Here is a 113,037-nt window from a genome sequence, read left to right as displayed (position 1 = left end):
TGGCCGGGCTGCTCGCGTTCACCGGGGTGGGGCTGTCGCTGTGGTGGAACCGGGGACCGGCCCGGCCGGGGACGGCGGCCCAGCGCTCGGCGAGAGAGTGACGCCGGGGAAGGTGGCGCGCGCCGAGGGCGGGCGGCGCGCGCCTTCCCCGCGGGCCCCGGTGAGGGAGGCCCGCCGATCGTCAGTGGACCGGCGTCGGGCGGCGGGCGCCGCCGAAGCCGGGGTCGGGATAGACGCGACCGAAAGCGATCAGCCAGGGGATCTGCTCCCGGGCGGGCACGCCACAACCGCGGAGGAAGGCGACCACCGAGTCGCGGCGGGGTACGCCGCTGCCGGTCACCAGGTTGTGGACGGTGGCTCGGGAGATGGGAGTGCCGGCGTCGCGGCTGCGGCGGGCGACGCTGTCCAGGGAGCGGCCGCGCTCGCGCATCAGCGCGCGCAGGCGTCTGGCGTACTCGACCGGCGTCACGCCGGTGGGGTCCGACGGAACCAACGTGGTTGCTGCGCTCATCATTTCTGCCGTTACCTCACGTAAGCGGATGCATCATCCAGTTACGTCGATCCAATAGAGGTCGTCGGCTCAGAACAAGAACGCAGCTGCGCACCACTCGCTACGGCAGCGCCCAACTCTGGTCGCTGCCGCCGCTGCAGCCGGCCACCCGGGTGGTGGCGCCGGCTCGGCCGGGGTCGGACAGGCAGCCGCCGTTCGCGGCGTTGACCAGGGAACTTGCCGGCCCGGCCCGCCACTGGGCCGACCCGCCGGCGCCGTCGCAGCCGGCGATCCGGACCGTGCCGTCGCCGGTCGCCTCCGCGCACCGGCCCGAGACCCGGAGCGTGCCGTCACTCGCGAGGGTGAACCGCTGCGCGGGCAGGTCGGCGCAGCCGGACACCTGCACGGGACTGCCGTCGATGCCGAGCAGGCCACCGAGCGCGAGGCAGCGGCCGCTCGCCGCCTTGACCGAGCCGGTGCGGTCGGCGGCCGGCGGCGGGGCGAGGGTGGCCGACGGCGGGAGCGACCCGCTGGGCGACGACGGGGCCGAGACGCCGGCGGACGGGTCGACGCTCGCCGACGGCGAGGAGGACAGCGACGAGGACGGCGAGACGGACGCCGAGGCGGAAGCGGACGCCGACGCGCGGGCGGCGGACGAGGCGGCGTCGGCCGGCAGCGCCCGGTGCTCCTGCGGCGGGAGCGCGGCGCCGGGCTGGGTCTCGTCGGGCGCCGGATGGAAGATCAGCCAGCCGGCCACGGCCAGCGCCACGGCGACGCCGCCGACCAGCACCAGCAGGCGCAACCCGAGCGGACGCAGCATGCCACGGCGGCGGGCCGGCGGTTCGGCGACCGGTGGCAGCTCCGATGTGTCGTCGACGACCGCGGGCTGCACCACGGTCGGCGCCTCCGAGGGGTCGCGCGCGGGCCGGCCGGACACGGGCTTGATGTACGGCCGGACCAGGACGGGGTCGGGCCGCGAGGGATCGTCGGTCATGTCACGCCTGACGGGTCGGGTTAGGACAGGTACGCGACGATACGCGAAACTCACTGGAAAGGATCAATGCCCGCCGATTACGCCGGGTGCGGCGCCCGGAGGCCGGCCCGCGACTCGCATCCCAGCTTCTGGAAGACGTGCGTCAGGTGGGTCTCGACGGTCCGCCGGGTGACGAACAGCTGCTGGGCGATCTCCCGGTTGCTCAGCCCGGTCGCGGCCAGCGTCGCGACCTGATGCTCGGCCGGGGTCAGCGAGTCGGCGGGCCGCCGCGGCCGCGCCCCGGCCGCCCGCAGCTCGTCCCGGCAGCGGCGGGCCAGCAGCAGCATGCCGCCTGCCTCGGCCATCGCCAGCGCCCGGCCGAGCGGCTCGCGGGCGGCCGCCCGATGGTTGGCCCGGCGCAGCGTGGCGCCGAGCTCGGCCAGCGTGCGCGCCTCCTCGAGCCGGAACGGCGTGCCGGCGAGCAGGCCGGCCGCCTCGCGCAGCGGGCCGAGCGCCTCGTCGTGGCCGAGCGTGCCGGCCAGCGCGCGCAGCCCGGCGGCGTGCGGCCCGGGCAGGCCGAGCCGGGCGGCGATCGCGACGTGCTCGGCGGCCAGCCGCCGGCCCGCCTCCGGTTCGCCCAGCGCGACCAGTGCCCGGCAGTCGTCGGCCCGCCAGCCGGCCATGCCCACGTGCCGCATGTCGAACAGCTTCCACGTCTCGGCGGCGGCGGTGAGGTCGGCGTGCGCCTCGGCCGGCCGGTGCTGGGCCAGACGCAACCGGGCGCGGCGCTCGAGCAGCAGGCCGGTGGTGATCGCGCCGGGCGGCAGGTCGGTGACCGTCGCCAGGATCGCGTCGGCCGCGTCGAGCTCGTCCAGCTCGGTCAGCGCCTCGGCCAGCGGGAAGATCGACCAGATCAGGGCCGGTGGCGGGCTGTGCCGGCGCTTGAAGTCGTAGGCGAGGCGGGCGTCGGCCTCGGCCTCGCGGACCCGGCCGGCCTGCAGGTCGGCGATCGCCCGCAGGAAACTGCCGTGGGCGAGGGCTATCCGCCAGCCGCGGGGCCGGGCGAGGTCGATGAGGGCGGTGCATCGCTCGCGGGCGAGCGTGATCTCGCCGTACGCGATGAGGGTGAACTTGGCGAAGGTGGCCAGGATGGAGTCCTGGTCCTCGGGCGGCAGCGGCGTGATCAGAAGGTCCCGGCAGTCGGCCACCGGGCGGTTGTCGCAGAGCGCGGCCCAGGCCCGGCCGATCCGCCACAGCGGCAGCTCGGGAGCGCTCGTGCGGCGGACCAGCTCGCGCGCCTCGGCCACCCCGGTCGCCAGCAGGCAGGAGTTGCCCACGAGCTCCGCCTCGAGCCTGGTCACGACCGGCGGGTCGGCGGTGGCGGACCGTTCGAGCCCCAGACGGCACAGCCGGACCGCGTCCTCGAAGTAGCCGGCCATGCCCAGCGCCCGGGCGCCGTCGAGCGCGATCCGCGCCCGCTGCCCGGCGTCGGCCGCCAGCTCCACCGCCGCGTCCAGCAGCCCGAGCGCGCCCGGCGCCACCTGCGCGGCGACCACCAGCCCGAGCCGGCACCGCACCTCGGCCTCATCGACCGGGTCGGGCGGCGGCTCGTCCAGCGCGCGCCGCAGGAACGCCTCCGCGCTCTCCGGCGCGCCCCGGCGGCCGGCCCGCTCGGCGGCGGCCCGCAGGGTGGCCACCGTGGCCGCGTTCCGGGCCGGCTCGCTGCGCAGGAGGTGCAGGGCCACCGCCTCGGGATCGGCCCGGTCCCGGCTCAGGATCGCCGCCGCCCGGGCATGCCACAGCGCCCGCTCCCCCGCCGGCAGTCCCTGGTATAGCGCGCCGGCCACCAGCGGGTGGGCCAGCTCGCCGTCGCCGAGCACGCCCGCCGCCCGCAGCCGGTCGGCCAGCCGCCCGGCCTCGACGCGGTTCAGCCCGGCCAGCTCGGCGGCGTGCCGCAGTGGCGCCGCCCGGCCCAGCACCGCGAACGCCCGGGCCAGCGCGCCGGCGCCGGACGGCAGGCGGGACAGCTGCCGCTCGACGGCCCGGGCGACCTGCTCCGGGCCGAACGTGCTGAGCCGGGCCGCGACCTCGGCGGTCGGCGCGGCCCGCTCGGCGGCGAGCTGGTCGAGCAGGGCGCCGAGCAGGAACGGGTTGCCGGCGGTCGCGTCGTGGCAGGCGTGCGCGAAGCCGGGATCGGCGCCCGGCAGCCGCTCGTTCACCACCGACTCGACGGCCGCAGGCCCGAGCGGCGCCGGCCGGACCGGTGGATCGGGCGCGGCCGCCAGCAGGTCGGCGAGCAGTCCCGGCTCGGACGGCGGCTCGCCCGAGCGGACCGCGCAGAGGATGCCCAGCGGCAGGTCGGCGATCGGCCGGACCAGCTGCAGGAGCCAGCGCAGCGAGGGTGCGTCGGCCCAGTGCACGTCGTCGACCACGAGCAGCGCCGGGCCGCGCTCGGCCAGCCCGCAGGCGAGCCAGACCAGGCCGTGCGCCGCCGCGTGCATGGCGTCCCCGTCGAGGGCGGGCGCGGCGCTCTCGCCGTCGAGCGCGCCCCGGGCCAGCGCGGCCGCCCCGACGGTCAGCGACGCCCACTCGTCGCCGCCGCGCAACGGGGCGAACAGCTGCCGGGCGATCCCCCAGCCGGCGTCGTGCTCGAGCGGGCCGCCCCAGGCGCGCAGCACCCGCATCCCGCCGGCGGCGGCCGCCGCGGCGGTGGCCGCGATCAGGCTCGACTTGCCGATCCCGGCCGGCCCCTCAACCAGGATCAGGCGGCCGCTTCCGGCGCACACCGCATCGAGCCGGCGGCGGAGGACGGCCGTCTCGGCGTCGCGCTGGAGCAGCACGCGAGGCATCTTCCGAAGGTAGGCCCGCGCGAGCCGCCGGAAAACCTCGTGGTCGGATCCACGATTCACCGGCGGGCCGATCGGGTCAGCATCGACCGATGACGACAGCCACGAGGTACTCCTTGCGACGGGCGCCGGAGGAATACGAGCGACTGCGCGCCGGCCTCATGATCGGCGCCTGGAAGCGGCGATGAGCACCCTTGACGTCGAGCGCATCCGGTCGCACTTCGACTTTCCGGCGACCGGCCGGGTGGTCACCAACAACGCGGCCAGCACCCAGCCGCCACGCGAGCTGATCGAGCTCCTCGGCCGCCTGGCGCCGTGGTACGAGAACGTCCACCGGGGACAGTCGGCGGCCTCCCGGCGTACCACCGCGCTGTTCGAGTCCGCCTACGACACGATCGCCTCGTGGCTGAACGCGCCGTCGCGCCGGTGCATCGCCACCTATCGCAACACCACCGAGGCGATCAACGCGGTCATGTACTCGCTGCTCACGTCGTTCCGGGACGGGGACAACGTGGTGACGACCATGATGGAGCACAACTCGAACTACGTGCCCTGGCACGCTCTCTGCCGCGAGATCCTGCCGCGATTCGGCCGCCGGGTGGAGTGCCGGATCGCTCGCTTCCGCGCCGACGGCTCACTCGACCTCGACCATCTCGCCTCGCTGATCGACCAGCGCACGAAGCTGGTCTGCTGCACCGGCGCCTCCAACTTCTTCGGCGCCAAACCGGATCTGGCGGTCGTCCGCCGCCTGGCCGACGCCGGCGGCTATCCCCAGCCCACCGGCGAGCATCGCGCGTTGCTGCTGGTCGACGGCGCTCAGCTGGTGCCGACCACCGCGGTCGACGTGCAGGCGCTGGACGTCGACTACCTGGCGTTCTCGTTCCACAAGATGCTCGCGCCGTTCGGCGTCGGCGTCCTCTATGCCAAGGAGCACCTGCTCGACCACGACCTCCCGTTCCTCTACGGCGGCGACATGATCGCCGAGGGCCGGGTCACCCCCACCAGCGTCGCCTGGAACGACCTGCCCTGGAAGCACGCGGCCGGCACGCCCAACATCCTCGGCGTGATCGTCTCGGCTCAGGCCCTGCGACTGCTCGTCGACCTCGTGCTGCCGACCGCGTTCTTCTCCAGCTGGGGCCCGCTGCCGCGCGTCGCGATCGAGGAGACCATGACCCGGGTGGCCCGGCACACCGCCGCGCTGACGGCACACTGCATGGCCGGGCTGCGCGAGATCAACGGCTTGCGGCCGTACGGGCCGGAGCAGCGCACGCCGCTGGTGGCCTTCACCATCGCGGGCGTCAGCCCGTTCGCCGTCGCGCAGGCGCTCGACCGCCAGGGCGTCGAATCCCGGGCCGGCTGCCATTGCGCCACGCTGGCCCACCATGCGCTGGGCCTCGACCCGCCGGCCAGTTGCCGGTTGAGCTTCGCCCTCTACAACACATTCGACGACGTCGACCGCGCCGTCGCCGCGCTGCGCACCATCCAGCCGGCCGCCACGGACGCCTTGCCGACCGGGCGATCGACTCCGGCCGTCCGCTGAGCCTCGGCCGCGTCAGGCCGGGTTCGCCCGCGCCTTGAGCTCTTCGAGCAGGCCGTCGCGGTCGGCCAGGACCTCGCGCAGGATGGCGCGCCCGGCCGCGAGCAGGTCGGCGACGGCGGGGGTGCTCAGCGCGTACATGACCAGGCCCCCGCTGCGGAAGGAGACCACGACGCCCGCCCGGCGCAGGACGGCCAGTTGCTGGGACAGGCTCGAGGGCTCCACGTCGATCTCGGCCAGCAGGTCGCGGACCGGGCGCGCGCCCGCCTGCAGGAGCTCGAGCACGCGGATGCGCACGGGGTGGCCGAGGGTGCGGAACATCTCGGCTTTCGCCTGGTACAGCGGCACCGACATGCGTGTCCCCTCCGGCATGAACCCGTCAACGACGCGCGCGCCGGGCGGTGACGCGATCTGCGGTCATGTGTAACTGCCTAATTGCAGAAGTCTTCATCTCGACGGACGCGGTGTGCGGCCGGTATCGCCACCGGCGAGGCATCGTCGGTCTCGCCACCGGCGCGGCACGGCCGGCGGCGCGCGCAACCGAGAACGGGAGATGACATGGCCGAGATGGACGTCGCACTCAAGGACGCGATGCAGATCAGCGGGGCGATCGGAGCCGCGCTGGTCGATCACACCAGCGGGATGGCGCTGGGCACCGTCGGCGGCGGCAGGGACTTCGACCTCATGACCGCCGCGGCCGCCAACACCGACGTGATCCGGGCCAAGCTGCGCACGATGGAGATGCTCGGCCTGCAGGAGGACATCGAGGACGTGCTGGTGACGCTCGACTCGCAGTACCACCTGATCCGCCCGCTCAAGGCGCGGTCGGGTCACGGCCTGTTCCTCTATCTCGCGCTCAGCAAGGACCGGGCCAACCTCGCGATGGCCCGGCACCAGCTCCGCAACATCGAGGCGGCCCTGGAGATCTAGCTATTCGAAGAACTTCAGGCCGAACCCGGTGTTCGTGGTCGCGCCGGGCACGTTGGCGCGGCTGTAGGTCACGGCGCCCCACCAGCAGAACGTGCCGGTGTACCAGTAGCGGTTCGACCACGAGTACGGCGTGCCCTTGGGGACGGCGTGGAACATCAGCGGGAACCGGGGACCGGCCGGCGGCGACGTCGCGATGTCGCCGTTGAGCAGGACGAAGCTGTGGCTGCCGGGCCCGTTCACGTACAGCGTCGGGTCCCAGCCGGCCATCATCGTGGCCCGGTTCGAGCCGAAGAGGCAGCCGTTCGACTTGTACCAGTCCCAGACGTACGCCGGATCGCCGCCGGCCCGCAGCCGCACCTCGCCCAGGCAGTACTGGTCGCTCCAGGAGCCGTTCGCGGAGTACACGATGTGCAGCTGGCCGTTCGGATCCTTGATCGGGGCCGGCGCCTCGTTGATGAACGGGTTGCCGACGACCCGTTCCCAGCTCTCCCGGGGCTGGCTGATGAGGTAGCGGGCGCCGGTCGGCGTGGTCGGCGAGCTCATCCGGGCCAGGTAGAGGTTCTGCTCGACGTTGGTGTCGCCGGCCCAGCCCGACCAGACGAACCAGCGCTGCCCGTTGAACGTGAACAGGGTGCCGTCGATCGCCCACTTGTCGTCGGGCAGGGCGAGCTGGGTCTCGGACGTGTAGCCGCCGTCCGCGGTGGCCGAGCTGATCACGTACATCCGGTGGGCGGACCCGGCCCCGGCCGAGAAGTAGATGTAGTAGCGGCCCGAGTCGTACACGATCTCGGGCGCCCAGACCTCGCCGCGCCCGCGGGTGTCGGCCCACACCTGACGAGCGGCGGCGCTCGCCAGCGCGTCGGTGGACGCGGCCATGCGTACCGAGATCCCGCCGCCGGTGGACTGCGCGGAGATGTAGGTGCTCCCGATCCGGATGACGCTGGGGTCGGCGGCCCGCAGGCTGGTCTGCGCGGCATCGGCGGGGCCGGCGACGACGACCGTGCCGCTCAGCGCCAGCAGTAGTGCCAGGAGAAGCTTCCGCATATGTGAAGCGTTCTTTACATAGTTATTAACGTCAATGTCTCAACGGGCAGAGTCAGGCGGCGATCGAGCCGACCGGCTCCAGGCCCAGCCAGTCGGCGAGCTCGGCGATCTCGCGGCCGACCGCCGCCTCGTCGAAGGCGACGTCCTCGTGGATGGCGTCGACCCGGAGCACGCCCGCCTTCCGGTCGGCGGTGGCGTCGACCTTGCCGACCAGCTGGTCGCCGTCCAGGATCGGCAACGCCCAGTAGCCCCACTTGCGCCGCGCGGCCGGCTTGTACATCTCGAGCTGGTAGTCGAACTCGAACAGCTCGGTGGCGCGCTTGCGGTCGTAGACCAGGCGGTCGAGCGGGGACAGCAGGGCGATCCGGCCCTCGAACGGCTGGTCGAGCTGGGCCGGGTCCACCCGCCACTTCCCCCGTACGCCGTCGACGACGGCCGTCTCGCCGACGAACGGCTCGACCTGCTGCGGGCGCCCGCGGACCAGGCCCATCGCGCTCAGCTCGCGCTCGTCGCGCCGCCGGAGCGCCTCCTCGAGCGGCACGACCGGATCGTCCGGGTAGACCCGCTCGGCCAGGTCCCAGAGCCGTTCCCCCCGGCGGCGCCCGGCCAGCGCCACCTCCCCGCGCTGCACCATGAGGTCGAGGAGACGGTCGAGGTTGCGATTGTTGTTCCAGCCGCTCGACCGCCACGGCACCGCGCACGTGTCCGGCAGCTCCTTGATCGAGAGCGGCCCGCCGGCGTCGAGCCGGGCCAGAACGTCGCGGCGGCAGGCATCGTTCGCGCGTACCCAATCGCGGATCTCCTCCTGCCAGGGCCGCAGCCGCCCGACGCCCGGCCAGGCCGCCATCTCGGCCCGGAAGAGCGCGATGTCCTCGGCCGGCCGGATCATCCCGCGCAGCTCGATCAACGTCCGCTCCCGGAGGGCGTCGCTCAGATCGGCCGGCGAGTACGCGGAGCCGATGCGCGACCAGCAGACGAGGTGCGCACTGGGTGCGACCGCCGCGGTGGGGTCGTTCTGCAGGAGCGTGAGGCCGTGCGCGACGTCGAGGAGGCCGTCGGGGCGGGCGGCGTCGAGCAGCTGAGCCCGCACCGAGATGCGCCTGGCCTCGGCGCGGGTGAGCTGGTGCATGGTGATCGACGATAGTCCGAGGTGGGTGGCGGTTCGGCCGGTCCCGTTACGCCACCCCACCCGGTTCTGGGTGGGGGGCCAATTTACCGCCCGCCTACGACATTTCTGAGGCGTCGTCCACCGGGGGCGCTGCCGCCTCGTCCGGTGCGGCGGTGGGATCGGTGCCGGCCAGGAAGCCGTTGGCGTTGTCGCGGATGCGGATCGCGCCGATGGCGTCGGCCCAGCGTGCTACCTCGGCGGCGAGGGCGGTGGCGGCCGATTCGTCGCCGGCGTCGCGGGCCAGGACGGCCAGCAGGAGTTGCTGGGAGAGCGTGCCGGTCACCTTGCCGGCTCCGGCGCCCAGCGCCGTCGCCCGCTGCCAGCGGTCGAGGGCCGCCGCGTGGTCGCCGTTGTCGTGGTCGTGGTCGCCCAGGTGGCGGAGTGCCTCCCGGGCCAGGAGCGCATCCCCGCCCGGCGGCCGCCCTTCTCCGCCGGCCGCGGCGAGCGCGACCTCGTAGTAGGCCGGGGCCGCGGCCCGGTCGGCGCGCAAGTTGTCGGCGATGAGGCCCCGGTACATCGCCGCCCAGCCGGCTGCCAGCCGGTCGGGGGCGGACGTTCGCAGGTTGTCGGCTCGGCTTTCCAGGTCGGCGATCGCGGCCGGGTCCTTGCCCCACGGGCCCGGCTGGAAGCGTCCGCCCGGTGGATGGATCAGACGCAGGTAGTCGTTTCGCAGGCGGAGGAAGTCGAGCGGCCAGGACTCTGCTCCGGCCTCGTCGGCGGCGGCGATCCGCTCGCCGGCGCTGTCGGTGCCGACCCACCAGTCCTGCTCGAGGGCTACCTCGGCCGCGGCCAGGGCGATCTGCGCCTGGTGCGTTTCCGCCGCCACCGGACCCGCGCCTACGGCGGCGTCGAGCAGGGTCAGCGCGCGCGTCCAGCGGCCGGCGAGGGACAGGTCGATGGCGGCCGCTGCGATCTCGGTGGTCAATCTGGAAGTCGTCATGGCCGTGACGGTAGTTTTGCCGAAAACTATCCACAAGAAAACTACCTGGGGGGGCGCGTGGACGGGCCGGTGGATGCGCATGTCGAGATCTGGAGCAAGGAGCTGGCGTGGCTCGATCCGCTCACCGAGGCGATCACCGTACGGCTGGCCACGTTGTCCCGGCGTCTCACGCAGTCGCGCAAGCGGGCGCTCGCGGGCAGTGGCTTCCGGCTGTGGGAGTTCAAGATCTTGCTGAACCTGCGGCGGCTCGGTGCGCCCTACGCGACCAGCCCGTCGCTGCTCGCGGAGGCCATGGGGCTGACCCGCGGGGCGCTGTCGGCCCGCCTCGCGCCGCTCGAGGAGGCGGGGCTCATCGTGCGGACGCATGACAGCGAGGATCGGCGACGGGTGGAGGTGCGGCTCACCGAGGCCGGGTACGAGGCGTTCGAGCGGCATGCGGCGGCCGAGAGCCGGGATGAGCGGGACATGCTGGCGCCGCTCACGGCGCAGGAACGGCGGACGCTCGACGCGCTGCTGCGCAAGCTCGTCACCTGAGCGACGACGAGCTCAGCGCGCGACGACGAGCTCAGCGCGCGACGACGAGCTCAGCGCGCGTCGAACTCCTCGTCCTTCACGCCGCCGGTGAAAGCCGCCCACTCGTCCAGCGTGAACGAGAGCGCGGGGCCGGTGCGGTCCTTGCTGTCGCGGACCTCGATCGTCTCGCCGACGCGGCGGACCTCCACGCACTGGCCGTTGCCCCCGCTGCGTGTGCTCTTGCGCCAGTTCTGGTCGAGCATCCTGCCCTCCTAGGGCTGCTGCTGCGCATCGCGAATGCTTGCGATGATCGCAGCTGATTCGGACGGCGACAACGCTGACGAGCGCAGATCGTTGAAGACGGTCGTGCAGCGTTCCACGTCAGCGCCCTCAGCGTAGAGGTCGCCGGTCAGGCCTTCGATGTAAACCACTCCTTCGTGGTCGGGAAAGCTGAGGATCGCGAAGGACGAGAGCATCGACGCGTACGCGCCCTCCCGGAACGGAATGACCTGGAGCGTGACGTTCCACCGGTCCGCCGCCTCGAGCAGTGCCGTGAGCTGGTCGCGCATGACGGCCGCGCCGCCGATCTGGCGGTGCAGGACGGCCTCGTCGAGCACGGCGATCAGCTTCAGGTCACCTTCCCGGACACGTTTCTGGCGTTCCATCCGTACGGTCACCCGCTGCTCGACACCCGCAGGAGACGGCCGGAGCGCGTCCGACGAGGTCATCGCCCGGGCGTACGCCTCGGTCTGCAGCAGGCCCGGCACGACGATGGTCTCGAAGTTCTGCATCCGGTCGGCCGCCGACTCGAGCCCGATGTACTGCCGGTACGCGGGCGGCAGGTCGCCGAACTTCGCCCACCAGCCGCGCTGCTTCCCCTCGCGGGCCATCGACAGCAGCGTCTCGCGCAGCTCGGGTTCGCGCACGCCGTACAGGTCGAGCAGCGCGGTGAGCGCCGGGCCCTTGATGCCCACCCGGCCCGACTCGATCCGGCGGAGCGTGCTCGCGGACACCTCGATCACATCGGCGGCGCGCTCGGTCGGGACCCGGGCCTCGTCGCGGAGCCGGCGCAGCTGGACGCCGAGCTGGAACCGCACGAACGTCGGACTGTCCACGCGCGCATTGTGCCGGATCGAAGACGCCCGATCGAGAAGGTGCGTCACCCGTTGTGATGATGCGATGCGCAGGCGCAATTGACCGGTGAAAAGTGCGCGCGCAGAATTACCGCATCACTCCGGGCGAGAGCCGGAAGGAGAGAGACGGTGCATACTCCGGACCGTCCCTCCTGGCGGTGCCACAACTGCGCCGACCCGTGGCCGTGCGACCGCGCGCGCAACGACCTCACCGCCAAGATGGACCGGGCAACGCTGGCCTCGCACATGTGGGCCCAGCTCGACGACTACGCGAGAGACGTGCCGCACGGCTCCCCGACCGAGCTGTTCGACCGCTTCATCCACTGGACGCATTGACCAACTACCGCGGGCTGCCGTCCCACTGCCACGACTCGGGAGCCCGCAAGCTACCGAGATCGGCCCGGCCCGTGCAGTACAGCAGCGTCGGCCACGGGTCGGAACCGGCCGGCGCCGCCGGGAACAGGCGGTCCAGCGCGCGGGCACACAGGCCGGCCGGCGGTTCCCAGATCAGGCCGAGCCCCGAGGCCACGTCGTGCATGTGTACCAGCACCTCCACCACGCCCATGGCTGCGAAGCCACTCGGGTCGGAGGCGCCGAAGTTGTGAAACGACATGCGATCGGGCGGGACGGTCTCGACCAGGGCGGCCTGCATCGCGCCGCACGCCTCGAGCACCTGGAGCAGACCGGACGGCCCGTCGGCGGGATCGACGAAAACGGTCAGCGGCAGGCCGCCGGCCCCGGTGCGGCGCCAGCCGAACGGGACGTGGGTGCGTACCGACGGCTTCGCGGGGGCGATCTGGGCCGCGTACGTGAAAAGGTCGTCGGCCATGTGCTCGACGGTCTCCCAACACGTCCAGTCGAGACCGGCCGCCGGCGTCGCCGTCCAGTCCCGGTCGTCGGCCGCGGCCAGGGTGTCGACGGCGAGGGCCACGGCCCGGCGGAGTTCGTCGGCGTTCATCCGCGCAACCCTAGGTGACAGCGGCTGTCCACTTAGTGCCATGGCGCTTTAGCGGCACGATCGGGACTGTTGGCGGACGTCAATGACTTGAAAATCTGTACCGCCGCCCCCCGCGCTCACCGAGGAGATCCCGACATGGGGCTGCCGCAGACCCCGGCCGCACCACCCGCCCGCGCGACTACCCCAACAGCGCCGGCGATCATGCTCACCACCGACGACGTCGGCCGCACGCCCCCGCGGGCGACGGCGGTGCACGGCGACGGTGCGGCCGGGCCTCTTGACGGGCCCCGACCGAGATGATCCCGATCGCCGGCTACAGCCATCCCCGGCGCGCGGCCTGGAAGGCCAGGCCCGGCCGGCTGTCCACGCCCGCCACCGCCATCAGGCGATCGAGGCGGCGCTGGACGGTCCGCTTGCTCACGCCCAGGTGGGTGGCGATCGACTTGTCCGGCATGCCCGCCACCACCAGCGACAGCAGCAGCCGGTCCGGCTCCTCGGCGCCGCTGTCGGGCTGGACCGGCGTCGCCCGCTCCCAGTAGCTCTCGAACAGGGCGATCAGCGCGCCGAGCAGCTCGCTCGACCGGATCAGGGCCGCCGTCGGCTCGCCCACACCACGGGCGTCGTCGGGGACCAGAGGGCAGAGCGCCAGCGTACGGTCGGCGATCGCCAGGCGTACCGGAAGCGCCGGAAGCGTGCGCGCCTGCTCGCCGAGCCCGACCGCCTCGAGGATGCCCGCCAGTTCGCCCGGTATCTCCAGCAGCTCCCGCTCGTAGATCGCCCGATAGCGCACCCCGCGGATCAGCGCGTTGTTCTCCTCGGTGTTCTCGGTGCCCGGCATGGCCAGCGGGTTCGCCCGGCAGAACCAGAGGATCTCGTCGCGCGCGTCGTCCTGCATCTCGCGCAGGCGCTCCCGGAGCGGGCCGGCGCCGACCACGATCTCGACCAGATGCTCGGCGCTGCGGCGGCGCGTGCTCGTGCGGTACTCCTCGCTGAGCGCCGCGACCATCTGCCGCGCCGACTCCAGCGCCTCCTGCTCGCGCAGCAGCACCTCGCCGAGGGCCACGTCCGGCGGGAGGGCATGGAAGAACGCGGGACCGCCGGTGGCCAGCCCCTTGCGCCGCAACGTCTCCAGCAGTACGGCCGCCTCGTCCGGACCGATGCCGGCCTGCCCGGCGAGCTCGTTGGCGCCGGCCCCGGACATCCGGACCAGCAGCCGGTAGGCGCGCTCCTCGGAGGCGGGCAGCAGATCCAGCCGGTCAACCACGCGGCCCACTGTACGAACGCTTACCAGTTGTTCAACTCCGGGTGGTCGATGCCACGGACATACGGGGCATTGAGGTATTCATTCGCGTCGAGCCGGATCTGGCCGGCGCCACGGCAGGTCGGGCAGGCGTCGTTCGGGACGGTCCGCGAGCCCGTCGTGCGGCAGGACGGGCACCAGATGCAGCCGTCGTGCAGGATCGGGTCGCGCCGGCCGGACGACTGCCGGTGCGCGACGGCGAGCCCGCCCGCGAGCAGCACCGCGACCACCGCGTACAGCAGCAGAGTCATGCGCGCACCTCGATCTCCGGTCGGGGTCCGCACATCGTGATTGACGGATAGACCTAGGTGGAATCGACCGTTCAGCGGAGGCGTGGGGGGACCACGATAGTCCGTAAGGGTGGAAAACCATTGAAGCTCACGGACGCATATGTGGCGGTATAGGCGCCGGTGCCGTGTATCTGCACGAGGTCGCCGGGGCGGAGGGCGAGCGGCAGCTCGTAGCGCGCGTTCTGGTAGAGGATGTCGACGCTGTCGCAGGTCGGCCCGGCCAGGATCACCGGCGCGGTCGGCGCGCCGTCGTGCGGTGTGCTGAGCCGGTATTGGATGGCCTCGTCCTCGGTCTCGGCCAGGCCGCCGAACCGGCCGACGTCGAGGTAGACCCAGCGCGGCTCGTCCGCGTAGGACTTGCGCGAGACCAGGACGACCTCGGTGTGCAGGACGCCGCAGGGGGCCGCGATGTACCGGCCCGGCTCGATCATCAGGTCGGGGCGATGGACCGGGAAGTGCCGGTCGACCGCGGTCGCGATCGCCGACGCGTACGCCTCGATGGGTTGAGCCGGCGCCAGATAGTCCACCGGGAACCCACCGCCGCAGTTGAGCAGCCGCAGCGGGATGCCCTCCTCCCGCAGGCGGCCGAACAGGACGGCCGCCTCGGCGATGCTCGGCTCCCAGCGGCCGGGGTCGAGCTGCTGCGAACCCACGTGGAAGCACACGCCCGCCGGATCGAGCCCGTGGCGTGCCGCGTACCGGATGAGATCGATCGCCATCTCGGGCGCGCAGCCGAACTTGCGGCTCAGCGGCCACAGCGCGCCCTTGCTCGAGGCGAGCACCCGGCAGATCACCGTGGCGCCGGGCGCGTTGGCCACGAGCTTCTGCAGCTCACCGAGGCTGTCGAAAGCGAAGATCCGGACCCCTTGCCGGTACGCGTACGCGATGTCCTCGGCCTTCTTGATGGTGTTGCCGAACGACAGCCGATCCGCCGAAGCGCCCGCGGCCAGGCAGAGGTCGACCTCGTTGCGGCCGGCCACGTCGAAGTGGCACCCGGCCGCGACCAGCTCGCGCAGCAGGAGCGGCTCGGGGTTGGCCTTGATCGCGTAGTAGACCGGTGTGCCGGTGAAGGCGGCCGCGATCTTCCGGTACTGCGCGACCGCGACGTCGACGTCGACGAGCAGATAGGGCGTCTCCATCAGGGGAACGGCTCCCCGAACGCCTCCCGGATGCGATAGAGGTCGCGTAGCCGGGGCTCGGTGCTGCCGGCCACCCAGCGCCCGACCGTCTTGGTCGACACGTCGAGCCGGCGGGCGGCGGCCTCCATGGTCAGCCCCTCCTCGCGCAGCCGTCCCTGCAGCCAGGCCGCGAACGACTGCACCGCCGCCGGCGCGCCCGGCGAGACCGGCACGGCGACCGGCCGGGCCGCGGGCGAGGCCGGCGCCGGGATGCGCGCGTTCCGGGACTCGGGCGCGAACAGCACGTCGACCTCGGCCGCGTCCGGGAAGATGCGCAGCGACACCTGGATGGTGCCGGCCTCGCCGGCCCCCTCCAGCAGCACCTCGGCCACCCGCTCGCCGAGGATGCGGATGTCCTCGTCGGAGACGGTGGAGCCGGTGAGCTGCCGGCGGACGAAGTCGCGGACGTCGGGAAGCGCGGCCGGGCGCGCCGGGAACGCCTGCGCGACCACCTCGACCGGCAGAATCTCGACGTTCTCCTGCATGCGGTCAGCTTACGGTGACCGGCCACCCCCGATCGAGTGACGAGGGTCTTTCGGCTCCCCGCCGGGCGGCATAGAGTGCGCGCGATGGACCAGGTCCTGCACATCCTGTGGATGAACGGCGGTCTGAGCTGCGACGGCGAGTCGGTGGCGCTGACCGCCGCGACCCAGCCCAGCATCGAGGAGATCGTCGCGGGGGCCCTGCCGGGTCTGCCGCCGATCGCGATGCACTGGCCCTACTTCGACTTCGACAGCGGCCCCGACGGCGGTTCCGGCAGCTTCATCGACTGGTGGCACCGCGCGGCCGGGGGCGAGCTCGATCCGTTCATCCTGATCGTCGAGGGCTCGGTGCCGGACGAGACCAACAAGGCCGAGGGCTACTGGTCGGGGTTCGGCAACGACCCGGAGACCGGGCAGCCGATCTCGGCCGGGGAGTGGCTGGACCGGCTCGCGCCCAAGGCCACCGCGGTGATGGCGGTGGGCACCTGCGCGGCGTACGGCGGGGTGCACGCGATGGCCGGCAACCCGACCGGCGCCATGGGCGTGCCCGACTACCTGGGCTGGGACTGGCGGTCGAAGGCCGGCCTGCCGATCGTCTGCGTGCCGGGCTGCCCCACCCATCCGGACAATCTCGCCGAGACCATCCTGCAGCTGCTCTACCAGGTCGGCGGGCAGGCGCCGGAGCTCGCCCTGGACGAGTCCCTGCGGCCGCGGTGGCTGTTCGAGTCGACCGTGCACGCCGGGTGCGATCGGGCGTCCTATTACGACCAGAGCGACTTCGCCAGCGGGTACGGCTCGACCAACTGCCTGGTGAAGGTCGGCTGCTGGGGTCAGGTCGTCCGGTGCAACGTGGCCAAGCGCGGCTGGATCAACGGCGTCGGCGGCTGCCCGAACGTCGGCGGCATCTGCATCGCCTGCACGATGCCCGGCTTCCCGGACAAGTTCATGCCGTTCATGGAGGCGCCGGCCACGGACGCCGCCGAGGCGCCCGGCTATGCACCCCTGATCCGCACCCTGCGGGGCTTCACGCTGCGGGTCGCGACGCATTGACACCCCTTGCCCCATGCCATCACCCGGTAGCGGCGGCTGTTCCCCCGGTCGTTCCGCAGGACCGGACACAACTGTCCAATCGCGCCCCTGACCTGGGCCTCCACTTGATCGGCCGAACGCCGGACCGATCCACAACTGGGCGGACAGAAGCGGGTCTGGTGCCCACCGCCGGGGCTCGTGCAGCCTGGTCACCACACCGGACACAACCGGCTACATGGCGTGACTCCCGATGCGCCGGTCAGCGACGACTCAAGAGGTGGGACAGCTTTGCTCTGGCAACGACTCACGACGCGAAGAGCGCTGGCGACGCCCATGGAGTGCTCCGGGGGCACCTCGACCCGTCGTGCCCCGCATGTTCCCCTGGTGGTCCGCGAGCCCGAGGCGGGCTGGTGGGCCGAGCAGGCCCGGCAGACGGTGACCGTCGCCGCGGTCCGGGAGAGCGACGCCGCCTGGCACCCCGAGACGGTGGTGGCCGAGCTGGCCCACCTGGCCGTGGACGACGGGCTCCTGGTCGTCTTCGGCTCGAGCGCCCGCTCGGTGCAGCACACCATGGTGGCCGAGCTCCGCATCCGGCTCCCCCGGCAGGAGGTGGTGTCGATCCGGGTGCGCCACCGGCACGGCGACCTGCTGCGCGACGCGGCCGTCGTCGAGCGGCTGCTGGACGCCGGCCGGCTGCCGGTGGTGGTGACGCCGCTGGCCACCCTGCACGACGTCACCGCGGAGATCGCCAGTTACCTGCGCGCCGACCGGGTGCTGCGCGTGCTGCGCACGACCGGCGGCGCCGAGCTCCGCCCGGTGTGGCAGCGGTCGGCGGTCAGCTAGCCCGCAACCATTCGTACCAGGCGCCCATGTTGTCCCCGCGGGTCGCCGACAACGACACCAGCTCCGCCTTGGGGTTCACCGAAGCCACGTGCTCCCGGCAGGCGGCGAGATCGAAGTCCACGTACGGCATCAGATCGATCTTATTGACCACCACCAGATCGGCAGCAGCGAACATGTATGGATATTTCAGTGGTTTATCGGTGCCCTCGGTCACCGAGATGACCACGACCCTCCCCCGCTCCCCCAAGTCGAACAACGCCGGGCAGACCAGGTTCCCCACATTCTCGACGAAGAGCAGGCAGTCCCGCGCGGGCGCCAAGCGCTCGACCGCGTCCCGCAACATGGCCGCGTCGAGGTGGCAGCCGGCGCCCGTGTTGACCTGCACCACCGGGCAGCCGGTGCGGCGGATGCGCTCGGCGTCCAGCCTCGTCTCCTGATCGCCCTCGACGACCGCCACCGGCCCGGGCAGCTCGCGGATCGTGCGCTCGAGCAGCGTGGTCTTGCCCGAGCCGGGCGAGCTCATCAGGTTGATCGCGTCGATCCCGCGCGCGGCGAGGAGCTCCCGGTTGGCCGCGGCCAGCTCGTCGTTCCGGGCCAGCACCTTCTGCTCGAGAGTGATCTCCTGGTGCGCATGCGCGTGGTCGTGCCCGCACCCGCAGGTCGCGCACATCTCAGCCCACCTCCATCGAGACGATCTGCAGTTCCCGGCCGGCCGTGACGTCGAGGTCGGCGCTCCCGCACGGGCAGAGCAGGATCGGGTCGGTCAGGCACACCGCCGCGCCGCATGACCGGCAGCGGGCGGCGCCGGCCCGTTCCTCGATCTCCAGCCGGGCGCCGTCGGCGACGGTCCCCTCGACGGCCAGGTCGAAGCAGAAACGCATGGCCGCCGGCACCACCGCCGTCAACGCTCCGATACGGACGGTGACACGGTGCACCCGGCGGTCGCCGGCCTTCTCGCACACCGCGTCCACGATGCTCTCGGCTATCGCCAGCTCGTGCATCAGCCCTGGCCCATCACGCGCACCCGGATAGGTGGTGATCTACGGAACGGATTGACATTGTCACACGGCGCAGGGCTAAGGTGTTACCTGCCTCACACGTACGGGCCGAGCGTCGACCCATTGCCGCCAGGGGTCATGGACGACCCCGGAGAGACGGGTCTTCCATGCCAGACGATCCCCTCATCCATGTCTTGTGGATCAATGCGGGCCTCAGCTGCGACGGAGACTCGGTCGCGCTGACGGCGGCCACCCAGCCGAGCATCGAGGAGATCGCGCTCGGCGCGCTGCCGGGGCTGCCGCGCATCGCCGTGCACTGGCCGCTCATCGACTTCGAGTGCGGCCCGGCCGGCGGCGCCGACGACTTCCTGGAGTGGTTCTTCAAGGCCGACCGCGGCGAGCTCGAGCCGTTCGTGCTCGTGGTCGAGGGCTCGATCCCGAACGAGTCGCGGCACGCCGAGGGCTACTGGTCGGGGTTCGGCACCGACCCGTCGACCGGCCAGCCGATCACGACGAGTGAGTGGCTCGATCGGCTCGCGCCCAAGGCCACCGCGATCGTGGCGGTCGGCACCTGCGCGACGTACGGCGGCATCCACGCGATGGCCGGCAACCCGACCGGCGCCATGGGCGTGCCCGACTACCTGGGCTGGGAGTGGAAGTCGAAGGCCGGCCTGCCGATCGTCTGCGTGCCGGGCTGCCCGATCCAGCCCGACAACCTGGCCGAGACGCTCACCTACCTGCTCTACCAGGCGACCGGCCAGGCTCCGATGATCCCGCTCGACGACGCGCTGCGGCCGGCCTGGCTGTTCGGCGCGACCGTGCACGAGGGCTGCGACCGGGCCGGCTACTACGAGGAGGCCGACTTCGCCACCGCGTACGGGTCACCGAAGTGCATCGTCAAGCTCGGCTGCTGGGGTCCGGTGGTGAAGTGCAACGTGCCCAAGCGCGGCTGGCTCAACGGCGTCGGCGGCTGCCCGAACGTGGGCGGCATCTGCATCGGCTGCACGATGCCCGGCTTCCCCGACAAGTTCATGCCGTTCATGGACGAGCCGCCCGGCGGCCGGTTCTCCACTACCGCCGTCGGCTTCTACGGCACCGCCATCCGGCGTCTGCGTGCCATCACCACGCACACCCTCGACCGCGAGCCCAAGTGGCGCCGAAAGGTCTCGGCATGACCGAGTTAGTGGAAATGTCATGGGATCCGATCACCCGGATCGTCGGCAGCCTCGGCATCTACACGAAGATCGACTTCGCCGGCAAGACCGTGGCCGAGTGCAAGAGCACCAGCTCGATCTTCCGCGGCTACTCCATCTTCATGAAGGGCAAGGACCCGCGGGACGCGCACTTCATCACCAGCCGCATCTGCGGCATCTGCGGCGACAACCACGCGACCTGCTCCTGCTACGCGCAGAACATGGCGTACGGGGTGAAGCCCCCGCACCTGGGCGAATGGATCGTGAACCTGGGCGAGGCCGCCGAGTACATGTTCGACCACAACATCTTCCAGGAGAACCTGGTCGGGGTGGACTACTGCGAGAAGATGGTCGCCGAGACCAACCCCGGCGTGCTCGAGCAGGCGAACCGCACCGAGGCGCCCCAGGCCGACCGGCACGGCTACCGCACCATCGGCGACATCATGCGTTCGCTCAACCCGTTCACGGGCGAGTTCTACCGCGAGGCGCTGCAGGTCAGCCGGATGACGCGGGAGATGTTCTGCCTGATGGAGGGCCGGCACGTCCACCCGTCGACGCTCTACCCGGGCGGCGTCGGCACGGTCGCCACGATCCAGCTGATGACCGACTACCTGACCCGGCTGATGCGCTACGTCGAGTTCATGAAGAAGGTCGTCCCGATGCACGACGACCTGTTCGACTTCTTCTACGCGGCGCTGCCCGGCTACGAAGAGGTCGGCAACCGGCGCGTCCTGCTCGGCTGCTGGGGATCATTCCAGGACCCCGCGTCCTGCAACTTCAAGTACGCGGACATGACCGACTGGGGTCGCAAGATGTACGTGACCCCCGGCATCGTCGTCGACGGCAACCTGATCACGACCGACCTCGTCGAGATCAACCTCGGCATCCGGATCCTGCTCGGCTCCTCCTACTACGAGGACTGGGCCGACCAGGAGATGTTCGTCTCGCGGGATCCCCTGGGCAACCCGGTCGACCGGCGGCACCCGTGGAACCAGCACACCAACCCGCGCCCGCAGAAGCGCGACCTCGACGGCAAGTACAGCTGGGTGATGTCGCCACGCTGGTACGACGGGACGGACTACCTCGCGCTCGACACCGGCGGCGGCCCGCTGGCCCGGCTGTGGGCGACGGCGCTGGCCGGCCTGGTCGACATCGGCTACGTCCGGTCGACCGGCTCGTCGGTGAAGATCAACCTGCCGAAGACGGCCTTGAAGGGGCCGGTCGAGCTGGAGTGGAAGATCCCGCGGTGGAGCAACACCATCGAGCGGAACCGGGCGCGGACCTACTTCCAGGCGTACGCGGCCGGGTGCGCGCTGCACTTCGCGGAGAAGGCGCTGGAGGAGATCCGGGCGGGGCGCACCAAGACGTGGGAGCCGTTCGAGGTGCCGGAGGAGGGCATCGGGTGCGGCTTCACCGAGGCGGTGCGGGGCGTGCTGTCGCATCACATGGTCATCCGGGACGGGAAGATCGCGAACTATCACCCGTACCCGCCGACGCCGTGGAACGCGAACCCGCGCGACAGCTTCGGCACGCCGGGCCCGTACGAGGACGCCGTCCAGGGTCAGCCGATCTTCGAGGAGAACGACCGGGACAACTTCAAGGGCATCGACATCATGCGTACGGTGCGCAGCTTCGACCCGTGCCTGCCGTGCGGAGTCCACATGTACCTCGGTGGCGGCCGTCAGCTCAACCTGATGCACAGCCCCACGCAGTCCGCTGGGGCTTGAGTGGCCGGCACCGACTGGCGGGAGTACGCCGCCCGCATCGACGTTCTCCTGGCCGCGACCGACCCGTCCGCCGGCGAGGAGCTGGTCCGGACCGTCGCCGACCTCTACGGCGCCGGGCTGGAACGGATGCTCGAGCTGCTGCACGAGCGCGGCGCCCTGACCGACGAGGTGCTGGACGCGCTGGCCGCCGACGAGCTGGTCGCCGGCCTGCTGCTGGTGCACGGCCTGCACCCGCACGACGCGCCGACCCGGATCGGCCTGGCCCTGCGCGGCACCGGGGTCGAGCTGATCGAGGTGACCGAGGGCGGCGTGTGCCGGCTGCGGGGTCGCCGCCCGCACGGCCTGGAGCAGCTGATCGAGGCGGTCGCCCCCGAGATAACCGCCGTCGAGATCGAGGCGCCCAAGCCGCTGATTCCCGTTTCGGCCCTGTTCACCCGGCCGGCGTCATGAGCGACGCCCTCGCCACCCTGCGCCGGGTCGTCCGCCGGCCGGCGAAGGCCGCGGTCGAACGCTGCGAGATGTGCACGGTCGAGATCGATCCGGCGCACGGCCACGTGGTCGACCTGCAGAGCCGGCAGCTGTTGTGCGCCTGCCGTCCGTGCTACCTGCTCTTCACCGACGAGCACGCCCACCTGCGATACCGGGCCGTCCCCGATCGGTATGCGGCGCTCGGCACCGTCTTCGACGAGCGTGCGTGGGAGGAGCTGCAGATCCCGGTCGGCTTGGCCTTCCTGTTCCACAATTCGGCGCTCGGCCGGATGGTGCTGCTCTACCCGGGCCCGGCCGGCGCCACCGAATCCGAATTGGACTTCTTGTCCGCGGAGTCCGCCGCCTCCCCCACCCTGTTCCGGGTGGGCGCTACTCCACCACCCGCATACGACAATTCCGAGCCACAATCCACAGGCGGCGACATCGACCTGCGCCCCGATGTGGAGGCGCTTCTCGTCCGGCGTGGCGAACCCTCCTACATCGTTCCGATCGACGCCTGCTACGAGCTGATCGGGCGCCTTCGCACGCTCTGGCGGGGCTTCGACGGCGGCCAGGAGGCGCATGCCGCGGTGGCCGAGTTCTTCGAGCGGATCCGGGCGAGGGCGTCGTGAGCGCGTACGCCTTCACCGTCCTCGACATCGTGGCCGAGCCGTACGCCGCGTCCCCCCAGCTCACCTGCCGGCTGCGGATCGCCGAGACCACCGGCCGGCAAGTGCACGCGATCGCGCTCCGCAGTCAGGTGCGCATCGAGCCGCAGCGCCGCCGGTACGACGCGGGCGAGGAGGACGCGCTGCGCGGGCTGTTCGGCGAGCGCGGCCGGTGGGGCGACACGCTCAAGTCGTTCCAGTGGATGCAGGCGAACGCGACCGTGCAGGGCTTCACCGGGTCGACGGAGACCGAGCTGGCGCTGCCCTGCACGTACGACCTCGAAGTGGTCGGCACCCGCTACCTGCACGCGTTGAACGGCGGTGAGGTGCCGCTGAATCTGCTCTTCTCCGGCACCATCTTCACGAAGGGGGCCGGCGGCTTCGAGGTCGAGCAGGTGCCGTGGGCATGCGAGGCGCGCTACGGCCTGCCGGTCTCGGTGTGGCGCGACATGATCGACGCGTTCTTCCCGAACTCGGGCTGGCTGCGGGTCAGCTCGGACGTCCTGGACGACCTCGCGGCCTTCCGCGCCCGGCACGATCTGATCAGCTGGGACGAGACCATGCAGCGGCTGCTCGAGGCCGCGAGACGGACGGCGCCGTGACCGTCGAGGCGGCCCGGGCGGTCGCCGATGCGGTGCTCTACGAGGGATATCTGCTCTATCCCTATCGCGCGAGCGCGGCCAAGAACCGGTCGCGGTGGCAGTTCGGCGTGCTCGGTCCGCCTGCGGCGACCTCGCCGGCCTTCGCGGAATCCCCGGCCATGGTGATGCGGTGCCTGCTGCTTCCGTCCGTACGCGCCGGGAGCGTCACGATCCACCTGCGCTTCCTCCAGCTTCAGTCCCGTCAGGTCGAGGACGCCGCCGGACATCCGGTCGAGTCGCTGGAGTTGCCCGGGGAGACGCTGCTGAGCTGGGACGAGGCGGTCGAGCACGAGCTGACGTTCGAGGCGGCCCTGAGCGATGAGTCGGATTTCCCGGTCGCCGTCGCGGGTGGCACGGAAGTCGCGGGTGGCACCGCTGAGGAGCCGCACGTCAGGCGCCGTCGATGGCCACTCAGCGCTCGGGTGCGCGTGGCGACCGAAGCCGACGGTGACCTCCTGCGCCTCACGATCTCGGTGACGAACACGCATCCGGACACCGTGACCAGCAAGGACGACGCCCTCCGGCATTCGCTGCTGGGCACACACCTGCTCGTCGAGGCACACGACGCCACCTTCGTCTCGATGCAGGATCCGCCGCCCGAAGCCGCCGGCGCCGCCGCACGCTGCCGGCCGGAACGCTGCTGGCCGGTGCTTGCCGGATCCGATCGGCTCCTGCTGGGTGCGCCGATCATCCTGTACGACCACCCGGCCGTCGCCGAGCAGAGCCGGGGCGCCCTGTTCGACGCCACCGAGATCGACGAGATCCTGACGCTGCGGGTCATGACGATGACGGACGACGAGAAGGCCGAGGCCCGGGCCACCGACGCGCGGGCGGGGGCGATCGTCGACCGGTGCGACCGGCTCTCGCCGGGCGAGCTGCAGAGCCTGCACGGCACGCGGCTGGACGACACGCCCTGGTGGGACCCGGCCGCCGACGAGCCGGGACCGGACTCCGTGCTGATCGCCGGGGTGCGGGTCGGCAAGGGCAGCCTCGTGCGGGTCCATCCGAACCGCCGGGCCGACGCCCAGGACCTGTTCTTCGCCGGGCAGAAGGCCCGGGTGACCGCGGTCGTCTCCGATGTGGACGGCGAGACGTACGTGGCCCTGGTGCTGGCCGACGATCCGGCGGCCGACCTGCACGACTGGTACGGCCGGTACTTCTACTTCGCACCCGACGAGCTCGAACCCATCACCGAGTCCATCACCGAGGGGGATGCATGCTGAAACTCATCGGCGCCCTGACCACGATCGCCGCCGCCGCGGCGGCCGCCTACGCCGCCACGCTGGTTGTCGCATCGCTGCCCGACATCCAGCGCTATCTCAAGATTCGGTCGATGTGAGCATCCTCGTAGCCGGCATCGGCAACCTGTTCCTCGGCGACGACGGCTTCGCCCCCGAGGTGATCAGGCGGCTCAACGCCGAGGGGCCGCCGCCCGACCGTGTGCGGTACTACGACTACGGCATCCGCGGCGTGCACCTGGCCTACGACATCCTCTACGGCGTCGACCGGCTGATCATCGTGGACGCGCTGCCACTGGACGGGGGCACGCCGGGCGAGCTGGTCGTGCTCGAGGTCGGTCCCGGTGACATCGAGCCGGTCGGCTTCGACGCCCACGCGATGAGCCCGGGGGCGGTGCTCGGCAACGTGGAACGGCTCGGCGGGGAGATGCCGCGGACGTACGTGATCGGGGTCCGGGTCGACGGGGTGGTCGAGGAGATCGGCCTGACCCCCCGGGTGGAGGCGGCCGTCCCGGCCGCGATGGCCGCCGTGCGCACGCTGGTGGACCGCATCCTCCCGGAACTTCCGCCGGTCGACAACAGCGAAGAGGCCGTGGCCGCGCGGACCGAAGCCGCGAGAGCCGCCTTCCTGAAGGCCGTGACCGCCCAGTCCGCCGCACCGGCTGCCGACAAGGCCGCCACCGCACAGGCCGCCACCGCACAGGCCGCCACGGCACAGGCCACCGCCGAGTCCGAGGGGTCTTGAGATGTGCCTCGGCATCCCCGGGCAGGTCGTCGAGGTCGTCGACGGCTTCGCGGGACAGCTCGCGCTGGTCGACGTCGAGGGCGCCAAGCGGCAGGTCAACATCGGCATGCTCGACGAGCCGCCGGACCCGGGCGCGTGGGTCCTCATCCACCTCGGCTTCGCGGTCGAGGTGATCGACGCCCGGGAGGCGGCCCGCGCGATGAGCGGCCTCGAGCTGGTCGGCCGGGCGCGGCGGGTGCGGCGCCGGTTCACGGTGCTGGGGCTCGTGCAGGGCGTCGGGTTCCGGCCGTTCGCCTACGCGACGGCGTCGGCGCTCGCGCTCTCCGGGTCGGTGGCCAACACGGCGGACGGCGTGGTGGTCGAGGTGGAGGGCGAGGCCGAGGCGGTGCACGAGTACGGGATCCGGCTGCGCACCGAGTCGCCCCCGCTGGCCATGGTGCTGGACGTCGGCGAGGAGGAGCTGCCGCTCACCGGCGGCACCGGCTTCACCATCGAGTCGTCCCGGGGCGGCGCCCGGTCGCGGACGCTGGCCTCCCCGGACGTCGCGATCTGCGCCGACTGCCTGCGCGAGCTGACCGACCCGGCCGACCGGCGATACCGGCACCCGTTCATCACGTGCACGAACTGCGGGCCGCGCTTCACCATCATCACCGCGCTCCCCTACGACCGGGCGGCCACGACGATGGCGGCGTTCCCGATGTGCCCGGCGTGCGCGGCGGAGTATGCCGACCCGGCCGACCGGCGCTTCCACGCGCAGCCGATCGCGTGCCCGTCCTGCGGCCCGACGCTGGAGCTGATCCGCCGGCCCGCGCGTATCGGTGAGCAGAGCGATGGCACAGCCGCGCGTATCGGTGAGCAGAGCGACGGCACAGCCGCGCGTATCGGTGAGCAGAGCGACGGCACAGCCGCGCGCATCGGTGAGCAGAGCGACGCGGTCGCGGAAGCGCGGCGGCTGCTGGCGGACGGGAAGATCGTCGCGGTCAAGGGGCTCGGCGGCTATCACCTCGCGTGCGACGCCCGGAACGCCGAGGCCGTCGCGGAGCTGCGGCGGCGCAAGCGGCGTGGGGGCAAGCCGTTCGCGGTGATGGTGGCCGGCATCGAGACGGCGCGGGAGCTGGCCGTGCTCACCCCGGACGAGGAGCGGCTGCTCGCCGACGTTCGCCGGCCGATCGTGCTGGTGCCGCGGCGGGACGGGTTCGGGGTCGCCGACGAGGTCGCGCCGGACAATCCCGATCTCGGGCTGATGCTGCCCTATACGCCGCTGCACGTGCTGCTCTTCGGGCTCGCGGGCGACCCGCCGGGGCCGGACGCGCTGGTCATGACGTCGGGCAACCTCTCCGGCGAGCCGATCGTCACCGGCGACGAGGAGGCGCTGGCGAAGCTGGCGCCGATGGTGGACGCGTGGCTGCGGCACGACCGGGCGATCCGGGTGCCCTGCGACGACTCGGTCAGCCGGTACGTCGCGGGGGCCGAGCTGCCCGTGCGGCGGTCCCGGGGGTACGCGCCGCTGCCCATCGCGCTGCCGTTCGGGGTCGGGCCGGTCCTGGCGGTGGGGGCCGATCTCAAGAACACGTGCGCGGTGGCGAGCGGCCGGTACGCGTGGCTGAGCCAGCACGTCGGCGACATGGACGACCTGTCCACGATCGACGCGCTGACCGCCACCGAGCGGCACCTCGAGGAGCTGACCGGGGTGCGGCCCGAGGTGGTGGTGGCCGATCTGCATCCGGGCTACCGGTCGGGCGAGTGGGCGCGACAGCACGCGGACGGGCGGCCGGTACGGCGGGTGCAGCACCACCACGCGCACGTCGCCTCGGTCATGGCCGAGCACGGGCTCGGGCCGGACGAGCGGGTCATCGGGATCGCGTTCGACGGCACCGGCTACGGCCCGGACGGCGCGGTCTGGGGCGGCGAGCTGCTCATCGCCGGGTACAAGTCGTATCGGCGGGCGGCCCGGCTGGCGTACGTCCCGCTGGCCGGCGGTGACGCGAGCGTGCTCCGGCCGTACCGGATGGCTCTCGCGCATCTGCACGCCGCCGGCGTGGCCTGGCACCCGGAGCTCCCGGCCGTGGTGGTCTGCCCGCCCGCCGAGCGTGCCCTGCTCGCCCGGCATTTCGGCAGCGGCGCCGGGTGTGTGCCGACCTCGAGCATGGGGCGGTTGTTCGACGCGGTGTCGTCGCTGGCGGGGGTCCGGCACACGGTGGAGTACGAGGCGGAGGCCGCGATCGTGCTGGAAGGCCAGGCGCGCCTGGCGAAGACGGGACTCGAGCACCCGTACGGCTTCGAATTGTGCGTGAGTCACGACGGACCGGATGTCGCCGACGCCGGCCCGGTGATCCGCCAGATCGCGCGTGATGTTCTCGGCGGAGTGCCGTCGCCGGAGATCGCCGCCCGGTTCCACGCCGGGGTGGCCGCGCTGATCGTGGCGCTCGCCGAGCGCGCCCGGGAGCAGACCGGGATCGACGTGGTGGCGCTCGGCGGCGGGGTGTTCCAGAACGCGCTGCTGGTCGCGATGGCCGTTCGTGACCTGGCGGAACAGGGCTTCACCACGCTGCGACCGCGGCTGCTGCCGCCGAACGACGGTGGCCTGGCGCTGGGGCAGCTGGTGATCGGGTCGTCTTAGGAGGTTCCCATGTGCCTGGCGGTTCCCGGACGCATCGTCGGCATCGCCGAGGCCGACGGCGTGCCGATGGCCGAGGTCGACTTCGGCGGCGTGCGCAAGAACGTGTGCCTGCAGTACGTGCCGGACGCGACGGTCGGCACGTACGTGGTGGTGCACGTCGGCTTCGCCATTCAGCTGCTCGACGAGGAGTCGGCCCGGCAGACCCTCGCGAACTTCGAAAAGATGGGCATTCTCGAGGAGGAGTTCGGTGAAGTACCTCGATGAATTCGGCAACCCGGAGCTGGCCAAGCGGCTGGTCGAGCAGATCCACGCGGTGACCACCCGGCCCTGGGCGATGATGGAGGTCTGCGGCGGGCAGACCCACTCGATCATCCGGCACGGGATCGACCAGCTGCTCCCGGACGGCGTGGAGATGATCCACGGGCCGGGCTGCCCGGTCTGCGTGACGCCGCTGGAGATCATCGACAAGGCGCTGGCGATCGCGGCCCGGCCCGGCGTGATCTTCTGCTCGTTCGGCGACATGCTGCGGGTGCCGGGCAGCGGGCGGGACCTGTTCACGGTCAAGAGCGAGGGCGGGGACGTCCGCGTCGTCTACTCGCCGCTCGACGCCCTGACCATCGCCCGGGAGAACCCGGACCGTCAGGTGGTGTTCTTCGGGATCGGCTTCGAGACCACGGCGCCGGCCAACGCGATGACCGTCCACCTGGCCGAGCGGCTGGGCGTGCCGAACTTCTCGCTGCTGGTCTCGCACGTGCTGGTGCCGCCCGCGATCGCCGCCATCATGGAGTCGCCGCGCTGCCGGGTGCAGGCGTTCCTGGCCGCCGGGCACGTGTGCAGCGTGATGGGCACACGCGAATATCCGCCGCTCGCCGAAAAGTACCGGGTGCCGATCGTGGTGACGGGCTTCGAGCCGCTGGACATCCTCGAGGGCATCCGGCGGACGGTCGTGCAGCTCGAAGCGGGCCGGCACGAGGTGGAGAACGCCTATCCGCGGGCGGTGCGCGACGACGGGAACCCGGCGGCGATGGCGATGCTGCGGGACGTCTTTGAGGTGACGGACCGGACGTGGCGCGGGATCGGCGAGATCCCGGCGAGCGGGTGGCGGCTGTCGGAGCGCTATCGCGACTTCGACGCCGAGCACCGGTTCGCGGTCACCGGCATCCACACCTCCGAGTCGCCGCTGTGCCGGTCGGGCGAGGTGCTGCAGGGACTGCTCAAACCGCACGAGTGCGCGGCCTTCGGCAAACAATGCACTCCGCGTACGCCGCTGGGCGCCACCATGGTGTCGTCCGAAGGCGCCTGTGCGGCCTACTACGCCTACCGCCGTCTCGATCTGGTGCACCTCTCATGATTGATTTCGAGGGCTGGAGCTGCCCGTTGCCGCTGCGGGACACGCCGCAGGTGGTGATGGGGCACGGCGGCGGCGGTGCGATGTCGGGCGAGCTGGTCGAGCATCTCTTCCTGCCCGCGTACGGCTCGTCGGTCTCGCCGGCGGACAGCGCCGTGGTGCCGTTGCTGGGCGGGCGCATCGCGTTCTCCACCGACTCGTACGTGGTGAAGCCGATGTTCTTTCCCGGCGGCTCGATCGGGGAGCTCGCGGTCAACGGGACGATCAACGATCTGGCCATGTCGGGGGCGACGCCGCACTGTCTGTCGATCGCGTTCATCCTGCAGGAAGGGGTGTCCATCGCCGAGGTCGGCCGGATCGCGGCGGCGGTCGGCGCGGCGGCCTCGGCGGCGGGCGTGCCGGTGGTCACCGGGGACACGAAGGTGGTGGACAACGGCAGCGGGGACGGGGTCTTCCTGAACACGGCCGGGGTCGGGGTGGTGGCGCCGGGCGTGACGATCTCGCCGGACCGCGCCTCGGTGGGCGATTCCGTGATCATCTCGGGGGACATCGGGGTGCACGGGGTCGCGGTGATGAGCGTGCGGGAGGGGCTCGAGTTCGACACCACCGTGGTGAGCGATACGGCGCCGCTGCACGGGCTGGTGGCGGCCATGGTCGGTACGGGGGCGGACGTCCATGTTCTTCGCGACCCGACCCGGGGTGGGGTTGCCGCGTCGCTGAACGAGATCGCGCGTACGGCGAAGGTGGGTGTTGCTCTGGACGAGACGGCCTTGCCGATTCCGCCGGCGGTGGCCGACGCCTGCAGTCTGCTCGGGCTCGATCCGTTGCAGGTGGCCAACGAGGGGAAGCTGCTGGCGTTCGTGCCGCCGGCCGCGGAGTCCCCGGTGCTCGCGGCGATGCGCGGCCATCCGCTGGGAGCGGGGGCCCGGGTGATCGGGACGTGCGTGGCCGGCCATCCGGGAATGGTGGTGGCGCGGACCGCCCTCGGGGGGACGCGGGTGGTGAACATGCCGATCGGCGAGCAGCTTCCGCGGATCTGCTGATGTCGGACGCCGGGGCGTTGCTGTTCGCGCGGTACGCGTATCCGCCGAACGAGTTGGGGTATTGCGGGCCTTCGGGAGCGTCGGATCTGCTGCGTTCCGAGTTGGCTTCCGCCATCGCTGCCCGGGCGCCGGGGTTCGACGGGGCCTGGGCTTATCTGTCGTATCTCGCGGCTGATGATCCCCTGGCCGTGGACGTGGTCGAGGCGTACTGGGTGGGGAACTCGCTGCTCGACGCCGGCGACTTCTCCGATTTGTCGGCTTTTCTTGGGTCGCGGTTTGCCGGGCAGCGGGGTGGGACCTGGGCCGACGCGGGGGCGCGGGCTCTGCCGCACCACAGCTTTCACGTGTTCGAGGTCTATCCGTGGGCGGCGCTGCTGCGACGGACCGGAAATCCGACCGCCGTCTCGGTGCTGGATCGATGCCGCATCCGTACGGGAAAGGTCGTCACGGTCTCGGGTGAGCAGGCCACCGTGCTCTCCCATCCGCTGGTCTGGGACGGGTCGGCGCTCGCCGCCGGGCCGCCGCGCCCGGAAACCGTCTCGTGGTCGGCCGAGGGGCGGTCGCTTCTGGCCGGGCTCGCCCCCGGTGACCTGGTGTCGCTGCACTGGGACTGGGTGTGCGATGTGATCACGCCGGAGCAGGCGGCACGGATCGAGTCGCTGGAGGAGCGAGCGCTGCAGAACTGTCGTACCCCCGGTCTACCGTCACCCCCATGACGACACTGCAGAACCGCCCCAAGTCCGCCCTGCTGATCATCGACGTGCAGCGCGATGTGGTGGCCCGGGCCCACCAGCGCGACGCGGTCGTCGGCAACATCGCCGAGCTGGTGGACAGGGCGCGCGCCGCCGGCGTCGACGTCGTCTGGGTGCAGCACAGCGACCCGCAGGGCATGCCGCTGCACAGCGAGGGCTGGCAGATCGTGCCCGAGCTGCCCCCGGGCGCCGGCGACCCGGTCGTCCACAAGCTCTACGGCGACAGCTTCGAGGCCACCGATCTCGAGTCGGTGCTGGCCGAGCGGCAGGTCGGGCACCTCTACGTCACGGGCGCGCAGTCCGACGCCTGCGTCCGGTCCACGATCCACGGCGCGTTCACCCGCGGCTACGACACGACCCTGGTCGCCGACGCGCACACCACCGAGGACCTTTCGGCGTACGGTGCGCCGGGCCCCGACCAGGTCATCGCCCACACCAACCTGTATTGGCAGTACCAGTCCGCCCCCGGCCGGGCCGCCGCCGTCGTTCCCACCGCGGAGGTGAATTTCAAAGCCTGAACCGGCCCTGCCGCCATCGGCGTTTGTGAGGCATGACCAGCCCCACCGCGCTCCTCGCGCCGGCCGTCGAGTCGCCGGTGAGCACGTGGGCGGGCGTGTCCCTGGCCGAGGACATCCAGCAGACGGCCGCGGGCATCACCAGCGGCGGCTGGATGGACACGTCGATCGGCGGCGTCACCGCGGGCCTCGACGCGCTGTCCCTGGTCGTCGACCCGATCGGCACGCTCGTGCAGTACGGCGTGTCGTGGCTGATCGAGCACGTCAAGCCCCTGGCCGAGGCGCTCGACTGGCTGGCCGGCGACCCGGCCGCGATCGCCGCCCAGGCCCAGACGTGGCGCAACATAGCCGGCGCGCTGCGCACGCATTCCGACGACCTGCTCCGCGCGGTCCGCTGGGACACCACCGACTGGCAGGGCACGGCCGGCGACGCGTACCGCGACTGGTCCACCAACCAGCACCACGCCGTGGCCGCCCTGTCCACCGCCGCCGACGCCATGGCCTCCGCCACCGAGCTGTCCGGCAGCCTGATAGCCGGCGTCCGCATGATGGTCCGCGAGGCCGTGGCCACGGTCGTCTCGCGCCTGGTCGACTACGCGTTGGAGGAGCTTTTCAGCGTAGGCCTGGCAACGCCGGTGGTGGCCGCCCAGGTCTCCGCGTTGTGCGCCACGTGGGGCAACCGCATCGCCCGCTGGTTGCGCGGTTTGCTGGACAGCTTGCGCCGCTTGCGCGGCCTGACGGACGAGCTGAGCGAGGCGCTGGCCGCGATAACCCGGTTGTTCCGCCGCCTGGGCGGAGAGGACGGGCGGGTTTGGAGCCGCTATGCCGGAACCGGCCGGCACCGAGGCGACGGTCGCGGCGGCAGAGGCGGCGGCAAAAGCGGCGGAGGTGGGGGCGGAGGTCGAGGCGGAGGGGGCGGTCGCGGCGGGGGTAACGGTCGCGGCGGCTTCACCCTTCCGTCCGGAAAGCCGGATCCCAATCGGACGCCACGCGGCCGTCGGACCTATGCACGGCCGGACAAGAAGATCCATCGAGCCCTTCACCGGGAGAACGAGACGGCGGATGTGCTCTCCCGGCACGGTTACGACGTCGAACAAAATCCGCCGCCGAACGCGTACGGCAAGAACCCGGACTATCGCGTCGAGGGCAAATACTTCGACTGCTACGCACCCGACAGCGGCAATCTCGACACCATCCGTGATCGGATCGACGATAAGGTCAAGACCAAGCAAGCGGCCAGGATCGTGCTGAATCTCGACGACTGCCGACGCTCCATGAGCGACATCAGAGCCGCTCTGGAACGCAAACCGGTGCACGGGCTGCAAGAGATTCTCATCGTCACGAACGGCCAGATCGTCCAGTTCTACCCCTTCTCCTGACCAACGGAGACACGATGGCCCTGGAATACACCTTCTACTCCGCCGCCGACTTGACGGCGGAGGAGTTGCGGTCTCACCTGGCCGCCGCGGTGGGTGGGTCGATCGCTTGGGACGGCACCGTCGAGCGGGCCGGGCTCAGCGTTGCCGCGTGGCGAGTGGCGCCGGGTGAGGAGGCGACCGCGCCGGCGTTGTTCGGCTTTCCGCACCGGGTCACGGCGATCTTCCGGTTCGCGAACCTCGAGCGCGAGTTGGAGCCGCACAACACGGCGCTCATGGTGGGCAGCGTGCTGGCCTTGCAGCAGCGCACCGGGGCGGATGGCGTGCTGCTCTTCAACGGTGAGGAGGCGGTGCTCCTGTGCCGGGCCGGGGAGGCGATCTTCGGGGCGGAGTGGGAGTGGGAGGACTTTCCCGAGGCGGCGGCGCTCCGGGAGGGACACCGGGTCGAGGTCCTTCCGCAGCCGCTGCTCTGACCGGTGATCTCGGATTCGGGACTGGGGAGCCGATGATGGCGACCTTCGACGAGTGGGATGCGGCCTACCAGCAGGTCTATGCGGCCCTGCCCGGGGACGCCGACATAGCGTGCCCCGATTGTGGACAGCACACCCTGCGCCTGGTCTACACCCGCGACCCCGGCCGCGACTCCGGTTACGGGCACTTCTGGTGTGACGCCTGCCTGATCGGGATCGGGCTGTGCCGGGCGATCATTCCGGACGGCGCCATCGTCCAAGATGCCCGTCTCCCGGCCGAGGAGAGGCTCCCGCGGGTTCCCAACTTTCGGCTGGTGCCTCCAACCTGATCCGCTGAGCGGGCCCGCCCGCGCGACCCATCCGGGCTGTGGATAACGGCGGGAAAATGTCGGGCCCGGCTGCTTGACTCTGCCCCACCCAAGAGGGCGGGGCCGGGGGGCTGAGCGAGGCATCCAGGAACGAGCCGAACCGCTGGCGAGGACTTACCTGTGACGGCGGTCACGAGTAAGTTCCATGGAAAGTGATCGATTGCTGGCGGTGGCAGACGTGGACCAGTTCAGGATCGTTACCGACCCGGTTGCCAACTCGGTGGCGGTGTCCGCCATCTTTGCGGTGCTGCCTCTGCTGACGTTGTTCGTGCTGCTCGGCGCCCTGCGGATGCGGGCCTGGCTGGCCGGTGTCATCTCGCTGGTGGTGTCGCTGCTGGTGGCGATCATTGTGTACTCGATGCCGGTGGGGCAGGCGCTGCTGTCGGCCACCGAAGGCGCCACATTCGGATTTTTCCCGATTTTGTGGATCGTGATCAATGCGATCTGGGTCTACAACCTGACCGTGGTCAGCGGCCATTTCGATGTGCTGCGCCGGTCGATGGCGCGGGTCAGCCCGGACATGCGCATTCAGGCGATCATTGTGGCCTTCTGCTTCGGCGCGCTGCTGGAGGCGCTTGCCGGGTTCGGTACGCCGGTGGCCGTCACGGTGGTCATGCTGATGGCGCTGGGCTTCCCGCCGGTCCGGGCGGCGGCCGTGGCGCTGATCGCGAACACGGCGCCGGTCGCGTTCGGGGCCCTGGCCACACCGATCGTCACGCTGGGGACGGTGACCTCGGGGGCGGCGGACGATCCGCGGCTCAACACCGACACGCTCGGGGCGATGGTCGGGCGGCAGACCCCGTTGCTGGCCGTCATCGTGCCGCTGATCCTGGTCGCGGTGATCGACGGGCGGCGCGGCATGCGGCAGACCTGGCCGGCCGCGATCGTGGCCGGCGTGGTCTTCGCGGGCGCGCAGTTCGCGGCGTCCAACTACATCTCGGTGCCGCTCACCGACATCATCGCGTCGCTGCTGTCGGCGGCCTCCGTCGTCCTGCTGCTGCGGGTGTGGCGGCCGGCCGAGATTCCGCCGCTGCATGTGGACGCCGAAGCCGAGACGGAGACGGTGCCGGCATCCGCGGCGACGCAAGCGACACGCGGATACCACGGCGATCAAGGCGGCGACGTTCCCCAAGGCGATGGGAGAGACGGGCAAGACGGAAGGGAAGGAAGCCAAAACGGAACGGCCGGCGAAGCGTACGGGCAGAAGATCGACCCACCCGGCGAGATCGCCAAGGCCTACGCGCCCTACCTGATCATCATTGTGCTGTTCTCGATCACCAACATCGGGGTGATCAAGGAGGCGTTGGCCAAGGAGCCGTGGACGGTGGTGTTCGGGTGGCCGGGCCTGCATGTGCTGAGCGCGAGCGGCAAGCCCGTGTCCTCGACCAACTTCACGCTCGGCTGGGTGCCGGCGGCGGGCACGCTGATGATCGTCGCCGGCATTCTCACCGCGATCGTGCTGCGGGTGAGCGCCGGCCGGGCGATCAAGGCGTACGGCGAGACGTATGTGACCCTGCGGCACGCCATCGTGACGGTCATGGCCGTGCTGGCGCTCGCCTACGTGATGAACCAGTCGGGCCAGACCAACACGCTCGGCGCGTTCCTGGCGATGGCCGGCGGCTTCTTCGTCTTCCTGTCGTCGATCCTCGGCTGGATCGGCGTCGCGGTGACCGGCTCCGACACGTCCTCGAACGCGCTCTTCGGCGCGCTGCAGGTGCAGACCGCGACCAAGGCCGGCCTCGACCCCGTGTTGCTGGCCGCGGCCAACTCGTCCGGCGGGGTGCTCGGCAAGATGATCAGCCCGCAGAACCTGGCGATCGCGGCCTCGGCGGTGGGCATGGCCGGCCGGGAGGGCGACATCTTCCGGCGGGTGGTCGGATGGAGCCTGGTTCTGTTGCTGATCATGTGTGTGCTGGTGACACTTCAAGGCACGCCGGTTCTCGATTGGATGGTGCCCGCCAAGTGAACGATCGGGTCCGCGCCCTGATGGCCACCCACCTGACCGCCCTGTGCAACGCCCAAGCCGGCATCAAGGACGCCAAGAGGGAGCGGGACGAGGCCGATCGCCGCTTGGCGGAGTCCGCGGACGGCACCGACTGGGTCGATCGGTCGTTCTTCGCCGTCTTCCGGAACGACGATGACGGGCGCGCCCACCGGTACCGGGAGGCGTCCCGGGCCCGCCGCCGGGCGATGGCCGAGGTGCGCAAGCGGGAGCAGTTGGCACGCCGCGCCGATCAGAGCTTCGGCAAGGAACTGGAGAAGGCGCTGGCCCGGCACGACGAGCACTATCGGGCCCTGAAGGGCGCCATCCGCGAGTGCGACGGAGCCTTGCGGCAGTGCCGGGCGATGACGAAGCATCTCGAGGCAGCGCTTCAGCGGCCCAAGCCGGCGACGAAGCAGGACCCGATGCGGGAGCGGCGCTTCCACGAAGCGATCACCCGGGCGCGGCGAGAGGCGCCGAAACTGCAGCGCGCGATCCACACGGCCATCAGGACGGTCGACCTGGCAATAGATCAACGGCTTTCCGATCCCGTACGGCTGGATGTAGCGCTCCTCAAAGACCTGGCGCAACCCGACGAGGCCGAGCGTCCCCTCCGCACCCTGAAAGGCCAGGTGACCGCCGCCATCACGACGGTCACCCGGCACCGCGGCCGGGCCGAGCACGCACGGCAGGTGGCCCTCACCCGCGCGCGCAACGCCCTCATCGAGCGTGAGCCGAGGTCCGAGCCACCCCCGCCGCGTGAGCCGAGGTCCGAGCCACCCCCGCCGCGTGAGCCGAGGTCGGAGCCACCCCCGGCCGCGTGAGCCGCATTTGCCTCGAGCCCATCTCTTGGACCGTTGTAGCTGGCCACAGCCAGCGCGAAGGTGTTGCGACTGTGCGGGTCCAGCGCAAAGGTGTTGCGACCGTGCGAGTCCAGCGCGAGGGTGTTGCGACCGTGCGAGTCCAGCGCGCCAGTAGGCAGCACGCGCGTGCCCAGCTCCCGCCTGCGCGGCCGGCCCCTCGACCGCGCTCGTCGCATGGGCGGTGCGCACCAGCTGCGGCCCAGGCACGAGTACATCGCCCGCGCGCAGAACGTCGGCGCCTCGCCTCACCCTGCCTCGCCCCCACCTCACCCTGCCCCGCCTCGCCTCGCCCCTCCCTGCCTCGCCCCTCCCTGCCTCGCCCCTCCCAGCCTCGCCCCTCCCAGCCTCGCCCCTCCCAGCCTCGCCCCTCCCAGCCTCGCCCCTCCCAGCCTCGCCCCTCCCAGCCTCGCCCCTCCCAGCCTCGCCCCTCCCTGCCCCGCCCCTCCCTGCCCCGCCTCGCCTCGAATCTTGGAGAAAAAGTGCGCGTGGGCAGCACAAACTCTTCATCGCTTACCGAGTGGGCCCACCGGAACGCCCCTCGCCCCACCGGGTCGCGATCGTGCGGGCGGAACTTGCCGAAGCGCTGTGGACAACCGCCGAAGAATGTCATAGCGAGGGAGTAACTTTCCCCCACCCAGTGACCGGGTGGGGTGTAGGCAACGGCGCTTCAGCGAGGCGAGCACTGAGGCCAGCGGGGGGAGCGCGCGCTGCTGCCTACGGACCGCGCGGTGTCGACGGAGCCCTGCGGGGCGGGCTCGGAGGTGCGGCGACCGCGAAGCGCGGCGGCGAGGAGCGGATTCGCTCAAGCCGAGGGGTGACGCCTCTCCAGCAGCTGGTGCATCGCGTTCAGCAACTGGTCGTTCTGGAACGGCTTGTGCAGCAGCGGCGCGTCCGGCGGCAGCTCCTGGCCGCCCGGCGCCGGGCCGCTCGTGTAGCCGGACATGAACAGCACCGGCAGGTCGGGGCGGCTTCGGCGCAGCTCGGCCGCCAGCTGGGTGCCCGACATGCCGGGCATGATGACGTCGCTCAGCAGGGCGTCCACCTGCAGGTCCCGCTCCAGGCAGAGCTTCAGCGCCTCCTGCGGGTCGCCCGCCGCGTGCACCTCGTAGCCGGCCTTCACGAGGATGCGGCAGACGATGTCGCGTACGCCGTCCTCGTCCTCCACCACCAGGATGCGATGTCCGCCGCCCGCGGGCTGGGCCGCTCGGTCGGGCGGCGCCGGCGCCGTGGGGGTGTCGGAGCTGATCGGCAACCGTACGCGGACGGTCGTGCCCTGCCCGGGCTGCGAGTCCAAGGTGATGGTGCCGCCCACGTCGGTCACCACGCCATACGCGGTGGCCAGCCCCAGGCCGGTCCCCTTGCCCCGCCCCTTGGTCGTGAAGAACGGCTCGAACGCCCGGGCCGCGACCTCGGGTGGCATGCCGGTGCCGGTGTCGGTGATGGTCAGGCTGACGAAGCGCCCGTCCGGCTCGACGCCGGTGGAGATGGTCAGCCGGCCGCCGGACGGCATCGCGGCCCGCGAGTTCATCACGGCGTTCATCAGTACCTGCTCGAGCTTGCTGCGGTCCATCAGGATGGCTGGCAGGTCGGTCGCCAGCAGCGTGCTCAGCTCGATGTCCTCGCCGAGCGTGCGGGCCAGCAGGCGCTGCATGTCGGCGGCCACCGTGTTGAGGTCGAGCGGCTCGGGGCGGGACGGCTCCAGGCGGCTGAAGATCAGCAGTTGCCGGGTGAGACCGCTGCCGCGGGCCGCCGCCTGCTCGATCGCCTGCACGTCGGGGCGGCAGGGGTGGTCGGCCAGCTCGTCGGCGAGGATGTCGGCGTACCCGGAGATCACCGCCAGGATGTTGTTGAAGTCGTGGGCGATGCCGCCGGCGAGCTGGCCGAGCGAGTCGAGCCGCTCGGCCTGGCGCAGCTGCTGTTCGAGCCGCGTGCGTTCGGTGATGTCACGGAGGATGCCTTCGACGGCGACGATCCGGCCCGTACGGTCGGCGATCGAGCTCGCCCGCTGCTCCACCCACGCCGTACGCCCGCTGTGATGCTGGAAATGGATGGTGAGGGTGCCGGGCTCGGCCGACCCCCAGGACGCGTGCAGGGTGGCGCGGTCCTCGGGGTCGACGGTTTGGAAGATCAGCTCGGGGTCGGCGTAGAACCGCTCGGGCGGGTAACCGGTGATCTCCTCGATCGCGGGGCTCAGATACTCCATCGCCGGGGACGGGTGCAGCCGGTAGCGGAAGATGACGTCCTGGGCGTGCTCGGCGATGAGCCGGAAGCGTTCCTCGCTCTCCCGCAGCGCCTCCTCGGCCCGGCGCCGCTGCCGCCGCTCGGCCGCCTCGTGCAGCTCGCGCTGGACGGCCGGGGCGAGCCGGGCCAGCCGGTCCTTGAGCAGGAAGTCGCGCACCCCGGCCCGCATCATGGCGGCCGCCGCCTCCTCCCCTACCTGGCCGCTGACCAGCAGGAACGGGATGTCGGCGTCGTGCTCGCGAACCTGTTCGAGCGCCTCCTCGGCCCGGAACACCGGCATGTTGTAGTCGCAGATCACCACGTCCGGGGAGCGATCGGCGAGCGCGGCGGCCACCCCTTCCGGCGTGTCGGCGCGGCGGTGGACGACCTCGAGGCCGGCCTTGGCCAGTTGCCGCACGATCAGCACGGCGTCGTCGTCGCTGTCGTCGACGACGAGGATGTGCACGGGGGCGCTCACCGCAGCGGCGCCGGTTCGTTGACGAGCAGCCAGTAGACGCCGAGGGCGTTGACCGCGGCGACGAACTCCTCGAAGACGACCGGCTTGCGGACGAAGCTGTTGGCGCCCAGCTCGTAGCTCGTCACGATGTCTCGCTCCTCGTTCGAGGTGGTGAGCACGACGACCGGCAGCCGGCGGGTGCGCTCGTCGTCGCGCAGCCGGCGCAGCACCTCGAGCCCGTCGACCTTCGGCAGCTTGATGTCGAGCAGGATCAGCGCCGGCCGCAGCGGCTCGCCCGACTCCGGCAGCAGGTGGTTCAGGGCCTGCTCGCCGTCGGTCGCGATCACCACCTCGTTCCTGATGTTGTTCTTGGTGAACGCCCGGACGGTCAGCACCGCGTCGTCCGGGCTGTCCTCGACCAGCAGGATCGGTCCCTCGCTCATCGGATCTCCCAGTCCGCCGGCGCCGGTGTGAGGCTGAACCGGAAGGCGGCGCCCTCGCCGACCGCGCCCTCGGCCACGATGCGGCCGCCGTGCCGGGTGACGATCCGGTGCACGATGGCCAGGCCGATTCCGGTGCCCTCGAACTCGCCGGCCGAGTGCAGCCGCTGGAACGGGTCGAAGATCTTGTCGGCGTACTTCATGTCGAACCCGGCGCCGTTGTCGCGTACCTCGAAGACGTCGACCCCGTCCTGCACCCGCATGCTCACCTCGATGACCGGATCGGGGGTGTGCGACGTGAACTTCCACGCGTTGCCCATCAGGTTCTGCAGCACGAGCCGGATCAGGTGCGGGTCGCCCTGGGTCACCATGTGGTCGGCGATGTTCCAGCGGACCTCCCGCTCGGTCAGCTCGCCCGCGATCTCCCGGGCCAGCGCGGTCACGTCCGTCGGCGACCGCCGCAGCTGCGACCGGGTGGCCCGGGACAGGTGCAGCAGGTCGTCGATCATCTGCGCCATCCGGCCGACGTTGGCCTGGATCCGCCGCAGATAGCCCTGCGCCTCCTCGGCCAGTTGCTCGGCGTAGTCCTCGAGCAGCACCTGGCTGAAGCCCTCGAGCGATCGCAGCGGCGCCCGCAGGTCGTGCGACACCGAGTAGGCGAACGAGTCCAGCTCCCGGTTCGCCGCCTCGAGCTCGGCGGTCCGCTGCCGCACCCGCAGCTCGAGCTCGTCGTTGAGCCGCCGGACCTCCTCCTCGGCGCGCTTGCGCTCGGTGATGTCGGTGGAGATGCCGCAGATCGCGTACGCCCGGCCGGCCGCGTCGTGCAGGGGAAACTTCACGGTGACGTACGTGTGCAGCCCGTCCTCGGCCGGCGCCTGCTCCTCCACCTGCAACGGCACCCCGCGCGCGATGGCGGCCAGGTCGTTGGCCCGGAACTCGTCGGCGATCGGCCCCGGGAACAGGTCGTGGTCGGTCAGCCCCACGATGTCCTCGCGACGCAGGTGGAACAGCCGCTCGTACTCGCGGTTGACCAGCAGGTAGTGCCCGTCGGCGTCGCGCATGTAGATCACCGCCGAGGTGTGGTCGATCAGGGCCATGAGCTGCTCATGGCCGACCTTCACCCCCACGCCGCCCACCTACGTCACCCCACCAGCGCGACCGAGACCGATGCGGCCGACGGTACCTCCGCCGCGCGTACCTTTTCCGCCGTTTCGCCGGTTAGGGCGGTCCGCAGCGGCGCGAGCGGGTGGTTGCGACGGGCCCGGGTCAGCCGCTCCAGGAACGTCTCGTTCATGCCGGTGGTGCCGCGCCGGTTGGAGACCAGCGGCTTGTCGCCCTGCCCGGCCACGTCGCGCCGCCGCTGCGGCTTGAACAGGAACTTCTGGCTGAGCATCAGGTGCGCGCCGGCGGCCCGGGCGTGCGCGGTGAGCAGCCGGTACCAGTCGACGAGCGCCGGGTGGGCGCCGATCAGGTGACGCAGCTCGGCCGGCGACCGGTCGGCGAGCGTGCCCGCGTCGAGGTCGAGGTGGTCGAGCAGCCGCTGCGGCAGCGTCGGGCGGGCCATCAGCTCCTCGATGGTGGCGCGCTCCCCGTCGAGCAGCGCCGGGAACAGGCGGCGTACGTGCCGGTCGTAGTCCGTGATGGCGATGCCGAGCAGGAAGTCGCGCTTGAGCGCCTCCGGGTCGAGCGCGCCGCTGGGCGGGATGTCGCCGGCCGTCCAGTGCACCGCGAACTGCCGGAACACGTCCATGAAGTGGTCGGCCGGCATGCTCTCGTCCGGCGGCAGAGCGGCGAAGTCGAGAAACAGGCTGCGCATCGCGAGAATCAGGGCGGTTGCCAGGCGTACGCGCTCGATCGCCCCTTCCGAGACCAGGCAGGCGTCCTCGTCGCTCAGCGGGCACAGCATCTCGTTGACCGCGAGCTCGAGCGCCTCCGCCTGCTTGACCAGCAGAAAGAAGCGCTCCTCGCCGGGCGTGCCGGTGTAGCTGCGGATGTTCCCGTCGTCGAACACGCCCGGCAGCACCGCGAGCAGCTCGGCACCGCACCGGACCTCGATCGTGCCGACGTTCCAGCGCACCAGCGAGGCGTAGCTGTCCCGGCCGTAGTGGCCGGCCCCGGTGTGCGCGGCCAGCGCCGCGAAGTAGTCCCGGAACGGGTGCCCGTCGACGGTCAGGTCGTCGAACGCGCGCTCGGGAGTCTCCTTGCCGCCCGGATTCCACTCCTGGTAGTGCCGGGCCACCGAGGCGCCGACGAAGCCGAGGCGGACGACCAGGCGGCGGGCCTCGGAAGGATCCAGCCGGTCGATCGCCGGGAGGTGGGGAAGCAGCAGGTCACGGGTCTGGTCGGCGACCGCGCTGTGCGGGATTTCGGAGCGCAGGACGGCGCGGTTCAGCCGGGGCAGTTCCGTGTCGACCCAGTCGCCCACCATGGCTGCCTCTTCGACCAGGTGGTCGGTTTTCTTAGCCGGGGAGGGCCGCCGCGTCCCCTCCGCGGAAGGCCGCCGCCTCCCCCGCCCCGGTACTGGGTGGGTGGCAGATTACGGCCCCCCTACGACAATCTCCCACCCTCATCCACAACGATTGACATCCATAACGCTCGATGCGAGAGTGCGGACACCGGCGTCAGCGTGCCGCCGACCCGTCACGCGCCGCCATCAGGATCGGCGGCGGGTGATCCCCTGCCGCCCCCAGCAGAAGGGATCCACCCATGCACCTCCGACGGGTTCTCGGCCTCGGCGCCGCCGTGCTCGCCACCGCGGCCGGCATTGCCACCGGCCCCGCACCGGCACAGGCAGCGCCCATCCAAGCCGCGCCGGCACCGGCCGTCGCGGCCACGACGCTGGCCTCCACCATCGCGCTGAGCAACTGCTCGGCCTCGCTGGTGCGCTACCCCTCCTCGGTCAGCAGCGACCGCGCCATGATGCTCACCAACGGCCACTGCTACGAGGGCGGCTTCCTGAGCGCCGGGCAGGTGCTGCAGAACCGGACCAGCAGCCGGTCGGGCACGCTGCTGAACTCCAGCGGCCGCTCGCTGGGCACGGTCCGGGCCGACCGGGTCCTCTACGCCACGATGACCGGCACCGACGTGACCCTCTACCGGCTCACCTCGACCTACGCGACCCTGACCAGCCGGTACGGGGTGACGGCCCTCACCATCTCGGCGAGCCGCCCCACGGCCGGCGCCGCCATCGACATCCCGTCCAGCTACTGGAAGCGGATCTGGAACTGCAAGATCGACAGCTTCGTCAACACGCTGCGCGAGGACCAGTGGACCTGGCACGACTCGATCCGCTACGACGTCAACTGCGACACCATCCACGGCACCTCGGGCTCGCCGATCGTGGACGCCTCCTCGAACCAGATCGTCGGGATCAACAACACCGGTAACGACGACGGCCAGCTGTGCACGCTCAACAACCCGTGCGAGGTGGACGCCAACGGCACGACCCACGCGTACCAGGGCCAGAGCTACGGCGAGCAGACCTACTGGTTCACCACCTGCCTGACCTCGAGCCGCACGATCGACCTGACCAAGTCGGGATGTCTTCTGACTAAACCGGCCTGACCAAACCGGCGAACTAAATCGTCCGAACGGACTAATCGCCGCAGGTCCGGCGGGGTTTCCCCGCCGGACCACATTTCTCGAAATCGAAATGTCGCGCCGCCCTTTTCACCTAATCGTGTTCGCGATTCCAACCGGACAAATGCCGCGATTTTCCTATGATCATCACATCGGCAATAACCGGACATGAAGAGGTGAATCGATGAATAAAGCAACGCGCATGCTGGCGATGACGGGAATGGCTATCGTCGCGAGCGCCACGTTCGCCGGCCCGGCCATGGCCGCCACGGCCACCCCGGCGCCGTCCGCCGGCCAGTCGACGACGGTCAAGGCGTCGCACGGTGACCGCTCCAAGATCGTCGGCTTCTACCGCACGGCGAGCCAGTGCCACCGCATCGGCAACATCGGTGAGTGGCGCAACCGCTGGGACGACCACGACTGCTTCCGCGTGCGTGGCGGCTTCCACCGCAACTGGTGGGCGCTGCGCGTGAGCTGGGACAACCGCGGTCACGGCTTCCCCGGCCACGGCCACGGCTTCCCGGGTCACGACGGCCCCGGCTTCCCGGGCAACGACCACGGTCACGGCCACCACGGGCACGACTTCCCCGGCAAGCGCTGACACAAAGCACGAACCATCTGACCCGACATGAGGGCCGCATCCCGGACGCGGGATGCGGCCCTCCCCATTTCCGCCCACGCAAAACCTACAAATTGTCGGAATTCCCGCTATTTCCCGGCCAAATCCGATCGGAGCCGGCCCGCCGGTAGCGCATTGACACTCTTCGTTGCCCGCCGGAAGATTGGGAGCGCTCCCATTCCCCCGGATTCCGCAATTGGAGAGCCATGCCAACCGCGATACCCCGTCGCGCCGCGCTGGGCGCCGCCCTGCTCGCCGCCGCCGCGCTGAGCGCGGCGCCACCCGGAGGCGCCTACGCCGCCACCACCCCCGTCGCCGTCACCGTCAACGCCCGGGCCGGGCTCGCCACCGTCCCGGCCACCGCGCTCGGGGTCAACGACGCCATCTGGGACACCACGCTCGGCACCGACGCCGTCGCCGACCTGCTCGGCCAGGCCGGCGTCAAGATGATCCGCTACCCCGGCGGCTCCTACGCCGACATCTACCACTGGGAGACGCACACCGCTCCCGGCGGCTACGTCGCCCCCAACACCGACTTCGACACGTTCATGGCCTCGGCTCGCCGGACGGGCGCCGAGCCGATGATCATCGCCAACTACGGCACCGGCTCGGCCGAGGAGGCCGCGGGCTGGGTCAGGTACGCCAACGTCACCAAGAAGTACGGCGCCAGGTACTGGACGATCGGCAACGAGAACTACGGCAACGGGCACTACGGCTCGTCCTGGGAGGCCGACGACCACGCCGACAAGAGCCCGGCCCAGTACGCGGCCGAGGTCGTCGCCTACGCCGACGCGATGAAGGCGGCCGACCCGACGATCAAGGTGGGCGCCGTGCTCACCATGCCCGCGAACTGGCCGGACGCCCTGGTCGGGACCGGCGACGCGGCCAACTGGAACCAGGTCGTGCTGCAGGCGGCCGGCCCACACATCGACTTCGTCGACGTTCACTGGTACCCCGGCGGCGGCAGCGCGGCCGAGGCGATCGGCAAGACGCAGTACCTCGACGACTCGATCTACATGCTGCGGAACCAGATCAACAAGTACGGCGGCGCCAACGCGAGCCGGATCGGGATCAGCCTCACCGAGACGAACGTCGGCGTCGGGCAGAACACCCAGCCGGGCGCGATCTTCCTGGCCGACGCGTACAGCAGCTTGATCGCCAACGGCGTCTTCACCGTCCAGTGGTGGAACGTCCACAACGGCATCGGCACGCCGTCCACGGTTGCCGGGCAGACCGACTACAACGACTTCGGCCTGCTCTCCAGCGGCACCTGCACCAGCGACAACTCGGTCTGCGAGCCGCCGCTCAACACGCCGTTCGCGCCCTACTTCGGGCTGAAGCTGCTGTCGTCGTTCCTGCACCCGGGCGACCAGATGGTCCGGGCCGCCACCGACAACGCGCTGGTCACCGCCCACGCGGCCCGGCGGCCGAACGGCGACCTGTCGGTTCTGCTGATCAACAAGGACCCGGACGCGGCGCACGACATCGCGCTGTCCTACCGCGGCTACACGCCGTCGGCGGCCGCGCCGACCGTGCTCACCTACGGAAACGGTGACACGTCGATCACGACCGGAAGTGCGGGGACGCTCCCGCCGTACTCGCTGACGCTGTTGACCTTGCAGCCGAGCGCGAGCAACGCCGCCGCGCCGAACGCCCCCGGAGCCCCGACCGCCGACGCGGTCACCGACCGCACCGCGACGATCTCGTGGCCGGCCGTCGGGCGCGCCACCAAGTACGAGATCTACCGGGCCAACGGCGCGATCAGCGAGCAGCTGGGCGAGACGAGCGGCACGTCGTTCACCGTCCGCAACCTGCAGCCCGGCAAGCGCTACACGATCAACGTGCTGGCCCGGGACAACGCCGGCCGCCTCTCCTGGTCGTCGCCGCCGCTGACCTTCGCCACCGGCGCGCCCGCGACCAGCACCTGCACGGTCAAGTTCGCCGACACCAACGACTGGGGCAACGGCTACGTCGGTCAGGTCGACGTCGTCAACACCGGCACGGCGCCGCTCAACGGATGGACGCTGAACTTCACCTGGCCGGCCACGTGGCAGAGCGTGAGCAGCGGGTGGAACGCGACCTGGATGCAGAACGGCACCGACGTGCGGGTGACCAGCGACGCCACGCTCGCCGCGAACGGCGGCAGCACGTCGGTCGGCTTCGTCGGCGCCTACAGCGGGCCGAACATCCTGCCGACGGCGTTCACGCTCAACGGAACGCTCTGCTCGACGAGCTGAGCGGCCCCTCCGGCGGCGCGTCCCGGCGCGCCGCCGGAGGGAACGTTCCGCCGGCCGGTACGTGATGCCACAGCCGGCGGGGCCAGCGCGCGCCGGCCGCGGAATTCGGTTGCCGGGCCGGGCGCCCGTAGGCAGGCTGCCAGACGTGGATGCGGACTTGATTCGGCGGTTCATGACGGACGGGTTCCTCAAGTTCGAGCAGGCCGTGCCGCCCGCGATCGCGGCCGAGTGCGCGGATCTGCTGTGGCGGGAGATCGACGCCGAGCCCGACGATCCGGCCACCTGGAAGCAGCCGGTCTACTGGGTCGCCGGCCTGGCGCAGGAGCCGTTCGTGCGGGCCGCGAACGTGCCGGTGCTGCTCGACGCGTTCGATGCGCTGGTCGGCCCCGGACGATGGGCGCCGCGCGACTCGATCGGCGCATTCCCCTTGCGCTTCCCGCACGCCGAGGAGCCGGACGACGCCGGCTGGCACATCGAGAGCAGCTACCAGCTGCCCGGCCACGACGAGTGGCGGGTCAACGTCCACTCCACCGGCCGGGCGTTGCTGATGCTGTTCCTCTTCACCGATGTCGACGAGCGGAACGCACCGACCCGCATCCGGGTCGGCTCGCACATGGACGTGCCCCCGATCCTGGCGAAGTACGGGTCCGAGGGCGTCTTCATGCCGGACGTCTGCCCCGAGATAGCCGCCGCCTCGGCCCACCGCCCGCTCGCCTACGCCACCGGCCACGCGGGTGACGTGTTCCTGTGCCACCCGTTCCTGGTGCACGCGGCCCAGCCCCACCACGGCGATCGCCCGCGCTTCATGGCGCAGCCACCGCTCATGCCCGGGCCGGGATGGGAGCTCGGCCCGTACGCGCTGGCGGTCACCGACGTCGAGCCGTCGCCCGTGGGCCGCACGATTCGCGAGGCGCTCGGTCATCCATAGCCGGGGCGGCTCGCCGGCCCATCAAGCTGTTGACGGCCCATCGACACAAAAGGCCCGGTCGTCGTGACGACCAGGCCTTTCGCTCGCACTGCATGGGGTGATCGACGGGACTCGAACCCGCGACCCCCGGGACCACAACCCGGTGCTCTACCAGCTGAGCTACGACCACCATCGCGCACGGGGAACCCGCCCCCGTGGTGCCGGACAAGCATAGCCGCTCCCACCGGGGGCCCGTCGAGGGGGTTACCCGGCGCGGTCGGGTGACGCCCGGGTCAGAGCTCGGCCGCGATGGCCTTGGCCGTCTCCACGTCCGGGCCGGGCAGCGGGACGAACACCGTGCGGCGGTAATACTCCAGCTCACGGATGCTCTCGCGGATGTCGGCGAGGGCGCGGTGGGCGAGTCCCTTGGCGGGCTGGCCGAAGTACACCCGCGGGTACCAGCGGCGGCACAACTCCTTGATCGAGGACACGTCGATCATGCGGTAGTGCAGGAACGCGTCGAGGGCGGGCATGTCGCGGGCCAGGAAACCCCGGTCGGTGGCGATCGAGTTCCCGCAGAGGGGCGCCGTGCGGGGATTGGGGACAAACTCTCGCACGTACGCGAGAACCTGCTCCTCGGCCTCGGACATGGTGATCGCCGAGCGCCGCACCTCCTCGGTGAGCCCCGATTTGGCGTGCATGTCGCGCACCACCGGAGGCATCGCGTCCAGCGCCGCGTCGTCGGCATGGATCACCAGATCGACGCCCTCGCCCAGCACTCGGAGCTCGGGATCGGTGACCAGCGCCGCGACCTCGATGAGCTTGTCCTTGCCCAGGTCGAGACCGGTCATCTCACAGTCGATCCACACCAGAAGATCAGCCACGCCGACAGCCTACGCCCGCGTACGGCGTGTCGCTGTCACGTCCCCAGCGGCCACCCGTCCGGGAGGTTGTCACCCACCGTCGCGTTTTGCCCGCTTTCGGGGCAGGACTTCCCAGTTACGTTGTCGAGGGGATAAACTGGTCTTAACGGACGAAGCCCCCCTTCGGTTACTCCGTTCCCCCGGTAAAGGGCCCTCCGCGTCGGCAGCGCGGGGGGCTCTTTCGGTTTCTTGGTCGGCTTTTGGGCCATATGACGAAGGCCGCCCGATCGGGCGGCCTTCGTGGCGGGCTTTCGCGGTGCTCTTCGGTTGCTGTTCGGGCTGCCCTCTGGGGCTGCTCCTTGTGCTGCTCCTTGTGCTGCTCCTTGTCCTGCTCTTGGCGCTGCTCCTGGCGCTGCTCCTGGCGCCTGCTCAGTCGTCCTGCGGCCGGTTGGGCGCCGCCCGCCGCCGCCGGATCGGCTCCGGGGCTGTCGGTTCGATCGGGTTGGTCACCGTCCGGCGCCGCCGCCGCTGAGCCGAGGCGGCGAACAGCTCCGCCGCCTCCTTCTGGTAGTTGGTCAGACCGCCCGAGCCGTTGCCGGCCCCCTTCTCGGCATCCGGCTTCGCCGCCGGGGTCTTGGCCGCCGCGGTCGTCCGTGTCGTCCGGGCCGTCGAAGGCTTGGCGGTCGCGGCTGGCTTCGGACCTTGCTTTCCGGTGCCCGGAGCCGACGCCCCCGTGGCCGCAGCCGGCGCCGCCGTGGTCGCAGCCGGCGCGGCCGTGGCTGCAGCCGGCGCCCCCGTGACCGCAGCCGGCGCCCCCGTCGCCGCAGCCGGCGCCGAGTTCGCAGCCTTCGCCGACGCGGCCTTCGCGGGCGTGACCTTCGCAGGCGTCACCTTCGCGGGCGTAGCCTTCGCGCTCTTGGCCGGGGACTTCTTGGCAACCTCGGCCGAAGCTTCGGTGATCGCCGGTTTCGCCACCCGCGCGGCTCGGGGCCGGGTCGCCTTGAGCGGCTTACCGCCCACCGCGAGCCCCGGCTCAGTCACGCCGGCGGCCGGCCCGACCTCGCCCGGCTCGCTCTCGGCGGAATCGTTCGTCGCGGGGCTGGTCTGCGCCTTCGCTGCCTCGGCCGCGCGCGCCGCCACGGTTTCGGCTGCCTTGCGCCAGGCGGCGGGCGCCGGGCGGCCTTGTCCCAGGCCTGGCAACCGGCTCGTGAACCCTTCGATCGCTCCGCCCGCGCGTGGGCCGCCCTTGAGCGTGACGCTCCCGGTGGCCGCGGGGTCGGCGCCGAGCCGTGCGGCCTCCGCCTTCGCCACCTCCGCCATCGCGTCCTCTCGCTCGACGTCGCCGTCGATGCTCGTGGCGAGTCGCGGACCGGAACCCTCGGCGTCCGAGGACTTCGGCATCGGACGCTGGGCGGGGCGACCGTCGGCCGGAGTGTTCTCGGTCGTGGCCGGTGCTGCCGTCCCGGCGATGCGCTCGCCGCGGGCCATGGCGTGCATGACGGCGGAGACGTCCGGGCCGGCGGCGGCGACCCGCACGGGCGAGGCGTTCTCCGAGGTGCGTTCCGGGCTCGGCGACTGCGCGGGCGCGGTGGTCCGGGTGGGCGTCGCCTGCTCCCCGGCGGCCGGCGCTGGGTTCGGCGTTTCCGGTCGGACGCGTTCGCCGGTCGCCTTGTCGGCGGCGTGGCGACCGGGTGTGCCCGTCTTGGCGGAGTCGGCGGGTCGAGTTTCTTCCGGCTTGGCGGAGTCGGCGGGCCGGGTGTCTCGCGGCGATTCCGGCGCTCGGGGCGCGGCGAGCGAAGCAGGGGCGAGGACCTTCGGCTCGCCGGGGGCGGTGACGTCCTCGGTGAGGTCCTCCGGCACGGTGACGTCCTTAGGGAGGTCCTCCGGCACGGTGACGTCCTCGGTGAGGCCCTCGGGGGCCGCGCCGGAGGCGCCGATCACTGAGGTGAGCCTGGGAGCGGACACCGGACGGCGATCATCGACGGCCGTTGCGGTGTCCGCCCCCGCGGCCTGCCGCGCCCTACTGGCGGATAGGGGCGCGGCGCCGGCGCTCGCGGTCGTCGCCGAAGCGGGCGACTCGGCGGAAGCGGCCGGCGTGGCGGGCAATGCCTGATCCGGGCCGGAGGCCGCGGAAGTCTTGGCGGAAGAAGTCTCGGTGGGGGGCGAAATTTCTTCGCGTTGCACGCTAGCCTTCGAGACCCCCGCCTTCCCAACCGGTGGGGCGAGTTCTGCATCACCCGGCGCCCGCTCGGCCGCCGCCACCGAGGGTCGCCCGAGCCCGTCAACCTTGGGGAACGGGCTGGGCCGGCGAGAAGAACCGCCGGCGGCGGGCGAGGCCTGACGGCCGACCCGCGGGGAATCAGCGCGGGTCAGACCGGTGGCGGCCCAGTCGGTTGCCTTCGGGCCGGTGATCACGGCGACCCGCTGGCCGGCGGTGCGAGGATCGCGGTCCGCCATCGGTTCGCGCCGGGCCGGTGCGGTCTCCCGGGCGGCCGGCGCGGTCTCCCGGCTGGGCGAAGCGGTCTCCCGGGCGGCCGAGGCGGCCGGCGAAGGAGATGGAGCTCCCTGGCGGGTGACGCGGTCTCCGGTGGCGGCATGGTCTCCGCGGGCGGCGCGGGCGGCGCGGGCGTCGGCGGCTCCGGCGGCGTAGGCGGCCGCCACGTCGGTGGAGGACAGCGGTTGGTTGCCCACCGGTCCACGCCCCCCGGACGGCGCGGAGGTCGGCGAAGAAGACGAAGTGCCCTCCGGCCCGTCTTCGTCGGCGACGCCGGCCGAGGTGGTGGTCTCGGCGGCTGCCTTTCGGCGGGCTACCTCGGCCATCCGGGCCGCGGCGGTGGCCTCGGTTTCGCGGGCTCGTTCGGCTGCGGTTTCGGCTACCCAGGCGTCCACGGCTGAGGCGTGGAACATCGGCAGGTCGCCGGGCTTGGGGGTCTGCCGCTTGCCGCCTCGGGCGCCGCTTCGGCCGAAGAGTGACTCGGAGGATGACGGGGGGTCGCCCAGCGGCAGCGACACCGGGCCGCCCGCGGACGAGGCCTGGATGAAGTTGAGCGGCTCGCCGGGAGCGGGCACTCGGCCGGCCGGGGAAACGGGACGGCCGGGAATTGCTGTCGCGGCGGCGTATTCGGCCGGGCTCGGCGGGGCGGCCGAGGAAGACGCGGCTGAGAAAGAGGCGGCGGAGGAAGGGGCGGCCGAGGAAGGGACGGCGGAGGAAGGGGCGATCGACGAAGGGGCGGCCGACACCGGAACACCGGCGGTGAGGGGGACGCCGGAGAGCGGCTCCGCCGCGACCGGGACGGCGGTGGGGCCGGCCAGGGCCGGCTGGGGAGCCGGCGGCCAGGTGAACTTCAGGGCGGCCGACGGCAGCGCCGGCTTGGGGGCGTCGGCCAAGGTGCGCGGGCGGTGGGCGCCGGTGGGGTGGGCGGCGGGCAGGCCGGACCGTGGCAGCGGGGCGCCGATCGCGGCCATCAGGTCGGGGACCTGGCTGGGCTCCACCACGTAGACGACCTCGCGGCGGCGGGCGGGCCAGGCCAGGACGATCAGGCCGGTCATGACCAGCAGCGTGCCCAGCGTGAGCAGGCCCCAGGTGCTGGAGTTCAGCCAGCCGGGGCGCAGCTCGGCCGAGGACGTCAGCTGCAGGCCGGGCTTCGCGCCGGGGCTCATCACCACCAGGCTGTACGGGCCGCCGGTGACGTCGCCGGGTGACCAGGCGATGCTGCCCTCGCCGGTGCGCAGCCAGAAGGACGCCCGCGCGGGAATGCGGGCCGGCGCCTGGCGGCCGGGCAGGGCGTTGGTGGCCACGGGCAGCGCGCCGGTGCCGATGTCGACCGTGCGGACGGTGCTGTACGGGACGCCGCCCAGGTACTCCTGGACCGCCGCGGTCGGGGCGATGCCGAGGAACGCCGGCCCCTCCTGCGTACGGGCATTGACCCGCAGTTGGGTGTCGCCGATGCGGGTGAAGGGCGCGTCGGCGCGCAGCAACCGGTCGACGTCGGGCACGACGAGGGCGTACCCGGGGAGGGCCAGTCGCTGCAGGTCGCCGCTGAAGGCGCCGCCCTGGTCGCGGTGCTGCATGGCGGTCCACAGGGCCGCGCCGGCGAGCAGCGACGGCAGGCCGATGGTCAGCAGCAGCATTCCGAGGATCGTGCGGAACACCCGCATCAGCTTCTCCCCCTATCTCAGGCCGTACTGCGCCGACCATACAAGTCCAAATAACCCCAAAGTGGTCAAATAGCGTCTAAATCGCTGACAGACATGACAAGGGCCCGACGGAAAGCCGCCGGGCCCCCGGAGAAACCGGATAAATCAGGAAATGTTGGCGGTCATCGTCAGCGTCTGCTCGTCGATGTCGCTGGTGCGGGCCGTGAACTTGAACGTCCACTGCCCGGCCGACGGCAACGCGATGTCGCCCACGGCGTGGAAGTCGGTGATCCGCAGCAGCGGGATCGCAATCGGCTCGATGCCCTTGGACGCGAGCGCCGCCGTACCGGTCCATTCCACGACCGTCAGCGGCTTGTTGTCGGGCGTGTACGCGTACAGGTGGATGGAGTTGTTCCCGACGGTGGCCGGGAAGATGTCCACCCGCAGCGCCATCGTGCTGCTGGTCAGCGTCTGTGACACGGTGCTGGTCGTGTCGACGGTCGAGGCCGCCTCGGCCGTGCGCGGCGGCGCGATCTGCACCAGCGCCGCGGTCACCCCGAGCACCACCGCCGTGATCGCCAGCTCGACGCCGACCACCCGGCGCAGCCCGCGCGGCTCGGTCTCGGCCTGCTTGGAACGCACCAGCCGGCGCGACCACCACGCGACGCCGAGCACACACGCGGCGAGTGCCACCTTGACCAGGATCAGGCGGCCGTACGTGCTGTTCACCAGCCCGTCGAGCGTGGACACCTCGATGAGGGCCTGGATGACGCCGGCCAGGATCAGCGCGCTCACCGCGGTGGCGGCCCAGCGCGACCAGATCGGCAGGATGGCGGCGAGCTCGCGTTCGTTGGCCTGGCGCAGCAGGAAGCCGACCAGCATGACCAGGCCGCCGAGCCAGACCGACATGGCGGCCAGGTGGATCGCGTCGATCACCACCGAGACGCCGGCCACCGGTGACGCCGTCGGGTGCCCGGTCAGCGGCCAGGTGGCCAGCGCCGCGACACCCAGCACGCCGAGCAGGGCGAGGTCGGTCCTGGATTCGCCCGAGCCTTTCAGCAGCGGCCGCAACAGCATGGCGGCGGCGCAGAGCACGCCGAGACGCACCAGCATGACGGCGCCGAACGTGCTGCCGAGGACGTCGCGGAGGTCTCCCACCCGTACGTCGGAAAGGCCCGTCCCGAGCGAGTAGGGAACCTGCAGCCAGATCGCCATCAGGGTGCTGAACGTGACCAGGCCCATGCCCGTCCAGATCACCCGGGACGGACCGCGGCGGCTGAGCCGGTGCGGCCACAGCAGCGCCAGCACCAGCGCCGGCCCGACCAGGAGCACCAGTCCCGCGTACCCCAGATATTTGCCGACCGGGATGAGCGCCCGGACCACCGGGTCGACCTTGGTGTCGTCGACCGCCGCCGTGGGTGGCGCCGAGGCCGCGCCCACCGAGTAGGTGATGCTGCCACCGACCGGGTGACTGTCGGCGGAGATCACCCGGAAGCTCACCAGATAGGTACCCCGGCCGCCGCCCGAGCGCAGCGGGATCGTCAGCATCGCGCCGTTCACCGTGGGCTCGCCCTGGTCGGCGCGGGAGCCGTCGGGCGCCAGGACCTGGATCTTGCCGGTGACGATCTGGACCGACTCGCTGAAGGTCAGGGTCACCTTGTTCGGCGCGTCGGGCACGATCGTGCCGTTGCCGGGGTCGGTGGCGACGAGCGCGGCGTGGGCGCTGGCCGGCGCGGCCGGGCCGAGCAGCACCAGGAAGAGCCCGATCAGCAGCCCGAAGCCACCGGCGAGAAGCCGACGACAATCAAAGGTCATGCGCGCCATGGTCCCCGATCCGGTCAGAAGCTCCCACGGGCGGGTAGTCGCCCGTGCGGCCCACATGGTTCCAGAAGGCGCCGACAATTCTGCTCCGCGTACCATGGCCGACCATGACGGAGGGTGAGAACGGCCCGGATCCCACCACATTGCTGGCGATAAGGGCCGGGGCGGGTGACCCCGCGGCGCAGGCGGCGTTCGTACGCGCCACCCAGCCCGAGGTCTGGCGGTTCACCGCCGCGCTGGTCGACACCGGCGCCGCCGACGATCTCACCCAGGAGACCTATCTCCGCGCGTTCAAGGCCCTGCCCGGCTTCGAGGGCCGCTCGAGCGCGCGCACCTGGCTGCTCGGCATCGCCCGCCGCACCTGCGCCGACCACCTGCGGGCCGTGGTGCGCCGCCGCCGGCTCGACGCCCGGCTCGCCGCCGAGGCCTGCACCGACCTGCCCGCGCCCGACCCGGCCCACCGGCTGAGCACCGCCGACCTGCTCGGCCACCTCAGCGAGGAGCGGCGCACGGCGTTCGTGCTGACCCAGGTGCTCGGCCTCTCCTACGCCGAGGCCGCCGCCGTCGAGGACGTGCCGGTCGGCACCATCCGCTCCCGGGTCGCCCGGGCCCGCGACGAGCTGGTGACCGCGGTCGCCCGGGCGCGCGCCGTGTGAACGTCCAGCTTGTTCCCAGACAAACCACAGTCGGATGAGGGAACCTGGCGGCTGAGGATTTCGACTAACAGGGCGTGACGATGGAAACGAGGCAGTTGTCTGCCCGGATGACGGCTGCCTGGCCGTGGATCTCCACGGTGGCGCGGCTCGGCCTGGCCGCGGTGTTCCTGACCGCGGGCGCGCTCAAGGTCGGCGATCTGGCCGCGTCCGGCCGCGCCGTCAACGCGTACAAGCTGATGTCGTACGACACCGCCAAGGTGGTCGGCGCCGTCCAGCCCTTCCTCGAGATCGCGCTCGGCCTGCTCCTGCTGATCGGCCTCGCGGTCCGGCTCAGCGCCGCGATCGCCGCCGTGGTCCTGGTGATCTTCATTGCCGGGATCGTGTCGGCGTGGGCCCGCGGGCTGCAGATCGACTGCGGCTGCTTCAGCAAGGGCGGCGACCTGGCCGCCGGGCGCACCGCGGAGTACGGGCGGGAGATCCTGCGCGACGTGGGCTTCCTGATCCTGGCCGGGATCCTGCTGGTCAAGCCACGCACCCGGTTCTCACTGGACGGTCTTCTGATGGGGGAGAGATGAGCAAGGGCAACCGGGGGCGGGACCGGGCCGCGGCGCGGAAGATCGTCGAGCAGCAGAAGGTGGCGGCCAGGCGGCGCCGGGTGACGATCTGGACCTCGGTCGCCGTGGTCGCCGTGCTGCTGATCGCCGGGCTGATCGGCTGGGGCGTCTACGCCAACCAGCAGCACAAGACCGAGGCGAGCAAGGCGGCCACGCCGAGCGTGGCGGTCGACGACGGCACCGCGTTCGCGGTCGGCACCGGGCCGGTCACGATCGACCTCTACGAGGACTTCATGTGCCCGATCTGCCACAACTTCGAGACCGCCAACGCGGACACGCTGAACACGCTGGTCTCGGAGAAGAAGGTGACCGTGCGGTACCACCCGGTGGCGATCCTCGACCCGGCCTCGAACGGCACGAAGTACTCGACCCGCTCGGCCGGTGCGGCGGCCGCGGCCGCCGAGGGCGGGAAGTTCAAGGAGTACCACGACGTGCTCTACCAGAACCAGCCGCCGGAGAACAGCGACGGCCTCGACAACGCGCGGCTCATCGAGCTGGGCAAGCAGGTCGGGCTGGGCGACGCGTTCGCGCAGGCGGTCAACGCCGGGACGTACGACAACTGGGCCACCCGGAACACCGACACGTTCTCGGCCCGCGGCTTCACCGGCACCCCGACCGTGGTCGTCAACGGCAAGCAGCTGCAGGGCGCCAACGGCTCGGTGCCCACCTCGGACGATCTCACCAAGGCCGTGGCGGCGGCCGCGGGGTGAGACGTCTCGCCCTCCTGGTGACCGTGGCCGGCGCGTTCCTCGCGCCGGCCACGCCCGCGTTCGCGCACGGTGGGGACGCGCCCGACGCGACCGCCTACCGCACGACGGTCACCGGGATCAGCGCGCCGGAGAAAGGCCTCACCGTCCGTACGGTCGAGGCCGGGGCGCGGCTGGAGCTGAGCAACACGACCGGGCACTCGGTGGAGGTGCTCGGCTACTCCGGCGAGCCCTATCTCGACGTCCGCCCGGACGGCACCTGGCAGAACGTGAACTCCCCCGCCGCGTACGTCAACCAGACCTTGACCGGCGAGACCCCCGTGCCCGCCACCGCCGATCCCACCGCGCCTCCCGCCTGGCGCCGCGTCTCGACGGCGACCACCGTGCGCTGGCACGATCAGCGCACGCACTGGCTGAGCCCGGGCCGTCCGCCGGCGGCGAGCGCCGATCCAACCCGCGCGCACCGCCTCCGGGACTGGACGGTTCCGCTGCGCGTGCAGGCGCGGACCTTCGCGGTCACCGGCACGCTCGACTGGGTGCCGCCGCCGCGCACCGGGCTCTGGTGGGGCCTCGCGGCGGCCGGCGGCGTCCTGCTCACCGCCCTGCTGATCAAATGGCCGGGCTCGGTGCGGCCGGTCGCGCTTCTCGGTGGTCTCTTCCCGCTCGCGTACGCCCTGAGCACCGCCCTCGACGGAACCGGTCCCTTCGTGGTGCTGATCGTCGTGGGCCTGATCGCGCTCGCCGCCGCCTACCGGCACCCGCCGTTCTTCCTGGCTCTGGCCGGGGCTTGTCTGCTCATCTTCGCGGGCCTGGCCGAGACGGCCGTCTTCCGCGGAGCGGTGTTGCCGGTCTCGGGGCCGGGCTGGCTCGCGCGTACGTGCGTGGCCTGTGCTCTGAGCGTGGGCGCCGCACTCACCGTGACCGGAGTCCTTCGCCTGCGCCGGTCTATCGTCGTCGCATGACTGAGACCGCCCGACTCTCGGCCGGCGACGCCGCGCCCGAGTTCTCGCTGCCCACCGACAACGGCGACCGGCTCACGCTGAAGGATCTGCGTGGCCGCAAGGTGGTGCTCTACGCCTACCCCGCCGCGATGACCCCCGGCTGCACCACGCAGGCGTGCGACTTCCGCGACTCGCTGGCCTCGCTGCAGGCCGCGGGCTACGAGGTGGTCGGCATCTCGCCCGACGCCCCGGCCAAGCTGGCCAAGTTCCGCGAGCGCGACGCCATCACGTTCCCGCTGGTCAGCGACGAGGACAAGAGCGTCCTGACGGCGTACGGCGCATACGGCGAGAAGAAGAACTACGGCCGTACGGTGATGGGCGTGATCCGCTCGACGTTCGTGATCGACGAGAACGGCGTGATCGAGCATGCCCTCTACAACGTGAAAGCCACCGGCCACGTGGCCAAGCTCCGCCGGGATTTGGGAATCGACTGAACATTTCCGAAGATCGCCCGCGTTCCGGCCGATCATTCGATCACGACCACCGGTCTCTCACACCCACGGCGGCCGTCACGCGGCCCGATCCGCGAGGCGGCCGCCGTGCTCGCTCCTGCCCGCTCGCGCTCGCTCCTGCCCGCTCGCGCTCGCTCCGATGAGCGCGGCGGCGTGCGGCCGCGCGGCGGCCGTGACCGGGGGTTGACCTGCGACCGTCTAGACTCTCCTCAGCGTTCGCCCCTGGGGCGACACGGGCGGAAGTGGCGTAATTGGCAGCCGCGCTGGGTTTAGGTCCCAGTGCCCGAGAGGGCGTGAGGGTTCGAGTCCCTTCTTCCGCACCGCAAGATCAGCGACCGGTCACGCCGTCGATCAGCTCGCGCAGGATGTCGGCGTGACCCGCGTGGCGTACGGTCTCGCTGGTCACGTGGGCCAGCACCCAGCGCAGCGTGCGCGGTTCGTCGCCCACCGGCTGCGCGCTCAGCGCCTCCGGCCCGGCGGCCGCCCGCAGGTGGGCGTCGCTCTCGGCGATCGCCGCACGGTAGCCGGCGATGACGTCCTCCGGCTTCCGCTCGGGCGCGACCACCATCTCGAAGTCGACGTCGGCCCAGCGCGGGTCGCCGGCCAGCGTGTAGCCGAACCAATACCGCTCGGCGTCGGTCAGGTGCTGCACCAGGCCGAGCAGCGTCGTGTCCGACACGACCAGCCGCCGCCGGAGCTGCTCCTCGGTCAGGCCGTCGACCTTCTTCAGCACGCAGGCGCGGGCGAAGGCGAGGAACGCCAAGGCCGTGTCCAGTTCGCCGTCGTCGTCGAGCGGCACGCGCTCCCGTTGTGTCTCGAGCATGACCACGACCTTAGATCCGCTCGGCCAGGCGCACGAACAAGGCGTACGCCTCGTCGACCTCCTCGCGGGGCGCACCGGCCAGCAGGTCGAGCAGCAGCCCGCGGGTCACCGCCACGCCCAGGCGCAACGCGGCGCGATCGGGCTCGACGCCGACCGCGGCCGCCACCGCCGACGCGTCCCGGATCCAGGGCGCGGTCAGCCCGTCCCGCATGTCCGCCGGCGGCCGCGTGGCGAGGGCGGCCACCTCGAAGAACAAGCGCACGAACGGCCGCAGCTCGGGGCTCGACACCCGCTCCCACAGGCCGGTCATCACGTCGCTCGCGCTGCCGTCCGTCATCGCGCCCATTGCCGCCCGCTGCCGAGCCTCGACCGCGCCGACGATCGCCGCGAGCAGGCCCTCGCGCGAGCCGAAGTGGTAGAGCAACATCCGGTGGCTGGTGCCGGCGCTCGCCGCGATCTCGCGGAGGCTGCGGTCGGCCAGCCCGTCCCGGGCCACGGCTTCCATCACCTTCGTGAGCAGCGCCTCACGGGATTCACGGTCCATGTACCAAATGGTACAGTGCCTTCATGTACCGGGAGCACAGCACCGTCATCAGCGCGCCGCCGTCCCTGGTCTGGCGCCTCACCACCGACGTCGGCCAGTGGCCGTCCTTCATGCCGACCGTCCAGAGCGTCACGCCTCTCGATCCCGCCCCGCCGCAGGTCGGCGGCCGCGCACGGGTGAAGCAGCCCGGCCAGACGGCCGCCGTCTGGACCGTGACCACCCTGACCCCGATGACCGAGTTCACCTGGGAGACCACGCGGATGGGCCTGCGCATGGTCGGCCGTCACCGGCTCACCCCGGAGGACGGCGGCACCCGCAACACCCTGTCCATCGAGGTGACCGGCCGCGGCGCCGGCCTGTTCGGCGCGCTCTTCGGCGGCATGATCGCCCGGGTGCTCGGCCGGGAGAACGCGGCCTTCGAGCGGGCCGCGGCCGCCAGCCAGGTCACCGCCGACTGATCAGCGGACCACCAGCGTGGCGCTCGCCTGATGTTGGACGGCTCCGGCCGTACCGGTGATGCGCAGGGTGTAGGTGCCGCGCGCGGTGGTCGACGTGGTGGTGACGCGCAGCTTCGACGTGCCGGGCACGGCCGCGGGGTTCGGCGTCACGGTCGGGGTGATGCCGGGGGGCGCGCCGGTCACCGCGAGGGTCACGGGCGCGGTGAAGGTGCCGATCGCGCTGGTCGTGACGGTATAGGTGGCCGTCTGGCCCCGGGTGACGGTTATCGAGGCCGGCGAGACCGAGAGGGCGAATCCGGGTGGGGGCGTGATGGTCAGGCGGGCGTACGCCGTACGCGTCAGTCCGCCCCCGCTCGCCGCGACGGCTAGGAGATAGGCGCCCGGGGTGACCGAGGTGGTGGTCGTGATCGCGATCTGCGCGCCGGTGATCGCCGCCGGCGTGCCGGTGATCGTCGCCGACGCGCCGGTGATCGTTGCCGGCGTGCCGGTGATCGTCGCCGACGCGCCGGTGATCGTCGCCGACGCGCCGGTGATCGTTGCCGGCGTGCCGGTGATCGTCGCCGGCGCGCCGGTGATCGTCGCCGACGCGCCGGGCGGGAGGCCGGTCAGCGCGAGCGTGACGCCGGCCGCGAAGCCGTTCACCGGCGTGACCGTGACCGTCAGCGTCGCCGGTTCGCCGGGCGCGATCGTCGGCGCCGACGGGGAGACGCCGACGGTGAAGTCGGGCGCGGTGGCGAGCCACTGATAGGCGGCGGGGGCGTCGACCCGGCCATATCCGTACGCGTTGTCCGGCCCGATGTCGCCGAGGTCGCCGCCCGTGGTCTCGAGCGCCGACTGCAGGCGATCCGGGCTCAGATCCGGGTAGGCGCCGAGCAGCAGCGCCAGGACGCCGGACACGTGCGGCGCCGCGACCGAAGTGCCGGTCGCGTCGAGGTAGCCGCCGTAGAGGTCGGTGGTCCGGATGCCCACGCCGGGCGCGACGAGCCGGGGCTCGGTCCGCTGGTCGCAGGCGGACGGCCCGCGGCTGCTCGACGAGTCGACGACGCCGGCACCGTCGATCGAGCCGACCGCGAGCGCCTCGGGAAGATTGGCCGGGCTCAGCACGGTGCCGGCCGCGCTGCCGTAGTTGCCGGCCGAGAACACCGGGATGATGCCGGCCGCCCGCAGGTTGCGCAGATCGGGCTGGAACTCGGCGTTGCACCCGGCCGCCGACCCGGTCCACGAGGAGTTGACGACGTCGGGCGCATCGGCGGTGGCCGGGTTGCCGTCGGGGTCGAGCAACCACTGGAATCCCTTGTGGATCGCCGAGGTGGAGGCGACGCCGCGATCGTTGAAGACCTTCACCCCGATCCACCGGGCGCCGGGCGCGACGCCGAGCCCGGTGCCGCTCGCCGCGCCGCCGACGATCACCCCGGCGGTCGCGGTGCCGTGCCCGCTGACATCCGTGGGCACGGTTGGGTGCTCGCCGTTCGGGTCGTACCAGCTGTTCGCTCCGCCGCGCCAGCTCCCGGCCAGGTCGGGGTGGCTCGCGTCGACGCCGGTGTCCATGACGGCCACCACTGCGCCCTGCCCGGTCAGACCGAGGTCCCACAGAGCCGGGGCGCCGACGGCGGTGACGTTGGGTCCGGTCGGCAAGGCGGAGGTGGCGGTCGCGGCGGAAATGGCGCGGGCGCCGGTCGGGCTGTGCCCGGCGGCGATGGTCCGCCCGGCGGGCATGCTGTGCCCGGCGGGCGCGCTGTGCCCGGCGGCCATGGTCCGCCCGGCGGGCATGCTGTGCGCGGCGGGCGCGCTGTGCCCGGCGGGCGCGCTGTGCCCGGCGGCCATGGTGGGCGCGGCGGGTATTGCGGCTGGAACGAAATCGGTGGCGTCGGGGTCGATCCGGGCGACTTCCGGGCGTGCGGCGATCTCGCGGACGACCGAGGGCGCGGCGGTGATCGCGATCGCGTTGACGACCCACAGTGGACTGGTGGCCGTTACCAGGCCCTGCGCTCGCCGCCGGCGCAGGAGGCCGAGCAGGCCGGGCTGGTCGGCGCTCGCCCGCGACTTCAAGGCCCGAACCAGCGCGGACTGCCGCTCATGTCGGGAATGTCCGGCAATGCGAGCGGGGTCGACCTGGGTGCGCAGCCGCACGATGACGCTTTCAAAGCCGGGCGCGGCTTGCGCGGGCGCTGCTTGCGCGGGCGCTGCTTGCGCGGGCGCGGGCGCGGCGGGCGCTGCTTGCACGGGCGCGGGCGCGACGGACGCGGGCACGGCCGGTGCGAGCAGGGCAATCAACAGAGCGCGAGCAAGCGTACGCCTCATGGCGCGTCCTTCCCGATCTTCCGGTGCACGACGGCGAGCGCCAGCACGGCGAGCGTCAGCAGTTCGGCTCGGGGCAGCCGGGACGGGGGCGGAGCAGGGCGCGGCGCGGTCCAGGCGAGCGGAACCGTGAACCGCTCCCCCGCCCGCCGCACCGTGACGATCGCCGTGACCGCCGATCCGGCCGCCGGCGCGTCGAGAGTCCCGGCGAAGAGCCCGGACGCACCGCGGAACAGCGGCACCGCCCGCCCGCCGAGGTCGAGGTCGACGCGGTCGATCGGTGCCGGCGGCGGACGGCGCCCGCTGGCGGTCCGGACGGTGACCGTCCCACCCGCCTGCCACACCGAGACCGTGAGATCGCCGACCACCCCGGCCCGCAGCACCGGCGCCGGCGCAGCCACCGGCGGCGCACCCAGCCAGCCCGCCGCGCCCACGACGAGACCGACCGCAATCAGCGGCCCGGCGTGCTCCCGCAGCGAACCGGCCACGACCCCGTTGTGGACAGCCGGCCGAAATTGTCGTACCCGGGCCGTAACTTCACCCCACCCAGTAACGGGTGGGGGACGGTTAGCAGAATCAGCCGGGCCGCGGATCACAAGCGAAGCGGGAACCCCGCTCGAATCGCGGACCGTGAGCTGGGCGACCGCGTACGCGGCGATGCCGCCCACCGGCGCGAAGACAACCGCCGGCTCCAGCGCCGCGAGCACCGCCACCAGAACGGCCACCACCACGGCCACGAACGCGAGCAGCCTTCGGCTCGGCCGGTCCCGAGCCACTCCGGCCAGCAGGGCGAGCGCCGCGATCACCGGCCACGGCCGGCCCAGCACCGCCGCCAGGACCGTCGCCAACGCGCCCGTACCGGCGGCCAAGGTCAGCACAACCCGGCGCGCCGCCGCCGGTGCACCGGGCGCCGGGAGGGCGACCAACGCGACGATCAGCCCCTCGACCAGCCCGGCGAGCAGGCACGCGAACAGCCACCTGAAGGCGGCATCGTGGGGCGCGATGTCGCCGAACCGTTCCGCGACCTGCCCGCCGGGGGTCCCGGGGGTGGCCAGGGTGAGCTCACACCACCCGCACATGCTCGACCTGCGCGTTCCCGAGCAGCACGGTGACCCGGGCGCCGCGCCGCACCCAATTGCCGGGGTTCTCGAAGACCAGGTAGTAGGTGACGCCGGCCCGGTAGTCGCCGCTGTGCTCGTGGTTCATCAGCAGGTCGCGCACGATCAGGCCGGAGCCCTCGTCGACCACCGCGGGCGGGGTGGCCGGGTCGTGCAGCGCGTGCGCCCGGTCCGGGTCGACCACCCGGAACCGCAGGTCGACCAGGCCGCCGCCGCCGGAGACCGCGACCCGGGTGATGGTCACGCCGCTGGCCTGGCCCAGCTCGTCGGCGGCCACGGCCGGACGCACCCAGCCGGCCGGCGCGGGGACGGCGGAAGCGGCGGGGGCGGCCGGCGACCGGGCCACGTGCCAGGCCCACAGGCCGGCGACGGCCAGGACCACGCCGGCGACGGCGCTGCCCAGCCGCACCCAGGTCGATGGCGATGCCTTCACGGCGACCCCTCAGTGATGGATGAAGATCAGCATGCCGCCGCCGGTGGCCGGCTGCGGGCCGGCGCCGGTCTGGGCGCCGTTGGTGACATGCTGCTGCCGGTTGTAGAGCGGGAAGCCGTGCGGGCTCGGCCCGGCCCCGGACGGGACGGTCACCAGGATGTCCTCGCTGGCGCCGGCCGGGATGGTCTCGGCCGTCACCTCGACGTCGCCGGCGATCGGGCGGGCGTCGCGCGCCACCACCCGGCCGTGCGTGCCCAGCATCGCCATCGTGGTGTTGTCGTAGCCCGCGTTGAGGTAGCGCAGCAGCAGCCGCTGACCGCCGGCGGCGGTGATGCCGGGCGCGGTGTCCGGATAGGACTTCCCGTTGACCAGCCAGTAGGTGGCCCGGTAGGCGTGCAGGTCGAAGGTGTCGGGTGCGGCGTTGAAGGCCGGATCCACCGCGCTCAGCACGAGGGGCGCCTCCACGTCGTAGTCGGGCGTCGCCGGGCGGACGATCAGCGCGCCGTACAGGCCCATCGCGACCTGCCGGCCGGCGTCGCCGCCGCTCTGATAGAGGTACGTGCCGGGCGCCGTCGCCGTGAAGGTGCGGGTGACCGTGCCGCCGGGCGGCGCCGAGTCCGGGCCCGGCGCGAAGTCGATGCCGGGGATCTCGAGGCTCACCGTGTGGCCGGCGGGCAGCGCGTTGGTGACGCTCAGCGCGACCGTGTCACCCACGTTCACCGACAGCACCGGGCCGGGCAGCGCGGGGTTCGCGCAGCCGCTGGCGAAGCCCCAGATCGGGACGCTCGCCCCGCCGGCCAGGGTGGCGGCCCCGGACACGGCGCACAGGTTGATCGTCACCGCCGCGGCCGACGCCGGGCTCGGTGCGGCCAGGCCGGCCGCCACCAGCGCCAGGACGAGCGCGCCCTTCCGTACGTGCATCGCCGTCTCCTAAGGGGCGTCGTAGGTGAGCGCCAGCAGGTTTCCCCAGGTGGAGAACACCGCCGGGGCGGGGGACGTGTACCGCTCGGTGTGCACCAGGACCCGGACCTGTCCCCCGTTGAGGTAGGCCGCCGCGGCCGGCAGGCTCCAGGTCGCGCCGACGTCGGCGGACCCGACCGACTGCGGCTGGGCCGGCGGTGGCGGCAGCGTGACCCAGCCGGGCGAGGCCGGCGTCGAGCACCCGGCCGCGCCGCCCACCGTCCAGTCGCAGATCTTCACGGTCTGCTGCGGCAGGTTGGCGGTGAGCGCGGTGCAGGTCGTGGCGGTCGTCGTGGCACAGTTCGCGCCCTTGTAGGTCACCCTCAGGTGCTGGGATCCGGCCGGCACGCCGGTGAAGCCGGCGGTGAAGTCGGTGGCCAGGGCGGTGACCGCGGCGCCGCTCGCGTGCGCGGCCGCGGTGGTGCCGAGCTGCCCGCGCTGCACGGTCCAGGTCGTGGTGCCGGCGCCCGCGGTGACCCGCAGCACCTCGTTGTCGAGCCGCACGTAGTAGCCGGCGGCGGCCGGGAAGCCGGTGGCCGAGGCGACGGTGATCGACGTCTGCGCGGCGGTGGTGGCGGTCGGCCGGGTGGTGGCGCGCGGGTTGACGGCGTAGTAGCTGGTGTCGTCGGCGGCGAGCCCGGCGACCGTACCCGACTTGAGCACGCTGCCGAGCGGCGTCACCGAGGTGGGCGCGGCGAAGCATCCGCCGGGCGGGTCGACCCGCAGCAACGTGGCCATGCCGCCGAAGCCCTGGTCGAAGTTCGTGAACTCGTTCAGCGCGTGGCTGTGCCAGGGGAAGTACCACTCACCACAGATGTTCTGGCTGACGACCCCGCTCGGCAGCGCACCTTTGTGGCCGAGGTACGGGCTTCCGGCGTACCACGTGTTGGCGTCCTTGAAGAAGACGTCCCGGAAGTTCGGCGGTGGCACCGGCAGCGGGTTGGTGACCTGGTCCCAGCCGTCCTGGTCGTCCCAGCGCAGCAGGAAGTCCTCGGTCTGGCCGGCCCCGATGGTCTCGCCGAAGTGCTCGGTCGCGGCCGGCAGCAGGCGGCCGTCCTGGGCGATCTGGCTGGTGTGGTTGCCGTGCGGGTGGAACGGATGGTTCGAGGCGCCCACATTGATCATGCGGATGAGGGCCGGCGCCGACGTCGGCGTAGTCGGCTGGATTCGGACGAGAGCGCCGTACGGCTGGTTCGGCAGCAGGCTGGAGCCGTTGTCCTGGATGGTGTCCGGGAACTCGCGGCCGTTGACCGCGAAGTAGCGGTCCTGGCGGGCGTTGACGTCGTACGTGCCGCCGGTCTCGACGGCGTGGTGCAGGTCCGAGTCGATCTCGCTGAGCAGCAGCAGGTACTCGCGGGACGGGTCGAACGCGGTGCTGGGGCCGTAGGCGAGGGCGGCCCCGGCCGACGGGCGCACGACCAGCGCGCCGTACAGGCCCATCTCGAGCTGCTTGGCGATGTCGGAGCCGCTTTCGTAGAGGTACGTGCCGGGGCTGCCGGCCACGAACGAGTAGCGCACCGTGCCGCCGTTCGCCGCGGCCTCGGTGGTGAGCAGGCCGGGGCTGCCACCGGACGCGGTGACCGGCTGGTCCTGACCGGGGAAGACGATCGAGGCCGGCTCGGCCAGGTTGTCGGTCAGGTTGACCACGACGGTCTCCCCCTGGGTCACGCACAGCACCGGGCCCGGGCTCTGGAAGTGGCCGCCGTCCTCGGCGTAGCTCCACATGAAGACGCTGTTGCCGTCCGGGGTGTCGATGTAGCCGGTCTCGGCCACCAGGTCGAACGTGTGCACGCCGCCCGCGACCGTGCCCGGTGTGCAGACCATGCCGGTCGGCGGGGCGCCGGCCGGGATCGCGGCGGCGGCGCCGGGCGCGAACAGGCAGCCGGCGGCGGCGAGCGTCAGTACGGCCGCGAACCTCATGGTGGCCCCCTCAGACATAGGTCTGGCTCACGACGGTCTGCGCGGGCAGGGGGCGGGCCGGGGCGTACACCCGGACCTCGGTCATCATGCCGCCCGGTCCCGGCGCCGGGGAGGCGAAGTTCTGCAGCTTGCGCCAGTCCCGGTTCTTGAAGAAGTAGACGTTGTAGGCGCCCCACGAGTCGGTGCCCGACGGGCGCGCCGCGTCGTAGGCGGGCGCGTCGAAGAGCACGTCGCGGGCCTCGCCCGGCCCGAGGTAGAGGGTGCTGGTCCAGTACGCGGCGGACCGCAGCGGCGACGCGTCCTGCCCGATCACGTGCAGCGGGATGCCGGGCAGCTGCATGCTGTGCTGTTGGTACCCGAGGTTGGCCAGGCGCAGCAGCACCCGCTCCCCCGGGTTGACCTGGATCAGCGCCGAGTTCGGCTGGCTGTGGTCGAGAGCGCCGTCGTAGTTCGGGTTCGGCGTGCCGATCCGCAACGACGCCGGCAGCGACGGGTCGTCGTTGGGCAGCACCGTCATCGGGTAGGGACGGCCGTTGAGGGTGAACCATTGCGGGTCGTAGTCGGTCGGGATGGTCTCCTGGATGTCCCGGTCGCCGTCGTGGAAGTCGCGCCACAGCTCGTTGAGCAGGATCGCGAAGTGCCGGTGGTAGCCGGTGGAGCCGTCCCCGTCGTTGTACGCGAACCGGGTGAAGCCGCCGATCGAGGTGCCGTCCTGCCGGGGCCGGACGAAGACGATGCCGGTCATGCCCATCTGCACGTGCTCGACGTCCTCGAAGTGGCAGTGGTACATGTACGTGCCCTCGCGGTGCGGCCGGTAGAAGTAGGTGAGCTGCTTGCCGACCGGCACCGCCACCGACACCTCCGGCACGCCGTCGTTGAGCGGGGTCGGCAGGTCGAAGCCGTGCCAGTGCACGGTGTGCGAGTCGACCAGGTCGGGCCGCTGGACGAAGCCCAGGTTGGTGAGCGTGATCTTGATGTCGTCGTCCTGCCGGAAGTCGAGCGTCGGCGCCGTGTGCTGCGCGTGCCCCTTGTACGTGCTGATCAGCTGGGCCACCGACAGCGCAGGGCTGACCGGCACGAAACCGAAGACGTACAGCGGGTTGCCCTCCCGGCCGGGCACCGAGATGTAGCCGTCGGTGGCGACCAGGGACACGCCGGTGGTGGCCGCCCCGGCCGCGCGCGCGTCGCCGACGAGGGCCCCGGCGGCGAGCGTGCCCGCCGCCCCCCAGAGGAATTCCCGGCGCGTGATCACGGCAGCCTCCTCGGTCCGATGATGGTCGCGAACAGCGGCACCGGTATGCCGGGGCGTTCGTCGGCGCCGAGGTCCCACGGGGTAAAGACGCGGGTCGAGACGAGGTTCGGCCGGAACCCGCCGTCGACGTCGACGTTGGGCGCCGCGATCGCGGTGGACGCGCAGGCGGCGATGGTGGCGGGGACAGGCGTGTTCGAGCACCGCACGCCGCGGTCGAGCACGCCCGAGCCGGCCGCCAGGTGGTAGTCGCCGGTGAGTCCGACCGGCGGGTCCTGGCCGGTGATGGTGACCGCCGCGGTCTGCGGGTCGAGCCGCGAGCCGGAGACGGTGAGCTCGTCGACGAACGGCGCCACGAAGCCGGGGTTGGTCCCGATCAGGTTGCCCTGGCCGCCCGGCACCGCGCGCAGCACGCCGTCGGGCCCGAGGTTCTGCCCGTTGGTCAGGTCGGAGTAGCGGGGCGTGAACGTGTCGGTGTTCGTCAGCGTGCCGTGGACCTCGAAGTCGATGAAGCCGCGGTCGACGAGCGTCGCGCCCGGGCCGGGCTGGCTGAGCGTGAACGCGTCGTTGTTCCAGAAGATGTTGTTGAACAGCGCGACCGGCCGGGAGAAGTCCGGCGCGCCGGCCGGCAGCGTGTCCTGGAACAGCGGGTCGTTGGCCTCGGAGGCCAGGCCGGCCGCGTGCGGGTTCCCGTCGGAGTCCTCGGACGACCCGGTCGAGACGTTGTTGGCCACGGTGTTGTTGACCAGCCGTACGTTCGAGGCGTCGTCGAGGGTGATCGCGCCGCCGAGGTCGGCCGCGCCGTTGTTGTCGATGAGGTTGTTCCGGATGTTGATCGCCGCCGTCAACGCGTCCAGCACGAAGATGCCGCCGCCGTCGTCGCCGGAGTAGTTGCTCTGGATCAGGTTGCGGTCCACGTCGACCGGGCCGGTGCCGGTGCCCAGCGTCCCGCCGCCGACCGGCAGCTCACTCTCGATGGCCAGGCCGGCGCCCGAGTCGACCGAGTCGTTGTAGTAGATCTGGTTGTCGTGGATCCGGCCGCCCGGGCTGAGCCCGATGTGGGACACGCCGGCGCCGTAGTTCACGCTGAAGTTCGAGCAGACGATGCTGCCGGCCACCTCGTACGCGTTGGCGCCGTTGAAGATCCCGATCCCGCCGGCCTGGGTGAGTCCGCCGTTGCCGATCAGCCGGTCGTTGGCGATCCGCACGTTGTAGTTGTGGTTGACCCCGTCGTCGTACGGCTGGCCGACCCCGATGCCGCCGGCCACCACGCCGCCGTTGTTCTCGAGCACGTTGTTGGTCAGCTGGATGTTGTTGATCGACGCCTGGAGCTGGATGCCGCCGGCGCCCTCGCCCTGCCCGGTGCTCAGGCCGATCCCGTCGATCCGGGCCTGGTTGAAGGAGGTGGTGGCGGAGCTGCCGATGTCGTACGCCGTGGTGGTCTTGGCCAGCACCGTGATGTCGGCGCCGCGCAGCACCGGATGGGCGGTGCTCACCCCGGCGTAAGGGGCGTGCGCGGCGACCGCGGCGTCGTAGGCCCCGGCGTTCTGCTGGAAGTACCGGCCGTCGATGACCGTGCCCGGGATGTTGAAGCGCGGGTCCTCGGGGTCGCGAGCCTGCAGCTCGTGGGCGGCCACGATGCCGCCGGGGCCGCGGCCCTGCAGCTTGAGCGGCTTCCACAGCAGGATGTTCTCGTTGTAGACGCCGGGCGCGAGGACCAGCAGGCTGCCGGCCGCCGCCGCGTCGATCGCGTTCTGCAGCGCGTGCGCGTTCGTCGCCGGCGCCGGGACGTTCACCACCGCCGGGTTGTACGTGACGGTGTTGGCCCCGGTGCCGTTGCTGCCGAACACGTGCACGGTGACGCCGTTGACGCTGGACACGCCGCCGTTGGCGTTCGCGGTGGTGATGGTCAGCTGCTTCGGCCCGGGCCGGAAGGTCGCGTTGGGCAGCAGGTTGGCGGCGGTGTTGGTGGCCGGCGGCGGCACGTTGAGCACGATCGTGTCGGGCGTGCTGCCGCTGCCCGGGGTCCAGCTCACGATGCCGCCGTTGGCCCGGGTGAGCGTCTGGGTCTGGCCGTTGCGGTCGTCGGTGAGCGTGGCGCGTACGCCGGTGAGCCCGGTCGCCGTGCCGGCCGCCCCGATGAAGTCGGCCTGCACCGTGACCTGCCGCGAGCCGGTGGCCGGCACGACCGGGGTCGAGACCTGGAGCAGCTCGGGCCGGGCCGGGACGGCCGGGTCCTCGCACGCCGTCCCGGAGATCGGGTCGAGCGGCAGGTCGAGCTGGGTGGTCAGGCCCGGCCACGACTCGGCCGGCGTGGTCGCGGTCAGCAGGTTGGGGTTGTAGGCCGCGTTCGGGTGCGCCTTGCTGCCCGGGTCGTCCACCTTGACCAGGTACATGCCGGGGCACGGGCCCTGGGGTATCGGGCAGTTGAACGTCTCGGTCGACGGCAGCAGCGCCTCGAACGAGCCGTCGGGGCTGGTCGTGACCGTGGTGAGCAGCCGCCAGTTGTTCTCGTCGGCGTCGACCCGGGCGTAGATGCCGACCGGGATGCCGGCGATCGGGCGCGGCTCGCCGTACCACGGCGACTGCGGGTTGCGCTCGAAGTAGATGTCGTTGAAGACCTGCCCCACGAAGCGGCCCGGCACCGCCACGTCGCCGACCCGGTTGTCGGCCGGATCCTCGCCGTTGGGGTCGGTCCGGAAGTTCGTCATCAGGTGGAAGTCGGCGTTGGCGTTCTGCCCGTTGGTGAGCACCACGAGCCGCTTGTCGCAGAGCGGGGCGTGGGCGCCGGGCTTGCCGAAGTAGACGCTGCGCGGCGTGAGGGTCGACTGGTCGATGACGTGGTCGTCGCCGGCGCACGGCGGCGGCGGGAGGGCCGGGGTGAAGGTGTTGCCGAGGTCGACGTTGACGTCCTCCTCGCGGACCGGCCGGTAGAGGCAGCCGGCGCCGCCGCCGGGCACGCCGCCCTTGGCCGAGCTGACCAGCGCGCCGCAGGCCCGGGTGTCGGCGGCGTCGGTGGGCATGATCGCGTGCGTGACGTAAGTGCCGGCGACCAGCGGTTGCGGGTCGCCGCCGCCGACGCAGGTGCCGTCGTCGGCGGCCAGGTCGTAGCCGCCCGGGCAGTAGTCGGCGAACGCGTAGCCGCCGTCGAACGCGCCGTCCTTGGTCGGCTGGCCGGCCAGCGGCACCTCCAGGCAGTTCGGCCCGATGCGCGGGTTGAACTGGGCGGTGATGTCGGTGCCGGAGAAGTCCCGGAGTGGGTTGCAGTTCTGGGTGAACGTGTTGCCGGCCGGCTGCTGCGGGTCCTGGCCGGCGTCCGGCTGCTGCCACTTGTCGGTCACGTACTTGTTGAGCACCACGTCGTCGGCGGTGTTGGCCACGCCGTCCGGGCCCGGGCCCTCGAGGTAGACGGTCACGCCGGGGACGGCCGGCTCGTAGTCCTCGTGGTTCTGGAAGCGGGCGTCGAACTCGTTGCGGGTGGTGGCGAAGTAGGTGATGCCGACGATCTGGCCGGGCGTGCCGGCCGGATAGTCGCGCTTGCCCCAGTCGACGGTGGCCCGGTGGCCCTCGAGTAGCTTCTGGTTGGTGAGCAGGCCGCCGCCCTGGTCGGTGGGTATGCACGGGTTGGCGGGCGCGGGTGCGGCGCAGGAGGGCGTCACGGCGCCGGTCTGCTCGTCGTGCACCGACGGGCCCGGGTACGCCGAGAAGCGCGCGAAGCCCTGCTCGTTGATGATCCACCGGCCCAGCGGCCCACCCTCGGCCGTCGGGTACTGGTAGTACCCGTGCGCGTCGGTGAAGGTCGCCTCCTTGATCGAGCCGTCCCGCCAGCGCTGGTCGACGTCGGTGTTGGCGAGCAGCGGCTCACCGGGGTCGAGCCGGCCGTTGTTGTTGGTGTCCTTGTAGACGTGCCCGTCGAGCCAGCCGAACCACCGGGAGACCCCGATGCCGGTCTGGCCGTCGTCGCCGGTGTCGTTGACGTCGACGCTCTGCCCGGCGGCCACCGTCACCGGCTTGAACCGCATGATGTAGCTCAGCTGCTCGTCCCAGATCGCCAGGTTGTAGCTGCCGGCCGGGACGTTCTGGATGTCGAAGTTGCCGTCGCCGTCGCCCTGACCGACGTAGACGGTCCGGTCGGTGGTCGCGTCGGAGAGCGCCACGAACGGGTTCTCCACCGGGTCGTTGTAGGTGCCGGTGGTGTAGGGCGCCCACTCGGCCCAGTTCCGCGCCTGCCCGGTGATCTCGCCGGTCCCGCTCGCCCCGAACGGCTGCGGGGAGCAGACGAAGCCGAACCAGTACGCGGTACGCGTGTTCGGCGGCTCCCAGAGCTGCTCGCCGGGGGCGCCGGTGCCGTCGCTGCCCTCCTCGACCGGGGCCAGCAGCTGCAGGCCGCCGTCGATCGTCGTGGTCTGGTGCCAGCGGCTGTCCGGGTCGTCGTTGCACGGCTTGTCCGGCGGGTGCACCTCGATGTAGTAGGTGGCCGGCCCGAGGTTGTCGATCTGCGAGAAGCCGTCGCCGTCGGTGAGGCACTGGCCGCCGCACAGCGGGTTGTTGTGGTAGTCCACGGTGACGTCGCTCTGGGTCTGCTCCTTGAGGTCGACCGTGAAGCCGTCGACGCCGCCTTCCTCGGTGTCGGGCGCGCCGTTGGTCCAGGCGTTGTCGTCGAAGACGAAGACCCGGATCTTGCCGAGCGGCAGCGGATGCGCGTCGCTGGCCTCGGTGAGGTCGATCCGCGCGGTGGCCGAGCCGTCGGCGGTGGCCGGGTTGGGCAGGGTGAGGTAGGCGCCCCACATCTTGTGGTTCAGGGAGCGGGCCGAGATCAGGTAGCGGCCGGCCGGCAGGTGCAGCATGGTGCGGTCCTGGTCGCCCTCGGCCACGATCGGGCTGTTGCTCTCGGTGCTGAGCGCGAGCGGGTCACTGGGCAGCCGGGTGTTGTCGACGTTGACGAGGTAGTTGAAGTTCGTCAGCGGCTGGCCGCTCGCGAAGTCGCGCACGTCGACCGTCACGGCACAGCCGCCGGACGGGCACGAGGTCGCGGCCGCCGCGGGCCGGGCCGTCACCACCGGGGGAAGCAGGGCCACCACGATTGCGACGGCCGACATCCCGGCCAGTAGGCGCCACCGTCGATCCCGCATCGGACCCCACCTCCCGCGCGCGACGCACCGGCCGGTGTGCCGGGCGCATCAGGCCGATGATGAAGCGACCGGCACGTGGGGTGAGCGGCTCATGACAGAACTGTCATGCGTCCGTCATGGACGGTCGCGCCGCGCGGGAACTCCATCCGCACGACGGTGCCGCCGCCGGGCGGTGTGGTGATGGTGAGGCGGCCGTTCCACGACCGGACGACGGCGCTCACCGTGGCCAGGCCGAGGCCGGTGCCGGAGGCGGTGACCCCGAGCCCGTCGGCGCCGAGCGCGGCCAGCCGGGTCAGGCTCTCCGGCGACATGCCCGGCCCCGAGTCGGTGACGGTGACCGCCCAGGTCTTCGGGTTGCCGTCCCCCTCGACCGCGATGACGTCGCCGGGCTCGGTGAACTTGATCGCGTTCTCCACCAGGCTGTCCACGGCGGCCTTGAGCCGCTCGGGGTTGAACGACGCCCGGCCGACGGCCGAGCGGATCCGCCACTCCCGGTCGGCGGCCGGTCGCCAGCGGTCGACCATGGCGATCAGCGCGGCGTCGACGTCGGCGATCTCGCGGACGTCGGCGCCCTCGAGCTGCACCAGGGTCACCAGCCGGTGGGTGATGCCGGCCAGCCGGTCGAGCTCCTCGATCACGATGGTGCAGTCGGCGATCAGCGACGGGTCGCCGGTGGCCGACCGGAGCAGCTCGGCGTAGCCGCGGGCGACCGTGATCGGGGTGCGCAGCTCGTGCGAGGCGACCCGGACGAAGTGGTCGCGGGCCATGGCCCGGCGGCGCTCGGCCTCGGCCAGCCGCTCGATCTCGGCGGTCAGCTTCTGGCGCCGGCGCACGTGCCAGACCATGACCACGAAGACCGCCGTCATCAGCGGCACCTCGGTGGTCTCCTCCCAGCCGATCGCGCCCGCGGCGGCGTGGTGGACCAGCACGTACCCGGTGCTCACGGCGACGACGGCCAGCACCGCGAGCATCGGCCGCAGCGGCCAGGTGACCAGGCCGTACACCACCGAAAGCCCGATCCACACCAGGTGGAAGGGAATCGTCTCGGCGCCCGGCAGCACGTACATCAGGCCGAGGTTGAGCAGGCCGGCGCCGACCAGCAGCGGGATCAGCAGCGGGCTAACCCGGGATGAAGCGGTAGCCGACATTGCGCACCGTCTCCACGCGATCGGGGTCGTCGAGCTTGCTGCGCAGCCGGCGCACGTAGACGTCGACGACGTTGCTGCCGGGATCGAACATCATGCCCCACACGTCGGCCAGCAGCTCCGAGCGCGTACACGCCTGGCCGACCCGCTCCATGAGGTGGCGCAGCAGCAGGAACTCGCGGAACGACAGGTCGATCTGCCGCCCGCCGACCAGGGCCCGGTGCAGCCGCAGGTCGAGGCTGATCAGCCCGACCGCCAGCCAGCGCCGCTGGGCGCCGGGCGCCGGCGCCTGCATCCGGGTGCGGACCCGGGCCACCAGCTCGGCCATGGCGAACGGCTTGCCCAGGAAGTCGGTGGCGCCGGCCTCGAGACAGGCGACCCGGGCGCCGATTTCGGGCACCGCCGAGAGCACGAAGACGCGCTGCCCGGGCCGCGCGCGGACGATCTTGTCGAGCACGGTCGCGCCGTCCACGTCCGGCAGCATGAGATCAAGCATGATCAGGTCGAACTCGGCGGCCAGGGCCGTCTCGAGCCCGTCCGTCCCGGTCGCGGCCCGGTCGACCACGTGGCCCTCGGCCCGCAGCGCGCGCCCCACCAGCCCGGCGATCCGGTCATCGTCTTCCACCACGAGCACCCGCCCCACGGGCCACCTCCGTTGGTGATAGCGATGAACTTACGAGCCTCCTGCCGCCCACCCAATATTGATGCGATTGATTCGACCGTTCGGTCGCACGCGCGCGCCCGAACGGCGTAGCGGCCACGTCCCCAATGGGCGTAATGCCCGGGCCGCGGCCGCGACCCGGGCATCGTCGGCGCCGGTGTCAGGAGGCGAAGTACAGGCGGCCGAGACCGTCCGGGATGTCCATGCCGTGGTAGCGGCCCCAGCCCGAGCTGACCGAGCGGCCGCCGTCGAAACCACTGCCGGTGTTCAGGCGTACGGAGACGTCGGTGCCGCTGTGCACGATCATGTCGGTCCGGTGGTCGCCGTTGAAGTCGGCGAAGTAGAGCCGGCCCAGGCCGTTCGGCACCTGCAGGCCGTGGTACCGGCCCCAGCCCGAGCTGACCGACCAGCCGCCGTCGAAACCGCTGCCGGTGTTCAGGCGCACCGAGACATCCGTCCCGCCGTGCACGATCAGGTCGGCCCGCCCGTCACCGTTGAAGTCCGCGAAGTACAGCCGGCCGAGACCGTCCGGGACGTCCATGCCGTGGTACCGGCCCCAACCCGAGCTGACCGAGCGGCCGCCGTCGAACCCGCTGCCGGTGTTCAGGCGCACCGACAGGTCGGTTCCGCCGTGCACGAACATGTCGGCCCGCCCGTCACCGTTGAAGTCGGCGAAGTAGAGGCGGCCGAGACCGTTGGGGATCTGCATCCCGTGGTAACGGCCCCAACCGGAGCTGACCGAGCGGCCGCCGTCGAAACCGCTGCCGGTGTTCAGGCGTACGGAGATGTCGGTGCCGCTGTGCACGATCATGTCGGTCCGGTGGTCGCCGTTGAAGTCGGCGAAGTAGAGGCGCCCGAGACCGTCCGGGACCTGCAGGCCGTGGTAGCGGCCCCAGCCCGAGCTGACCGACCGGCCGCCGTCCCAGGCACTGCCGGTGTTGAACCGTACCGAGACGTCGGTGCCGCCGTGGACGATCATGTCGGCCCGGGCGTCGCCGTTGAAGCTGTCGTAGTGGCCGTCGGTGGCGTAGTCCCAGACCGCGTCCACGATCTTGGCGGCGTCGCCGGACTCCGGGGCATAGCGTTCGGGGTACGCCGAGACCTGCACCGCCTGGCACACCTCCCCGATCGGCGCCGTCTGCCACGCGTTGCCGGGGTACTTGTCGATCATCTTGTTCAGGAACGCGTTGGTCGCCCAGATCGGGTCGGTGCGCTGGGCCGCGCTGCCCCACGAGGCGCGCTGCTGGAACAGGCCGAGGCTGTCGTGGTCGACCGCCACGTCGTAGTTCTGGAGGGTCGACTCGACGATGGCGGTGGTCACCGCGATGACCGCGGCGCGGCGGGCGAGGTTGCGGTCGCGGACCGCCTTGGTGATCATCCGGGCGCAGGAGACCCGGTACGCGGTCATGTACCCGTCGAGCTTGCCGGTGAGCGTCTTGTTCAGGTCGGTCGCCAGGTCGCCGTCGGCGCTGGTCGCGCCGTTGTCGTCGCACGGGACGCTGGAGATGGCGGCGGTGACGCTCTGGGCGGCGGGCATGCTCGGGGCGGCGGGCAGTGGCGGGTCGGTGGCGGCCCGGGCCGCCGGTGACATGGTCAGGATCAGCGAGCCGGTCGCCAGCGCCACGGTCAGCAGCCGGCGTACGGGTCGGGTGGCAGTCATGGGATCTCCCGGAGAAAAGGGGCTGCCGGGCCCGGGGGCGGGGGCCCGGCAGCCGCGCGAGGGGACGTCAGGAGGCGAAGTAGAGGCGGCCGAGACCGTCCGGCACCTGCAGGCCGAAGTAGCGGCCCCAGCCCGAGCTGACCGACCGGCCGCCGTCGAAGCCACTGCCGGTGTTCAGGCGCACCGAGATGTCGGTGCCGCTGTGCACGATCAGGTCGGCCCGGTGGTCGCCGTTGAAGTCCGCGAAGTACAGCCGGCCCAGACCGTCCGGCACCTGCAGGCCGTGGTAGCGGCCCCAGCCCGAGCTCACCGACCGGCCACCGTCGAAGCCGCTGCCGGTGTTCAGGCGCACCGACAGGTCGGTTCCGCCGTGCACGAACATGTCGGCCCGCCCGTCACCGTTGAAGTCGGCGAAGTAGAGGCGGCCGAGACCGTTGGGGATCTGCATCCCGTGGTAACGGCCCCAACCGGAGCTGACCGAACGGCCGCCGTCGAAACCACTGCCGGTGTTCAGGCGTACGGACAGATCGGTCCCGGAATGCACGAACATGTCGGCCCGGCCGTCGCCGTTGAAGTCCGCGAAGTAGAGGCGCCCGAGACCGTCCGGCACCTGCAGGCCGTGATAGCGGCCCCAGCCCGAGCTCACCGTGCGGCCCCCGTCGAAACCGCCGCCGGTGTTCAGCCGGACCGAGACGTCGGTGCCACCGTGGACGATCATGTCGGTCCGGTGGTCGCCGTTGAAGTCGGCGAAGTACAGCCGGCCCATGCCGTCCGGCACGTCCATGCCGTGGAACCGGCCCCAGCCCGAGCTGACCGACCGGCCGCCGTCCCAGGCACTGCCGGTGTTGAGCCGCACCGAGACGTCGGTGCCGCTGTGCACGATCATGTCGGCCCGCGCGTCGCCGTCGAAGCTGTCGTAGTTGCCGTCGAGGATGTTGTCGTACCGGACCGGCGTGTAGAGGCCGGCGTTGCCGCTGCTCCAGGTTCGCTCGATGGTGCCGGCGCTGCCCGTCTGCTCGATCACGACCGGCTCGGTGTGCGCGGAGTTCGACCACTTGACGAAGAGTGCGACGTGGTTCTCGTCCTTGTCACCGGTGTGCCGCAGCAGGGCGTCGCCGGGCTGCAGCGAGGACCGGGCGATCACGTACGACCGTTCGTCGAGATTGCCGGTCCAGAACGCGTCGCCCCGGCCGCCCAGGCCCCAGGCCATCGAGACGAAGCCCGAGCAGTCGGTCCGGTAATCGCCGAGGCTGTTGCGGTAGCACGCGTACTGGCTGTAGGGCACGCCACCGACGTTCAGCCAGGTGCGGGCACGGCTCAGCACCTGGTCGCGGGTCAGCGACAGGTCGTCGTGGCCGTTGTCGTCGCACGGTAGCGGCGTCGTGCTGACGGCGGCGAGCGAGGCGCTCGACGACGCCGGCGGCAGGCCGGGATACGACGGCAGTGGCGGGTCACCAGGCGTCCCCCCGGCCGCCGCGGCCGGCGTTCCCGGCGGCCCGGCCACCAGAGCCAGCGCCGCGACCACCCCCATCGCAAGTCCCCGAAGCTTGTTCATCTGTCTGGACCTCCCCTTCCAGGCGGGCGACTGGGGCGCCCGGCACGGAAAGCATGGGGTCGTTCGCTCTACGTTCACTGGAGGGCTGAAACCCGTACCGCTCCCGTACTACGCTTCGTCGCCTATCGATCTCTGTGAGGTGACGGGACACAGTGGAGAGCGCGCCCGATCTCGGCCGGTTGATCCGCCAGTGGCGACACGAGCGCGGCCTGAGCCAGCGGCAGCTGGCCGACCGGGCCGGGCTCAGCCTCGGCGCCATCCGCGATCTGGAGCAGGAGCGCAGCCGGCACCCGCGGCTGCGGTCGAGCGAGGCGCTCGCCGACGCCCTCGGCCTGACCGGCGCCGACCGCACCCGCCTGCGCCGGCTGACGATGCGCCCCCGCCCCGAGCCGGCCCCGCCGTCCGGGCCGGTGCGCATCTCGGTCCTGGGCCCGCTCACGGTGACCACGCCGGCCGGGCCGGTGCCGATCGGCTTCGGGCGTCACCGGGTGGTGCTGGCCCGGCTGGCGCTGACGCCGAACTACCCGGTCAGCCGCCCGGAGCTGATCGAGGTGCTCTGGCCCGAGGGCGCGCCGCCCACCGCGGCGAACGTGCTGCAGACCCACGTCAGCCGGTTGCGGCGGATCCTCGAGCCGCGGCCCGCGGCCGGCGCCGAGCCGATGCTGGCCTGGACGCCGGGCGGGTACCGGCTGCGCCTGGACTCCGACCGGCTCGACCTGGTGGCGTACCGGGAGCGGCTCGCGGAGTGGCGCCGCCGGTCCTCGTCCGATCCGCAGCGCGCGTTCGACCTGCTCAGCGAGGCGCTGGACCGGTGGCACGGCCACCGCGCCGTCGAGGACGTCCCCGAGCTGCGCGAGCATCACCTGGTCACCGCGCTCAGCGACGAGCTCGTCGAGGCGACCATCCGGCAGGCCGACCTCGGTCTCGCCGTGCGCCGCCTGCCCGAGGTGCTGCCCCGGCTGCGCCGCCTGACCGCGCGGCATCCCTGGCACGAGCCGCTGCACGCCCGGCTGGTGGTCACCCTGGCCGCGTCGGGACAGCAGGTGGCGGCGCTCGAGGCGTACGAGGAGATCAAGCGCCGCCTCGCCGAGGAGCTCGCCATCGACCCCGGCGCCGAGCTGATGGCCGCCCGGCAGGCGGTGCTCGCGGGCCGGTGGGAGCCGGCCGCGCCGGCCCGGGCCGACCGGCGCCCGACCCCGTGGCAGGCGCCCGCGCCGCCGCCCGACTTCACCGGCCGGGCCGAGCAGCTGCGCGCCCTGGAACGGCTGTTCCGTTCCGCCCTGCGTGACGCCGGGCCGGCCCGGCACGTCACCGGCGTGATCTGCGGGATGCCCGGGGTCGGCAAGACCAGCCTCGCGCTGCGCGCCGCCGAGCTGCTGCGCGACGACTTCCCCGACGGCCAGCTCTACGTCGACCTGCGTGGCGCCGACCGCAAGCCGGTGAGCGTCGAGGCGGTGCTGGCCCGGTTGCTGCGCGGGCTCGGCACGCCCGGTGCGGCGATCCCGATCGACGTCGAGGAGGCGGCGGCGCTCTACCGCAGCCTGCTCGCCGAGCGGCGGCTGCTGGTGATCCTCGACAACGTGCGCGACGCCGCCCAGGTGCGGCCGCTGCTGCCCGGCGGCGGTGGCAGCGCGGTCCTGGTCACCAGCCGCAACCACTGCGCCGACCTGCCCGGCGCCACCCACCTGGAGCTGCCGGTGCTGCCCCGGGCCGAGGCCGTCGACATGCTCGGCGGCCGGATCGGGCCGTCCTGGACGCCGGCCGACCGGCAGGCGGCGACCGCGCTGGCCGAGGCGTGCGGCCGGCTGCCGGTCGCGCTCCGGGTGATCGCGAGCCGGCTCACCCGGCGCACCCCTGGCGAGCTGCTGCGCTCGCTCGAGGGCGGCCCGCAGCCCGGCTCGGCGGCGCTGCGCGCGACCTTCGACCTCAGCTACGGCGCGCTCGATCCGGCGGCGGCCCGGCTCTTCCGCGGGGTGGCGCGCCTTCCCGGCGCGACCTTCCCCCGCGAGGCGGCGGTCGCGTCGTTCGACGGCGACGCCGGCCACTCCCTCGACGTCCTGGTCGAGGAGAGCCTGGTCGAGTCCGTCGGCGGCGACCGCTACCGCCTGCACGATCTGCTGCGGCACTACGCGCTGGAGCACGACGACGAGGACGGGCCGGCCGCGCTGCGGCGGGTGGCCGACTGGTATCTGACCCGCACCGCGGCGGCGATCCGGCTGCTCTACCCGGCGATGGTCCGCCTGCCGACCGAGGTCGACGAGACGGTCATGAGCTTCGCCGACGTCATGGCCGCGACGACCTGGCTCGACGACGAGGCCACCAACCTGGTGGCGCTGATCGAGACGCTGGCCGACGGCGCCGGGCGCGAGCGCGCGTGGCAGCTCGCCGACCAGCTGCGCGGCTACTTCTTCGTCCGCCGGGAGCCGGTGTCGTGGCTCGCGAGCGGCCGGGCCGGGCTGGCGGCGGCCGAGAAGGCCGGCGACCGGATGGCGCAGGCGGCCATGCACCAGACCCTCGGCCAGGCGCTGTGGTCGGTCGGCCGGCACCGGGACGCGCTGGAGGAGTACGGCGCCGGGCTCGCCGCCGCCCGGGACAGCGGCTGGCGGATCGGCGAGGCGTACCTGCTGCACAACCTCGGCCTGGTGCACGCCGAGCTGGGCCGGACCGACGAGGCGCACCGGCTCTACCAGCACGTGCTGGCCGTCGGCACCGGCCGCGAGTTCGCGCACATCCGGGCGGTCACCCTCAACGACCTCGGCGTGATGTGCACCGAGCAGGGCCGGCTGGGCGACGCCGTCCGGCACTTCCGGGCCGCCATGGAGATCAACGGCGAGGCGGCCCGGCTGCCCTCGGCCATGGCCAACTGCAGCAACCTGGGCATGGCGCTGCGTCAGCTCGAGGAGTTCGACGAGGCGTACGACTGCCTGACCCGCGCGCTCGGCTATTACCGCGAGACCGGGTCCGTCAACGGGCAGATGTCCACGCTGGACGAGCTGAGCCACCTCTACCAGCAGCGGGCCGAGTGGAGCGCCGGGGTCGACGCCGCCACCCAGGCGCTTCGGATCGCCGAGCGGCTGTCGAACCCGAAGGCGACCGCCGGCGTGCTGAACACCCTCGGCGGCGCCCTGCTCGGCGCCCGCGCGGTCACCGAGGCGCAGACCCGCTTCCGCGAGGCGCTCGTGCTGAGCCGCGAGCACGGCTACCAGTACACGGAGGCGCAGGCCGGCATCGGAACCGCCGCGGCGCTGCTGGCCGCGGGCGCGGTCGAGCCGGCCCGGGCGGCCGCCACCGAGGCCCTCGCGATCGCCCGGCGCAAGGACTACCGCATCCTGATCGGCGACGCGCTGACCGGCCTGGCCCGGGCCGCCCTGGCCGGCGGCGACCCGGTGGCGGCGGCCGGACACGCCGAGGAGGCCCGGGCCCGCTACCGGGCGACCGGCAGCATCGGGCGCCTGCGTGAGCTCGACCGCCTGCCCCTGCCGATCACGGCGGCGGCCACCATGCCGACCTGACCCGATCGGCCGGCCCCTTCCCGGGCGCCGTCCTATGCTCGACCTCGGAAGATGCTTGCCACGGCTACGTCGTTATGGGTCAGACATGTCCGCATACGACCCGGCATTGACGCGCGACGGGCTCGGCGTGCGCCTCGTCAAGTCGGCCTTCGCCCTCTTCGCCGGGTTCCTGGCCGTGGTCGTCCTGTCGAGCGGTTTCCTGCGCGGCGTCCCGCATTGGCAGGGCCGGGAACTTTTCGCCCGGGTCGCCGCTGGCCTGGCCGCCGCCGTTATAACGGTCGGTCTTTTCCGGTGCCGCCGAGACCGGCTGTCCGCGGAGGACTGCGTCCACCCCGGTCTCGCGATCCCGCGCGACACGTGGCTCGACGATCTCTCCGCCGAGGCGGCACGGCGCATCCGGTTCCAGACTCCCAAATCACCGACGAATCCGGCCGGAGATCCGGTCCCTGACGATTTCCGGGAGGCCGTCGCCGTCTTCGTCGAATTGATCATGAATCCAGCGAAGCATCGCGTGCGCGTCGCGGAGACCATCGACCTGGAAGGATCTCTCATGGTCCAGCGGGTCACCGTCGAGCTCGCCCTCCCGCCGGGCTGGGACCGGGCGAAGTTCCTCTACCTACCGGTCCTGCATCCGGTGAAGGGTGAGCTCGTCGACAACCTCCGGCTGCGGGACGCCGGCGACTGCACGCTCGCCGACCTGACGTACGACGAGACCACCCGGCTGGCCGCGGCGGGCTTGCGCTTCCTCCTGGCCATGGGATACGAGAAGGTGCTGGCCCGCGCGGACCCGGCGGCGACGGAGCAATGGCCCGACGAGGACACCAGGAAGAGCGAGACGGAACTCCTCCGGCTTCTGGCCATACGCGGGTACGCCGACCTCGCGTTCCGGAAAGCGGAAATGGAGCGCCAGCTCGACGACCTGCCGCTGGACGACCTGGCGCAGGACCGGCTCCGGCGGTACGTGCTGGAACTGTGCGGCGCCTATCCGATCGTCGCCGTCGTCCCGCCCGCCGCAGTGACCGGCGGCCGCGTTCTGCTCAAGTACGAGCGGACGCTGACGGCGTCGTCGCGCGCGGCGCCGGACGGTCACGGCCGGAACACCTTTCCCCAGCGGGTGCATCGCGGGATCCGGGGCTGGCGCGGCCTGACGCGGATCGCCCTGGGCCTGCGACCCTCGCAGATCGCCGTGCCGATCGACCTCGCCCTGACCGCGTCCTCCTATCACCTGACCCTGAACGCGCCGGAGAGCAAGTACGTCCTCGAACAGCGCCTGGTGTGCATCCACTGCAAGCGACCGGTCCAGTCGTCGTGGATCGGTTCCGATCCGAGCCGGCGCGGATGCTGCCATCGCTGGGGCGAGGAACCGCCGAGCATGTGGTTCGACGACCGCCACTACTTCCGTCTGCAGCGCCGGCGCGGCCAGAACTTCATCCACCTGTACCTCCGGGGATTCGGGGCGATGAGCCCGAAGATGGACGGGTTACGGATCGTCGGGCGCTTCAAGGAGGTTCCGCCCGGATCGCGGCTGCAGGCCGTCATGACGGCGCTGGCGACGACCGTCCTGCTCACCGTGGTCGGCTACCTCGTCTCGCATCACCGCGTGTCACCGGGGAGCGACTATCCGGCGGTCGTGCTCGGCCTGCCCGCCGTGGTGGCGTCCTGGTTCGGCATCGCCACCGACCGGAACGCGCTGGTCGGGGGATCCCTTCTGGCCCGCGTTTCGCTCATAGTCAGCGGAGTGTTGTCGATCGTCTCGATCGTGACCTACCTGGTCACCGCCCCGACCAGCGGCAGTGGAGGCCATGCCGCGCACCCGCACGTCACGTTCCTCGGCGTCACCCAGCCCGCGTGGATCGCACTGGGCGTCGTCTCGTTCCTCAACTTCCTCTACGTCTACTACCGATTCCTGCTCAAGCTGGTCCACTACCGCGACCTCCTGGGTCGTACGCACGGGCACTGGTCGGCCGTCCAGGCCAACTAGGAAGGGGACACGATGCCCGAGAACGAGCCGTCGGCGGCCGCCAACGACGCCATCTGGCTGGTCGAGTCGACCGACTTCGTCACGCCCTATGCGCCGCTGGCGGAGTCGGTCTTCGACGATGCGGAACGGCTGAACGCGGCCTGGGAGCTGACCGTCTCCAGCCTGAGCCGTGACTCGGGCGCGGCCGGCGAACGCGGCGGCACCGATGATCCGGGTGACGACGTCGAGGACGACTTGGGGACGCCCGAGATCATCCAGCGCCTGCAGCACCACATGCGTCTCATCGCCGAGGAGCGGGCCGGCAGCGAGCCGGCCGCCGGGCCGGAGCCGCGGATGCGGACCCGGGCGGCCGAGTTGCTCGACCGGCTGCTGCGGCGCCCGGGGGCCGACACCGCCTGACGCCGGAGCGGGAAGACATCCGGTCATGGCAGGCTGGGGGCATGCACGTCGCGGCGCTCTCCACGTACCCGGTCAAGGGTTGTCATCGGATCGACCACGACGTGGCGCGGGTGGAGCCGTGGGGTCTCGCCGGTGATCGCCGCTGGATGATCGTCGACGCCGACGGCGTCGGGATCACCCAGCGTGGCGACGCCCGCCTCACCCAGCTGCGCGTCGCGGTGCGCGACGGCGGCATCGTGCTCTCCGCGCCCGGCCTCCCCGATCTCGACCTCGACGAGCCGGTAGACGGGCCGAAGGAGTTCGTGCGGGTCTTCTCCAACCACGCGCCGGCGCCGGCCCGGATCGCCGAGAGCGAGTGGTGCAGCGCGTTCCTGGGCCGGCCGGCGCGGCTGGTCTGGCAGGCCGACCCGGGCGGGCGCGCGGTCGGCGGCGGGACGGACGGCGGCGAGCCGGTCAGCTTCGCCGACGGCTACCCGATGCTGCTGGCCAACGCGGCGTCCCTGGCCGCGCTCAACGACTGGCTGGCCGAGGCCCGGGACGAGCCGGTGCCGATCACCCGGTTCCGGCCCAACCTGGTGGTCGCCGACGCCGAGCCGTGGGCCGAGGACGAGTGGGTCGAGCGCGGCGTGCGGCTGCGGGCCGGCGACGTCGAGCTGATCGCCGCCTCGGGCTGCGGGCGCTGCGTCGTCACCACGATCGACCAGGAGACCGGGGCCAAGGGCCGGGAGCCGCTGGGCATGCTCGGGCGGCGCCGGCGGTTCGGCCAGAAGCTGCTCTTCGCGATCAACCTGATCCCGGCGCCGGGCGCGCGGGGGTCACTGCGGGTAGGCGATCGGGTGACGGTCGTCCACTGATCCGGTGAAGCGCGTCGCATGCGTCTTAGGTCTGTCTTAGGAAGGTTGCCCGGGACCGGTCCGCCGCGCAGGATCGCTCACCGTGACCGGTTCCCGTGTGCTCTCGCCTCGCTGGCTCGCCGCCGGCGGCGCCGTGGTCCTCGCCGCCGCGCTCGGTGTCGCGCTGCTGCTGCAGAACACCGGCTCCGCGTGCGCCGCGCCGCCGTCGACCTCGGCGAAGACGGGCAAGGCGACGTTCTACGACCTGGGCGACGGCACCGGCAACTGCTCGTTCCCGTCCTCCCCCGCCGACGATCTCTTCGTGGCGCTCGGGCCCGATCAGTACTCGGCCGGCGCCGCCTGCGGGACGTACCTGGACGTCACCGGCCCCAAGGGCAAGGTCCGGGTCAAGGTCACCGACTCCTGCCCGGAGTGCGCGGCCGGTCATCTCGACCTGAGCCGCACCGCGTTCAAGAAGATCGGCGCCGAGGTCGACGGGATCATCCCGATCACCTACAAGACGGTCACCGGCGTGCGCACCCCCGCCCCGATCAGCGTGCGGGTCAAGGAGGGCTCGTCGCAGTACTGGCTGGCGGTGCTGATCGACAACCACGGCAACCAGCTCCGGTCGGTCACCGTCAACGGCAAGGCCACCCACCGCGAGGACTACAACTACTGGGTGATCGACGGCGGCGCCGGCAGCGGACCATTCAAGATCAAGATCAGCGACGTGTACGGCCACAGCACCGTCGCCAGTGGCATCAGGCTGACGCCCGGGGCCACCCAGAAGACGTCCGTGCGCCTGGTCGGCGGCGGGTCCTCGGCCACCGCTCGCACCACGGCCGCCGCCACGCCCTCGAAGGCGAAGAAGAAGGCGAGCCCGTCCCCCAGCCCCTCGTCCGCCGCGCCCACCGCGTCGTCGGCCGCGCCCGCGCTCGAGTCGACCGAGGTGGCCGCGCCGACCGGCGACGTCGAGGTGCCGCCCGCCCAGGAGGCGGTCGACCTGGCCGCCGGCCGCGCCCACTGCTGACGCCGGTTCCGCGCGGCCCGGCTTTCCGCCCCGGCCTTTCCCCCCGGCCTTCCGCCCCTGACCTTTCCCCCCGGGCCCGCCCCGGTCTTCCCGGCCCGATTCCAGCCCAGACTTCCGCGCCCCACAACCCGCCGCGCCCGGGTTCTCGTGCCCGGTGCGCCCGCGGCCACCGGCCGCCGGCGGCGACGCCATCACCCCCAGGGCGTCGCCGACCCGGCGGCCGCGGTGGCCTCGGTCAGTCGGTCAGTCGGTCAGTCGGTCAAGTCGAACCACATGTAGACCTCGTCCCGGTCGTCGCCCGGCCCGACCCGCAGCGCCTCCGGCAGCCGGCCGACCTCGCGGTAGCCCAGCCGGAGATAGAAGCCCTCGATGCCCTGCCCGCCGCGCACGGTGACCGAGAGCCCGGCCAGCCCCGCCTTGCGTCCCAGCGCCTCGGCCTCCCGCATGAGCGCGGCCCCATAGCCTTTGCCCTGCCCGCTCGGCGTCACCATGACCCGCTTCAGCACCCGCCAGTGGTCCTTGAGCCGAAACCGGTTGTCCACCACGAACAGGAACCCGACGACCGCGCCGTCGTCCACCGCGACGAGCAGCCGGTCGAGCCCTTCCGCCACGCCCGCGAACGCCGCCTCGGCCACCGGCCGCACCGCCGCCGCCTCGACCGGCGCCACGAAGCCCACGGCCCCGCCCGCGTTGGTGACCTCGACCCAGAGCGCGACGACGCGCTCGAGCAGGTCGTCGGTGAGCGGCGGGTCGACCAGGAACTCGATGGGCATGACCCCATTCTCAATGGGCGGCGCCGTGGCCCAGCAACGTCTTGCGTGGGTGCTTGCTCACTTCCTCGGCCGACGACGAGTAGAGCAGGTGCGGGACCTCGGCCGGCGCCTCGGGCTCGGGCTCGGCGTCGCCCGCCGGCTTGGTGGCCGCGGCGAAGGGGTTCGGCGCGGCGGCGCCCGGCCCGGCGGCCGGCGCGGCACCCGGCCCAGAGGCGCCCGGCCCGGCGGCCGGCGCTGCGGCCGGCGCTGCGGCCGGCGCGGGCGTCGCGGGTGTCGCGGTGGCCGCGGTCTCGGGCCGGGCCAGTGACCGGATCCACTCCTCCCAGGCCTCGCGCTCCTCGGGGGAGAAGACCCGGTACATGTGGCCGCCGAAGTCCATCTGCCTCAGGAACGGGCTCTTCTCCGGGTCGCCGGCGACGACCTGTCCGGTCTTGACCAGCATGTCGAGCAGCTGGGTGGGGTTGTCGAAGAGGTTGTTGGTCATCCCGCCGGCCGGCACGTCGCCGTGGTTGAGGCTGCCGTAGCGCTTCTTGTGGTCGATCATCTGCAGCACCCGGTCGCGGGCCCGCTGCGGCGACAGCAGGGAGTCGACCACGTCCTGGCCGAGCGTGCCGGTGACGCGGAACGCCACGTAACCGTTCCAGATCCGCGCCCACTGCTGCTGGCGTACGTCCTCGTCGGCGAAGCGGGCCAGATAGCGCTTCACCGCGCGTTTCGCGATCGCGCCGTGCCCGGTGTCGGCGTTGTCGATCGCCACGTGCAGCCGGTAGTACGCGGGGTCGATCTCGAAGCGCTGCAGCAGGCGGGCGGTGGTGGCCAGCTCGACCGACTCCCATTCGAAGTACAGCGTCATGCCCAGCAGCTCGGGCAGGAACTGGTCGGTGAACTGCGAGACCACCAGCTGGAACAGCGGCAGCGTGAAGGCCGAGTCGAGGAGCTTGTCGTCCTGCGCGTACTCGATGCTGGTGATCGGCGCGGTGTTGATGCCGACGCTGGAGAGCGTCGCGGTGAAGATGTTGGCGTGGTTCTGCGCCGGGTCGCCGGAGCCGACCTCGTCCACCCAGATCCGGGTGAGGAAGCCGGTGAGGTCGTCGATCGGGCCGATGGTGGCGATGTTGCGCAGCCACACGCCGTCGGTCTGGTTGAGCGGGCCGGACTGCCGCACCCGGTCGATCGCGTCGGCCCTGGTCCGGAACGCCCGGTCGTTGGCCGGGTCGTAGCGTCCCACCCGGTCGACCAGGTCCTGGTAGATGCTGTCGAGCCGGGCGTCGAAGGCGCGCTCCTCGTAGCGGAACGGCTTGAGCTCGGTGTCGACCATCGGATCCTGCTGGTACGCGGCGGCGGCGTCCAGGTAGCCGTGTGCGAGCTTGGCCGCCGTCGGCAGGAAGTCCGGATATTTGTGCAGGTTGAGCATGATGTGGAAGTAATCGCGGTCGCGCAGTCCCGCGTACGGCGCCCGTTCGGTCTCCACGTGCACGCCGGTGCCGTCGGCGGTCGGCCTCACGAAGCCGAGCTGCGACCATTCCTGGACCATCTCGCGGTGCCTCCTGTCGGCGCGCCGCCTAGCGTCCAGCGAGGTCGGCAACGAGTCCCCGATGCCACGGTCCCAGCGCCAGCGCGGGAACGCGGTCGTGTTGATCGGCCGGCTCGGCGTGTTCCCGTCCGGGAACAGCGCCGAGGTCACGGCGGCGTAGTCCTGGTCGACGATCACGTCGTCCGGGCGCTGGGCCGGCCACCAGAAGTGCCGGCAGTCGGTGAAGTCGGCCTGCCACGGCACGGCCATCGTCTCGGTCATGCAGCCGGGCTCCATGTCGGCCCGGAAGCGGAACGGCGCCGAGTACCGCTCGGGCTCCCGGCAGCGGCGGCTCATCTCGATGCCGGGGAAGAAGGGGCCGCCCACGCACGACTCCATGGCCGCCTGGTCGAGCTGCTCGGGGACGGTCAGCGGGGCGGGATCGGCGTCGCCCGCGGTGAAGTTGCCGTCGGCCCAGAGCGCGAGCCGCCGGTACTGCAGCGGGGTGACGGTGAACCAGGTGCCCGGGTCGCCCGGCGTGGCGGTGCCGTCGTCGCCGGAGAGCTGCGGCATGTAGGCGGCCGTCGCCTGCTTGATCGCGGTGGCCGCGTCGGCCTCGGCGACCGGCTTGCGGATCGCGGCGAAGACCCGCTTCCGCGCCTTCGCGGCCCGATCGCCCGGGTCCCGCAGCTGCGCCAGGTGGTCGGACTCGAAGAAGTCGCCGATGCGCTCGGCGCCGCGGCCCTCGTTGACCGCCCGCCGGTGGCCGCGGGTCGCCGACTGGTTGACCCACTGATAGCCCATGGCCCGCTCGAGCACCGGCACGACGTCGCGCTCGAACGAGACCTCTTTGGGCTCGAGGATCCAGCCGCGCTCGTACGCCGCCTGCTCGGCCACGTCGTAGAGGGTGACCAGGTTGCCGACCGCGGGCGCGAAGTCGGGCGGCGCCACGACAACCCAGGCCGGCTGGACCTCGACCTCCTCGCCGCCGGTCAGCACCACGCGCGCGGTGACCGGGCCGTCCGAGGTGTCATCGTGCCAGCCGTCGTTGTCGGCGAAGCTGGGCAGCGGCGCCCCGTCCGGCACCGAGGCCGAGTGGCCGGCGCCGCCGAGCACGATGAGCCGGCCCTCGTCGTCGGTGCGCAGCTCGCCCAGCGGCACCGGGGTGCCGAGGAACGTGCCGGTGTCGGCTTTGACGGCGGCCGCCTGCCGGCCGATGATGTCCCGCGGTCCGGGGTCGATGACCAGCTCGCCGCGGCGCGCATCGGGCACTTCGTCGTTGCGCCGGCCCGAGGAGGCGGCGAAACGCTGGGCCGCACCCTTGCGGTTGACCAGGTGGACGGTCCAGGTGATCTCGGCGTCGTCGGCGGTGATCTCGCCGATCAGCTTCTTGTCCCGGTCGAAGCCGAAGACCCGGAAACGGGCGGCCTGCCGCTTGACCCGGCCGGCCTTGTCCTTGTAGGACGCCGGCTCGTCGCCCGAGCCCGGCGTCTCCGGACCGAGGAAGTAGTCGTCCGGGCTGTCGCCGACCCTGGCCACGCCGACGGCGGGATGAATGGCGCAGTAGGCGAACTTGCTCATGCTGGTCACCCTCACATCGCGGGTGCCGCGCGGACCTGGCAGATCTCCCAGTTCCGCGCGGCGGGAACCCTTAGGCGGTCTCGATCAGCTCGCCCTTGCGGGCCAGCGCGCGGCGCACGGCCTCGGCCGCGTTGACCCGGCCAAAACCGTACCGGTCGCTGTGGCCGCCGGCGTCGTACTCCGCGCCGTTGTCGTCGATGCGGTCGGCCGACTCGCGCAGCACTTCCCGGACCTCGTCCCAGCGCAGGTCGGGGTTGGCCGACAAGATCAGGGCGACCACGCCGGCCACCCCGGGCGCGGCGCTGGACGTGCCGCCGAACGAGTTGGTGTAGTTGCCGGCCTGGTCGCCCAGCGACTCGTCGCCCGAGTTGTAGCCCTCCCGGCCGGTGCGGTCGGTGGTCCAGATGCCGGGCGTACGCGAGGGCGACCCGTTGCTGCTCGGGAAGCTCACCCACACCGCCTTGCCGAAGTCGCTGTACCGGCTCTGCCGACCCTGGTCGTTGCAGGCCGCCACCGCGATCACCTTCGGATAGCCGGCGTAGCCGTCGTTGTCCACGCTCTCGGCACCGTTGCCGGCGGCCCACGTGATCACGCAACCCTTGCCGCCCCGGCCGCGCTCGATCGCGTACTCGATGGCCAGCCGGGTGCTGTCGGGCAGCCGCACCACCTGGTTGTGCACCGGGTCGGTCGGGTCCCACCAGCGCCCGTCGGCCGGTCCCCAGCTGCACGAGATCACGTCGGCGCCGTGGTCGGCGGCCCAGACGAACGCGTCGGCCTCGTCCTGCGAGCCGAGCCCGGAGACCAGCCGCAGCGGCATGAGGCGGGCCGCGGGCGCGACGCCGGACGCCTTGCCGACTCCATCGGCGCAGGCCACGCCCGCGCACGAGGTGCCGTGGTTGTCGCCCTCGCCGGGCCGCGGGTCGTTCGACTTCGGCCGGCTGACCGAGCGCGGGGCGAACACCTTGCCGGGCGCGGCGAACTCCTCGTGGTCGATGTCGACGCCGTCGTCGATCACGCAGACGACCGTGCCCTCGCCGCGGGTGTCGGCCCAGGCCGCCACCACGTTCGCGTGCGCCACGATGTCCTGCCCGCCGATCGTGGCCGGTCCGAGGTGCCACTGCTGCGGGAACATCTGCCGGCGGTCGACCTCGCGGACCAGCTCGGGATGGCAGAGGTCGACCTCGTCCCGGTCGAGCAGCTCCTCGGCCAGCGCGAAGACGGCCCGGCCGATGCCGGTGGGCGCGCCCACGAAGTACGCGTTCGGCGCCGTGCCGACCGGGCGCTTGACCGTGAGGCCGGCCTCGTCGAGCAGCCGCAGGCACTCGCCGGCGGTCAGGTCGTCGCGGAACTTGACGAAGACGTTCTCGGTGTAGACGACCGGCGCGCCGAACTGGTCGCGCAGGCCGCGGCCGGCGAACTCGACCTCGGGATCCTCGTTGATCACGACGGCGAGCTGCTCGGCGGCCCCGATGGGCGCGCCGTAGACGCCGACCCCGGCCTCGGGGAACCCGAACAGCGGCGTCAACCGGTCCTGCGCGGTACGGCTGGGTGACGACAGTGGAGAGACATCGTGCCGGGCGCCCCGGCGTACCGACCGGATGACCACCAGGTCTTCGTTGTCCTCGAGCTCCAGGCGGAATCCGGAGCTGCCACCGAATCGGCAGCTGAGCATGACAGGCACTCCTCTCATTCGAGCCCCCCTGCGAACACAGTGCTCATCGGCGGGTGTCGAGACAGCCTGATAAACGACACACTGGTGGCGTGAACGCGACCCGAGTGGCGGTGCTGGGCGCCGGTCCGGCCGGCTCGGCGGCCGCGATCACGCTGGCCCGGGCCGGTGCCGAGGTGACATTGGTCGACCCGCGGCCGGTGACCGGCTGGGAGCCGGGCGAGGGGCTGCCGGCCGCGGCCGGGGCGGTGCTGCGCGGGCTGGGCGTGCCGACGGACGGTCACCTGAGGTGCAGCGGATTCCTTTCCAGCTGGGGTACGGACGAGTTCCGGCCCGCCCTTCTCGATCCGCGGGGCCCGTCGTGGCAGCTGGACCGGGCCGCTTTCAACAACGGCCTGCGGGAGGCCGCCGGACCGTGGCGGCCGCTGCGGCTGACCGAGTGCCGGCCCGGAACAAAGTGGACACTCCGATTTGCCGATGCGCCGGAAATTTCGGTCGATTTCCTGGTCGACGCCACCGGCCGATCGTCGGCGGTCGCGCGGATGCTCGGCGTCCGCCGCCGGACCGACAGCAGCCTGGTCGGCATCGCGGCGCTGCTCGACGATCCCGACCCGGAGGACGCGGTGAGCATCGTCGAGGCGGTTCCGCACGGCTGGTGGTACGTCTCGCGTGTCCCCGGCGACCGGCTGGTGGCCGTGCTCTTCACCGACGCGGCGATCGCCGTCCGCGACCGCCTGACCGAGCCCGGCCCCTGGACCGACGTGCTCGCCGCCACCAAGCACGCCGCGGCCCGGGTCGGCCGCCCGCACCGGTCCGGCCCGGGCACCGCGGCCGCCGGCCCCGGCCCGCGCACCGCCGCGGCCGGCAGCTCGGCGCCGGAGGCTGCGACCGGTCTCGACCTGCGCACCGTCGCGGCCGGCAGCACGGCGCCGGAGGCTGCGACCGGTCTCGACCTGCGCACCGTCGCGGCCGGCAGCTCGGCGCTGGAGGTCGCGGCCGGACCCGGGTGGGTGGCGGCCGGAGACGCCGCCTGCGCGCACGAGCCGCTCGCCGCCCGCGGCCTGCACGACGCCCTGACCGGCGGCATCGCGGCGGCCGAGGCCCTAATCACCGGCACCACCGGCGACTACGCCGCGCGCGTCGCCGCCGGTTACCGCCGCTACCTGAGCGAGCTGGCCTGGTTCTACCGTCAGGAGACCCGCTTCCCGGGCACCGACTTCTGGGCCGCCCGGGCCGCTCAGCCCTGATCGCCGAGGTGCAGCCGGTGCGCGATCGCCGCCGCCTCGACCCGGTTCGCCGCGTTGAGCTTGCCGAGGATGTTCGACACGTGCACGCTCGCCGTGCTCTCGCTGATGAACAGCGACCGGGCGATCTCCCGGTTGCGCCGCCCCTCCTTGAGCAGGACCAGAACCTGCAGCTCGCGGTCGGTCAGGTGGAACGGGTGCTCGGGCTCGGCCGGCGGGGCCGCGGCCGGCGCGCGCAGGTCGAGCCGGGCCCGGTCGGCGAGCGCGGTGATCTCGCGCAGCAGCGTGCGGGCCTCGATCGAGCGGGCGGCGTCGTGGGCGGCCCGCAGCACCTCGCGGGCCCGGGGGTCCCGGTGGCGCACCAGCTCCTCGGCCTCCCGCCAGCGAGCGTAGGCGGCGGGATAGGGCCGGGCGAGCCGGTCCCAGCCGGCGGCGACCTCGCCCCACGGCTCCGGCCTCGGGTCGCCGCCGGTCAGCCGCGCGAACTCCGCCTCGCCCATCGCCGCGTCCACCGCCGCCTCCGGGAACGACTTCTGGCGTACGCCCATCTGCCGCCACAGGTTTCGCACGCGCTCGATGAACTCCGTACCGCGCTCCTCGATGTCCGATGTGTTTCGGCCGCGCGCCCGCCGGCGCTCGGCCTCGTCCGCCTCGATGCGCAGGCCGAGCACGCAGAGCGCCACCGCCTGCTGATCGTCGCCGTGCGCGCCGACCACCTCGAGACCGGCCGCGATCTCGGCCCGGGCGGTGTCGTAGTCCTCCTGCCAGAGCGCGTGCGCCGCCGCGGCCGCGTGCACGAGACCGTGGTCGAGCGGGTCCTCGTCGTGCTTGAGCTGCTCGAGCGCCTGCTTGAGCTGCTGGGCCGCCTCCTCCGGCCGGCCGCGCGCGGTGGCCAGCTCGGCCAGCACCACGAAGGTCATCAGCGCCCGGGCGGCCGCGTGGTGGCTGGCCAGCAGCCGGTCGGCGACCTCCTCGGCCTGCCGCCAGCGCCCGTTGCGCCACAGCACCAGCACGATCGAGTCGAGCATGTCGATCATCGGCGGGAACATCAGGCCCAGGTCGGCGCTCCAGCGCAGCGCCTCCTCGGCGGTGGCCACCGCGTCCGCCGACCAGCCGATGAAATCCAGGGCCAGGCAGAGATGGTTGTACGTGAGACAGGTGCCCTCGGGATCGTCCTCGTCCCGGGCCACCCGCAGCGCGTCCCGCATCCGGCCGATGCCCTTCTCCGGCTCGCCGTGCATCGCGAAGTGCCAGCCCGACGTCTTGAGGCCGAGCACCTCCTCGCGGCGGCTGCCGGCCGACCGGGCCAGTGACAGCGTCTCCTCCCACAGCGGCGCCGAGTCGGGGTAGAGGCCGCGGATCGACAGCGAGTTCGCCAGGGCGGCGGTGACCCGGGCCCGCTCGGCGAGCGCGTCGCTGGTCGCCAGCAGGTGGTAGGCCTGGGTGAACGCCTTCAACGCCCGGGCGCCGTCGATCCGGTCGACATAGGTGCCCATCGCCTCGTGCAGGAGCGCCCGGCCGACCACGTCCTCCTTGGCCGTCGCCGCCAGGGCCTCCTCCACCAGGCGTACCGCCACCTCGTGCTCGCCCGCGTCGTGCGCGCAGCGGGCCGCGGCCGCGAGCAGCTCGGTCCGGCTCAGCCCGATGTCACCGACGTCGTCCCACAGCTCCAGCGCGCGCGTGTAATAGGTGAGCCCGGCCCGGAACGCCCGCACCTCGGCGGCGGCGCGGCCGGCCTCGATCACGGCGGTCAGCGCCCGCGGGAGGTCGCCGGTCGCCTCCCAGTGGTGGGCGACCACGGCGGTGGCGGACGAGCGCGGCCCGTCGCCGAGCTGCGGCCGCTCGGTCAGCGCCACCGCGACCAGGGCGTGCAGGCGGGCCCGCTCCCCCGGCAGCAGGTCGGAGTAGACCGCCTCCTGTGCGAGCGCGTGGCGGAACCGGTAGGCGTCGCCCGAGTCGGCCAGCAGCACCCGGTTGCCGGCCAGCTCGCGCAGGGCCGCGAGCAGCGATTTCTCCGGCAGCTCGGCGACCGTGGCGAGCAGCGGGTAGCCGATCCGGCGGCCGATCACCGCGCAGATCCGCAGCACCGCCTGGGCGTCGCCGGAGAACGTGGCGACCCGCAGCAGCACCACGTCGCGTACCCGGGCCGGCACCTGCTCGCCGTCGCCGAGCCCGCGCGCCTCCAGCAGCTCCTCGGCGAAGAACGCGTTGCCGCCGGAGAGGTCGGCGATCCGGTCGACGGCCGTGGGCGGCAGCGCGGCGCCGGCCAGGTTGCTGAGCAGCACGCCGAGCTCGCCGGCGCCGAGCGGGGCGAGCGGCAGGTGGCTCATGAAGACCCCGCGCAGCAGCTCGACCAGGGCGGCGGGCAGCGGACCGGCGGCCGGCTCGTCGTCGCGATAGGTGACCATCAGCAGCACCCGCTCGCGGCGCAGCGCCACGGTCAGGTAGCTGAGCAGGTCGAGCGTGGCCTGCTCGGCCCAGTGCACGTCCTCGATCACGAGCAGCACCGGCGCCTCCTCGGCCAGCTGCGCGAGCAGGGCGAGGAAGACGTCGAAGACCCGGGCCCGGCCGGCGGCGCTGTCCGAGGGGGTGGCGCCCGGGTCGGGCCAGAACATCTCGTCGAGCATCGCGAACCGCGGGCCGGCCAGCTCGGCCAGGGAGGCGGCGGAACGGTCCCGCAGCAAACGGCGGAGGGCGTCGAGTATCGGACCGTAGGGCAGGCCACCCGTACTGATGCGGAAGGACGCGCCGGCCAGAACCTGGCCGCCCTCGGCGACCACGTGCTCGATCCATTCCTGCACGAGGCGCGTTTTACCCACGCCGGCCTCGCCGGAGATCAGGATGCCGGCGGCCTGTCGTTGACAGACGTCGCTCCACACCGCGCTGATCTCGCCGAGCTCAGCGTGCCGTCCGACCAAGGGCGAGGGTCGTCTCCGCCGCACGAGAACGGAGTATGCCAGGCGTGGCCAAACCCGGACATCCACTTTCCCGGCGGACCATTCCGACCGCTTGTAAGTGAGCGGGTCGGCCGATCCTAGGCGTTTGTGGGACGGCTGGTTAAGGGCTCGGAGTCACCCTCATTGTCGGAAACCCAACAGGGAGGCCCATCATGATCGACCACATCGGACAATTCGGCGCCCCCGCGCTCAGTCACGACCACGCGCCCCGGGACCGCAGCCCGGTTCCCGCCGACCCCGACCGCCGCCAGGTGGCGGTGCTGTTCGCGGACATCTGCGGCTTCACCCGCCTGGTCGAGACCGTCGAGCCGGAGGCCGTCTACCGGATCGTGCGGCCGCTGCTGGACGAGCTCGTGGACTGCGTGCACCGGCACGGCGGCGAGATCCAGCAGGTGCTGGGGGACGGGTTCATGGCGGTCTTCGGGCTGCGGCGTTCGCGCGGGGGCTCGCGCCTGGACTCGCTCGGGGACGAGACCGCGCGGGCGACGGCGGCCGGTTACGAGATGCTTCGGGCGACCCGGCCGGGCAGCCCCGAGGTGCACATCGGCGTGGAGTCGGGCGAGGTTCTGGTCACCAGCTCGTGGGACCCGGCAAGCTTCGGCGTCTGGGGCCGGGCGGTGAATCTGGCCCAGCGCATGTGCGGCGTGGCGGGACCGGGCGAGCTGGTGCTCGGGCCGCGGGCGTACGCGATCGCCGGTCACCTGGCCGCGCCGGCCACCGAGGCGTTGGTGCGGGTGCGGGGCGTCGCCGAGGCGGTGCCGGCCCACCGGATCACGCTCGAGCCGGCCCTCCCGATGGCCGCATGACCACCGTTGTCCGGGCCGGGCGCGCCACGGGGGCGCGCCCGGCCCCTTCCTCCACGGCACGGCGAGCGCCTCGGCGGGCGGCAACCCGGCGGCTCGCACCGCGGGATAGAGGCCGGCGGGGCCGCCGATGACCACGGTGGCGGCCACCCCGCCGCCCATCGCCCAGAACGGCACCACGGTCGTCCAGCCCTGCACCGTCGCATAGGCCGCGGTGATCGCCCGTCCGCGGCACCTGACTCGCGGCTTGAATCTCGATCGCGTCGGACGGGTTCCCTCTGAAAGTTTTTATGCATAAGCTGCGATGGTGAATGGCGACACGGCACGGGCGCTCGTTGAGCTCTTTGGTGGGGCTCGGCTCACGCCTACCCAGCGCCGGATTGCGCACAGCCTGGTGGAGCACTCGGCCAAGGCCGCGTATCTCAGCGCGGCCGAAGTCGCGGACCTTGCGGGCGTCAGCCAGCCGTCGGTCACGCGGTTTGCGATGGCTCTCGGCTACGAGGGATATCCGGCGCTGCGGCGGCAGCTGCGGGAGCTGGCCGGCGACGCCCCGGACGCGCCGGGGCCGGTCGAGGGCAACGCCATGCAGCTGGCCATCCGGGCCGAGGCCGAGCACCTCGCGCGGCTGCACGATCAGCTTGCCCGGCTCGACGACGTGCAGAAGGCGGCCGAGCTGCTGATCCGCAGCCGGCCGCTGCCGGTGCTCGGTCTGCGGGCGGCGGCGCCGCTCGCGGGGTACTTCGGGTACTTCGCGGCGAAGGTGCTGCCGGACGTGCGGGTGCTCGACACGGGCGGCACGAACCTGCTCGATCGGCTCGATCAGGCGAGAACCGCCGGGGCCGGTGCGATGCTGGCCATGGTGCTGCCGCGCTATCCGCGGGAGTCGCTGGAGGCGGTCGCCGAGGCGCGGCGCGCGGGGATGGCGGTCGTCGCGATCACCGACTCGGTGGTCAGCCCGGTGGCCGAGGAGGCCGATGTGGTGCTGCCGGCCGCGGTCGGCACGCAGCTCGTGTTCGACCTGCACACGGGGCCGATGGCGATGGCCATGGTGCTGCTGCAGGCGATGTGCGACGCGGCGCCGGAACCGGTACAGCGCCGGCTGGAGGAGTTCGAGGCAACCGCCGCGCGGCGGCATATCTTCACGGCATAGGGAGGACGACGACGATGTCCGAGATCCGGGCGGCGCGGGGCACCGCGTACACGGCGCAGGGGTGGCCGCAAGAGGCCGCCAAGCGGATGTTGATGAACAACCTCGACCCGGACGTGGCCGAAAGGCCGCAGGACCTCGTCGTCTACGGCGGCACCGGCAAGGCGGCGCGCGACTGGCCCTCGTTCCACGCGATCGTGCGCGAGCTCGACGTGCTCAAGGGCGACGAGACGCTGCTGGTGCAGTCGGGCAAACCGGTCGGCGTGTTCCGCACCCACGAGTGGGCGCCGCGGGTGCTGATCGCGAACTCGAACCTGGTCGGCGACTGGGCGACCTGGCCCGAGTTCCGCCGCCTCGAGAAGCTGGGCCTGACCATGTACGGGCAGATGACCGCCGGCTCCTGGATCTACATCGGGACGCAGGGCATCCTCCAGGGCACGTACGAGACGTTCGCCGCGGTCGCCGCCAAGCGGTTCGGCGGCACCCTGGCCGGCACGCTCACGCTGACCGCCGGATGTGGCGGCATGGGCGGGGCGCAGCCGCTGGCCGTGACCATGAACGGCGGCGTCTGCCTGATCGTCGACGTGGACCGCACCCGCCTCCAGCGCCGGGTCGCCACCCGCTACCTGGACGTGATCGCCGACGATCTTGCGGATGCCGTCCGGAAGGCGCAGGCCGCAAAAGCGGCGAGAACCCCTATCTCCATCGGGGTCGTCGGCAACGCCGCGGTGATCTTCCCGGAACTCAGGCAACTGGGCGTCGAGATCGACATCGTGACGGACCAGACCAGTGCACACGACCCGCTCAGCTACATCCCGGTCGGCGTCGACATCGACGACGCCGCCGAGTTCGCCCGGACAAAACCGGACGAGTTCACCGACCGAGCCCGGGCAAGCATGGCCCGCCACGTGGCAGCCATGGTCGCCTTCCTGGACGACGGCGCCGAGGTCTTCGACTACGGCAACTCGATCCGGAGCGAGGCCAAGCTGGGCGGCTTCGAGCGCGCCTTCGACTTCCCGGGCTTCGTCCCCGCGTACATCCGCCCGCTCTTCGCCGAAGGCAAAGGCCCGTTCCGCTGGGCCGCGCTCTCCGGCGACCCGAAGGACATCGCCGCCACCGACAAGGCCGTCCTCGACCTGTTCCCCGAGAACGAGGGCCTCACCCGCTGGATCAGGCTGGCCGGCGAGCGGGTCGCGTTCCAGGGCCTGCCCGCCCGCATCTGCTGGCTCGGGTACGGCGAGCGCGACAAGGCCGGCGTCCGCTTCAACGACATGGTCGCCCGCGGCGAGATCAGCGCGCCGATCGTGATCGGCCGCGACCACCTCGACGCCGGCTCGGTCGCCTCGCCCTACCGGGAGACCGAGTCGATGCTCGACGGCTCCGACGCGATCGCCGACTGGCCGCTGCTCAACGCCCTGGTCAACACCGCGAGCGGCGCGTCCTGGGTCTCGATCCACCACGGCGGCGGCGTCGGCATCGGCCGCTCGATCCACGCCGGGCAGGTATGCGTCGCCGACGGGACCGCGCTGGCCGGCGAGAAGATCGAGCGGGTGCTCACCAACGACCCGGGCATGGGGGTGATCCGGCACGTGGACGCCGGTTACGACTCGGCCGCTGCGAGCGGCGTACACATTCCGATGAAGTCATGAGCGAACAGGTCTTCTCCGCTCTGTGGGGCGAGATCGAGGCGATCGGGCGGGCTTCCAGCGGCGGCTATCTGCGGTACGCGCTGGACGGCCCCGAGCTCACCCTGCGCGACTGGTTCCGCAACCAGGCCGACCGCCGCGACATGCCGGTCACCGACGACGGCAACGGCAACCTGTTCGCGTGGTGGGGCGCGGCCTGGGGCCGTGGCGCGGTGCTGACCGGCTCGCACTTCGACTCGGTTCCGCACGGCGGTGGCTTCGACGGCCCGCTCGGCATCGTCAGCGCGTTCCTGGCCGTCGACCGGATGCGCGCGGCCGGCCACCGGCCCCGCACCCCGCTCGCGGTGGTCGCCTTCGTCGAGGAGGAGGGCGGCCGGTTCGGGCTGCCCTGCCTCGGCTCCCGGCTGCTCAGCGGCGCGATCGACCCGGCCACGGCGGCCGCCCTCACCGACCGTGACGGCGTGACGTTCGGGGAAGCACTCGGAGCGACGCCGGCCGGTCAGCTGCCCGGACTCAAGAGCCGCATCGGCGCCCTGGTCGAGCTGCACATAGAGCAAGGACGGCAACTCGATACCCCGGTCGGCGTGGCCAGCGCGATCTGGCCGCACGGCCGGTGGCGGTTCGACTTCACCGGGCACGGCGACCATGCCGGGACGACCCGGATGGCGGACCGGCGCGACCCGATGCTGACCTTCGCGTACACGGTGCTCGCCGCCAACAAGGAGGCCCGCCTGGCCGGCGCGCACGCCACGATGGCCCGGGTCGAGGTCGAGCCGAACGCGACGAACGCCATCCCGTCGCTGGTGCGCGGCTGGCTGGACGCGCGGGCGGCGGACACGGCCACGATGGACGCGGTGGTCGACGCGGTGGTGAAGCGGGCGACCGAGCGGGCCGGGCGGGACGGCACCGAGGTGGCGGTCACGGCCGAGTCGCTGAGCACCGAGGTCACCTTCGACACCGCCCTGGCCCGCCGGATCTCCGGAATGCTGGGCGACGCGCCGATCCTGCCGACCGGCGCCGGCCACGACGCGGGCGTGCTCTCGGCGCTGGTGCCGACGGCGATGCTCTTCGTTCGCAACCCGACCGGCATCTCGCACTCGCCGGCCGAGCACGCCGAGCCCGCGGACTGCGCGGCCGGGGTCGAGGCGCTCGCCACCGTGCTGAGCGAGCTGACATGACCGTCTATCACGCCGCTCACGCGTGGATCGATGGCAAGATCGCGAGCGACGTCCACTTGGAGATCAAAAGCGGGGTTTTTACTGCCGTAAATCCGGATAAGTCGGGTGAGGCGGACATCGATCTGCCCGGGCTCGTGCTGCCGGGCCTGGCCAACGCGCACTCCCACGCCTTCCACCGGGCGCTGCGCGGGCACACGCACCGGGGCAAAGGCGACTTCTGGACCTGGCGCGAGCGGATGTACCGAACCGCCGCGACGCTCGACCCCGACGGTTACCTCGAGCTCGCCCGCGCGACCTACGCCGAGATGGCGATGGCCGGCATCACCGCCGTCGGCGAGTTCCACTACCTGCACCACTCGCCCGACGGCACGCCCTACGCGGACCCGAACATCATGGGCGAGGCGCTGATCGAGGCGGCGCGCGAGGCGGGCATCCGGATCACCCTGCTCGACACGCTCTATCTGCAGGCGGGCGTGGACGGCAAGCCGCTGGAGGGCGTGCAGCGCCGCTTCGGCGACGGAGATCCGCAACGCTGGGCCGAGCGGGTGGCCGGGCTGGTTGCCGCGCCGCACGCTCGCATCGGTGCGGCCATTCATTCCGTACGCGCGGTTGCCGCTCACCACCTCAAGCAGGTGGCCGGCTGGGCGCCCTTGCACGTGCACCTCTCGGAGCAACCGGCCGAGAACGAGCAGTGCCGGGCGGTGCACGGGTGCAGCCCGGCCGAGCTCCTCGACCGGCACGGCATCCTCGGCCCGGAGACGACCGCGGTCCATGCGACCCACCTCACCGACTACGACGTGCGGCTGCTCGGCGAGACCCGTACCGGCGTCTGCATGTGTCCCACCACCGAGCGCGACCTGGCCGACGGCATCGGACGCGCCCGGGAGCTGGCCGACGCCGGCTCGCCGCTCAGCCTCGGCAGCGACAGCCACGCCGTGATCGACCTGATCGAGGAGGCGCGCGCGCTGGAGATGAACGAGCGGCTGGCCTCCCGGCAGCGCGGCCGGTTCACCGTCGCCGAGCTGGTCGGCGCGGCCGCCAACCACGCGTCGATCGGCTGGCCGGACGCCGGGGAGATCGCGGTGGGCAAGCGGGGCGACCTGGTCGCGGTGCGTCTCGACTCGGTGCGTACGGCCGGGGCCGGCCCGGACGGCGCCATCCTCGCCGCGACGGCCGCCGACGTCAGCGACGTCATCGTGGACGGACGGCACGTCGTGGCCGGCGGCCGGCACACCGCCATCGACGTGCCCCGGGCCCTCGGGTCGGCGATCCGATGACGACGCTGCTGATCGACAACATCGGCGAGCTCGTCACCAACGACGGCCCGCCGGTGACCAGGGCGGCCGTCCTGGTCGACGGCCCGCGGATCGCCTGGGTCGGCCGCAGCTTCCACGCGCCGGCCGGCGACCGCCGCATCGACGTGGACGGCGCCGCGGTGCTGCCCGGCTTCGTCGACAGCCACTCGCACCTGGTCTTCGCCGGGGACCGGGCGGCCGAGTTCGCGGCGCGCATGGCCGGCGAGCCCTACACCGGCGGCGGCATCCGCACGACCGTCGGGGCGACCCGGGCCGCTTCCGACGACGACCTGCGGGACGCGACCGGCCGCCTGGTCGCCGAGGCCCGGGCCCAGGGCACCACCACCATCGAGATCAAGAGCGGCTACGGGCTGACCGTCGAGGACGAGGCCCGGTCGTTGCGGATCGCCCGCGAGTTCACGGACGAGACCACGTTCCTCGGCGCGCACGTCGTCCCCCACCAGTTCGCGGACGACCCCTGGCGGTACGTCGCCATGGTCACCGGCCCGATGCTGGCCGCGGCGAAGCCGTACGCGAAATGGGTCGATGTCTTCTGCGAGCGCGGGGCGTTCGACGAGGACCAGGCCCGCACGATCCTGACCGCCGGCCGCGACGCCGGGCTCGGGCTGCGGGTGCACGGCAACCAGCTCGGCCCCGGGCCGGGCGTGCGACTCGCCGTCGAGCTGGGCGCGGCCAGCGTCGACCACTGCACGCACTTGGCCGGCGACGACGTGGACGCGCTGACCGGCTCCGGCACCGTGGCCACGCTGCTGCCGGGGGCCGAGTTCTCGACCCGGTCGCCCTACCCCGACGCGCGCCGGCTGATCGACGCCGGCGTCATGGTCGCCCTGGCCACCGACTGCAACCCCGGCTCGTCGTACACGTCGTCGATGCCGTTCTGCATCGCCCTCGCCGTCCGCGAGATGCGCATGACGCCGCTCGAGGCCGTCCGGGCCGCCACCCTCGGCGGCGCCCGGGCGCTGCGCCGCGACGACATCGGCGTGCTGCGGCCTGGCGCGCGAGCCGACCTGGTCGTCCTCGACGCGCCCACCCACCTGCACCTGGCCTACCGGCCGGGCGTACCCCTGATCAAAAACGTTCTGCACGACGGCCGTCCAACCACCCCGCCCACCACCCACAATCGGACTTAAGGCCCACCATGAAGATCGTCACCGTTATGCCCACCGGCGTCACCCCCGCCGACGTCGCCGCCGTCGCCCGCGGCGACGCCCGGGTCGAGATCGCCCCCGCCACCGTCGAGGCCATGGCCACCAGCCGGGCCATCGTCGACCGCATCGAGGAGTCCGGCCGTCCCGTCTACGGCGTCACCACCGGGTTCGGCGCCCTCGCCGGCACGTTCGTCGCGCCCGCCCGCCGGGCCGAGCTGCAGCACGCGCTGATCCGCTCGCATGCGGCCGGGGTCGGCGCGCCGATGCCGCGCGAGGTGGTGCGGGCGATGATGCTGCTGCGGCTGCGCTCGCTCGCGCTCGGCCACTCCGGCATCCGCCCCGAGCTCGCCCAGGGCATCGCCGACCTGCTCAACCACGACATCACGCCGTGGGTGCCGGAGCACGGCTCGCTCGGCGCCTCCGGTGACCTGGCGCCGCTGGCGCACTGCGCGCTGGTGCTGCTGGGTGAGGGCTGGGTGCTGGGCAAGGACGGCGCCCGCGTCGCCGGCGCCGAGGCACTGCACAACGCCGGGCTGGCGCCGCTCGACCTGGCCGCCAAGGAGGGCCTGGCGCTGATCAACGGCACCGACGGCATGCTCGGCATGCTGCTGCTCGCCCTCGACGACTGCCGGCACCTGTTCGCGATGGCCGACGTGACCGCGGCCCTGGCGATCGAGGCGATGCTCGGCTCGGAGCGGCCGTTCCGGCCCGAGCTGCACGCCATCCGCCCGCACCCCGGCCAGGCCGCCTCGGCCGCGAACATCCTGGCTCTGCTGCAGAACTCCGCGATCATGGACTCGCACCGGGACGACCTCGCGCACGCGGTGCAGGACGCGTACTCGATGCGCTGCGCGCCGCAGGTCTCCGGCGCGGCCCGGGACACCCTCGACTTCGCCGCCCAGGTCGCCGGCCGTGAGCTGATCTCGGTCGTCGACAACCCGGTCGTGCTGCCTACCGGCCAGGTCGAGTCGACCGGCAACTTCCACGGCGAGCCGCTCGCCTTCGCCGCCGACTTCCTGGCCATCGCCGCCGCCGAGGTCGGCTCGATCGCCGAGCGCCGGGTCGACCGCCTGCTCGACGTGACCCGCTCGCGCGAGCTGCCGCCGTTCCTCTCTCCCGACGCCGGCGTGAACTCGGGCCTGATGATCGCCCAGTACACGGCGGCCGGCATCGTCGCCGAGAACCGCCGGCTCGCCGTGCCCGCCTCGGCCGACTCGCTGCCGACCAGCGGCATGCAGGAGGACCACGTCTCGATGGGCTGGGCCGCCACCAAGAAGCTGCGGACCGTGCTCGACAACCTGACCAGCCTGCTCGCGGTCGAGCTGCTGGCCGCCGTTCGCGGTCTCCAGCTGCGGCACCCGCTGACCCCGTCACCGGCCGGCCGGCTGGCCATCGAGGCGGTGGCGCCGTTCGCGGGCACGCCCGGCCCCGACGTCTTCCTCGCCCCCGTGCTGGAGAAGGCCCGCGCGGCGGTGGCCGGCCGCGACCTGCGCGCCGCGATCGAGGCGGAGGTGGGTCCGCTGCGGTAGGCCGCCGCCGAAGGGTCATTTGCCCGCGGCGGGCTCTCTCCCCAGCCGCGGGCTCTCTCCCCCGCCGCGGGCTCTCTTCCCCAGCCGCGGGCTCTCTCCCCCGCCGCGGGCTCTCTTCCCCAGCCGCGGGAAATCGGCGGCGCTCGACTCCTCCGCCGCGTTACCGTCCCGGGCATGACGGGCTACGACTTCCGCGCGATCGAGGACCGATGGCTGCCGGTCTGGGAGTCGCTCGGCCTCTTCGCCCGCCGCTTCGACGGCCGGCCCCGCCGCACGGTCGTCGACATGTTCGCCTACCCCTCCGGCGACCTGCACATGGGGCACGCCGAGGCCTACGCCATCGGCGACGCGATCGCCCGTTACTGGCGGCTGCGCGGCTACGACGTGCTGCACCCGATCGGCTGGGACTCGTTCGGGCTGCCGGCCGAGAACGCGGCCATCAAGCGGGGCCTGGACCCGGCCGAGTGGACGTACGCGAACATCGAGACGCAGGCCGCCACGTTCCGCCGCTACGGCGTCTCGATCGACTGGACGACCCGCCTGCACACCAGCGACCCGTCGTTCTACCGCTGGACGCAGTGGCTGTTCCTGCGTTTCTTCGAGCGCGGCCTGGCCTATCGCGAACAGGCCCCGGTCAACTGGTGCCCCACCGACCGCACGGTGCTGGCCAACGAGCAGGTGATCGGCGGCAAATGCGAGCGCTGCGGCAGCACGGTGGTGGAGAAGTCGCTCACGCAGTGGTTCTTCCGCATCACCGCGTACGCCGACCGGTTGCTGGCCGGCCTGTCCCGTCTGGAGGGCCACTGGCCGTCCCCCGTCCTGGCCATGCAGCGGAACTGGATCCCGGGCCTGCACGACTGGCTGATCTCACGCCAGCGCCGCTGGGGCTGCCCGATTCCGATCGTCCACTGCCCGTCCTGCGGCCTGGTGCCGGCGACCCTGCCGGTGCTGCTGTCGTCCCCCGTGGCCATGGACTGCCCCGCCTGCGGCGGCCCCGCGCGCCGCGACACCGACACGATGGACACCTTCGTCGACTCCTCGTGGTACTTCCTGCGCTACCCCGACGTGACCTACGAGGAGGGCCCGTTCGACCCGGCCGCGGCCCGCGCCTGGCTGCCCGTGGACGACTACATAGGCGGCGCCGAGCACGCGGTGTCCCACCTGCTGTACGCCCGCTTCGTCACCAAGGTCCTGCACGACATCGGCCTGATCGACTTCGACGAGCCGTTCCGCGCCCTGACCACCCAGGGCCAGGTGATCCTGAACGGCGCCGCCATGAGCAAGTCGAAGGGCAACATGGTCACCCTGGGCGACGAGCTGACCCGCCACGGCGTAGACGCCGTCCGCGTGGCAATGCTGTTCGCCGGCCCACCCAGCGACGACATCGACTGGGCCGACGTCTCCCCCACCGCCGCGGCGCGCTTCCTGGCCCGCGCCCTGAGGGTGGCCACCCGGGTGGGCCCCCGGGTGGGCTCCCAGGTGGACTCCCCCGGCGATGGCAGGTCGCCGGGGCCGGGCGGCGCCGAGGCCGCGACGGCGTTACGGCGGGAGACGCATCGCCTGCTGCGGGAGATCACCGAGCTGGTCGAGGCCCGCCGCCTCAACGTTGCCGTGGCCCGCACCATGCAGCTGGTCTCGGCCGCCAACCACCACGCCGATCCCGCCGACCCCGCGCTGCGCGAGACGGCCGAAGCGATCGCCGTCGTGCTGTCGCTCTTCGCGCCCTACACCGCCGAGGAGATGTGGCACCGCCTCGGCCACCCGCCCGGCATCGCCACCACCGCCTGGCCGGCGATCGACCCCGAGCTGGCCGCCCTGGATACCGTCGTCTGCGCGATCCAGGTCGACGGCAAGGTCCGCGACCGCATCGAGGTCCCCGCCGCCATCACCGAGCCCGAGCTGACCGCCCTGGCCCTGGCCTCGCCCGCCGCGATCGGCCGCAGGGTGACCCGCACGATCGTCCGCGCGCCCAAGCTGGTCAACCTCGTGACCGCCCGATGACCGCCGTCGAGATCCGCCCGTTCCGCCCGGGCGATCTCCCCGGCATCCTGCGACTGTGCGAGGCCGAGGGCTGGCCGTCCTTCCCGGCCGACCCGGCCCGGGCCGCGCGCATCCTGACCGCCCCCGGCGTGACGACGGTCGTAGCCGCCGAGGCCCGCGCCGCAAAAACCGCCCAGGCCCGCGCCGCAGAAACCGCCCAGGCCCGCGCCGCAGAAACCGCCCAGGCCCACGCCGCAAAAGCCGGTGTGGGCGCGCCGCGCATCGATGCAAGCGGTGCCGGCGCGGCGGCCGCCATCGTCGGCTTCGCCGAGCTGTTCAGCGACGGCGAGCTCCAGGCCTACCTCGCCAACCTCGCCGTCGCCGCCACGCACCGCCGCACCGGTCTCGGCCGCCGCCTGGTGACCGAGGCCCTGCGCCGGGCCGGCGGCGAACGCGTCGACCTGCTCAGCGAGGACGCCGCGGCCGCCTTCTATCGCTCGTTCCCGCACTTTGAGAAGCCGGGCTTCCGCCTCTACCCCTTCCACGAGGGATAGGGGCGACCTAGTTCGGCAGCTCCTTGGCGATCACCTTGGCCAGCTCGCGGAACGCCTTGCCCCGGTGGCTGATCGCATCCTTCTCGGCCGGGGTCAGCTCCGCGTTCGTCCGCGTCTGGCCCTCCCCCAGGAAGATCGGGTCATAGCCGAAACCGCCCTCGCCGCGCCGGGCGCGCAGGATCGTGCCGCGCTGCTTGCCCTCGACCAGGTGCTCGCGGCCGTTCGGCAGGACCAGGGCCGCGGCGCACACGAAGGCGCCGCCGCGATGGTCGTCGCCCACGTCGGAGATCTGCGCCAGCAGCAGGTCGAGGTTGGCCGCGTCGTCGCCGTGCCGGCCGGACCAGCGGGCGCTGAACACGCCGGGCATGCCGCCCAGCGCATCGACCGCGATGCCCGAGTCGTCAGCCACCGTGGGCAGACCGGTGCGCTTCGCACCCTCGCGCGCCTTGATCAGGGCATTCTCGCCGAAGGTCAGCCCCGTCTCGGGCACATCCGGGTAGCCCTCGAACTCGGCCAGCCCGACCAGCGCGATCCGCTCGGCGCCGAGCGCCAGGTCGAGGATGCGCTGCAGCTCCACCAGCTTCTTCCGGTTCGCCGTGGCCAGCAGCAGCTTCGCGCTCATGACGCCAGCGCCTTCTGCTGGGCGGCGGCGAGCTCGGCGCAACCGGCGACGGCCAGGTCGAGCAGCGCGTCCATCTGGTCGCGGCGGAACACGCCGTTCTCCCCGGTGCCCTGCACCTCGACGAAGTCGCCGTCGCCGGTGCACACCACGTTCATGTCGACCTCGGCGTCGACGTCCTCGAGGTACATCAGGTCGAGGCGCGGCTCGCCGTCGATGATGCCGACGCTGACGGCCTGGATCGACCGGTGCATGACCTTGTCGACCTTGCCGGCCAGCGACTTGCGGTCGGCCAGCCAGCTCACCGCGTCGACCAGAGCGACGTACGCCCCGGTGATCGCCGCCGTGCGGGTGCCGCCGTCGGCCTGCAGGACGTCGCAGTCGAGGACGATCGAGTTCTCCCCGAGGGCCTTGAGGTCGATGCAGGCCCGGAGGCTGCGGCCGATCAGGCGGGAGATCTCCTGCGTGCGTCCGCCGACCTTGCCCTTGACGCTTTCCCGGTCGCCGCGGGTGTTGGTCGCGCGCGGGAGCATCGCATACTCCGCGGTGACCCAGCCCAGGCCGGAGCCCTTGCGCCAGCGGGGCACCCCCTCGGTGACGCTGGCGGTGCAGAGCACCCGGGTGTTGCCGAACTCGACGAGCACCGAGCCCTCGGGATGGATGCTCCATCGACGGGTGAGGGTCACGGGTCGCAGCTGGTCGGCCGAGCGGCCGTCGGGTCGTGCCATGCCCAGAACCTTATTAGGTCGGCCGGAAGCGCGCTCGGCGGCCTGTGGATAACCGGACGCCGCGCTACAGGCCGGGCACCGCGGGCCGGATCGTGGCCGCCGGGCGCTGCCGGGTGATGACCAGAGCCGGCGAGGGAGCGGCGCCGTGCGCCCGCAGGAAGCCGTCCACCGCCTGCGGCCAGCCGAACCGCTCGGCCCGGGCCCGCGCGGCCGCCCGGCGCTCGGCCGCGGGCCGGGCCATCAGCGCGAGGACACCGTCGGCGAAGGCCTCCGGGGTGCCGGGAACGGCCACGCCCGCGTCGCCGACCACCTCGGGCAGCGCGCTCGACTCGTTGACCACCACCGGCGTGCCGCAGGCGAGGGCCTCGAGCGCCGCGAGCCCGAACGTCTCCACCGGACCGGGCGCGACCACCACGTCGGCGCTGGCCAGCAGCGCGGCGACGGCGGCGCGGTCGGCGATGTGCCCGGCGAAGCGGACCGGCAGCCGGGCCGCGCGATAGGCCAGCGACGTACGCCGGGTGCCGTCCCCGGCCAGCACCAGCACGGCCGGGACCTTGCCGTTGCGCAGGGTGGCGACCGCGTCCACGGCGAGCTCGGGCCGCTTGGCCGCGGACAGCCGGCTGCAGAACACCACGAGCAGCTCGTCGGGGCGGGCGTATCTCGCCCGTACGGCCGGATCGGCCTGTCGGGGGTGGAACTCGTCGAGGTCGACACCGAGCGGAACCTCGATCAGATTGGGCACGCCCAGGCGCCGGAACTCGGCCGCCGCGAACGCCGTCGTGCAGACGATCGTGTCGAAGTTCTCCGCGGTGCGCGCGTTGAGCCGGTCGGCCAGCGCGTCCCGCTTGGGCATGCCCCAGACGCCGAGCAGCCCGGCCAGGCTCTCGTGGGACACCATCATCGACCCGACGCCGCGCTGCCGGGCCCAGGTGCCGGTCCAGCGCAGGGTGGCCCGGTCGGAGACCTCGATGCGGTCGGGCTCGAGCTCGTCGAGCAGGCGGGTCAGCTCGCGGCGGCCGGCGACCACCCGATAGCCGCCGGTACGCGGAAGGGGCGAGCTGGGCAGCGTGATCACCCGGCCCTGGGACGTCTGGATGTCGGAGCGCTCACGTCCGGGAACGATCAGCACCGCCTCGTGCCCGGCACGCTGGTAGCCCTCGCCGAGGTTGCGCAATGCGGTCCGGAGGCCACCGGTATGAGTCGTCACGAAGTTGGCCAGGCGGACAATGCGCATGCAGCAACTCCAAGATCACGATCCGGCGGTGCAAATGGTGCGTACCAGCCCCCGCCCCCCGGTTCGGGCCTAGAGATCGTACCGGGCGCCCGGGCGGACAACCTCCACCGGCCCCGCGTATGCCGCGGAGGCCGCATCCACAATAGATGCCTCAGAGAACCACGCAGGTATCAAATGGGTCAGCAATAGCCGGCCGACGTCGGCCTTGGTCGCCGCCTCGCCGGCCTCCCCGCCGGTCAGGTGCAGGCCGGGCGGATTGTCCACCCCGTCGAGGTAACTTGCCTCGCACAGGAACAGGTCGGCGCCGGCGGCCAGGCGCAGCAGGGCCTCGCACGGCGCGGTGTCGGCCGAGTACGCCAGCACCTTGCCACCGTGCTCGACGCGTACGCCATAGGTCTCCACCGGATGGTTGACCCGGTCGACGGTGATCGTGAAGGGACCGATCGGAAAGCTCCCCGGCTGCAGCCCGTAGAACGTGTACACGTCGTCCATCGGCTCGTTCTCCGAGCTGTACGCGGCGGAGATGCGCTCGGCCGCACCCAGCGGCGCGTAGACCGGCACCGGCGGACGGGCCCCGGTCGGGTCGTAGCGGCGTACCACCACGTAGAGGCACGCGTCCAGCATGTGGTCGCTGTGCAGGTGGGTCAGGATGATCGCGTCGATGCTGTTCATGTCCGAGTACCGCTGGAGAGCGGAGAGCGAACCCGAGCCGAAATCGAGCAGCAGGCGGAAGCCTTCGGCCTCGACTAGATAGGCGGAACACGCCGACTCGGGGCCGGGAAAACTGCCGGCACAGCCGAGAACGGTCAGTCGCATGCGGGTCCCTTTGGCTCACGCTGGGTCGTCGACGCCCCGCTGGACCGGTCCGTGGCAGAGTCGTCAGACCAGTCAATCACGGTGCGAAGCGTATCGCCGGACCTGCGCACCACGTAAACGTCTGATCGATTTGTCGCTAAATCGACAACGTACATCACACCGCCCGTGACCTCGGTCATTAACGCATTTCCCGTTACGTCCGGTGAGTCGTCCGCGTTGCACAAAGTGAGGACTTCTAGGGACGGAACAGACGGAGGCAGCGTGACCACGGTCGAGCAGAGCCGCAGCACGCGGACCGAGGCGGCGGAGATCATGCCGTTCGGTGGCTGGGAGAGTACACCGGCGTCCGCGCCTTTCGGCGACCGCGAGACGCTTTTCCGCTTTCCGGCGGCCGACGACCCGGCGCCCTCTCCGGCGCGCCTTCTCACGATGGCGCTTTATGCCGCGGCGCTCGGCCTTGCCGGCGTCGGGGTCGGGGTGCGCGCGATGGTCACGGTTTTCGGCGGTACGGCGTTCTGGTACGTCCCCGCATTGTCCCTTTTCGGACTGGCGAGCGTCGCCTTGGCCGTCGGATCGTTCCTTTCGATCCACCGCCCGGCGTTGCCGTGGCTGCTGCTGTCGGCGGCCACGGTTCCGCTCGCTATCGACGTCCTGATCGCGGTGCTTTATTAGGCGTAGTGCTCGCGGGCTCGGTCACCGGTCGCGGCGTTACGCCCAGAGCTGGCCTTCGAGGGCCTCTTCGGCGTCGTTCAAAGTGCCGCCGTAGGCACCCGTCGACAGGTACTTCCAGCCGCCGTCACAGACCACGAACGCGACGTCGGCCCGGCGCCCGGCCTTGACCGCCTCGTGGGCCACGGCCAGCGCCGCGTGCAGGATCGCGCCGCTGGAGAACCCGGCGAAGATGCCCTCCACCTCGACCAGCTGGCGGGTGCGCAGCACGGCGTCGCGGGTGCCGACCGAGAAGCGGCGGTCCAGCACGGACGCGTCGTACAGCTCCGGCACGTACCCCTCGTCGATGTTGCGCAGGCCGTAGACCAGCTCGCCGTACCGGGGCTCGGCCGCGATGATCTGGATGCCGTCGACCTTCTCCTTGAGGAAGCGCCCGGTGCCCATGAGCGTGCCGGTGGTGCCCAGCCCGGCCACGAAATGGGTGATCGTCGGCAGATCGTGCAGCAGCTCGGGACCGGTGGTCTCGTAGTGGGCGCGGGCGTTGGCCGGATTGCCGTACTGGAACAGCATCTTCCAGTCCGGGTGCTCGGCCGCGATCTGCTTGGCGGTCGCGACGGCCTGGTTCGAGCCGCCCGCCGCCGGGGAGAAGATGATCTCCGCCCCGTACATCCGGAGAAGCTGGACCCGCTCGGCCGAGACGTTCTCGGGCATGACGCAGACCAGGCGGTAGCCGCGCAGCTTGGCCACCATGGCCAGCGCGATGCCGGTGTTGCCGCTGGTCGGCTCGAGGATGGTGTCGCCCGGGCGCAGATGGCCGGACTCCTCGGCCTCGCGCACCATGAACAGCGCCGCCCGGTCCTTGATGCTGCCGGTCGGGTTGCGATCCTCCAGCTTGGCCCAGAGGCGCACCGGGGGTGCCCCGTCGGGCACCACCGGCGAGAGGCGGGGCAGGCCGACCAGCGGCGTGCCCCCACAAGCGTCCAGCAGGCTCTCGTAGCGAGCCATGGGTTTTACCTTCTACCGGCCGAGGATCGCGGCCGCGGCCGCGAAGCCGAGCGCACCGCCGGCGACGGCGGGCAGGATGGTGATCGAGTCACCGTCGCTGACCTTGGCGTCGAGCGCGCCGAGGAAGCGGACGTCCTCGTCGTTGATGTAGACGTTCACGAACCGGTGCAGGCCACCCTCGGGGGTGATCAGGCGGCCCTTGAGGCCGTTGTGCTTGGCGTCGAGGTCGTCGATCAGCGCGGTGAGCGTGTCGCCGGAGCCCTCGACGACCTTGGCGCCGCCGGTGTAGCTGCGCAGGATGGTGGGGACGCGAACTTCGATAGCCATGACGTGAATGCTCCTGGGTAAGGGTCGAACAACGGGACGGGGATCTAGCGGAGTGTCGTCAGCGACACTCGTAGACCACCGACACCGGGCTCTGCCCGAACATGTACGACTGCACCGAACCCACGATCACACCTCTATGGTCGCATCCGCGATGTTGATCTCTTCCTCGGTCACCACACCGTCCACGATGCGGAACGAGCGGATCTCTTCCGAGTCCGTCTCACGAGTCGAGACCAGCATGTAGTGCGCGTTGGGCTCGCCGGCGAACGAGATGTCCGTACGCGAGGGGTACGCCTCGGTGGCCGTGTGGGAGTGGTAGATGACCACCGGCTCCTCGTCGTTGTCGTCCATCTCGCGCCAGACCCGCAGCTGCTCGAGGGAGTCAAACTCGTAGAACGTCATCGACCGCGCCGCGTTGTCCATCGGGATGAGCCGGGTCGGCAGGTCGCTGCCGATCGGGCCGGCGACGACGCCGCAGGCCTCGTCGGGGTGGTCCCGGCGGGCGTGGGCGACGATCGCGTCGACGATCGCGCTGTCGATGGTCAGCACACCGTTCACATTACCGTGAGATTTCCGGGGACCGGCTATGGCCATGCCCACAGTCATTCGATCTCCGGCAGCGCGTTCAGCAGCGACTCCTGCAGGTAGCCGAGGTACGCGTACACGCTCAGCTGGAAGACGCGGCTCGAGCCCGGGTCGTGCACGACCGCCGACTCCAGCTCCTCGCTCAGGTCGGTGTCGGCCCCGATCTCGAGGCGGGTGCCCATGGCGAGACGGGCGTCGTTTATCGCACGGAGCCAGGCCTCGGCGGCCTCGCCGTCCAGGCGTACCTCTCCCTCGCCCTCGTCCGGCAGGGCCGCGAGGATCGCGCCCGCCTGATCGATCTTCCCGGTCTTGAGCTCGCCCTCGGTGTAGAGGCGGAACTCGGCCGAGTCGTCCGGCCGGTCCGGGTAGATGTCGGGGAAGAGGCGGGAGACCACCGGATCGGAGTGATCCATGCCGTCGGTCAGCAGACCGACCACCTCACCGGCGACCTTGCGCAGCACGCGCACCTCGTCGACCGCGAAGGTGGCCACACACTGGCTGCCGTTGCGTCGGAACATCTGCCCTCTCCCGCGGTTGCTCAGGCCCGGTCAACCGTCGCCCACAGACCGTAGCCATGCAGCTGGTTGGCGTCCATCTCCATGCGCTCGCGGGCACCCGAGGAGACAACCGCCTTGCCCTTGTGGTGCACGTCGAGCATCAGCGCCTCGGCCTGCTCCCGGCTGTAGCCGAAAAGCTTTTGGAAGACCCAGGTCACGTACGACATGAGGTTCACCGGATCGTCCCAGACGATGGTCACCCATGGGCGATCGTCGGCCGGTGCTTCCTCGATCTCCGGTGCCTCGACGGGAGCGACCTGTGGCAACGCCATGACCCCCATGTTGCCACCGGATTTGCCGCATCGGGGAACCGGAACGCCGAACCGCAGGTCAACGTGCTCCTCGTAAGGCGCGGCGACGCGCAATAGGG

101 protein-coding genes, 2 tRNA genes and 1 pseudogene (1 of these 104 cut by a window edge) are annotated in these 113,037 nt (G+C 72.1%); 53 read left to right on the top strand and 51 right to left on the bottom strand.

Features of this window, described 5'->3' with window-relative positions; genetic code table 11:
* Window positions 1–101, top strand: the 3' portion of a protein-coding gene (locus ACQP2F_RS06405) for a VWA domain-containing protein (RefSeq protein WP_433301550.1). It extends 1,000 nt beyond the left edge of the window; the window shows 101 of its 1,101 coding nt (coding positions 1,001–1,101); the start codon falls outside the window, past its left edge; the stop codon is at window positions 99–101.
* Window positions 102–181: 80 nt separating this feature from the next.
* Here ACQP2F_RS06405 and ACQP2F_RS06400 read toward each other — a convergent pair whose 3' ends face one another.
* From ACQP2F_RS06400 to ACQP2F_RS06390, 3 genes are all read right to left on the bottom strand, one after another.
* The gene (locus ACQP2F_RS06400; RefSeq protein WP_433301548.1) at window positions 182–511 is read right to left on the bottom strand and encodes a helix-turn-helix domain-containing protein; all 330 of its coding nucleotides are present in this window, start codon (window positions 509–511) and stop codon (window positions 182–184) included.
* 100 nt (window positions 512–611) lie between these two features.
* Complete coding sequence (locus ACQP2F_RS06395) at window positions 612–1,484, bottom strand: ricin-type beta-trefoil lectin domain protein (protein ID WP_433301546.1); 873 nt, start codon at window positions 1,482–1,484, stop codon at window positions 612–614.
* 77 nt (window positions 1,485–1,561) lie between these two features.
* The gene (locus ACQP2F_RS06390) at window positions 1,562–4,312 is read right to left on the bottom strand and encodes an ATP-binding protein (protein ID WP_433301544.1); all 2,751 of its coding nucleotides are present in this window, start codon (window positions 4,310–4,312) and stop codon (window positions 1,562–1,564) included.
* A 181-nt stretch (window positions 4,313–4,493) separates the two neighbouring features.
* Here ACQP2F_RS06390 and ACQP2F_RS06385 point away from each other — a divergent pair, with 181 nt between their 5' ends.
* The gene (locus ACQP2F_RS06385) at window positions 4,494–5,849 is read left to right on the top strand and encodes an aminotransferase class V-fold PLP-dependent enzyme (protein WP_433301542.1); all 1,356 of its coding nucleotides are present in this window, start codon (window positions 4,494–4,496) and stop codon (window positions 5,847–5,849) included.
* Window positions 5,850–5,861: 12 nt separating this feature from the next.
* Here ACQP2F_RS06385 and ACQP2F_RS06380 read toward each other — a convergent pair whose 3' ends face one another.
* Window positions 5,862–6,200 (bottom strand): ArsR/SmtB family transcription factor, encoded by a 339-nt coding sequence (locus tag ACQP2F_RS06380; protein WP_433301540.1) that lies wholly within the window; start codon window positions 6,198–6,200, stop codon window positions 5,862–5,864.
* 204 nt (window positions 6,201–6,404) lie between these two features.
* On the opposite strand from ACQP2F_RS06380, the gene ACQP2F_RS06375 reads away from it, so the two are divergent.
* Complete coding sequence (locus tag ACQP2F_RS06375) at window positions 6,405–6,776, top strand: hypothetical protein (protein WP_433301538.1); 372 nt, start codon at window positions 6,405–6,407, stop codon at window positions 6,774–6,776.
* On the opposite strand, the gene ACQP2F_RS06370 is transcribed toward ACQP2F_RS06375, so the two are convergent.
* From ACQP2F_RS06370 to ACQP2F_RS06360, 3 genes are all read right to left on the bottom strand, one after another.
* Window positions 6,777–7,820 (bottom strand): glycoside hydrolase family 43 protein, encoded by a 1,044-nt coding sequence (locus ACQP2F_RS06370; protein WP_433301536.1) that lies wholly within the window; start codon window positions 7,818–7,820, stop codon window positions 6,777–6,779.
* A 52-nt stretch (window positions 7,821–7,872) separates the two neighbouring features.
* Window positions 7,873–8,949, bottom strand: coding sequence for a DNA glycosylase AlkZ-like family protein (locus ACQP2F_RS06365; protein WP_433301534.1), 1,077 nt, complete (start codon window positions 8,947–8,949; stop codon window positions 7,873–7,875).
* Window positions 8,950–9,043: 94 nt separating this feature from the next.
* Entirely contained in the window at window positions 9,044–9,928 is an 885-nt protein-coding gene (locus ACQP2F_RS06360) for a hypothetical protein (RefSeq protein WP_433301533.1), read from the bottom strand.
* 69 nt (window positions 9,929–9,997) lie between these two features.
* On the opposite strand from ACQP2F_RS06360, the gene ACQP2F_RS06355 reads away from it, so the two are divergent.
* Complete coding sequence (locus ACQP2F_RS06355; RefSeq protein ID WP_433301531.1) at window positions 9,998–10,462, top strand: MarR family winged helix-turn-helix transcriptional regulator; 465 nt, start codon at window positions 9,998–10,000, stop codon at window positions 10,460–10,462.
* A 50-nt stretch (window positions 10,463–10,512) separates the two neighbouring features.
* On the opposite strand, the gene ACQP2F_RS06350 is transcribed toward ACQP2F_RS06355, so the two are convergent.
* Both ACQP2F_RS06350 and ACQP2F_RS06345 read right to left on the bottom strand, forming a co-directional pair.
* Window positions 10,513–10,704 (bottom strand): DUF397 domain-containing protein, encoded by a 192-nt coding sequence (locus ACQP2F_RS06350; RefSeq protein WP_433301529.1) that lies wholly within the window; start codon window positions 10,702–10,704, stop codon window positions 10,513–10,515.
* 9 nt (window positions 10,705–10,713) lie between these two features.
* Entirely contained in the window at window positions 10,714–11,556 is an 843-nt protein-coding gene (locus ACQP2F_RS06345; protein ID WP_433301527.1) for a helix-turn-helix domain-containing protein, read from the bottom strand.
* A 147-nt stretch (window positions 11,557–11,703) separates the two neighbouring features.
* Between ACQP2F_RS06345 and ACQP2F_RS06340 the strand changes: the two genes are divergently transcribed.
* Window positions 11,704–11,910 (top strand): hypothetical protein, encoded by a 207-nt coding sequence (locus ACQP2F_RS06340; RefSeq protein ID WP_433301526.1) that lies wholly within the window; start codon window positions 11,704–11,706, stop codon window positions 11,908–11,910.
* 4 nt (window positions 11,911–11,914) lie between these two features.
* Here the strand turns inward: ACQP2F_RS06340 and ACQP2F_RS06335 are convergent, their stop codons facing one another.
* The 5 genes from ACQP2F_RS06335 to ACQP2F_RS06315 all read right to left on the bottom strand — a co-directional run bounded on the left by ACQP2F_RS06335 (window position 11,915) and on the right by ACQP2F_RS06315 (window position 15,785).
* On the bottom strand, window positions 11,915–12,532 hold the full coding sequence (locus ACQP2F_RS06335; RefSeq protein WP_433301525.1) for a hypothetical protein: 618 nt from the start codon (window positions 12,530–12,532) through the stop codon (window positions 11,915–11,917).
* A 313-nt stretch (window positions 12,533–12,845) separates the two neighbouring features.
* Entirely contained in the window at window positions 12,846–13,796 is a 951-nt protein-coding gene (locus ACQP2F_RS06330) for a helix-turn-helix domain-containing protein (protein WP_433301523.1), read from the bottom strand.
* Between the two features lie 20 nt (window positions 13,797–13,816).
* Window positions 13,817–14,083: a hypothetical protein gene (locus ACQP2F_RS06325; protein WP_433301521.1), complete on the bottom strand. Its 267-nt coding sequence runs from the start codon at window positions 14,081–14,083 to the stop codon at window positions 13,817–13,819.
* Between the two features lie 71 nt (window positions 14,084–14,154).
* A complete protein-coding gene (locus ACQP2F_RS06320; RefSeq protein ID WP_433301519.1) occupies window positions 14,155–15,261 on the bottom strand; it encodes a type III PLP-dependent enzyme in 1,107 nt (368 codons plus the stop codon).
* Window positions 15,261–15,785, bottom strand: a complete 525-nt coding sequence (locus tag ACQP2F_RS06315) for a helix-turn-helix domain-containing protein (RefSeq protein WP_433301517.1) — start codon at window positions 15,783–15,785, stop codon at window positions 15,261–15,263. Before ACQP2F_RS06315 ends, ACQP2F_RS06320 begins: the two co-directional genes overlap by 1 nt.
* Before the next feature lie 84 nt (window positions 15,786–15,869).
* On the opposite strand from ACQP2F_RS06315, the gene ACQP2F_RS06310 reads away from it, so the two are divergent.
* Window positions 15,870–16,832, top strand: coding sequence for a hydrogenase expression protein HypE (locus tag ACQP2F_RS06310; protein WP_433301515.1), 963 nt, complete (start codon window positions 15,870–15,872; stop codon window positions 16,830–16,832).
* A gap of 363 nt (window positions 16,833–17,195) precedes the next feature.
* Window positions 17,196–17,654, top strand: a complete 459-nt coding sequence (locus ACQP2F_RS06305) for a hypothetical protein (RefSeq protein WP_433301513.1) — start codon at window positions 17,196–17,198, stop codon at window positions 17,652–17,654.
* Here the strand turns inward: ACQP2F_RS06305 and hypB are convergent.
* Both hypB and ACQP2F_RS06295 read right to left on the bottom strand, forming a co-directional pair.
* Window positions 17,647–18,324, bottom strand: a complete 678-nt coding sequence (gene hypB / locus ACQP2F_RS06300) for a hydrogenase nickel incorporation protein HypB (protein ID WP_433301511.1) — start codon at window positions 18,322–18,324, stop codon at window positions 17,647–17,649. The genes ACQP2F_RS06305 and hypB overlap by 8 nt on opposite strands.
* A gap of 1 nt (window position 18,325) precedes the next feature.
* Complete coding sequence (locus ACQP2F_RS06295) at window positions 18,326–18,655, bottom strand: hydrogenase maturation nickel metallochaperone HypA (protein ID WP_433301510.1); 330 nt, start codon at window positions 18,653–18,655, stop codon at window positions 18,326–18,328.
* A 164-nt stretch (window positions 18,656–18,819) separates the two neighbouring features.
* Here ACQP2F_RS06295 and ACQP2F_RS06290 point away from each other — a divergent pair, with 164 nt between their 5' ends.
* The 19 genes from ACQP2F_RS06290 (at window position 18,820) to ACQP2F_RS06200 (ending at window position 36,629) form a co-directional block, all read left to right on the top strand.
* Window positions 18,820–19,827: a hydrogenase expression protein HypE gene (locus tag ACQP2F_RS06290; protein WP_433301508.1), complete on the top strand. Its 1,008-nt coding sequence runs from the start codon at window positions 18,820–18,822 to the stop codon at window positions 19,825–19,827.
* On the top strand, window positions 19,824–21,572 hold the full coding sequence (locus tag ACQP2F_RS06285) for a nickel-dependent hydrogenase large subunit (protein WP_433301506.1): 1,749 nt from the start codon (window positions 19,824–19,826) through the stop codon (window positions 21,570–21,572). Before ACQP2F_RS06290 ends, ACQP2F_RS06285 begins: the two co-directional genes overlap by 4 nt.
* A complete protein-coding gene (locus ACQP2F_RS06280; protein ID WP_433301504.1) occupies window positions 21,573–22,022 on the top strand; it encodes a hypothetical protein in 450 nt (149 codons plus the stop codon).
* Window positions 22,019–22,672, top strand: a complete 654-nt coding sequence (locus ACQP2F_RS06275) for a DUF5947 family protein (RefSeq protein WP_433301502.1) — start codon at window positions 22,019–22,021, stop codon at window positions 22,670–22,672. Before ACQP2F_RS06280 ends, ACQP2F_RS06275 begins: the two co-directional genes overlap by 4 nt.
* A complete protein-coding gene (locus ACQP2F_RS06270) occupies window positions 22,669–23,310 on the top strand; it encodes a DUF6084 family protein (protein WP_433301500.1) in 642 nt (213 codons plus the stop codon). Before ACQP2F_RS06275 ends, ACQP2F_RS06270 begins: the two co-directional genes overlap by 4 nt.
* The gene (locus ACQP2F_RS06265; RefSeq protein ID WP_433301499.1) at window positions 23,307–24,572 is read left to right on the top strand and encodes a hypothetical protein; all 1,266 of its coding nucleotides are present in this window, start codon (window positions 23,307–23,309) and stop codon (window positions 24,570–24,572) included. The genes ACQP2F_RS06270 and ACQP2F_RS06265 overlap by 4 nt, the downstream gene beginning before the upstream one ends.
* On the top strand, window positions 24,566–24,688 hold the full coding sequence (locus ACQP2F_RS06260) for a DUF6893 family small protein (protein WP_433301497.1): 123 nt from the start codon (window positions 24,566–24,568) through the stop codon (window positions 24,686–24,688). Before ACQP2F_RS06265 ends, ACQP2F_RS06260 begins: the two co-directional genes overlap by 7 nt.
* Window positions 24,685–25,332 carry a hydrogenase maturation protease gene (locus tag ACQP2F_RS06255; protein WP_433301495.1) on the top strand — a complete coding sequence of 216 codons (648 nt, stop codon included), beginning with the start codon at window positions 24,685–24,687 and terminating at the stop codon, window positions 25,330–25,332. Before ACQP2F_RS06260 ends, ACQP2F_RS06255 begins: the two co-directional genes overlap by 4 nt.
* Before the next feature lies 1 nt (window position 25,333).
* Window positions 25,334–27,952 (top strand): carbamoyltransferase HypF, encoded by a 2,619-nt coding sequence (gene hypF / locus ACQP2F_RS06250; RefSeq protein ID WP_433301493.1) that lies wholly within the window; start codon window positions 25,334–25,336, stop codon window positions 27,950–27,952.
* Window positions 27,953–27,961: 9 nt separating this feature from the next.
* Complete coding sequence (locus ACQP2F_RS06245) at window positions 27,962–28,216, top strand: HypC/HybG/HupF family hydrogenase formation chaperone (protein ID WP_433301491.1); 255 nt, start codon at window positions 27,962–27,964, stop codon at window positions 28,214–28,216.
* Window positions 28,200–29,303: a hydrogenase formation protein HypD gene (gene hypD / locus ACQP2F_RS06240; RefSeq protein ID WP_433301490.1), complete on the top strand. Its 1,104-nt coding sequence runs from the start codon at window positions 28,200–28,202 to the stop codon at window positions 29,301–29,303. The genes ACQP2F_RS06245 and hypD overlap by 17 nt, the downstream gene beginning before the upstream one ends.
* Window positions 29,300–30,343, top strand: coding sequence for a hydrogenase expression/formation protein HypE (hypE, locus tag ACQP2F_RS06235; RefSeq protein WP_433301488.1), 1,044 nt, complete (start codon window positions 29,300–29,302; stop codon window positions 30,341–30,343). The genes hypD and hypE overlap by 4 nt, the downstream gene beginning before the upstream one ends.
* A complete protein-coding gene (locus tag ACQP2F_RS06230; protein WP_433301486.1) occupies window positions 30,343–31,059 on the top strand; it encodes a DUF6390 family protein in 717 nt (238 codons plus the stop codon). The genes hypE and ACQP2F_RS06230 overlap by 1 nt, the downstream gene beginning before the upstream one ends.
* Window positions 31,056–31,613: an isochorismatase family protein gene (locus ACQP2F_RS06225; RefSeq protein WP_433301484.1), complete on the top strand. Its 558-nt coding sequence runs from the start codon at window positions 31,056–31,058 to the stop codon at window positions 31,611–31,613. The genes ACQP2F_RS06230 and ACQP2F_RS06225 overlap by 4 nt, the downstream gene beginning before the upstream one ends.
* A 32-nt stretch (window positions 31,614–31,645) precedes the next feature.
* Window positions 31,646–32,989, top strand: a complete 1,344-nt coding sequence (locus ACQP2F_RS06220; protein ID WP_433301482.1) for a hypothetical protein — start codon at window positions 31,646–31,648, stop codon at window positions 32,987–32,989.
* A 14-nt stretch (window positions 32,990–33,003) separates the two neighbouring features.
* Window positions 33,004–33,459 (top strand): SitI3 family protein, encoded by a 456-nt coding sequence (locus ACQP2F_RS06215; protein ID WP_433301480.1) that lies wholly within the window; start codon window positions 33,004–33,006, stop codon window positions 33,457–33,459.
* Between the two features lie 35 nt (window positions 33,460–33,494).
* Window positions 33,495–33,785 carry a hypothetical protein gene (locus ACQP2F_RS06210; RefSeq protein ID WP_433301478.1) on the top strand — a complete coding sequence of 97 codons (291 nt, stop codon included), beginning with the start codon at window positions 33,495–33,497 and terminating at the stop codon, window positions 33,783–33,785.
* A gap of 217 nt (window positions 33,786–34,002) precedes the next feature.
* The gene (locus ACQP2F_RS06205) at window positions 34,003–35,790 is read left to right on the top strand and encodes an L-lactate permease (RefSeq protein ID WP_433301476.1); all 1,788 of its coding nucleotides are present in this window, start codon (window positions 34,003–34,005) and stop codon (window positions 35,788–35,790) included.
* Window positions 35,787–36,629, top strand: coding sequence for a hypothetical protein (locus ACQP2F_RS06200; RefSeq protein WP_433301474.1), 843 nt, complete (start codon window positions 35,787–35,789; stop codon window positions 36,627–36,629). Before ACQP2F_RS06205 ends, ACQP2F_RS06200 begins: the two co-directional genes overlap by 4 nt.
* A 305-nt stretch (window positions 36,630–36,934) precedes the next feature.
* On the opposite strand, the gene ACQP2F_RS06195 is transcribed toward ACQP2F_RS06200, so the two are convergent.
* From ACQP2F_RS06195 to ACQP2F_RS06175, 5 genes are all read right to left on the bottom strand, one after another.
* Entirely contained in the window at window positions 36,935–37,042 is a 108-nt protein-coding gene (locus ACQP2F_RS06195; protein WP_433307367.1) for a hypothetical protein, read from the bottom strand.
* A gap of 428 nt (window positions 37,043–37,470) precedes the next feature.
* On the bottom strand, window positions 37,471–39,354 hold the full coding sequence (locus tag ACQP2F_RS06190) for a response regulator (protein ID WP_433301473.1): 1,884 nt from the start codon (window positions 39,352–39,354) through the stop codon (window positions 37,471–37,473).
* Window positions 39,355–39,362: 8 nt separating this feature from the next.
* Window positions 39,363–39,788: a response regulator gene (locus tag ACQP2F_RS06185; RefSeq protein WP_433301471.1), complete on the bottom strand. Its 426-nt coding sequence runs from the start codon at window positions 39,786–39,788 to the stop codon at window positions 39,363–39,365.
* Window positions 39,785–40,912 carry a sensor histidine kinase gene (locus ACQP2F_RS06180; RefSeq protein WP_433301469.1) on the bottom strand — a complete coding sequence of 376 codons (1,128 nt, stop codon included), beginning with the start codon at window positions 40,910–40,912 and terminating at the stop codon, window positions 39,785–39,787. The genes ACQP2F_RS06185 and ACQP2F_RS06180 overlap by 4 nt, the downstream gene beginning before the upstream one ends.
* 14 nt (window positions 40,913–40,926) lie before the next feature.
* A complete protein-coding gene (locus ACQP2F_RS06175; protein ID WP_433301467.1) occupies window positions 40,927–42,213 on the bottom strand; it encodes a hypothetical protein in 1,287 nt (428 codons plus the stop codon).
* Window positions 42,214–42,491: 278 nt separating this feature from the next.
* Between ACQP2F_RS06175 and ACQP2F_RS06170 the strand changes: the two genes are divergently transcribed.
* The 4 genes from ACQP2F_RS06170 (at window position 42,492) to ACQP2F_RS06155 (ending at window position 47,148) form a co-directional block, all read left to right on the top strand.
* On the top strand, window positions 42,492–43,349 hold the full coding sequence (locus tag ACQP2F_RS06170) for a S1 family peptidase (protein ID WP_433301465.1): 858 nt from the start codon (window positions 42,492–42,494) through the stop codon (window positions 43,347–43,349).
* Window positions 43,350–43,548: 199 nt separating this feature from the next.
* Window positions 43,549–43,965: a hypothetical protein gene (locus tag ACQP2F_RS06165; protein WP_433301463.1), complete on the top strand. Its 417-nt coding sequence runs from the start codon at window positions 43,549–43,551 to the stop codon at window positions 43,963–43,965.
* Window positions 43,966–44,189: 224 nt separating this feature from the next.
* Window positions 44,190–46,220, top strand: coding sequence for a cellulose binding domain-containing protein (locus tag ACQP2F_RS06160; protein ID WP_433301461.1), 2,031 nt, complete (start codon window positions 44,190–44,192; stop codon window positions 46,218–46,220).
* A gap of 172 nt (window positions 46,221–46,392) precedes the next feature.
* Complete coding sequence (locus ACQP2F_RS06155) at window positions 46,393–47,148, top strand: phytanoyl-CoA dioxygenase family protein (RefSeq protein WP_433301459.1); 756 nt, start codon at window positions 46,393–46,395, stop codon at window positions 47,146–47,148.
* Between the two features lie 93 nt (window positions 47,149–47,241).
* Here ACQP2F_RS06155 and ACQP2F_RS06150 read toward each other — a convergent pair.
* The 4 genes from ACQP2F_RS06150 to ACQP2F_RS06135 form a co-directional block, all read right to left on the bottom strand.
* Window positions 47,242–47,317, bottom strand: a tRNA-His gene (locus tag ACQP2F_RS06150).
* A gap of 103 nt (window positions 47,318–47,420) precedes the next feature.
* Entirely contained in the window at window positions 47,421–47,978 is a 558-nt protein-coding gene (gene orn, locus ACQP2F_RS06145; RefSeq protein ID WP_433307366.1) for an oligoribonuclease, read from the bottom strand.
* A 441-nt stretch (window positions 47,979–48,419) separates the two neighbouring features.
* Window positions 48,420–52,148 (bottom strand): hypothetical protein, encoded by a 3,729-nt coding sequence (locus tag ACQP2F_RS06140; protein ID WP_433301457.1) that lies wholly within the window; start codon window positions 52,146–52,148, stop codon window positions 48,420–48,422.
* A gap of 144 nt (window positions 52,149–52,292) precedes the next feature.
* The gene (locus ACQP2F_RS06135) at window positions 52,293–53,951 is read right to left on the bottom strand and encodes a copper resistance protein CopC (RefSeq protein ID WP_433301455.1); all 1,659 of its coding nucleotides are present in this window, start codon (window positions 53,949–53,951) and stop codon (window positions 52,293–52,295) included.
* 104 nt (window positions 53,952–54,055) lie between these two features.
* Here ACQP2F_RS06135 and ACQP2F_RS06130 point away from each other — a divergent pair, with 104 nt between their 5' ends.
* The 6 genes from ACQP2F_RS06130 (at window position 54,056) to ACQP2F_RS06105 (ending at window position 57,698) form a co-directional block, all read left to right on the top strand.
* The gene (locus tag ACQP2F_RS06130) at window positions 54,056–54,604 is read left to right on the top strand and encodes a sigma-70 family RNA polymerase sigma factor (protein WP_433301453.1); all 549 of its coding nucleotides are present in this window, start codon (window positions 54,056–54,058) and stop codon (window positions 54,602–54,604) included.
* 107 nt (window positions 54,605–54,711) lie between these two features.
* Window positions 54,712–55,179 (top strand): MauE/DoxX family redox-associated membrane protein, encoded by a 468-nt coding sequence (locus ACQP2F_RS06125; RefSeq protein ID WP_433301451.1) that lies wholly within the window; start codon window positions 54,712–54,714, stop codon window positions 55,177–55,179.
* Window positions 55,176–55,928 carry a DsbA family protein gene (locus tag ACQP2F_RS06120; RefSeq protein ID WP_433301449.1) on the top strand — a complete coding sequence of 251 codons (753 nt, stop codon included), beginning with the start codon at window positions 55,176–55,178 and terminating at the stop codon, window positions 55,926–55,928. The genes ACQP2F_RS06125 and ACQP2F_RS06120 overlap by 4 nt, the downstream gene beginning before the upstream one ends.
* Window positions 55,925–56,887, top strand: coding sequence for a hypothetical protein (locus tag ACQP2F_RS06115; RefSeq protein WP_433301447.1), 963 nt, complete (start codon window positions 55,925–55,927; stop codon window positions 56,885–56,887). Before ACQP2F_RS06120 ends, ACQP2F_RS06115 begins: the two co-directional genes overlap by 4 nt.
* Window positions 56,884–57,360 carry a thioredoxin-dependent thiol peroxidase gene (bcp, locus tag ACQP2F_RS06110; protein ID WP_433301445.1) on the top strand — a complete coding sequence of 159 codons (477 nt, stop codon included), beginning with the start codon at window positions 56,884–56,886 and terminating at the stop codon, window positions 57,358–57,360. Before ACQP2F_RS06115 ends, bcp begins: the two co-directional genes overlap by 4 nt.
* Before the next feature lie 254 nt (window positions 57,361–57,614).
* A tRNA-Leu gene (locus ACQP2F_RS06105) sits at window positions 57,615–57,698 on the top strand.
* Between the two features lie 8 nt (window positions 57,699–57,706).
* Here the strand turns inward: ACQP2F_RS06105 and ACQP2F_RS06100 are convergent.
* Together ACQP2F_RS06100 and ACQP2F_RS06095 are read right to left on the bottom strand one after the other, a co-directional pair.
* On the bottom strand, window positions 57,707–58,201 hold the full coding sequence (locus tag ACQP2F_RS06100; protein WP_433301444.1) for a DinB family protein: 495 nt from the start codon (window positions 58,199–58,201) through the stop codon (window positions 57,707–57,709).
* A 10-nt stretch (window positions 58,202–58,211) separates the two neighbouring features.
* Window positions 58,212–58,745 carry a TetR/AcrR family transcriptional regulator gene (locus ACQP2F_RS06095; RefSeq protein WP_433301442.1) on the bottom strand — a complete coding sequence of 178 codons (534 nt, stop codon included), beginning with the start codon at window positions 58,743–58,745 and terminating at the stop codon, window positions 58,212–58,214.
* Window positions 58,746–58,768: 23 nt separating this feature from the next.
* On the opposite strand from ACQP2F_RS06095, the gene ACQP2F_RS06090 reads away from it, so the two are divergent.
* Window positions 58,769–59,203 (top strand): SRPBCC family protein, encoded by a 435-nt coding sequence (locus tag ACQP2F_RS06090; RefSeq protein ID WP_433301440.1) that lies wholly within the window; start codon window positions 58,769–58,771, stop codon window positions 59,201–59,203.
* Here ACQP2F_RS06090 and ACQP2F_RS06085 read toward each other — a convergent pair whose 3' ends face one another.
* The 11 genes from ACQP2F_RS06085 to ACQP2F_RS06035 form a co-directional block, all read right to left on the bottom strand.
* Window positions 59,204–61,252, bottom strand: coding sequence for a S8 family serine peptidase (locus ACQP2F_RS06085; RefSeq protein ID WP_433301438.1), 2,049 nt, complete (start codon window positions 61,250–61,252; stop codon window positions 59,204–59,206).
* 248 nt (window positions 61,253–61,500) lie between these two features.
* Window positions 61,501–62,580, bottom strand: coding sequence for a hypothetical protein (locus ACQP2F_RS06080; protein WP_433301436.1), 1,080 nt, complete (start codon window positions 62,578–62,580; stop codon window positions 61,501–61,503).
* Window positions 62,564–63,052, bottom strand: a complete 489-nt coding sequence (locus tag ACQP2F_RS06075; RefSeq protein WP_433301434.1) for a hypothetical protein — start codon at window positions 63,050–63,052, stop codon at window positions 62,564–62,566. The genes ACQP2F_RS06080 and ACQP2F_RS06075 overlap by 17 nt, the downstream gene beginning before the upstream one ends.
* Window positions 63,053–63,061: 9 nt before the next feature.
* Window positions 63,062–63,973: a multicopper oxidase domain-containing protein gene (locus tag ACQP2F_RS06070; RefSeq protein ID WP_433301432.1), complete on the bottom strand. Its 912-nt coding sequence runs from the start codon at window positions 63,971–63,973 to the stop codon at window positions 63,062–63,064.
* Window positions 63,974–63,982: 9 nt separating this feature from the next.
* Complete coding sequence (locus ACQP2F_RS06065; protein ID WP_433301430.1) at window positions 63,983–65,932, bottom strand: multicopper oxidase domain-containing protein; 1,950 nt, start codon at window positions 65,930–65,932, stop codon at window positions 63,983–63,985.
* A gap of 10 nt (window positions 65,933–65,942) precedes the next feature.
* Window positions 65,943–67,184, bottom strand: a complete 1,242-nt coding sequence (locus tag ACQP2F_RS06060) for a multicopper oxidase domain-containing protein (RefSeq protein ID WP_433301428.1) — start codon at window positions 67,182–67,184, stop codon at window positions 65,943–65,945.
* Window positions 67,181–72,313 carry a hypothetical protein gene (locus ACQP2F_RS06055; protein ID WP_433301426.1) on the bottom strand — a complete coding sequence of 1,711 codons (5,133 nt, stop codon included), beginning with the start codon at window positions 72,311–72,313 and terminating at the stop codon, window positions 67,181–67,183. The genes ACQP2F_RS06060 and ACQP2F_RS06055 overlap by 4 nt, the downstream gene beginning before the upstream one ends.
* An 89-nt stretch (window positions 72,314–72,402) precedes the next feature.
* Complete coding sequence (locus ACQP2F_RS06050) at window positions 72,403–73,461, bottom strand: sensor histidine kinase (RefSeq protein ID WP_433301424.1); 1,059 nt, start codon at window positions 73,459–73,461, stop codon at window positions 72,403–72,405.
* The gene (locus tag ACQP2F_RS06045) at window positions 73,433–74,101 is read right to left on the bottom strand and encodes a response regulator transcription factor (protein WP_433301422.1); all 669 of its coding nucleotides are present in this window, start codon (window positions 74,099–74,101) and stop codon (window positions 73,433–73,435) included. Before ACQP2F_RS06045 ends, ACQP2F_RS06050 begins: the two co-directional genes overlap by 29 nt.
* Window positions 74,102–74,279: 178 nt before the next feature.
* Complete coding sequence (locus tag ACQP2F_RS06040) at window positions 74,280–75,779, bottom strand: FG-GAP repeat domain-containing protein (protein ID WP_433301420.1); 1,500 nt, start codon at window positions 75,777–75,779, stop codon at window positions 74,280–74,282.
* Between the two features lie 67 nt (window positions 75,780–75,846).
* Window positions 75,847–77,334 (bottom strand): FG-GAP-like repeat-containing protein, encoded by a 1,488-nt coding sequence (locus tag ACQP2F_RS06035; protein WP_433301418.1) that lies wholly within the window; start codon window positions 77,332–77,334, stop codon window positions 75,847–75,849.
* 152 nt (window positions 77,335–77,486) lie between these two features.
* Here ACQP2F_RS06035 and ACQP2F_RS06030 point away from each other — a divergent pair, with 152 nt between their 5' ends.
* The 5 genes from ACQP2F_RS06030 (at window position 77,487) to ACQP2F_RS06010 (ending at window position 85,089) form a co-directional block, all read left to right on the top strand.
* Entirely contained in the window at window positions 77,487–80,846 is a 3,360-nt protein-coding gene (locus ACQP2F_RS06030) for a BTAD domain-containing putative transcriptional regulator (protein ID WP_433301416.1), read from the top strand.
* Window positions 80,847–80,931: 85 nt separating this feature from the next.
* A complete protein-coding gene (locus tag ACQP2F_RS06025) occupies window positions 80,932–82,827 on the top strand; it encodes a hypothetical protein (protein WP_433301414.1) in 1,896 nt (631 codons plus the stop codon).
* Between the two features lie 12 nt (window positions 82,828–82,839).
* Window positions 82,840–83,226 carry a hypothetical protein gene (locus ACQP2F_RS06020; RefSeq protein WP_433301413.1) on the top strand — a complete coding sequence of 129 codons (387 nt, stop codon included), beginning with the start codon at window positions 82,840–82,842 and terminating at the stop codon, window positions 83,224–83,226.
* A 41-nt stretch (window positions 83,227–83,267) separates the two neighbouring features.
* Window positions 83,268–84,080 carry an MOSC domain-containing protein gene (locus ACQP2F_RS06015; protein ID WP_433301411.1) on the top strand — a complete coding sequence of 271 codons (813 nt, stop codon included), beginning with the start codon at window positions 83,268–83,270 and terminating at the stop codon, window positions 84,078–84,080.
* A gap of 82 nt (window positions 84,081–84,162) precedes the next feature.
* Window positions 84,163–85,089, top strand: coding sequence for an expansin EXLX1 family cellulose-binding protein (locus ACQP2F_RS06010; protein WP_433301409.1), 927 nt, complete (start codon window positions 84,163–84,165; stop codon window positions 85,087–85,089).
* Window positions 85,090–85,340: 251 nt separating this feature from the next.
* On the opposite strand, the gene ACQP2F_RS06005 is transcribed toward ACQP2F_RS06010, so the two are convergent.
* The 3 genes from ACQP2F_RS06005 to ACQP2F_RS05995 all read right to left on the bottom strand — a co-directional run bounded on the left by ACQP2F_RS06005 (window position 85,341) and on the right by ACQP2F_RS05995 (window position 90,628).
* Complete coding sequence (locus tag ACQP2F_RS06005; RefSeq protein WP_433301407.1) at window positions 85,341–85,862, bottom strand: N-acetyltransferase family protein; 522 nt, start codon at window positions 85,860–85,862, stop codon at window positions 85,341–85,343.
* A gap of 10 nt (window positions 85,863–85,872) precedes the next feature.
* Window positions 85,873–88,956, bottom strand: coding sequence for a LodA/GoxA family CTQ-dependent oxidase (locus tag ACQP2F_RS06000; protein ID WP_433301405.1), 3,084 nt, complete (start codon window positions 88,954–88,956; stop codon window positions 85,873–85,875).
* Window positions 88,957–89,026: 70 nt separating this feature from the next.
* Window positions 89,027–90,628, bottom strand: coding sequence for a S8 family peptidase (locus ACQP2F_RS05995; RefSeq protein ID WP_433301403.1), 1,602 nt, complete (start codon window positions 90,626–90,628; stop codon window positions 89,027–89,029).
* A gap of 89 nt (window positions 90,629–90,717) precedes the next feature.
* On the opposite strand from ACQP2F_RS05995, the gene ACQP2F_RS05990 reads away from it, so the two are divergent.
* Window positions 90,718–91,872: an NAD(P)/FAD-dependent oxidoreductase gene (locus ACQP2F_RS05990; protein ID WP_433301402.1), complete on the top strand. Its 1,155-nt coding sequence runs from the start codon at window positions 90,718–90,720 to the stop codon at window positions 91,870–91,872.
* On the opposite strand, the gene ACQP2F_RS05985 is transcribed toward ACQP2F_RS05990, so the two are convergent.
* Window positions 91,863–94,811 (bottom strand): helix-turn-helix transcriptional regulator, encoded by a 2,949-nt coding sequence (locus ACQP2F_RS05985; protein ID WP_433301400.1) that lies wholly within the window; start codon window positions 94,809–94,811, stop codon window positions 91,863–91,865. The two genes, ACQP2F_RS05990 and ACQP2F_RS05985, sit on opposite strands and share 10 nt — an antisense overlap.
* Before the next feature lie 167 nt (window positions 94,812–94,978).
* Between ACQP2F_RS05985 and ACQP2F_RS05980 the strand changes: the two genes are divergently transcribed.
* The 9 genes from ACQP2F_RS05980 (at window position 94,979) to ACQP2F_RS05940 (ending at window position 106,127) form a co-directional block, all read left to right on the top strand.
* Window positions 94,979–95,632, top strand: a complete 654-nt coding sequence (locus ACQP2F_RS05980) for an adenylate/guanylate cyclase domain-containing protein (RefSeq protein ID WP_433301398.1) — start codon at window positions 94,979–94,981, stop codon at window positions 95,630–95,632.
* Window positions 95,633–95,933: 301 nt separating this feature from the next.
* Complete coding sequence (locus ACQP2F_RS05975; protein WP_433301396.1) at window positions 95,934–96,779, top strand: MurR/RpiR family transcriptional regulator; 846 nt, start codon at window positions 95,934–95,936, stop codon at window positions 96,777–96,779.
* A 14-nt stretch (window positions 96,780–96,793) separates the two neighbouring features.
* Window positions 96,794–98,425, top strand: a complete 1,632-nt coding sequence (gene hutU, locus ACQP2F_RS05970) for a urocanate hydratase (RefSeq protein WP_433301394.1) — start codon at window positions 96,794–96,796, stop codon at window positions 98,423–98,425.
* Window positions 98,422–99,600, top strand: a complete 1,179-nt coding sequence (locus tag ACQP2F_RS05965) for an allantoate amidohydrolase (protein WP_433301392.1) — start codon at window positions 98,422–98,424, stop codon at window positions 99,598–99,600. Before hutU ends, ACQP2F_RS05965 begins: the two co-directional genes overlap by 4 nt.
* Window positions 99,597–100,877 (top strand): formimidoylglutamate deiminase, encoded by a 1,281-nt coding sequence (locus tag ACQP2F_RS05960; protein WP_433301390.1) that lies wholly within the window; start codon window positions 99,597–99,599, stop codon window positions 100,875–100,877. The genes ACQP2F_RS05965 and ACQP2F_RS05960 overlap by 4 nt, the downstream gene beginning before the upstream one ends.
* On the top strand, window positions 100,874–102,046 hold the full coding sequence (gene hutI / locus ACQP2F_RS05955) for an imidazolonepropionase (RefSeq protein ID WP_433301388.1): 1,173 nt from the start codon (window positions 100,874–100,876) through the stop codon (window positions 102,044–102,046). Before ACQP2F_RS05960 ends, hutI begins: the two co-directional genes overlap by 4 nt.
* 8 nt (window positions 102,047–102,054) lie before the next feature.
* Window positions 102,055–103,593 (top strand): histidine ammonia-lyase, encoded by a 1,539-nt coding sequence (gene hutH, locus ACQP2F_RS05950; RefSeq protein WP_433301386.1) that lies wholly within the window; start codon window positions 102,055–102,057, stop codon window positions 103,591–103,593.
* A gap of 174 nt (window positions 103,594–103,767) precedes the next feature.
* On the top strand, window positions 103,768–105,594 hold the full coding sequence (locus ACQP2F_RS05945) for a class I tRNA ligase family protein (protein ID WP_433301384.1): 1,827 nt from the start codon (window positions 103,768–103,770) through the stop codon (window positions 105,592–105,594).
* The gene (locus ACQP2F_RS05940; RefSeq protein ID WP_433301383.1) at window positions 105,591–106,127 is read left to right on the top strand and encodes a GNAT family N-acetyltransferase; all 537 of its coding nucleotides are present in this window, start codon (window positions 105,591–105,593) and stop codon (window positions 106,125–106,127) included. Before ACQP2F_RS05945 ends, ACQP2F_RS05940 begins: the two co-directional genes overlap by 4 nt.
* A gap of 7 nt (window positions 106,128–106,134) precedes the next feature.
* Here the strand turns inward: ACQP2F_RS05940 and rdgB are convergent, their stop codons facing one another.
* From rdgB to ACQP2F_RS05920, 4 genes are all read right to left on the bottom strand, one after another.
* The gene (rdgB, locus tag ACQP2F_RS05935; RefSeq protein ID WP_433301381.1) at window positions 106,135–106,749 is read right to left on the bottom strand and encodes an RdgB/HAM1 family non-canonical purine NTP pyrophosphatase; all 615 of its coding nucleotides are present in this window, start codon (window positions 106,747–106,749) and stop codon (window positions 106,135–106,137) included.
* Entirely contained in the window at window positions 106,746–107,474 is a 729-nt protein-coding gene (rph, locus tag ACQP2F_RS05930) for a ribonuclease PH (RefSeq protein WP_433301379.1), read from the bottom strand. Before rph ends, rdgB begins: the two co-directional genes overlap by 4 nt.
* 64 nt (window positions 107,475–107,538) lie before the next feature.
* Window positions 107,539–108,708, bottom strand: a complete 1,170-nt coding sequence (locus ACQP2F_RS05925) for a glycosyltransferase (protein WP_433301377.1) — start codon at window positions 108,706–108,708, stop codon at window positions 107,539–107,541.
* 69 nt (window positions 108,709–108,777) lie between these two features.
* The gene (locus tag ACQP2F_RS05920) at window positions 108,778–109,524 is read right to left on the bottom strand and encodes an MBL fold metallo-hydrolase (RefSeq protein WP_433301375.1); all 747 of its coding nucleotides are present in this window, start codon (window positions 109,522–109,524) and stop codon (window positions 108,778–108,780) included.
* 261 nt (window positions 109,525–109,785) lie between these two features.
* On the opposite strand from ACQP2F_RS05920, the gene ACQP2F_RS05915 reads away from it, so the two are divergent.
* Window positions 109,786–110,196: a hypothetical protein gene (locus ACQP2F_RS05915; protein ID WP_433301373.1), complete on the top strand. Its 411-nt coding sequence runs from the start codon at window positions 109,786–109,788 to the stop codon at window positions 110,194–110,196.
* A gap of 36 nt (window positions 110,197–110,232) precedes the next feature.
* Here ACQP2F_RS05915 and ACQP2F_RS05910 read toward each other — a convergent pair whose 3' ends face one another.
* The 5 genes and pseudogenes from ACQP2F_RS05910 to clpS form a co-directional block, all read right to left on the bottom strand.
* Window positions 110,233–111,198: a PLP-dependent cysteine synthase family protein gene (locus tag ACQP2F_RS05910; protein ID WP_433301372.1), complete on the bottom strand. Its 966-nt coding sequence runs from the start codon at window positions 111,196–111,198 to the stop codon at window positions 110,233–110,235.
* A 12-nt stretch (window positions 111,199–111,210) separates the two neighbouring features.
* Entirely contained in the window at window positions 111,211–111,525 is a 315-nt protein-coding gene (locus tag ACQP2F_RS05905; RefSeq protein ID WP_433301370.1) for a MoaD/ThiS family protein, read from the bottom strand.
* 58 nt (window positions 111,526–111,583) lie between these two features.
* A pseudogene (locus tag ACQP2F_RS05900) lies at window positions 111,584–112,074 on the bottom strand (Mov34/MPN/PAD-1 family protein).
* 53 nt (window positions 112,075–112,127) lie between these two features.
* On the bottom strand, window positions 112,128–112,628 hold the full coding sequence (locus tag ACQP2F_RS05895) for a DUF2017 domain-containing protein (RefSeq protein ID WP_433301368.1): 501 nt from the start codon (window positions 112,626–112,628) through the stop codon (window positions 112,128–112,130).
* A 20-nt stretch (window positions 112,629–112,648) separates the two neighbouring features.
* Window positions 112,649–112,939 (bottom strand): ATP-dependent Clp protease adapter ClpS, encoded by a 291-nt coding sequence (clpS, locus tag ACQP2F_RS05890; RefSeq protein WP_433301366.1) that lies wholly within the window; start codon window positions 112,937–112,939, stop codon window positions 112,649–112,651.
* Window positions 112,940–113,037: the final 98 nt, after the last annotated feature.

Source organism: Actinoplanes sp. CA-030573, from assembly GCF_050951115.1.
Lineage (GTDB): Bacteria > Actinomycetota > Actinomycetes > Mycobacteriales > Micromonosporaceae > Actinoplanes.
The sequence above is the reverse complement of the archived record's forward strand: the minus strand, read 5'-3'. Positions and strand labels throughout refer to the sequence as shown.

Coding starts and splice junctions, on each gene's coding strand:
- ACQP2F_RS06400 (WP_433301548.1), bottom strand. CDS start 511: ATGAGCGCAGCAACCACGTTGGTTCCGTCGGACCCCACCGGCGTGACG.
- ACQP2F_RS06395 (WP_433301546.1), bottom strand. CDS start 1,484: ATGACCGACGATCCCTCGCGGCCCGACCCCGTCCTGGTCCGGCCGTAC.
- ACQP2F_RS06390 (WP_433301544.1), bottom strand. CDS start 4,312: ATGCCTCGCGTGCTGCTCCAGCGCGACGCCGAGACGGCCGTCCTCCGC.
- ACQP2F_RS06385 (WP_433301542.1), top strand. CDS start 4,494: ATGAGCACCCTTGACGTCGAGCGCATCCGGTCGCACTTCGACTTTCCG.
- ACQP2F_RS06380 (WP_433301540.1), bottom strand. CDS start 6,200: ATGTCGGTGCCGCTGTACCAGGCGAAAGCCGAGATGTTCCGCACCCTC.
- ACQP2F_RS06375 (WP_433301538.1), top strand. CDS start 6,405: ATGGCCGAGATGGACGTCGCACTCAAGGACGCGATGCAGATCAGCGGG.
- ACQP2F_RS06370 (WP_433301536.1), bottom strand. CDS start 7,820: ATGCGGAAGCTTCTCCTGGCACTACTGCTGGCGCTGAGCGGCACGGTC.
- ACQP2F_RS06365 (WP_433301534.1), bottom strand. CDS start 8,949: ATGCACCAGCTCACCCGCGCCGAGGCCAGGCGCATCTCGGTGCGGGCT.
- ACQP2F_RS06360 (WP_433301533.1), bottom strand. CDS start 9,928: ATGACGACTTCCAGATTGACCACCGAGATCGCAGCGGCCGCCATCGAC.
- ACQP2F_RS06350 (WP_433301529.1), bottom strand. CDS start 10,704: ATGCTCGACCAGAACTGGCGCAAGAGCACACGCAGCGGGGGCAACGGC.
- ACQP2F_RS06335 (WP_433301525.1), bottom strand. CDS start 12,532: ATGAACGCCGACGAACTCCGCCGGGCCGTGGCCCTCGCCGTCGACACC.
- ACQP2F_RS06325 (WP_433301521.1), bottom strand. CDS start 14,083: ATGACTCTGCTGCTGTACGCGGTGGTCGCGGTGCTGCTCGCGGGCGGG.
- ACQP2F_RS06320 (WP_433301519.1), bottom strand. CDS start 15,261: ATGGAGACGCCCTATCTGCTCGTCGACGTCGACGTCGCGGTCGCGCAG.
- ACQP2F_RS06315 (WP_433301517.1), bottom strand. CDS start 15,785: ATGCAGGAGAACGTCGAGATTCTGCCGGTCGAGGTGGTCGCGCAGGCG.
- ACQP2F_RS06310 (WP_433301515.1), top strand. CDS start 15,870: ATGGACCAGGTCCTGCACATCCTGTGGATGAACGGCGGTCTGAGCTGC.
- hypB (WP_433301511.1), bottom strand. CDS start 18,324: ATGTGCGCGACCTGCGGGTGCGGGCACGACCACGCGCATGCGCACCAG.
- ACQP2F_RS06295 (WP_433301510.1), bottom strand. CDS start 18,655: ATGCACGAGCTGGCGATAGCCGAGAGCATCGTGGACGCGGTGTGCGAG.
- ACQP2F_RS06290 (WP_433301508.1), top strand. CDS start 18,820: ATGCCAGACGATCCCCTCATCCATGTCTTGTGGATCAATGCGGGCCTC.
- ACQP2F_RS06285 (WP_433301506.1), top strand. CDS start 19,824: ATGACCGAGTTAGTGGAAATGTCATGGGATCCGATCACCCGGATCGTC.
- ACQP2F_RS06275 (WP_433301502.1), top strand. CDS start 22,019: ATGAGCGACGCCCTCGCCACCCTGCGCCGGGTCGTCCGCCGGCCGGCG.
- ACQP2F_RS06260 (WP_433301497.1), top strand. CDS start 24,566: ATGCTGAAACTCATCGGCGCCCTGACCACGATCGCCGCCGCCGCGGCG.
- hypF (WP_433301493.1), top strand. CDS start 25,334: ATGTGCCTCGGCATCCCCGGGCAGGTCGTCGAGGTCGTCGACGGCTTC.
- ACQP2F_RS06245 (WP_433301491.1), top strand. CDS start 27,962: ATGTGCCTGGCGGTTCCCGGACGCATCGTCGGCATCGCCGAGGCCGAC.
- hypE (WP_433301488.1), top strand. CDS start 29,300: ATGATTGATTTCGAGGGCTGGAGCTGCCCGTTGCCGCTGCGGGACACG.
- ACQP2F_RS06230 (WP_433301486.1), top strand. CDS start 30,343: ATGTCGGACGCCGGGGCGTTGCTGTTCGCGCGGTACGCGTATCCGCCG.
- ACQP2F_RS06225 (WP_433301484.1), top strand. CDS start 31,056: ATGACGACACTGCAGAACCGCCCCAAGTCCGCCCTGCTGATCATCGAC.
- ACQP2F_RS06220 (WP_433301482.1), top strand. CDS start 31,646: ATGACCAGCCCCACCGCGCTCCTCGCGCCGGCCGTCGAGTCGCCGGTG.
- ACQP2F_RS06215 (WP_433301480.1), top strand. CDS start 33,004: ATGGCCCTGGAATACACCTTCTACTCCGCCGCCGACTTGACGGCGGAG.
- ACQP2F_RS06210 (WP_433301478.1), top strand. CDS start 33,495: ATGGCGACCTTCGACGAGTGGGATGCGGCCTACCAGCAGGTCTATGCG.
- ACQP2F_RS06185 (WP_433301471.1), bottom strand. CDS start 39,788: ATGAGCGAGGGACCGATCCTGCTGGTCGAGGACAGCCCGGACGACGCG.
- ACQP2F_RS06175 (WP_433301467.1), bottom strand. CDS start 42,213: ATGGTGGGCGACTGGGTCGACACGGAACTGCCCCGGCTGAACCGCGCC.
- ACQP2F_RS06170 (WP_433301465.1), top strand. CDS start 42,492: ATGCACCTCCGACGGGTTCTCGGCCTCGGCGCCGCCGTGCTCGCCACC.
- ACQP2F_RS06165 (WP_433301463.1), top strand. CDS start 43,549: ATGAATAAAGCAACGCGCATGCTGGCGATGACGGGAATGGCTATCGTC.
- ACQP2F_RS06160 (WP_433301461.1), top strand. CDS start 44,190: ATGCCAACCGCGATACCCCGTCGCGCCGCGCTGGGCGCCGCCCTGCTC.
- ACQP2F_RS06155 (WP_433301459.1), top strand. CDS start 46,393: ATGACGGACGGGTTCCTCAAGTTCGAGCAGGCCGTGCCGCCCGCGATC.
- orn (WP_433307366.1), bottom strand. CDS start 47,978: ATGACCGGTCTCGACCTGGGCAAGGACAAGCTCATCGAGGTCGCGGCG.
- ACQP2F_RS06140 (WP_433301457.1), bottom strand. CDS start 52,148: ATGCGGGTGTTCCGCACGATCCTCGGAATGCTGCTGCTGACCATCGGC.
- ACQP2F_RS06135 (WP_433301455.1), bottom strand. CDS start 53,951: ATGGCGCGCATGACCTTTGATTGTCGTCGGCTTCTCGCCGGTGGCTTC.
- ACQP2F_RS06130 (WP_433301453.1), top strand. CDS start 54,056: ATGACGGAGGGTGAGAACGGCCCGGATCCCACCACATTGCTGGCGATA.
- ACQP2F_RS06125 (WP_433301451.1), top strand. CDS start 54,712: ATGACGGCTGCCTGGCCGTGGATCTCCACGGTGGCGCGGCTCGGCCTG.
- ACQP2F_RS06120 (WP_433301449.1), top strand. CDS start 55,176: ATGAGCAAGGGCAACCGGGGGCGGGACCGGGCCGCGGCGCGGAAGATC.
- bcp (WP_433301445.1), top strand. CDS start 56,884: ATGACTGAGACCGCCCGACTCTCGGCCGGCGACGCCGCGCCCGAGTTC.
- ACQP2F_RS06100 (WP_433301444.1), bottom strand. CDS start 58,201: ATGCTCGAGACACAACGGGAGCGCGTGCCGCTCGACGACGACGGCGAA.
- ACQP2F_RS06095 (WP_433301442.1), bottom strand. CDS start 58,745: ATGGACCGTGAATCCCGTGAGGCGCTGCTCACGAAGGTGATGGAAGCC.
- ACQP2F_RS06090 (WP_433301440.1), top strand. CDS start 58,769: ATGTACCGGGAGCACAGCACCGTCATCAGCGCGCCGCCGTCCCTGGTC.
- ACQP2F_RS06080 (WP_433301436.1), bottom strand. CDS start 62,580: ATGTGCGGGTGGTGTGAGCTCACCCTGGCCACCCCCGGGACCCCCGGC.
- ACQP2F_RS06070 (WP_433301432.1), bottom strand. CDS start 63,973: ATGCACGTACGGAAGGGCGCGCTCGTCCTGGCGCTGGTGGCGGCCGGC.
- ACQP2F_RS06065 (WP_433301430.1), bottom strand. CDS start 65,932: ATGAGGTTCGCGGCCGTACTGACGCTCGCCGCCGCCGGCTGCCTGTTC.
- ACQP2F_RS06055 (WP_433301426.1), bottom strand. CDS start 72,313: ATGCGGGATCGACGGTGGCGCCTACTGGCCGGGATGTCGGCCGTCGCA.
- ACQP2F_RS06050 (WP_433301424.1), bottom strand. CDS start 73,461: ATGTCGGCTACCGCTTCATCCCGGGTTAGCCCGCTGCTGATCCCGCTG.
- ACQP2F_RS06040 (WP_433301420.1), bottom strand. CDS start 75,779: ATGACTGCCACCCGACCCGTACGCCGGCTGCTGACCGTGGCGCTGGCG.
- ACQP2F_RS06035 (WP_433301418.1), bottom strand. CDS start 77,334: ATGAACAAGCTTCGGGGACTTGCGATGGGGGTGGTCGCGGCGCTGGCT.
- ACQP2F_RS06025 (WP_433301414.1), top strand. CDS start 80,932: ATGTCCGCATACGACCCGGCATTGACGCGCGACGGGCTCGGCGTGCGC.
- ACQP2F_RS06020 (WP_433301413.1), top strand. CDS start 82,840: ATGCCCGAGAACGAGCCGTCGGCGGCCGCCAACGACGCCATCTGGCTG.
- ACQP2F_RS06015 (WP_433301411.1), top strand. CDS start 83,268: ATGCACGTCGCGGCGCTCTCCACGTACCCGGTCAAGGGTTGTCATCGG.
- ACQP2F_RS06005 (WP_433301407.1), bottom strand. CDS start 85,862: ATGCCCATCGAGTTCCTGGTCGACCCGCCGCTCACCGACGACCTGCTC.
- ACQP2F_RS06000 (WP_433301405.1), bottom strand. CDS start 88,956: ATGAGCAAGTTCGCCTACTGCGCCATTCATCCCGCCGTCGGCGTGGCC.
- ACQP2F_RS05995 (WP_433301403.1), bottom strand. CDS start 90,628: ATGCTCAGCTGCCGATTCGGTGGCAGCTCCGGATTCCGCCTGGAGCTC.
- ACQP2F_RS05980 (WP_433301398.1), top strand. CDS start 94,979: ATGATCGACCACATCGGACAATTCGGCGCCCCCGCGCTCAGTCACGAC.
- ACQP2F_RS05975 (WP_433301396.1), top strand. CDS start 95,934: ATGGTGAATGGCGACACGGCACGGGCGCTCGTTGAGCTCTTTGGTGGG.
- hutU (WP_433301394.1), top strand. CDS start 96,794: ATGTCCGAGATCCGGGCGGCGCGGGGCACCGCGTACACGGCGCAGGGG.
- ACQP2F_RS05965 (WP_433301392.1), top strand. CDS start 98,422: ATGAGCGAACAGGTCTTCTCCGCTCTGTGGGGCGAGATCGAGGCGATC.
- ACQP2F_RS05960 (WP_433301390.1), top strand. CDS start 99,597: ATGACCGTCTATCACGCCGCTCACGCGTGGATCGATGGCAAGATCGCG.
- hutI (WP_433301388.1), top strand. CDS start 100,874: ATGACGACGCTGCTGATCGACAACATCGGCGAGCTCGTCACCAACGAC.
- hutH (WP_433301386.1), top strand. CDS start 102,055: ATGAAGATCGTCACCGTTATGCCCACCGGCGTCACCCCCGCCGACGTC.
- ACQP2F_RS05945 (WP_433301384.1), top strand. CDS start 103,768: ATGACGGGCTACGACTTCCGCGCGATCGAGGACCGATGGCTGCCGGTC.
- ACQP2F_RS05940 (WP_433301383.1), top strand. CDS start 105,591: ATGACCGCCGTCGAGATCCGCCCGTTCCGCCCGGGCGATCTCCCCGGC.
- rdgB (WP_433301381.1), bottom strand. CDS start 106,749: ATGAGCGCGAAGCTGCTGCTGGCCACGGCGAACCGGAAGAAGCTGGTG.
- rph (WP_433301379.1), bottom strand. CDS start 107,474: ATGGCACGACCCGACGGCCGCTCGGCCGACCAGCTGCGACCCGTGACC.
- ACQP2F_RS05925 (WP_433301377.1), bottom strand. CDS start 108,708: ATGCGCATTGTCCGCCTGGCCAACTTCGTGACGACTCATACCGGTGGC.
- ACQP2F_RS05920 (WP_433301375.1), bottom strand. CDS start 109,524: ATGCGACTGACCGTTCTCGGCTGTGCCGGCAGTTTTCCCGGCCCCGAG.
- ACQP2F_RS05910 (WP_433301372.1), bottom strand. CDS start 111,198: ATGGCTCGCTACGAGAGCCTGCTGGACGCTTGTGGGGGCACGCCGCTG.
- ACQP2F_RS05905 (WP_433301370.1), bottom strand. CDS start 111,525: ATGGCTATCGAAGTTCGCGTCCCCACCATCCTGCGCAGCTACACCGGC.
- ACQP2F_RS05895 (WP_433301368.1), bottom strand. CDS start 112,628: ATGTTCCGACGCAACGGCAGCCAGTGTGTGGCCACCTTCGCGGTCGAC.
- clpS (WP_433301366.1), bottom strand. CDS start 112,939: ATGGCGTTGCCACAGGTCGCTCCCGTCGAGGCACCGGAGATCGAGGAA.